The sequence below is a fragment of the Achromobacter sp. RT286_PF genome (genome assembly GCF_059760425.1).
This window is the reverse complement of sequence record NZ_JCBAMR010000016.1, coordinates 1-112,183: the sequence shown is the minus strand read 5'-3', so window position 1 is coordinate 112,183 and position 112,183 is coordinate 1. Positions and strand designations below refer to the sequence as shown.

At 65.5% G+C, this 112,183-nt stretch carries 107 protein-coding genes, 3 tRNA genes and 1 riboswitch (1 of these 111 cut by a window edge); of the genes, 45 read left to right on the top strand and 65 right to left on the bottom strand.

From position 1 onward, the window contains the following. The 3 genes in view from AC6LJY_RS14985 to AC6LJY_RS14975 are tightly spaced (each overlapping or abutting the next) and all read left to right on the top strand, a layout consistent with a single transcriptional unit that may run on beyond the window. Positions 1–1,138, top strand: partial view of a class I adenylate-forming enzyme family protein gene (locus AC6LJY_RS14985; RefSeq protein ID WP_498136270.1) — the 3' portion only. 458 nt of this gene lie to the left of the window's left edge; 1,138 of the gene's 1,596 nt are visible here — the last part of the coding sequence; its start codon lies beyond the left edge, outside the window; its stop codon occupies positions 1,136–1,138. After that, positions 1,135–1,926 (top strand): citryl-CoA lyase, encoded by a 792-nt coding sequence (locus AC6LJY_RS14980; RefSeq protein WP_314355383.1) that lies wholly within the window; start codon positions 1,135–1,137, stop codon positions 1,924–1,926. Before AC6LJY_RS14985 ends, AC6LJY_RS14980 begins: the two co-directional genes overlap by 4 nt. Beyond that, positions 1,923–2,741 (top strand): SDR family NAD(P)-dependent oxidoreductase, encoded by an 819-nt coding sequence (locus AC6LJY_RS14975; RefSeq protein ID WP_498136269.1) that lies wholly within the window; start codon positions 1,923–1,925, stop codon positions 2,739–2,741. Before AC6LJY_RS14980 ends, AC6LJY_RS14975 begins: the two co-directional genes overlap by 4 nt. A 62-nt stretch (positions 2,742–2,803) precedes the next feature. On the opposite strand, the gene AC6LJY_RS14970 is transcribed toward AC6LJY_RS14975, so the two are convergent. After that, complete coding sequence (locus tag AC6LJY_RS14970) at positions 2,804–3,598, bottom strand: MetQ/NlpA family ABC transporter substrate-binding protein (protein ID WP_120157652.1); 795 nt, start codon at positions 3,596–3,598, stop codon at positions 2,804–2,806. Between the two features lie 182 nt (positions 3,599–3,780). Here AC6LJY_RS14970 and AC6LJY_RS14965 point away from each other — a divergent pair, with 182 nt between their 5' ends. Beyond that, positions 3,781–4,854 carry a tetratricopeptide repeat protein gene (locus AC6LJY_RS14965; RefSeq protein ID WP_498136268.1) on the top strand — a complete coding sequence of 358 codons (1,074 nt, stop codon included), beginning with the start codon at positions 3,781–3,783 and terminating at the stop codon, positions 4,852–4,854. 79 nt (positions 4,855–4,933) lie between these two features. On the opposite strand, the gene AC6LJY_RS14960 is transcribed toward AC6LJY_RS14965, so the two are convergent. From AC6LJY_RS14960 to hemA, 5 genes are all read right to left on the bottom strand, one after another. Next, positions 4,934–5,497: a UbiX family flavin prenyltransferase gene (locus tag AC6LJY_RS14960; protein ID WP_046803240.1), complete on the bottom strand. Its 564-nt coding sequence runs from the start codon at positions 5,495–5,497 to the stop codon at positions 4,934–4,936. A 7-nt stretch (positions 5,498–5,504) separates the two neighbouring features. Further along, entirely contained in the window at positions 5,505–5,831 is a 327-nt protein-coding gene (gene grxD, locus AC6LJY_RS14955; protein WP_006227137.1) for a Grx4 family monothiol glutaredoxin, read from the bottom strand. 131 nt (positions 5,832–5,962) lie between these two features. After that, entirely contained in the window at positions 5,963–6,796 is an 834-nt protein-coding gene (gene prmC / locus AC6LJY_RS14950) for a peptide chain release factor N(5)-glutamine methyltransferase (protein ID WP_046803239.1), read from the bottom strand. Between the two features lie 10 nt (positions 6,797–6,806). Next, a complete protein-coding gene (gene prfA, locus AC6LJY_RS14945) occupies positions 6,807–7,889 on the bottom strand; it encodes a peptide chain release factor 1 (RefSeq protein ID WP_046803353.1) in 1,083 nt (360 codons plus the stop codon). Between the two features lie 84 nt (positions 7,890–7,973). Further along, positions 7,974–9,248: a glutamyl-tRNA reductase gene (gene hemA / locus AC6LJY_RS14940; protein WP_046803238.1), complete on the bottom strand. Its 1,275-nt coding sequence runs from the start codon at positions 9,246–9,248 to the stop codon at positions 7,974–7,976. A 215-nt stretch (positions 9,249–9,463) separates the two neighbouring features. On the opposite strand from hemA, the gene AC6LJY_RS14935 reads away from it, so the two are divergent. The 9 genes from AC6LJY_RS14935 (at position 9,464) to AC6LJY_RS14895 (ending at position 18,473) form a co-directional block, all read left to right on the top strand. Continuing rightward, positions 9,464–9,539 (top strand) — tRNA-Phe (locus AC6LJY_RS14935). Positions 9,540–9,625: 86 nt separating this feature from the next. Next, positions 9,626–9,701, top strand: a tRNA-Phe gene (locus tag AC6LJY_RS14930). A gap of 107 nt (positions 9,702–9,808) precedes the next feature. Next, a riboswitch (TPP riboswitch) is annotated at positions 9,809–9,900 on the top strand. 69 nt (positions 9,901–9,969) lie between these two features. Next, a complete protein-coding gene (locus AC6LJY_RS14925; RefSeq protein ID WP_498136267.1) occupies positions 9,970–11,052 on the top strand; it encodes a LuxE/PaaK family acyltransferase in 1,083 nt (360 codons plus the stop codon). Beyond that, complete coding sequence (locus tag AC6LJY_RS14920; protein WP_314355379.1) at positions 11,049–12,509, top strand: acyl-CoA reductase; 1,461 nt, start codon at positions 11,049–11,051, stop codon at positions 12,507–12,509. The genes AC6LJY_RS14925 and AC6LJY_RS14920 overlap by 4 nt, the downstream gene beginning before the upstream one ends. Further along, positions 12,506–13,270, top strand: coding sequence for an ABC transporter ATP-binding protein (locus AC6LJY_RS14915; RefSeq protein ID WP_498136266.1), 765 nt, complete (start codon positions 12,506–12,508; stop codon positions 13,268–13,270). Before AC6LJY_RS14920 ends, AC6LJY_RS14915 begins: the two co-directional genes overlap by 4 nt. Beyond that, positions 13,267–14,031, top strand: a complete 765-nt coding sequence (locus AC6LJY_RS14910) for an ABC transporter permease (protein WP_314355377.1) — start codon at positions 13,267–13,269, stop codon at positions 14,029–14,031. The genes AC6LJY_RS14915 and AC6LJY_RS14910 overlap by 4 nt, the downstream gene beginning before the upstream one ends. 20 nt (positions 14,032–14,051) lie before the next feature. Further along, positions 14,052–15,065: an ABC transporter substrate-binding protein gene (locus tag AC6LJY_RS14905; RefSeq protein ID WP_314355376.1), complete on the top strand. Its 1,014-nt coding sequence runs from the start codon at positions 14,052–14,054 to the stop codon at positions 15,063–15,065. A 1-nt stretch (position 15,066) separates the two neighbouring features. Beyond that, positions 15,067–15,846: a 3-oxoacyl-ACP reductase gene (locus AC6LJY_RS14900; RefSeq protein WP_314355375.1), complete on the top strand. Its 780-nt coding sequence runs from the start codon at positions 15,067–15,069 to the stop codon at positions 15,844–15,846. A gap of 44 nt (positions 15,847–15,890) precedes the next feature. Then, positions 15,891–18,473 (top strand): mechanosensitive ion channel family protein, encoded by a 2,583-nt coding sequence (locus AC6LJY_RS14895; RefSeq protein ID WP_498136265.1) that lies wholly within the window; start codon positions 15,891–15,893, stop codon positions 18,471–18,473. Here AC6LJY_RS14895 and AC6LJY_RS14890 read toward each other — a convergent pair. Beyond that, complete coding sequence (locus tag AC6LJY_RS14890) at positions 18,470–19,642, bottom strand: M20 aminoacylase family protein (protein WP_498136264.1); 1,173 nt, start codon at positions 19,640–19,642, stop codon at positions 18,470–18,472. The genes AC6LJY_RS14895 and AC6LJY_RS14890 overlap by 4 nt on opposite strands. Before the next feature lie 174 nt (positions 19,643–19,816). Between AC6LJY_RS14890 and AC6LJY_RS14885 the strand changes: the two genes are divergently transcribed. Together AC6LJY_RS14885 and AC6LJY_RS14880 are read left to right on the top strand one after the other, a co-directional pair. Continuing rightward, complete coding sequence (locus AC6LJY_RS14885) at positions 19,817–20,740, top strand: LysR family transcriptional regulator (protein ID WP_046803229.1); 924 nt, start codon at positions 19,817–19,819, stop codon at positions 20,738–20,740. 173 nt (positions 20,741–20,913) lie between these two features. Next, entirely contained in the window at positions 20,914–21,900 is a 987-nt protein-coding gene (locus tag AC6LJY_RS14880; RefSeq protein WP_498136263.1) for a Bug family tripartite tricarboxylate transporter substrate binding protein, read from the top strand. On the opposite strand, the gene AC6LJY_RS14875 is transcribed toward AC6LJY_RS14880, so the two are convergent. Then, the gene (locus AC6LJY_RS14875) at positions 21,887–22,357 is read right to left on the bottom strand and encodes an Lrp/AsnC family transcriptional regulator (RefSeq protein ID WP_046803228.1); all 471 of its coding nucleotides are present in this window, start codon (positions 22,355–22,357) and stop codon (positions 21,887–21,889) included. The two genes, AC6LJY_RS14880 and AC6LJY_RS14875, sit on opposite strands and share 14 nt — an antisense overlap. Positions 22,358–22,648: 291 nt before the next feature. On the opposite strand from AC6LJY_RS14875, the gene AC6LJY_RS14870 reads away from it, so the two are divergent. Both AC6LJY_RS14870 and AC6LJY_RS14865 read left to right on the top strand, forming a co-directional pair. Continuing rightward, positions 22,649–23,293 (top strand): LysE family translocator, encoded by a 645-nt coding sequence (locus AC6LJY_RS14870; protein WP_498136262.1) that lies wholly within the window; start codon positions 22,649–22,651, stop codon positions 23,291–23,293. A gap of 56 nt (positions 23,294–23,349) precedes the next feature. Then, entirely contained in the window at positions 23,350–24,255 is a 906-nt protein-coding gene (locus AC6LJY_RS14865; protein WP_498136261.1) for an EamA family transporter, read from the top strand. Between the two features lie 26 nt (positions 24,256–24,281). Here the strand turns inward: AC6LJY_RS14865 and AC6LJY_RS14860 are convergent, their stop codons facing one another. The 5 genes from AC6LJY_RS14860 to relB form a co-directional block, all read right to left on the bottom strand. Continuing rightward, on the bottom strand, positions 24,282–25,274 hold the full coding sequence (locus AC6LJY_RS14860; RefSeq protein ID WP_314355371.1) for a tripartite tricarboxylate transporter substrate-binding protein: 993 nt from the start codon (positions 25,272–25,274) through the stop codon (positions 24,282–24,284). A gap of 179 nt (positions 25,275–25,453) precedes the next feature. Next, the gene (gene otnI, locus AC6LJY_RS14855; RefSeq protein WP_120157150.1) at positions 25,454–26,239 is read right to left on the bottom strand and encodes a 2-oxo-tetronate isomerase; all 786 of its coding nucleotides are present in this window, start codon (positions 26,237–26,239) and stop codon (positions 25,454–25,456) included. A 157-nt stretch (positions 26,240–26,396) separates the two neighbouring features. After that, on the bottom strand, positions 26,397–28,412 hold the full coding sequence (locus AC6LJY_RS14850) for a TonB-dependent receptor domain-containing protein (protein ID WP_498136276.1): 2,016 nt from the start codon (positions 28,410–28,412) through the stop codon (positions 26,397–26,399). 160 nt (positions 28,413–28,572) lie between these two features. Further along, the gene (locus AC6LJY_RS14845) at positions 28,573–28,788 is read right to left on the bottom strand and encodes a type II toxin-antitoxin system RelE/ParE family toxin (protein ID WP_219991309.1); all 216 of its coding nucleotides are present in this window, start codon (positions 28,786–28,788) and stop codon (positions 28,573–28,575) included. After that, complete coding sequence (gene relB, locus AC6LJY_RS14840; RefSeq protein WP_498136260.1) at positions 28,775–29,074, bottom strand: type II toxin-antitoxin system RelB family antitoxin; 300 nt, start codon at positions 29,072–29,074, stop codon at positions 28,775–28,777. Before relB ends, AC6LJY_RS14845 begins: the two co-directional genes overlap by 14 nt. A 222-nt stretch (positions 29,075–29,296) precedes the next feature. On the opposite strand from relB, the gene AC6LJY_RS14835 reads away from it, so the two are divergent. After that, positions 29,297–29,776 carry a VOC family protein gene (locus AC6LJY_RS14835; RefSeq protein WP_046803222.1) on the top strand — a complete coding sequence of 160 codons (480 nt, stop codon included), beginning with the start codon at positions 29,297–29,299 and terminating at the stop codon, positions 29,774–29,776. 63 nt (positions 29,777–29,839) lie between these two features. Here AC6LJY_RS14835 and AC6LJY_RS14830 read toward each other — a convergent pair whose 3' ends face one another. The 9 genes from AC6LJY_RS14830 to AC6LJY_RS14790 all read right to left on the bottom strand — a co-directional run bounded on the left by AC6LJY_RS14830 (position 29,840) and on the right by AC6LJY_RS14790 (position 40,590). Beyond that, the gene (locus AC6LJY_RS14830) at positions 29,840–30,889 is read right to left on the bottom strand and encodes an ABC transporter substrate-binding protein (RefSeq protein ID WP_046803221.1); all 1,050 of its coding nucleotides are present in this window, start codon (positions 30,887–30,889) and stop codon (positions 29,840–29,842) included. A gap of 90 nt (positions 30,890–30,979) precedes the next feature. Next, on the bottom strand, positions 30,980–31,963 hold the full coding sequence (locus tag AC6LJY_RS14825; protein ID WP_498136259.1) for a CobW family GTP-binding protein: 984 nt from the start codon (positions 31,961–31,963) through the stop codon (positions 30,980–30,982). A 1-nt stretch (position 31,964) separates the two neighbouring features. Beyond that, positions 31,965–33,623: an amidohydrolase family protein gene (locus AC6LJY_RS14820; protein WP_498136258.1), complete on the bottom strand. Its 1,659-nt coding sequence runs from the start codon at positions 33,621–33,623 to the stop codon at positions 31,965–31,967. A 5-nt stretch (positions 33,624–33,628) separates the two neighbouring features. After that, a complete protein-coding gene (locus AC6LJY_RS14815) occupies positions 33,629–34,876 on the bottom strand; it encodes a metal-dependent hydrolase family protein (RefSeq protein ID WP_046803218.1) in 1,248 nt (415 codons plus the stop codon). Between the two features lie 25 nt (positions 34,877–34,901). After that, complete coding sequence (locus tag AC6LJY_RS14810; RefSeq protein ID WP_104142744.1) at positions 34,902–35,783, bottom strand: ABC transporter permease; 882 nt, start codon at positions 35,781–35,783, stop codon at positions 34,902–34,904. An 8-nt stretch (positions 35,784–35,791) separates the two neighbouring features. After that, positions 35,792–36,838: an ABC transporter ATP-binding protein gene (locus tag AC6LJY_RS14805; protein WP_046803216.1), complete on the bottom strand. Its 1,047-nt coding sequence runs from the start codon at positions 36,836–36,838 to the stop codon at positions 35,792–35,794. 3 nt (positions 36,839–36,841) lie between these two features. Continuing rightward, a complete protein-coding gene (locus tag AC6LJY_RS14800) occupies positions 36,842–37,705 on the bottom strand; it encodes an ABC transporter permease (RefSeq protein ID WP_046803215.1) in 864 nt (287 codons plus the stop codon). A gap of 351 nt (positions 37,706–38,056) precedes the next feature. Beyond that, on the bottom strand, positions 38,057–39,154 hold the full coding sequence (locus tag AC6LJY_RS14795; protein WP_498136257.1) for a M14 family metallopeptidase: 1,098 nt from the start codon (positions 39,152–39,154) through the stop codon (positions 38,057–38,059). Further along, entirely contained in the window at positions 39,151–40,590 is a 1,440-nt protein-coding gene (locus AC6LJY_RS14790; protein ID WP_498136256.1) for an MFS transporter, read from the bottom strand. Before AC6LJY_RS14790 ends, AC6LJY_RS14795 begins: the two co-directional genes overlap by 4 nt. Before the next feature lie 253 nt (positions 40,591–40,843). Here AC6LJY_RS14790 and AC6LJY_RS14785 point away from each other — a divergent pair, with 253 nt between their 5' ends. Together AC6LJY_RS14785 and AC6LJY_RS14780 are read left to right on the top strand one after the other, a co-directional pair. Then, on the top strand, positions 40,844–41,749 hold the full coding sequence (locus tag AC6LJY_RS14785; RefSeq protein WP_120157156.1) for a LysR substrate-binding domain-containing protein: 906 nt from the start codon (positions 40,844–40,846) through the stop codon (positions 41,747–41,749). A 171-nt stretch (positions 41,750–41,920) separates the two neighbouring features. Beyond that, a complete protein-coding gene (locus tag AC6LJY_RS14780) occupies positions 41,921–42,628 on the top strand; it encodes a FadR/GntR family transcriptional regulator (RefSeq protein ID WP_046803211.1) in 708 nt (235 codons plus the stop codon). On the opposite strand, the gene AC6LJY_RS14775 is transcribed toward AC6LJY_RS14780, so the two are convergent. The 14 genes from AC6LJY_RS14775 to AC6LJY_RS14710 all read right to left on the bottom strand — a co-directional run bounded on the left by AC6LJY_RS14775 (position 42,609) and on the right by AC6LJY_RS14710 (position 57,125). Continuing rightward, positions 42,609–43,958: an amino acid permease gene (locus AC6LJY_RS14775; RefSeq protein ID WP_498136275.1), complete on the bottom strand. Its 1,350-nt coding sequence runs from the start codon at positions 43,956–43,958 to the stop codon at positions 42,609–42,611. The two genes, AC6LJY_RS14780 and AC6LJY_RS14775, sit on opposite strands and share 20 nt — an antisense overlap. Positions 43,959–44,053: 95 nt before the next feature. Continuing rightward, the gene (gene otnK / locus AC6LJY_RS14770; RefSeq protein ID WP_314355362.1) at positions 44,054–45,313 is read right to left on the bottom strand and encodes a 3-oxo-tetronate kinase; all 1,260 of its coding nucleotides are present in this window, start codon (positions 45,311–45,313) and stop codon (positions 44,054–44,056) included. Continuing rightward, a complete protein-coding gene (gene ltnD / locus AC6LJY_RS14765) occupies positions 45,310–46,236 on the bottom strand; it encodes an L-threonate dehydrogenase (protein ID WP_498136274.1) in 927 nt (308 codons plus the stop codon). Before ltnD ends, otnK begins: the two co-directional genes overlap by 4 nt. 22 nt (positions 46,237–46,258) lie before the next feature. Then, a complete protein-coding gene (denD, locus tag AC6LJY_RS14760; protein ID WP_498136255.1) occupies positions 46,259–47,233 on the bottom strand; it encodes a D-erythronate dehydrogenase in 975 nt (324 codons plus the stop codon). A gap of 84 nt (positions 47,234–47,317) precedes the next feature. Then, positions 47,318–48,103 (bottom strand): 2-oxo-tetronate isomerase, encoded by a 786-nt coding sequence (gene otnI / locus AC6LJY_RS14755; RefSeq protein WP_314355360.1) that lies wholly within the window; start codon positions 48,101–48,103, stop codon positions 47,318–47,320. Positions 48,104–48,149: 46 nt separating this feature from the next. Further along, positions 48,150–49,487 (bottom strand): MFS transporter, encoded by a 1,338-nt coding sequence (locus tag AC6LJY_RS14750; RefSeq protein WP_498136254.1) that lies wholly within the window; start codon positions 49,485–49,487, stop codon positions 48,150–48,152. A 75-nt stretch (positions 49,488–49,562) separates the two neighbouring features. Next, a complete protein-coding gene (gene otnC / locus AC6LJY_RS14745; RefSeq protein WP_498136253.1) occupies positions 49,563–50,201 on the bottom strand; it encodes a 3-oxo-tetronate 4-phosphate decarboxylase in 639 nt (212 codons plus the stop codon). A gap of 214 nt (positions 50,202–50,415) precedes the next feature. Then, positions 50,416–51,645, bottom strand: a complete 1,230-nt coding sequence (locus tag AC6LJY_RS14740) for an MFS transporter (protein WP_498136252.1) — start codon at positions 51,643–51,645, stop codon at positions 50,416–50,418. A 37-nt stretch (positions 51,646–51,682) separates the two neighbouring features. Continuing rightward, positions 51,683–52,579 carry an amidohydrolase family protein gene (locus AC6LJY_RS14735; protein ID WP_370512723.1) on the bottom strand — a complete coding sequence of 299 codons (897 nt, stop codon included), beginning with the start codon at positions 52,577–52,579 and terminating at the stop codon, positions 51,683–51,685. Positions 52,580–52,642: 63 nt separating this feature from the next. Then, positions 52,643–53,095: a hypothetical protein gene (locus AC6LJY_RS14730; protein WP_046803202.1), complete on the bottom strand. Its 453-nt coding sequence runs from the start codon at positions 53,093–53,095 to the stop codon at positions 52,643–52,645. Between the two features lie 65 nt (positions 53,096–53,160). Next, complete coding sequence (locus AC6LJY_RS14725) at positions 53,161–54,057, bottom strand: glycerophosphodiester phosphodiesterase family protein (RefSeq protein ID WP_314355358.1); 897 nt, start codon at positions 54,055–54,057, stop codon at positions 53,161–53,163. Then, a complete protein-coding gene (locus AC6LJY_RS14720; RefSeq protein ID WP_498136251.1) occupies positions 54,047–55,651 on the bottom strand; it encodes a hypothetical protein in 1,605 nt (534 codons plus the stop codon). Before AC6LJY_RS14720 ends, AC6LJY_RS14725 begins: the two co-directional genes overlap by 11 nt. Position 55,652: 1 nt before the next feature. Further along, the gene (locus tag AC6LJY_RS14715) at positions 55,653–56,558 is read right to left on the bottom strand and encodes a hypothetical protein (protein WP_498136250.1); all 906 of its coding nucleotides are present in this window, start codon (positions 56,556–56,558) and stop codon (positions 55,653–55,655) included. Between the two features lie 105 nt (positions 56,559–56,663). Beyond that, positions 56,664–57,125 (bottom strand): hypothetical protein, encoded by a 462-nt coding sequence (locus tag AC6LJY_RS14710; RefSeq protein ID WP_046803199.1) that lies wholly within the window; start codon positions 57,123–57,125, stop codon positions 56,664–56,666. A gap of 224 nt (positions 57,126–57,349) precedes the next feature. Between AC6LJY_RS14710 and AC6LJY_RS14705 the strand changes: the two genes are divergently transcribed. The 5 genes from AC6LJY_RS14705 (at position 57,350) to AC6LJY_RS14685 (ending at position 61,292) form a co-directional block, all read left to right on the top strand. Beyond that, entirely contained in the window at positions 57,350–57,937 is a 588-nt protein-coding gene (locus AC6LJY_RS14705; RefSeq protein ID WP_046803198.1) for a hypothetical protein, read from the top strand. 113 nt (positions 57,938–58,050) lie between these two features. Continuing rightward, positions 58,051–58,716, top strand: coding sequence for an RNA polymerase sigma factor (locus AC6LJY_RS14700; RefSeq protein WP_046803197.1), 666 nt, complete (start codon positions 58,051–58,053; stop codon positions 58,714–58,716). Positions 58,717–58,718: 2 nt separating this feature from the next. Then, positions 58,719–59,345, top strand: a complete 627-nt coding sequence (locus tag AC6LJY_RS14695; RefSeq protein WP_498136249.1) for a hypothetical protein — start codon at positions 58,719–58,721, stop codon at positions 59,343–59,345. Positions 59,346–59,362: 17 nt separating this feature from the next. Beyond that, positions 59,363–60,841 carry a caspase family protein gene (locus AC6LJY_RS14690; RefSeq protein ID WP_498136248.1) on the top strand — a complete coding sequence of 493 codons (1,479 nt, stop codon included), beginning with the start codon at positions 59,363–59,365 and terminating at the stop codon, positions 60,839–60,841. A 61-nt stretch (positions 60,842–60,902) separates the two neighbouring features. Continuing rightward, the gene (locus AC6LJY_RS14685; RefSeq protein ID WP_046803195.1) at positions 60,903–61,292 is read left to right on the top strand and encodes a SecDF P1 head subdomain-containing protein; all 390 of its coding nucleotides are present in this window, start codon (positions 60,903–60,905) and stop codon (positions 61,290–61,292) included. Between the two features lie 14 nt (positions 61,293–61,306). Here AC6LJY_RS14685 and AC6LJY_RS14680 read toward each other — a convergent pair whose 3' ends face one another. The 5 genes from AC6LJY_RS14680 to AC6LJY_RS14660 form a co-directional block, all read right to left on the bottom strand. Further along, positions 61,307–62,512, bottom strand: a complete 1,206-nt coding sequence (locus AC6LJY_RS14680; protein ID WP_498136247.1) for an acetyl-CoA C-acyltransferase — start codon at positions 62,510–62,512, stop codon at positions 61,307–61,309. A gap of 97 nt (positions 62,513–62,609) precedes the next feature. Further along, positions 62,610–64,187: an aldehyde dehydrogenase family protein gene (locus AC6LJY_RS14675; protein WP_498136246.1), complete on the bottom strand. Its 1,578-nt coding sequence runs from the start codon at positions 64,185–64,187 to the stop codon at positions 62,610–62,612. A 51-nt stretch (positions 64,188–64,238) separates the two neighbouring features. Beyond that, on the bottom strand, positions 64,239–64,637 hold the full coding sequence (locus AC6LJY_RS14670; RefSeq protein ID WP_120157657.1) for an acyl-CoA thioesterase: 399 nt from the start codon (positions 64,635–64,637) through the stop codon (positions 64,239–64,241). Positions 64,638–64,756: 119 nt separating this feature from the next. Next, complete coding sequence (locus AC6LJY_RS14665) at positions 64,757–65,707, bottom strand: SDR family NAD(P)-dependent oxidoreductase (RefSeq protein WP_498136245.1); 951 nt, start codon at positions 65,705–65,707, stop codon at positions 64,757–64,759. A 5-nt stretch (positions 65,708–65,712) separates the two neighbouring features. Further along, positions 65,713–66,195 (bottom strand): MaoC family dehydratase, encoded by a 483-nt coding sequence (locus tag AC6LJY_RS14660; protein ID WP_104142712.1) that lies wholly within the window; start codon positions 66,193–66,195, stop codon positions 65,713–65,715. A 232-nt stretch (positions 66,196–66,427) separates the two neighbouring features. Here AC6LJY_RS14660 and AC6LJY_RS14655 point away from each other — a divergent pair, with 232 nt between their 5' ends. Further along, positions 66,428–67,069 carry a TetR/AcrR family transcriptional regulator gene (locus tag AC6LJY_RS14655; protein ID WP_046803192.1) on the top strand — a complete coding sequence of 214 codons (642 nt, stop codon included), beginning with the start codon at positions 66,428–66,430 and terminating at the stop codon, positions 67,067–67,069. 101 nt (positions 67,070–67,170) lie between these two features. On the opposite strand, the gene AC6LJY_RS14650 is transcribed toward AC6LJY_RS14655, so the two are convergent. After that, positions 67,171–68,799, bottom strand: coding sequence for an AMP-binding protein (locus AC6LJY_RS14650; protein WP_498136244.1), 1,629 nt, complete (start codon positions 68,797–68,799; stop codon positions 67,171–67,173). Positions 68,800–68,976: 177 nt separating this feature from the next. Here AC6LJY_RS14650 and AC6LJY_RS14645 point away from each other — a divergent pair, with 177 nt between their 5' ends. From AC6LJY_RS14645 to AC6LJY_RS14635, 3 genes are all read left to right on the top strand, one after another. Further along, positions 68,977–69,732 (top strand): enoyl-CoA hydratase/isomerase family protein, encoded by a 756-nt coding sequence (locus AC6LJY_RS14645; protein ID WP_104142709.1) that lies wholly within the window; start codon positions 68,977–68,979, stop codon positions 69,730–69,732. A 29-nt stretch (positions 69,733–69,761) separates the two neighbouring features. Beyond that, on the top strand, positions 69,762–70,985 hold the full coding sequence (locus AC6LJY_RS14640) for an ABC transporter substrate-binding protein (RefSeq protein ID WP_314355346.1): 1,224 nt from the start codon (positions 69,762–69,764) through the stop codon (positions 70,983–70,985). A gap of 164 nt (positions 70,986–71,149) precedes the next feature. Next, positions 71,150–73,252 (top strand): PhoX family protein, encoded by a 2,103-nt coding sequence (locus AC6LJY_RS14635; protein WP_498136243.1) that lies wholly within the window; start codon positions 71,150–71,152, stop codon positions 73,250–73,252. Positions 73,253–73,267: 15 nt separating this feature from the next. Here AC6LJY_RS14635 and AC6LJY_RS14630 read toward each other — a convergent pair whose 3' ends face one another. Beyond that, positions 73,268–74,239, bottom strand: a complete 972-nt coding sequence (locus AC6LJY_RS14630) for a MerR family transcriptional regulator (protein ID WP_498136242.1) — start codon at positions 74,237–74,239, stop codon at positions 73,268–73,270. 172 nt (positions 74,240–74,411) lie between these two features. Here AC6LJY_RS14630 and AC6LJY_RS14625 point away from each other — a divergent pair, with 172 nt between their 5' ends. Both AC6LJY_RS14625 and AC6LJY_RS14620 read left to right on the top strand, forming a co-directional pair. Then, positions 74,412–74,867, top strand: a complete 456-nt coding sequence (locus tag AC6LJY_RS14625; RefSeq protein ID WP_104142703.1) for a fasciclin domain-containing protein — start codon at positions 74,412–74,414, stop codon at positions 74,865–74,867. A gap of 132 nt (positions 74,868–74,999) precedes the next feature. Further along, entirely contained in the window at positions 75,000–75,251 is a 252-nt protein-coding gene (locus tag AC6LJY_RS14620; RefSeq protein ID WP_120157173.1) for a DNA-3-methyladenine glycosylase, read from the top strand. Here the strand turns inward: AC6LJY_RS14620 and AC6LJY_RS14615 are convergent, their stop codons facing one another. From AC6LJY_RS14615 to AC6LJY_RS14600, 4 genes are all read right to left on the bottom strand, one after another. Beyond that, the gene (locus AC6LJY_RS14615; RefSeq protein ID WP_219992793.1) at positions 75,252–76,028 is read right to left on the bottom strand and encodes an EAL domain-containing protein; all 777 of its coding nucleotides are present in this window, start codon (positions 76,026–76,028) and stop codon (positions 75,252–75,254) included. 306 nt (positions 76,029–76,334) lie between these two features. After that, positions 76,335–76,411 (bottom strand) — tRNA-Pro (locus tag AC6LJY_RS14610). 357 nt (positions 76,412–76,768) lie between these two features. Beyond that, positions 76,769–77,734: an octaprenyl diphosphate synthase gene (gene ispB, locus AC6LJY_RS14605; protein ID WP_046803176.1), complete on the bottom strand. Its 966-nt coding sequence runs from the start codon at positions 77,732–77,734 to the stop codon at positions 76,769–76,771. Positions 77,735–77,888: 154 nt separating this feature from the next. Next, positions 77,889–79,049: a fumarylacetoacetate hydrolase family protein gene (locus AC6LJY_RS14600; protein ID WP_104142698.1), complete on the bottom strand. Its 1,161-nt coding sequence runs from the start codon at positions 79,047–79,049 to the stop codon at positions 77,889–77,891. Between the two features lie 119 nt (positions 79,050–79,168). On the opposite strand from AC6LJY_RS14600, the gene AC6LJY_RS14595 reads away from it, so the two are divergent. The 5 genes from AC6LJY_RS14595 (at position 79,169) to proB (ending at position 83,355) form a co-directional block, all read left to right on the top strand. Beyond that, entirely contained in the window at positions 79,169–79,927 is a 759-nt protein-coding gene (locus AC6LJY_RS14595; protein ID WP_498136241.1) for an IclR family transcriptional regulator, read from the top strand. 302 nt (positions 79,928–80,229) lie between these two features. Beyond that, positions 80,230–80,541 (top strand): 50S ribosomal protein L21, encoded by a 312-nt coding sequence (gene rplU, locus AC6LJY_RS14590; protein WP_006216228.1) that lies wholly within the window; start codon positions 80,230–80,232, stop codon positions 80,539–80,541. 34 nt (positions 80,542–80,575) lie between these two features. Then, positions 80,576–80,836 (top strand): 50S ribosomal protein L27, encoded by a 261-nt coding sequence (gene rpmA / locus AC6LJY_RS14585; protein WP_046803173.1) that lies wholly within the window; start codon positions 80,576–80,578, stop codon positions 80,834–80,836. Between the two features lie 190 nt (positions 80,837–81,026). After that, positions 81,027–82,163 (top strand): GTPase ObgE, encoded by a 1,137-nt coding sequence (gene obgE / locus AC6LJY_RS14580; RefSeq protein WP_046803172.1) that lies wholly within the window; start codon positions 81,027–81,029, stop codon positions 82,161–82,163. 55 nt (positions 82,164–82,218) lie between these two features. After that, positions 82,219–83,355, top strand: a complete 1,137-nt coding sequence (gene proB / locus AC6LJY_RS14575) for a glutamate 5-kinase (RefSeq protein WP_046803171.1) — start codon at positions 82,219–82,221, stop codon at positions 83,353–83,355. Here proB and AC6LJY_RS14570 read toward each other — a convergent pair. Next, positions 83,352–84,029: a transcriptional regulator gene (locus tag AC6LJY_RS14570; protein WP_046803170.1), complete on the bottom strand. Its 678-nt coding sequence runs from the start codon at positions 84,027–84,029 to the stop codon at positions 83,352–83,354. The genes proB and AC6LJY_RS14570 overlap by 4 nt on opposite strands. A 79-nt stretch (positions 84,030–84,108) precedes the next feature. Here AC6LJY_RS14570 and AC6LJY_RS14565 point away from each other — a divergent pair, with 79 nt between their 5' ends. Next, on the top strand, positions 84,109–84,558 hold the full coding sequence (locus AC6LJY_RS14565) for a helix-turn-helix domain-containing protein (protein WP_162941286.1): 450 nt from the start codon (positions 84,109–84,111) through the stop codon (positions 84,556–84,558). Between the two features lie 165 nt (positions 84,559–84,723). Here the strand turns inward: AC6LJY_RS14565 and AC6LJY_RS14560 are convergent, their stop codons facing one another. Continuing rightward, entirely contained in the window at positions 84,724–85,287 is a 564-nt protein-coding gene (locus tag AC6LJY_RS14560) for a SecDF P1 head subdomain-containing protein (RefSeq protein WP_314355340.1), read from the bottom strand. 391 nt (positions 85,288–85,678) lie between these two features. Here AC6LJY_RS14560 and thiC point away from each other — a divergent pair, with 391 nt between their 5' ends. Beyond that, complete coding sequence (gene thiC, locus AC6LJY_RS14555) at positions 85,679–87,592, top strand: phosphomethylpyrimidine synthase ThiC (protein WP_104142696.1); 1,914 nt, start codon at positions 85,679–85,681, stop codon at positions 87,590–87,592. 99 nt (positions 87,593–87,691) lie between these two features. Here thiC and AC6LJY_RS14550 read toward each other — a convergent pair whose 3' ends face one another. From AC6LJY_RS14550 to gpmA, 7 genes are all read right to left on the bottom strand, one after another. After that, positions 87,692–89,104, bottom strand: a complete 1,413-nt coding sequence (locus tag AC6LJY_RS14550; protein WP_498136240.1) for an FAD-binding oxidoreductase — start codon at positions 89,102–89,104, stop codon at positions 87,692–87,694. Beyond that, a complete protein-coding gene (locus tag AC6LJY_RS14545; protein WP_120157178.1) occupies positions 89,101–89,820 on the bottom strand; it encodes a FadR/GntR family transcriptional regulator in 720 nt (239 codons plus the stop codon). The genes AC6LJY_RS14550 and AC6LJY_RS14545 overlap by 4 nt, the downstream gene beginning before the upstream one ends. Before the next feature lie 117 nt (positions 89,821–89,937). Further along, positions 89,938–91,137 carry a GGDEF domain-containing protein gene (locus AC6LJY_RS14540; protein WP_104142691.1) on the bottom strand — a complete coding sequence of 400 codons (1,200 nt, stop codon included), beginning with the start codon at positions 91,135–91,137 and terminating at the stop codon, positions 89,938–89,940. 138 nt (positions 91,138–91,275) lie between these two features. Continuing rightward, positions 91,276–92,031 carry a HesA/MoeB/ThiF family protein gene (locus tag AC6LJY_RS14535; protein ID WP_046803163.1) on the bottom strand — a complete coding sequence of 252 codons (756 nt, stop codon included), beginning with the start codon at positions 92,029–92,031 and terminating at the stop codon, positions 91,276–91,278. Then, positions 92,028–93,473 (bottom strand): S41 family peptidase, encoded by a 1,446-nt coding sequence (locus AC6LJY_RS14530; protein ID WP_104142688.1) that lies wholly within the window; start codon positions 93,471–93,473, stop codon positions 92,028–92,030. Before AC6LJY_RS14530 ends, AC6LJY_RS14535 begins: the two co-directional genes overlap by 4 nt. A 69-nt stretch (positions 93,474–93,542) precedes the next feature. Next, positions 93,543–95,153, bottom strand: a complete 1,611-nt coding sequence (locus tag AC6LJY_RS14525) for a murein hydrolase activator EnvC family protein (RefSeq protein WP_314355337.1) — start codon at positions 95,151–95,153, stop codon at positions 93,543–93,545. 7 nt (positions 95,154–95,160) lie between these two features. Then, complete coding sequence (gene gpmA / locus AC6LJY_RS14520) at positions 95,161–95,913, bottom strand: 2,3-diphosphoglycerate-dependent phosphoglycerate mutase (protein ID WP_046803160.1); 753 nt, start codon at positions 95,911–95,913, stop codon at positions 95,161–95,163. A 184-nt stretch (positions 95,914–96,097) separates the two neighbouring features. Between gpmA and AC6LJY_RS14515 the strand changes: the two genes are divergently transcribed. Genes AC6LJY_RS14515 through AC6LJY_RS14495 form a run of 5 tightly spaced genes read left to right on the top strand, consistent with a single transcriptional unit; the run spans position 96,098 to position 99,568 of the window. Further along, complete coding sequence (locus tag AC6LJY_RS14515) at positions 96,098–96,520, top strand: rhodanese-like domain-containing protein (protein WP_046803159.1); 423 nt, start codon at positions 96,098–96,100, stop codon at positions 96,518–96,520. 46 nt (positions 96,521–96,566) lie between these two features. Next, complete coding sequence (gene grxC / locus AC6LJY_RS14510; RefSeq protein ID WP_006216244.1) at positions 96,567–96,824, top strand: glutaredoxin 3; 258 nt, start codon at positions 96,567–96,569, stop codon at positions 96,822–96,824. Positions 96,825–96,863: 39 nt separating this feature from the next. Beyond that, positions 96,864–97,406 carry a protein-export chaperone SecB gene (gene secB / locus AC6LJY_RS14505; protein WP_006216245.1) on the top strand — a complete coding sequence of 181 codons (543 nt, stop codon included), beginning with the start codon at positions 96,864–96,866 and terminating at the stop codon, positions 97,404–97,406. Positions 97,407–97,420: 14 nt separating this feature from the next. Then, positions 97,421–98,527, top strand: coding sequence for an NAD(P)H-dependent glycerol-3-phosphate dehydrogenase (locus AC6LJY_RS14500; RefSeq protein ID WP_498136239.1), 1,107 nt, complete (start codon positions 97,421–97,423; stop codon positions 98,525–98,527). A 48-nt stretch (positions 98,528–98,575) separates the two neighbouring features. Beyond that, positions 98,576–99,568: a Bug family tripartite tricarboxylate transporter substrate binding protein gene (locus AC6LJY_RS14495; protein ID WP_046803157.1), complete on the top strand. Its 993-nt coding sequence runs from the start codon at positions 98,576–98,578 to the stop codon at positions 99,566–99,568. Between the two features lie 52 nt (positions 99,569–99,620). Here the strand turns inward: AC6LJY_RS14495 and AC6LJY_RS14490 are convergent, their stop codons facing one another. Then, positions 99,621–100,091, bottom strand: a complete 471-nt coding sequence (locus AC6LJY_RS14490) for a tRNA (cytidine(34)-2'-O)-methyltransferase (RefSeq protein ID WP_120157182.1) — start codon at positions 100,089–100,091, stop codon at positions 99,621–99,623. Between the two features lie 96 nt (positions 100,092–100,187). After that, positions 100,188–100,739, bottom strand: a complete 552-nt coding sequence (locus AC6LJY_RS14485; RefSeq protein WP_498136238.1) for a ComF family protein — start codon at positions 100,737–100,739, stop codon at positions 100,188–100,190. 249 nt (positions 100,740–100,988) lie between these two features. Between AC6LJY_RS14485 and AC6LJY_RS14480 the strand changes: the two genes are divergently transcribed. After that, complete coding sequence (locus AC6LJY_RS14480; RefSeq protein ID WP_314355335.1) at positions 100,989–101,924, top strand: methyltransferase domain-containing protein; 936 nt, start codon at positions 100,989–100,991, stop codon at positions 101,922–101,924. 61 nt (positions 101,925–101,985) lie between these two features. Here the strand turns inward: AC6LJY_RS14480 and AC6LJY_RS14475 are convergent, their stop codons facing one another. The 7 genes from AC6LJY_RS14475 to rsmB all read right to left on the bottom strand — a co-directional run bounded on the left by AC6LJY_RS14475 (position 101,986) and on the right by rsmB (position 111,447). Beyond that, the gene (locus AC6LJY_RS14475; RefSeq protein ID WP_046803154.1) at positions 101,986–103,227 is read right to left on the bottom strand and encodes a YbdK family carboxylate-amine ligase; all 1,242 of its coding nucleotides are present in this window, start codon (positions 103,225–103,227) and stop codon (positions 101,986–101,988) included. Between the two features lie 330 nt (positions 103,228–103,557). Next, a complete protein-coding gene (locus AC6LJY_RS14470; RefSeq protein ID WP_046803153.1) occupies positions 103,558–105,027 on the bottom strand; it encodes a TrkH family potassium uptake protein in 1,470 nt (489 codons plus the stop codon). A 53-nt stretch (positions 105,028–105,080) separates the two neighbouring features. Then, the gene (gene trkA / locus AC6LJY_RS14465) at positions 105,081–106,460 is read right to left on the bottom strand and encodes a Trk system potassium transporter TrkA (RefSeq protein ID WP_046803152.1); all 1,380 of its coding nucleotides are present in this window, start codon (positions 106,458–106,460) and stop codon (positions 105,081–105,083) included. After that, positions 106,457–107,149, bottom strand: coding sequence for a response regulator (locus AC6LJY_RS14460; RefSeq protein WP_498136237.1), 693 nt, complete (start codon positions 107,147–107,149; stop codon positions 106,457–106,459). The genes trkA and AC6LJY_RS14460 overlap by 4 nt, the downstream gene beginning before the upstream one ends. Before the next feature lie 12 nt (positions 107,150–107,161). Continuing rightward, positions 107,162–109,483 carry a sensor histidine kinase gene (locus tag AC6LJY_RS14455; RefSeq protein WP_046803150.1) on the bottom strand — a complete coding sequence of 774 codons (2,322 nt, stop codon included), beginning with the start codon at positions 109,481–109,483 and terminating at the stop codon, positions 107,162–107,164. After that, positions 109,480–110,091 carry a DUF4390 domain-containing protein gene (locus AC6LJY_RS14450; protein ID WP_046803149.1) on the bottom strand — a complete coding sequence of 204 codons (612 nt, stop codon included), beginning with the start codon at positions 110,089–110,091 and terminating at the stop codon, positions 109,480–109,482. Before AC6LJY_RS14450 ends, AC6LJY_RS14455 begins: the two co-directional genes overlap by 4 nt. A gap of 18 nt (positions 110,092–110,109) precedes the next feature. Continuing rightward, positions 110,110–111,447, bottom strand: coding sequence for a 16S rRNA (cytosine(967)-C(5))-methyltransferase RsmB (rsmB, locus tag AC6LJY_RS14445; RefSeq protein ID WP_219991344.1), 1,338 nt, complete (start codon positions 111,445–111,447; stop codon positions 110,110–110,112). Between the two features lie 94 nt (positions 111,448–111,541). On the opposite strand from rsmB, the gene AC6LJY_RS14440 reads away from it, so the two are divergent. After that, positions 111,542–112,174: a LysE family translocator gene (locus tag AC6LJY_RS14440; protein WP_498136236.1), complete on the top strand. Its 633-nt coding sequence runs from the start codon at positions 111,542–111,544 to the stop codon at positions 112,172–112,174. Positions 112,175–112,183: the final 9 nt, after the last annotated feature.

Sequence of the window (112,183 nt, the reverse complement as noted above, 5' to 3'; positions counted from 1 at the left end):
CCGCACCGGTGCAAACCTGCGCCTGAACGCGCTGCTGCGTCAGTACGCCGGACACGAGCCCACGCGCCACGCGCTGTCCCGTGACGCCACGCAGGCCATCAAGTTCACGGGTGGCACCACCGGGCTGCCCAAGGGCGTCATGCAACCGTACCGCGCGTGGAACGCCGGCATCATCAACCAGATCGCCAGCTGGCAGCTGACGTGCGAGGACCGCTACGTGGTGTCCGCGCCCATCACCCACGGCACCGGCACCTACATGCTGCCCATACTGGCCTGCGGCGGCGCGCACCTGCTGCTGGACAGCGTGACCCCGGCCACCATCACCGCCGCCTTTCGCGAGCGCGGCGGCACGCTCAGCTTCATGCCGCCCACGCTGATCTACATGATCATGGCGCAGGACGGCGTGTCGCGCGCCGACTTTCCCAAGCTGCGCAACCTGATCTACGGCGGCGCGCCGATGCCGCCGGAAAAAATAGACCGCGCGCGCGACTTCTTTGGCCCCGTGCTGGGCACCACCTATGGCCAGACTGAAGCGCCGCAAATCGCCACCGTGCTGCGCCCGTCGGACTTGAACGATCCGCGCAACCGCGCTTCGGTCGGGCGGGCGACGTGGCTGTCCGACGTGGCCATCATGGCGCCCGACGGCACGCTGTTGCCGCGCGGTGAAATCGGCGAAGTCGTGGTGCAGGGCGACCTGACGATGACAGGCTACTGGCGCCTGCCCGAGAAAACCGCCGAAACGCTGGTGGACGGCTGGCTGCACACCGGCGACACGGGCCTGATCGACGCACGCGGCTATCTGTTCCTGAAAGACCGGCTGCGCGACGTCATCATCACCGGCGGCTTCAACGTGTACCCGGTCGATGTCGAGAACGCGCTGTCGTCACACCCGGCCGTGTACGAATGCTCGGTGTTCGGCCTGCCCGACGACAAATGGGGCGAAGCCGTGCACGCCGCCGTGCAGTTCCACCCTGGCGCGCAGGCAAATGCCGACGCGCTGAAGGCGCATGTGCGCGCACTGTTGGGGCCGGTCGCCACGCCCAAGCAGTTCCATATCCACGACAGCCTGCCGCGCTCCAGCGTGGGCAAGGTCCTGAAGAATGCCGTGCGCGACGCCGCACAAAAGGAGACGCCATGAACCAACCCGAAACCCGCCTTTGCGCCCATCATCTGACCGGCATGTCGTACCGCGACGTCGATCTGGTTGACGGCCTGATCGGCAAGAAGACCTTTACCGAAGTCATGATCATGCAGATCCTGGGCCGCGACGCGCGCCCGGTGGACATGCGCATCGTGGACGCGGTGCTGGTCACGTTGATGGAACACGGCATGACGCCCAGCGCCATCGCCACGCGCCTGATCTACATGAGCGCCCCCGAAAACCTGCAAGGCGCCGTCGCGTCCGGCTTGATGGCGGTGGGCAGCCAATTCGTGGGCACCATGGAAAATTGCTCGCGCCTGCTGGACCGTATCAAGCAGGCGGCGGACGGCCGTGCCGAAGCGCTGGCCATCGCGCGCGAATTCCGCGAACAGCGCCAGGCGCTGCCCGGCTTTGGCCACCATCTGCACAAGCCCGACGACCCGCGTTCCATCAAGCTGCTGGCGCTGGCCGAGGCCGAGCCGGACCTGGAGGGCGCGTCGCTGAACGCGTTGCGCCTGCTGGCCGCCGCCGTGGACGAGACCTATGGCAAGCACATCACCATCAACGCCACCGGCGCGGTGGCCGCGTTGCTTAGCGAAATCGGCGTACCCACGAACCTGATGCGCGGCTTTGCCGTGATCTCGCGCGCGGCCGGCCTGGTGTCGCACGTGGCCGAAGAACAGCAAAGCCCATCGGGCCGCTACATCTGGGAAACCATCGACCACGCCATTCCTTACGTCGGCAAGGGCAAGACGCATCAGCAAGAGGACGGAGGACCGGCATGACGGCGGCGCAGGGCACCGATACCCGGCTGGCGGGCAAGGTCGCGCTGGTAGCCGGCGCCGGCGCGTCCGCCAGCGGCTGGAGCATCGGCCGCGCCAGCTGCGTGACGATGGCGCGGCAAGGCGCCGCCATCGTGGCGCTGGACGTGGACCTGGCGGCCGCGCAAGACGCCGCCCATGAAGTCGAAAAAATTGGCGGCAGCGCCTTGGCGGTGCAGGCCGACGTGGCAGACCCCGACGCCATGCAAGCGGCGGTGGACGCCGCGCTGCGCCGCTACGGCCGCATCGATATCCTGCAAGCCAACGCGGGCATCGGCAAGGTGGGCGGGCCGGAAGATATTTCGCTGCAAGACTGGGACCGCATCCAGCAGGTAAACGTGACCAGCCTGCTGATCGCCACGCGCCTGCTGGCGCCCGTGATGCGGCAACAGGGCGGCGGCGCCATCGTCACGGTGTCGTCCATTGCTGGCATCCGGTACACGGGTTACCCACACCTGGCCTACAGCGTCAGCAAGGCTGCCGTCATCCACTTTGCGCGCATGGCGGCGCAGCAATATGCCGCTGACGGCATCCGCGTGAATACCGTGATCCCCGGGCTGATCGATACCCCGCGCGTGGCGCAGAACGTGGCGCGCATGTTCGACCCCGACAACCTGCAAGCCGCGCTGGCCGCGCGCGACAAGCAGGTGCCCATGGGCCGCATGGGCACGCCCTGGGAGGTGGCGAAAGCGGTGGCGTTCCTGGCGTCGGACGATGCGTCGTACATCACCGGCACCGAGCTGGTCGTGGACGGCGGGCTGACGGGCAAGTACGCCTGATCGTCAGGCGCCAGACTCAGGCGCTACGCCTGATCGTCAGGCGCCAGACGCGGGCGCGACGCTTACCAGGACGTGGAGTACGCCCCCGGGAACTGCTTGGCCACAAACGCCTTCACCTCGTCCGACTGGTACGCCTTGATGAAGCGGGCAATGCGCGGGTCGTTCTTGTTGTCTTCACGCGCGGCGATCACCACGGCGGCAAAGGGCGCGTCCTTGCTTTCCAGCGCCAGCGCATCCTTGGCGGGCGACAGGCCCGCCGGGATGGCGTAGGCCGAGTTGACCGCCGCCGCGTCCACGTCCGACAGCGAATGCGGCAACTGCGCCGCTTCGATCTCTATGAACTTCAGCTGCTTGGGGTTTTCAACGATGTCGAACAACGACGCCGTCACCGTCACGCCGTCCTTGAGCTTGATGAGCTTGGCCGCCTGCAACACCAGCAGCGCGCGGGCGCCGTTGGTGGGGTCATTGGGTATCGCCACCTTGCCGCCTTGCGGCAGGTCGTCCAGCGACTTCAGGCGCTTGGAGTAGATGCCCATCTGCTGCACCACGGCAGTGGCCACCGGCACCAGCTTGTAGCCACGCGCCTTGTTCTGCGAGTCCAGAAAAGGCTTGTGCTGATAGATGTTCAGGTCCAGTTCCCGGGCGTCCAGCGCGGCGTTGGGCTGGATGAAATCGCTGAATTCGATCAGCTTCACTTTCAGGCCCTGCTTGGCCGCCACCTGCTGCACCACTTCGCCGATCTGCGCGTGCGGACCCACGGTGACGCCGACCTTCAGTTCGGCGTCCTGCGCCATGGCTTGGGTGCCGGCAAATCCGAGCACAACGGCGAATACGGCGAGGGAATGGCGAAGGCGCATAGGGCGCATAGGGATCTCTGAAAGTAGAAAGAATGAGCCGCGATTCTATGCAGCGTCCTACAAAACCGGAAGCGATGAATATTCATATTGATATGCGCGAAATCGTATAAAGCGCCGCGCCATGACAAGCCCGCGTCATGCGGACACAATAGCGGCTGCCATCAATCATCCGCATTCACGCCATGCCCACATCCGCCGAACTACACCCGCACGCGCGCTCCTTGCTTGCCGACCACTACCAAGCCATCGATGCGGACCTGCCCGCGTTGCTGGACCTGCTGTTCGCCCGCAGCGCCGGTGAAGACTGGCACAAGGCCGGCACCTTCAAGCACCATCTGCTGGGCGTGTACCGCACGCTGGCGCTGTGGAACCAGCCGCGCGAAGTGCGCATGCTGGGCTTGTTCCACAGCGTGTACGGCAACGAATACGTGGACCTGACCTTGTTCGACCGCGAGCGCGAACGCGAGACGTTGCGCAACGTGCTGGGCGACGAAGCCGAGGAATGGGTCAGCCTGTTCTGCGCCATGCCTCGCACGAAGTTCGTGCAGGCCGTGCTGGCGGGCCAAGGCACGGGCAGTGCGGGCATGACGCTTGAAGGCACCGATGGCCAGGTGTTTACGTTGACGCCGCGCCAGGTCGCCGCGTTCATCGTCGTGTCCGCCGCCGACATCGGCGAACAATGGCACAGCTGGCAAGACGAAATCTTCGCCGGGTATCCGCAGCAGCAGCGGCGTGATCTGAAAACCAACTGGGCATCGTCGTTGTGGCCCGGCCCACTGAAGCCGCCGTCAAATATCCTGTCGATGCTGTCGCACTTGCTGGCGCCCTTGTCCGGCATGCCGGCCGATACCGGCATCCCCGTCCCGCCGGCGTTCGACGCGTGCCGCGCCACGCTCAGCCCGCGCGACGAAGCCGCCGCCAGCGCGCTGTATTGGCAGGTCATCACGCGCATGCACCCGCTGACGGAAATGGATAGCGCGCGCCATCTTCTGGAAGCCGCCGTGGCGCATAACCCGTGGGTGGGCGAACCGCGTTTGCTGCTGGCGCAACTGGCGCTGACCTCGGGCGATTTCGACGCGGCCAAAACGCATGCGGCAGCTGGCTTGGCGGCTTTGCAGGCCTGGGGCACGGCGTGGGACAAGCGCATTGAATGGGCGGGCTGGATGGCCTGGGCGCGCATCGAATTGCAAAACGCCCGCGCGCGTCAATGGCCGGAAAATCTGGCAGCGCTTAATGGCTTGGGGCTGGTGGAGTAAGCCCGGGCCGCCGCCAGCATGCAAACAGCCCCGCAGGCGGGGCTGTTTCATTTCACGCGGCACACCGGCAGCGGCCTGGCTACTTCATGCCTTCCCAATGCGGGCCGGGCACGATGATGTCGAACAATTCCAGCACGCGCGCTACGGTGTGATCCACCATTTCTTCAATGGACGACGGGCGGTGATAGAAGGCCGGCAGCGGCGGAAACACGATGCCGCCCATTTCGGTTACGGCGGTCATATTGCGCAGGTGCGCCAGGTTGAACGGCGTTTCGCGCACCAGCATCACCAGGCGCCGGCGTTCCTTCAAGGTGACGTCGGCCGCGCGTGTGATGAGGTTGTCGGACAGGCCATGGGCCACCGCCGCCAACGTGCGCATCGAACACGGCACGATCACCATGCCGGCGGTCTGGAATGCGCCGCTGGCAAGCGTGGCGCCCACATCGCGCACCGAATGCACGTGGTCGGCCAGCGCGTAGACGTCGTGGCGGCTGACATCAAGCTCGTGCTTGATGTTCAGCACACCCGAGGCGGACACCACCAGATGCGTCTCGACATCATCCACGCCGCGCAAGGCTTGCAGCATGCGCACCGCGTACAACGCGCCCGTGGCGCCGGTGATGCCGATAACAAGCCGCCGCATCGCGGCGTTAAGCCGTGGCGCCGGATTGCTCCAGCAGCGTCTTCAGTTCGCCGGATTCATTCATCTCGTTCATGATGTCCGAGCCGCCGATGAATTCGCCGGCCACGTACAGCTGGGGAATGGTGGGCCAGCTGGAGAATTCCTTGATGCCCTGGCGGACTTCGTCGTCTTCCAGCACGTTGACGGTGACCAGCTTCTTCACGCCACAGCCCTTCAGGATTTGAATGGCCTTGCCGGAAAAGCCGCACTGCGGGAATTGGGCGGTGCCCTTCATGAACAGCACAACGGGGTGCTGGGTCACGGTTTCGCGGATGAATTCTTGAACGTCGCTCATGGTGGTCTCTTGGACAGGCATAACGGAATACGCCAATTATAGGTACAGCGGAAAAATCCGCCCGAAATCCCCGGAAGCGGGTCAGGCCAAACGCGTTTTCCGCGCCAAACTCTTGTAACAGACGGCCCGGGTCAACCGCGCGCGGCAGGCCGGCGTCCGCCGGAAATTCGTTCGATGCCGGCCAGGTCGTGGCGGCTGTGCACATTCTCGAACCCGGCATCGGCCAGCAAGCCGCGTACCGCCTGCGCCTGGTCCCAGCCGTGTTCCAGCCACAGCGCGCCCCCCGGCCTCAGGTGCTGGGCGGCGCCCGTCACGATGCGGCTCAAGTCTTGCAGCCCGCTCGCGCCGTCGGTCAGCGCACCGCGAGGTTCAAAGCGCAGATCGCCCTGGTCCAGATGCGGGTCGTTGCTGGCCACATAGGGCGGGTTGGACACGATCAGATCGAAACCCTCGCCGGCCGGCACCGCATCGAACCAGCTGCCTTCCACGAAACGCACCGATGCGGTCAGATCCCACGCGTTGGCCGCCGCCACCTTCAGCGCGGCGGCGCTGACGTCGGACGCCATCACGCGCGCATCGCGTCGGGCCAGGGCGATGGAGATCGCAATGGCGCCGCTGCCCGTGCCCAGGTCCAGCACGGCAGGCCCGGCGATACCCGCCACGCACTCCAGCGCGGTTTCCACCAGCACTTCGGTGTCGGGACGGGGAATCAGCACGTCGGGCGTCACGGTGAATCGGTGACCCATGAATTCGCGGTGGCCCAGCAGGTACGCCATCGGCTCGCCCGCCAACCGGCGCGCCAGCAGCGCGTTGAAGGCGGCGGCAACGTCGGGGTCCAGCGGGTCGGTGTCGTGCGCCAGCAGCCATGCGCGCGGCTTTTGCAGCACGTGCTCAAGCAGCATCCGCACTTCCAGGCGCGGCAGGCGGGTGTCGAGCAGCAGGCTTTTGAGCTGGGGCGTCGTCATCGCGCGCGCGTCAGAGGTCGTCGCCCAGCGCCGCCAACTGCTCGGCCTGATGCTCGGCGATCAGCGCGCCGGTCAGTTCTTCCAGGTCGCCTTCCATGATCTGCTGCAACTTGTACAGCGTCAGGTTGATGCGGTGGTCCGTCACGCGGCCCTGCGGAAAGTTATAGGTGCGGATGCGCTCGGAGCGGTCGCCCGTGCCGATCAGGCTCTTGCGCTCGGCGGCTTCCTTGCTTTGGCGCTCGCGCGTTTCCTTGTCTTTCAGGCGCGCGGCCAGCACCTGCATGGCCTTGTCCTTGTTGCGGTGCTGCGAGCGGTCATCCTGGCATTCCACCACCAGGCCGGTCGGCAAGTGGGTGATGCGCACCGCTGAATCGGTCTTGTTGATGTGCTGGCCGCCCGCGCCGCTGGCGCGGAACGTGTCGATGCGCAGGTCGTTGGCGTTGATGACGATTTCCGACATCTCGTCGGCTTCCGCCATCACGGCCACGGTGCAGGCCGACGTGTGGATGCGGCCTTGCGCTTCGGTGGCCGGCACGCGCTGCACGCGGTGTGCGCCGGATTCGAACTTCAGGCGGCCGTAGGCGCCGTCGCCATCAATGCGCGCGATCACTTCCTTGTAGCCGCCCAGCTCCGAGGCGCTTTCCGACATCAGCTCGACGCGCCAGCCGCGCGCTTCCGCATAGCGGGTGTACATGCGCAGCAGGTCGCCCGAGAACAACGCGCTTTCGTCGCCGCCCGTGCCGGCGCGGATTTCCAGGAACACGCTGCGCCCGTCGTTGGGGTCGCGCGGCAGCAGCAAGAGCTGCAATGCGCTTTCCAGGCTTTCCAGCTTGCCTCGGCCCGACTTGATCTCGTCTTCGGCCATGGCCTTCATGTCGGGGTCGGACAGCATTTCCTGCGCCGTCGCCAGGTCTTCTTCAGTGCGGGCAAATGCGGTGAACGCGTCGACCACGGGTTCCAGCTCGGCGCGTTCGCGCGAGAGCTTGCGAAAACGGTCCATATCGGACGCGGTTTCCGGTTGGGCCAGCAACGCGTCCACCTCGGTCAGGCGGTTACACAGATGCTCCAGCCGGCTGCGCATGGAAGATTTCATGGGGGAATGACCAAAGAAAAAACGGGAATAGCGGGCGCCCACAAGACGAACGCCCGCCAGGAGGCGGGGCGTGGGGCAGATTCGCTAACGGCGGGAATCGCGGCCGGGAAACAGGCGCGGCATCCAGGCAAGCAGTTGCTTGCGGTCGTCGCCTTCACTGCGGTTCAAGGCCGCCAGCGGGCCGTGCAGGTATTTTTGCGTCAGCCCGTGCGCCAGCTGTTCCAGCACGGCTTCGGGCGATTCGCCACGCGCCAGGAGGCGGCGCGCGCGTTCCAGTTCAGCGGCGCGGACGTCTTCGGCGGCCTGGTGCAGGTCGCGGATAACGGGCACCACTTCACGGGACTGCATCCAGTGCATGAAGCCCTGGACGCGGGTTTCGATAATGGCTTCGGCCTGCACCACGGCAGCGCGGCGCGCGTCGGTGCCGGTCTGCACCAGCCGGCCCAGGTCGTCCACCGAATACAGATAGACGTCGTCCAGGCGGCCGACTTCGGGCTCGATGTCGCGCGGCACGGCCAGGTCGATCATGACCATGGGGCGGTGGCGGCGCAGGCGCGTAGCCCGTTCCACCATCCCCAGGCCGAGGATGGGCAGGGAGCTTGCCGTACAGGAAACGATGACGTCGAACTCGGACAGGCGATCCGTCAGGTCGGACAGCTTCATGGTGCTGGCCGAAAAACGGTTGGCCAGGATTTCGGCGCGCTCGGCCGTGCGGTTGGCCACCACCATGCTGCGCGGGCGTTGCGCGGCGAAGTGGGTGGCACACAGTTCAATCATTTCGCCCGCGCCGATGAACAGCGTGCGGGCCTGGTCCAGGTTGCCGAACACGCGCTCGGCCAGGCGGACGGCGGCGGCGGCCATGGACACCGACTGTGCGCCAATGGCGGTCTGCGACCGCACTTCCTTGGCCACCGAGAACGTACGCTGGAACATCTGGTGCAGCAAGGTGCCCAGCGACCCGGCTTCGCCGGCGGCGCGCACGGCGTCTTTCATCTGCCCCACGATCTGGGTTTCACCCAGCACCATGGAGTCCAGCCCGCTGGCCACGCGGAAAGCGTGACGGACGGCGTCGTCTTGATGATGGCGGTACAGGTGCGGGCGCAGCGTGCCGGCGTCCAGGCGGTTATGTTCAGCCAGCCAGGCGGGCAATTGATCAGCGACGTGACCGTCGGCCGCGCAATAGATTTCGGTGCGATTACAGGTGGACAGGATGGCGGCTTCACGGACGGAACCGCCGAATGCCGAACGCAGACCTTCCAGTGCAGGCTTGACCAGATCGACGGGCATGGACACGCGTTCGCGAACCGAAACCGGCGCGGACGTGTGGTTCAGACCGAAGGCAAGGACAGCGACCGACATGTGGATGCGTAAAGAACTGCCACGAAAATGACTGAAAGATTATACCCCTGCGGGTTATCCCCAGGCCATTTGCGCCCACTTCCGCGACCCTGCGTCGCACCTTCCGTTCCATTCACCCAACAGTCGGCAGGCGCGACGGGGCGAAAAATAGTTGGCGGATCCGCCCCTACGGCTGGCGTGGGCAAAAAAAATTGTGTATAGTTGCGGACTTCGTTGGCCTGGTAGCTCAGTCGGTAGAGCAGAGGATTGAAAATCCTTGTGTCGGTGGTTCGATTCCGCCCCAGGCCACCAAAAGAATTATTGGGATTGCGATAGCAATATCAAGTCCCAAAAAAAGCCCAGCCGCCGCGCTGGGCTTTTTGCACCGTGTACGTGTTGGCCTGGTAGCTCAGTCGGTAGAGCAGAGGATTGAAAATCCTTGTGTCGGTGGTTCGATTCCGCCCCAGGCCACCAAAGATTCAAGCTTTGAGCCCCGCCGGTATTCACTACTGCGGGGCTTTTTGCTTTGATTTGTCAATTGGATTCGACCTAAGCGGCGAACCCTAGAGCGGGTTAACATTGCCTTCGCTCCGGGGTGCACGCCAGTGCTGAGATTCAGACCCGCGAACTTGACCCGGTTCATGCCGGCGTAAGAAGAGCAATCGTCCGACCCTGCCGCGCCCTTGCGCCGCTTGCGCGGGCGGGCTTCGGAGCTTCCTTGTACCGGAATCGACGAACGCCCATGAACAACGCTGCCCCGCCCGTCGCGGAACTTCTTGAATTCATTGCCCAGGACGGCTGCACCGATGCGCAGTTCGACCGGATGGCGCTACGGCTTTTTGCGTATCAATATGGCGCCAACGGGCCGTATCGCGCGTTTTGCCAGCGGCGCGGCGCGACCGTGCGCAATGTGAAGACCTGGAGCGACATTCCCGCCGTGCCCATCGACGCCTTCAAGGCGATGGAGCTGCGCTGCGAGGCGCCTCGGGCCGACGAGCGTGTCTTCATGACCAGCGGCACTACGCGCGCCGACATGCGCGGGCGGCACTTTCACCCGCATCTTGAGGTTTACGACCTGTCCATGACGCGCAATTTCGCCGCGCGCGTCATGCGGGGCACGCCGCGCCTGCCGATGGGCATTCTGTTTCCGGACGAAGCCGCCATGCCCAATTCGTCGCTGGCCCACTATCTGGCCCTGGCCAAGACCGCGTTCGGCACCGAAGACAGCCGCTATTTCATGTCGCCGCAGGGCATCGACCTGGATGGGTTGTGGCGTCGCCTTGAAGAGGCTGAACGCGACGGCCAGCCCTATGCGCTGCTGGGCGCCAGTTTCAGCTTCGTGCATGTGATCGATGCGCTGCGCACCGCGGGCCGCACGTTCCGTTTGCCGCCGGGCAGCCGCATCCTGGACACCGGCGGCTACAAGGGCCAGTCGCGCGAGCTGCCGCTGGACACCTTTTATTCCGAGCTGTCCGAGCTGCTGGGCGTGCCGCGATCGCTGTGCATCAACATGTATGGCATGACCGAACTCAGCACCCAGTTTTATGACGACGGCAATGCCACCGTCCCTTCCGTGAAATCGGGGCCGCACTGGATTCGCTCGCGCCTGGTCGACCCCGCCAGCGGCCGCACCGTGCCCGCGGGCGAACGCGGCATCCTGGCGCACTGCGACCTGGGCAACTTCAACTCGGTCAGCACCATCCTCACTGAAGACGTCGGGCAACCCGCCGATGGCGGCTTTTTGCTGCTGGGCCGTGCTGAAGGCGCGCAGGCCAAGGGCTGCTCGCTGGCCGTCGAAGAATTCATTCAGTCGGCGCGGCCATGAGCGTGCAACGCGTCCAAGCGGGCTATCTGCCGGGGCTGACCTCGGCCGATGTCCAATGGCAGACCCTGCCCTTCGAGCAGGACGGCCGGCGCGTGGATGTGGCCGTGCCGGTGCTGACCGCCGCACAGATGCAAGCGCTGGCCGAACGCGTCAAGCAGGCCAGCGCGCGGCATCTGAAGACGATGACGGTGTCGGAGATCATCAACGTCATCGACCGCGCCATCGCCCGGTTGCTGGATGCCAACGACCCGGTTCGGCAACAAGCCGATGCGCTGTTGCCGATCGTCAGCGGCTATGACGGGCAGATGGTGCGGCTGGGCCTGACCGGCTTTTTCAAGACCTTCCGCGCGCCGCAGCTGCATCGCTTTGTGGCCGAAGACTTCGCCAACCCCAAGGTGCTGGACGGCTTTCAGCCCGCGGCCAAGGGCGGCGCGGTGCGCGCGCATGGCCCGCAATTGCTGGTGCACAGCTGGGCCGGCAACGTGCCCGCGCTGGCATTGTGGAGCCTGATCTGCGGCCTGCTGGTCAAGGCCGGCAATATTGGCAAGCTGCCCAGCGCCGAGCCGCTGTTTGCCGGCTGGTTCGCGCACCTGTTGGCCGAGGTGCACCCACCGCTGGCCGACTGCCTGGCCGTGGTCTGGTGGCGTGGCGCGGGCGAGGACGACGCCGCCGCGTTGTACGCGCAGGCCGATACCGTCGTGGCGTACGGCGGTAACGATGCCCTGCATGCCATCCAGCGCCGCCTGCCCGTCACGACGCGCTTTCTGCCGCATGGCCACAAGCTGGGCTTTGGCGTGGTCAGCGCGGCCGCGCTGGACGCACAAAAGGCGCCCGCCCTGGCGCGCCGTGCGGCATGGGACGTGATGCGCTACGACCAGCAGGGCTGTTATTCGCCGCAGATTTTTTACGTGCAGCGTGGCGGCCTGGTATCGCCGCGCGACTTTGCGGCTTACCTGGCGGGCGAGCTGGCCAATCTGCATCGCCGCTTTCCGCGCCGCGCGTTGGATCTGGCCGAATCGGCGGCGCTGGCCAAATGGCGGCAGTCCATCGAATGGCAGTTGCCGTCCAACGCCGCCGACGTGCTGATCGGCGACCCCGATGCCGCGTGGACGGTCTCTTATGTGGACACCGCGCCTTCCCTGTCGCCCACGGCCCTGCAACGCAGCATCGTGGTGGCCGGTATCGACACGCTGGATGAGGTGGCGGCGCGCGTGGCGCCCCACCACCACTACCTGCAAACAGCGGGCGTGGCCGCCACGCCCGAAGAGCTGTATCGCCTGGCCGATCAGCTGGGCGCGGCAGGCGTTACCCGCGTCAGCGCGATTGGCGCGATGAGCATGCCCGAAGCGGGCTGGCATCACGACGGCCGTTTCAACCTGCTGGACCTGGTGCGCATGACGGAAATCGAACAGTCCGCCGAAACCGCCGCCGACCCCTACGCGCCGTACGAACCATGATTGCGGACCCGTCCCGCCCCTTCCTGCACATCGACGGGGCGGTCTACACCTACCCCGGCCGCGCGCCCATCGTGAACGGCATCGACTGGCGCCTGCAAGCCGGCGGCTTTCATTGCCTGGTGGGTCGCAGCGGCTGCGGCAAGACCACGCTGCTGAAACTCGCCGCCGGGCTATTGACGCCGCAGTCCGGCCGCGTGGTGCTGCAAGACGGCACGCCCGCCGCGCCCGGCCCGCAGCTGGGCTATGTATTTCAAGCGCCGACGCTGCTGGACTGGCAACACGTGATCGACAACGTGCTGCTGCCCGTGTCGTTGCAACGCCGACCGCTGCCGGAAGACGCACGGCGCGCGCACGATCTGCTGTCCATGCTGGGCCTGTCCGACCACGCACAACACTACCCACGCCAACTGTCCGGCGGCCAGCAAAGCCGCGTGGCGCTGGCCCGCGCGCTGATTCTTGAACCCGCCTTGCTATTGCTGGACGAACCCTTCGCGGCGCTGGACGCCATCACACGCGGCGAGCTGCAAGACGACCTGCTGCGCATGTGCCGCCTGCGCAATACCACCGTGCTGTTCGTCACGCACGACATCAGCGAAGCCGTCTACCTGGGCGACCGCGTGGCCGTCATGCACCAGGGCCGCATGCTGGCCGACCTGCCGGTGGACCTGCCCGCGCCCCGCACGCAAGCCATGCGGCACGGCGCCGCGTTCAACGCCACCTGCGCGCAGGTGTATGAATTCATGACCGGGGCGCGCCCATGACGCCCGCCATTCGATTCCGCGTGCTGGCGCTGGCGCTGCTTATCGCGCTGCTTGGCGCCTGGGAAATCACCGTGCGCCAAGCCGGTATCTCGGCATTGGTGCTGCCCGCACCGTCCGCCGTCGCGCAAACCTTGTGGACCAGCCTGGCCACCGGCTACCTGTGGCCACACATCGGCGCAACGCTTGCCGAGATGCTGCTGGGCCTGGCGATCGGCGGCGCGGCGGGCCTGGGCATCGGCATTGCGTTGGCCGAATCGGCCTTGCTGGACCGCGTGCTCAAACCCTACGTGATTGTCAGCCAGGTTGTCCCTAAGCTGGCGCTGGCGCCGCTGTTCGTGGTGTGGTTCGGCTTCGGCATGGCGCCCACGGTGGTCATGACCGCGCTGATCTGTTTTTTCCCCTTGATGGAAAACACGCTGACCGGGCTGCGCCAGGTCGACCCGAACCGGCTGCAACTGTTTCGCATGCTGGGCGCCACGCGCGCGCAAACCTTGCTGCGGCTGAAGCTGCCTGCCGGCCTGCCGGGCATCCTGGCGGGGCTGCGCGTGGCGCTGGTGCTGGCACTGGTGGGCGCCGTAGTGGGCGAATTCATCGGCGCCAGCCGAGGCTTGGGCGCCGTCATCATCGCCGCGCAAGGCATGATGGACACGCCCCTGATGTTCGCCGCGCTGACCGCCATTGCCGCCATCGGGTTGCTGGGCTATCAGGCCACGCTGATGCTGGAACGACGCCTGCTGCGTCCCTACGCCGATCAATCATGACTTTCATCCGGACCGCATCCATGCATTTTTCCCCCACCCGCCGCGCCTTGCTGACGGCCGCCGCAGGCCTTGCCGCCACGTCCGTGGCGCCGCTGGCGGCACGCGCCCAGGGCGCCTCGGCCACAGCCGTTAGCGGCACCGTCACGCTGGCGGGCTGGAGCAAGCCCATCAGCGAAATCACCAACCTGCTGGCCGAGCCCGACAAGGGCTTCTTCAAGGCGCAGGGCGTCAACCTTGTCTACCTGCCCGGCGCGGGCGGTGGCGACGCCATCCGCAACCTGCTCAGCGGCCAGGCCGACGTGGCATTCACCGACCCCGGCTCGTTTTTCATGGCGTTGGACAAGGGCGAAAAGCTGCGCGCCATCTACGACATCTATCCGCAAAACGTCTTCAACGTGGTGTCGTTGAAGTCGGCCAACATCACGCGGCCGGCCGACTTGAAGGGCAAGCGCATCGGCGTCTACAGCCTGTCCAGCGGCACGCGCCAGAACCTGCTGGTGATGCTGCATCAGGCCGGGCTTACCGAAGCCGATGTTGAAATCGTCGTCACCGGCGTGCTGAACTTTGCGCCGCTGCTGCAAGGGCAAGTGGACGCCACCGCCGCCACCGACACCGGCTTGCTGGTGGGGCGCAAGCGCGGCCTGCGCGAGGTCAACGTGATGCAGGTCAGCGACACCCTGAACGTATCCAGCGACCTGTTCGTCGTGCGCGAGTCGGCACTGCCGCAAAAGCAGGCCCTGCTGCGTGCCTTCCTGAAGGCTTATCGCGACAGCGCCGCGTGGATGATCGCGCATCCCGAAGAAGCGGCCCAACTGGCCGGCAAGCGCGCCCTTGACGGCACCGATCTGGCCGTCAACCTGGAAGTGATCCGGCTGCGCAACGCCGCATCCATCGCATCCGGCGGCAGGCCCTTGGGCTCCATCGATATCGGCTTGCTGCAACAGGCGGCGGACGCTTACCACGCGTTGGGCCTCATCAAACAACCCATCGACATCGCCGCCGTTGTCGACACCCACTTGTTGCCGGAGGCATGACATGAATGCGGCGTTGAAATTCGCAGGCAAGGTGGTGCTGGTGACGGGCGCCAGCCGAGGCATCGGCGCCGAAATCGCGCGCAGCTTCGCGCGTGAAGGCGCCACCGTGGTGGTCAACTATTTACGCAACACGGCCGCGGCCGACAGCGTGGTCGCGCAATGCCAGGCCGCCGGCGGCGATGCCTGGGCCGTGCAGGCGGACGTCGGCGTGCCCGACGCCGTGCGCGCCATGGTCGACGGCATCGTGCAAGACGCCGGCCGCCTGGACATCGTCGTCAACAATGCCTTGCGGCCCTACGCGTTCGACCCCCGCCAGCGCACCGCTTTCGATGCGCTGCAATGGCAGGACTATCAATCGCAGTTCGATGGCGCGGTCGGCGCCGCATTCAACGTGTGCCGCGCCGCCCTGCCGCATTTCAAGCAGCGCGCGCAAGGCTGCATCGTCAACATCGCCAGCAACCTGGTCGAACATCCGGTGGTGCCGTACCACGACTACACCACTGCCAAGGCCGCGCTGGTGGCATTCAGCCGCAATCTGGCGGTTGAGCTGGGGCCGTATGGCGTGCGCGTCAATTGCGTGGCCCCCGGCCTGGTCTACCCGACCGACGCCAGCGGCGCCACGCAGGAATCATTTCGCGAGCAGCTGATTGCGGCCACGCCGCTGCGGCGCATCGCCCGCCCCGAGGACGTCGCCGGGCCGGTGCTGTTCCTGGCGTCTGACTGGAGCGGTTTCATGACGGGGCAAGTGCTGTTCGTGGACGGCGGACTGGTGATGCGCTAGAGTGGATTGCCCCCCGCCTCGCAGCATCCCCACGGAGTCGCGACATGCGCGTCCGAGCCAGAGTCCTCAAGTACCTGTTCGGATGTTCCCTAGGCTTGCTGGCCTTGGCCGCCGCCCGCGTGGCCATCGCCGACCCACCTTCGGCATCGCCGCCTGCCCCGCCCGCCGCCATCCAGATGGCGGACATTCCATTGCGAGCGGACAGCGACACCCGCTACGCAGAGGGCGTGTTGCAGCGCGTGGCCGTGACCGACCCCGACGCTACCCTGGGCCCGGCGCTTGAGGCCATCGGCAAATCCGCCGACGAAAAACTCTACGAATTCCAGCCTGCCCAACTGCGCACGTTGCCCATCATGCGCGTGGAAAGCCTGGAGCGGCACTGGGTCTTTGACGCCAACCGGCTGGCGCGCTGGCAGGCGGACCTGCGCCAGGCGACCGCCTGGTACGCCAGCGACGCCGCCGAACTGCTGCGCCGCCGCGCCGCATGGCAGGCCATCAAGGATTCTTCCTCCGCCGCCGGCCTGCCGCCCGCGCTGGCCGACCGCGTGGATGCCGTCCAGGCGCAGTTGACGGCGGCGGCGCAGGCCCTGTCCATTCCGCTCTCGCGCCAGGCCGCGCTTGAACAGCGCGCCAACGCCGTCGAAGAACGCATCAAGGCGGGTCACCGCGCGGTCAGTGATGCCATCAACGATATCGACGCGCGGCTGATGCGCATCGATTCGCCACCGCTCTGGGATGCAGGCAAATCGCAGGACACGGGCGAAGACACCCTGGCCCTGCTGCGCACCGGCCTGGACATCGAAGTGCGCTTCGCGCGCGACTACGGCGCGGCGGGCAGTGGCAATCAGCGCGCGCTGCATGTACTGCAACTGTTGCTGCTGCCGCTGCTGCTGTGGCTGGCAAGAAAAAGTCGCGACGCGATTCGCGCGGGCGTCATGAGCGAAACCGCCGCCGGTGTGCTGGGCCGGCCCTTGTCCACCTGGTTGCTGCTATCGATGCTGGGCGTGCTGGCCCTGGAGCCCGACGCACCGTTGATGGTGCAGCAGGTAGCGCTGGTGCTGGCCGCCGTGCCGGTGCTGCGCCTGTTGCCGCCGTCCGCACGACGCCAGCTGGACCAATGGCCGCACGTAATCACCGCACTGTTCCTGGCCGAGCGCCTGGGCTTTCTGTTCCTGGCCAACACGCTGTTCTACCGCCTGTCCACCGTGGCGCTGACCGCGCTGGCGCTGGCCGCCATCCTGTGGCTGCTGCACCGCACCCGCCGTCAGGTCCACCCTGCCGCCTCGGCACGGCTGGCGTCCATCTTGCGCGCCATCGCCTGGGGCGCCGCCGCCTTGCTGGGCGTGTCGCTGGTCGCAAACCTGTTCGGCAATGTGTCGCTGGCCGAAATGCTGACCAGCGCAGTGATCGGCTGCGGCTACTTCGGGCTGGTGCTTTATGCCGGCGTGACGGTCATCACCACCCTGCTGCAATTGCTGCTGACCCGGCAAGGCATCTCGCGCTTCCGGCTGGCGCGCGAACACGCGCCGCCGCTGGTGCAGTTGCTGATCCGCCTCTTGACCGCAACGGCCGCGGTGGGTTGGGCCGTCTACGCCATGGACCGCTTTCGCATCCTGCGCGCCACCTATGCATTCGTTACCGAAGTGCTGTCCTACACGCTGACCATCGGCGAAGTTTCCATCAGCCTGGGCAACGTGCTGCTGTTTTTTATTTCGGTGATCATCGCCTTCTGGGCGGCGCGCACCATCCGCCTGGTCCTGCGCGACGAAGTGCTGACCCGCATGGCCTTGCCGCGTGGCGTGGGCAACAGCGTTGCGTCGCTGTCGTACTACCTGGTGCTGCTGCTGGGCCTGGGCATTGCGCTGTCGGCGGCGGGCTTCCAGACCAGCCAGCTGACCATCGTCTTCGGCGCGCTGGGCGTGGGCATCGGCTTTGGCTTGCAAGGCGTGGTGAACAACTTCGTATCGGGCCTGATTCTGATGTTCGAGCGGCCGATACAACCGGGCGATGTGGTGGAGATCAGCGGCACGTCCGGCCAGGTGCGCGACATTGGCATGCGCGCCACGCGCATCAAGACATTCGAAGGCGCCGACGTGATCGTGCCCAACGGCACGCTGCTGTCGGACAAGCTGACCAACTGGACCATGCTGGACCGCAGCCGCCGCATTGAAGCCAGCATCGGCCTGGCCTACGGCACCGACCCTCGCCAGGCGATCGCGCTGCTTGATGCCGTCGCCCGCGACACGCCAGGCATCGTTGCCGACCCCGCGCCCACGGTACTGTTCATGGGCATCGGCGCCAGCACGCTGGACTTCAGTGTGCGCGCGTGGACGTACGATTTCGACCGCTGGATCGACATCCGCAGCGACCTGTTGACGCGCCTGTACGACGCGCTGCGCCAGGCCGGCATCGAAATCGCCTTCCCGCAGCGCGATCTGCATCTGCGCACGGTGTCGGAGGAAGCGGGCGCGGCGTTGGCGCGTGCAGGCGCACCCGTCGCATCGGCGGCAGCCGAATCGGCGTCCGCTGCCTCTACTGCCTCTACTGCCACTACTCGCACTACTCGCGTCCCTTCCGCCCCTTCCGCCACCCACGAGCCGTCAGAAACCCGCCCCCCGCCGCGCTAAATCGGCATCGCCGTCTTCACCAGTTCCACCCAGTAATGCGCGCCCAGCGGCAGAATGTCGTCGTTGAAATCGTAGTACGGGTTATGCACAGGCGGGTTTTCAACGCCTGGCCGCCCGGCGCCGACAAACACGTATGCGCCCGGGCGCTGTTGCAGCATATAGGCGAAATCTTCCGAGCCCATGCGCGGCGTGCAAGCCGCATCAACCTTGTCCGCGCCCACCACGCGCGCCGCCGCACGGACCGCCAGCTGCACCTCGGCTTCCGTGTTCACGCACGCCGGATAGCCGCGAAACACCTGCACTTCGATACGGGCGCCGGAACTCACCGCTACGCCCGCGCACACTTCACGCAGGCGCCGTTCGGCCAAGTCGCGCGTGGCGGCGGTCAACGTGCGGCAACTGCCGCGCAACATGACGCTGTTGGGCACCACGTTCCAGGTATCGCCGGCATGAATCTGCGTGATGCTTAGCGCCAACGCGTCGGTGGGCTTCACATTGCGGCTGACGATGGCCTGCATGGCGGTAACCAGCTGCGCGGCCGCCACGATGGGATCGATGCCATGCTCGGGTTGCGCCGCATGGCAGCCCTTGCCGGTGACGTTGATTTCATACGTGTCGCAATTCGCCATCACCGTGCCCACCCGCGTGGACACGGTGCCGAACGGCAGATTGGGCGAGTTGTGCAGCGCGTACACCGCGTCGCAGGGAAAAAGGTCGAACAAGCCGTCCTGCACCATGGCCAGCCCGCCACCCGCGTGTTCCTCGGCCGGCTGGAAGATCAGGTGCAGCGTGCCACGCCATTCCGGGTCCACGGCCAGGTGATGCGCTGCCCCAAGCAGCATGGCCGTATGCCCGTCGTGGCCGCAGCCGTGCATCTTGCCGGCAATGGTCGACCGGTGCGACGCGTCGCCCAGTTCCTGCATGTCCAGCGCGTCCATGTCGGCGCGCAGCCCGATCACCGCCCCCGCGCCCCGCGCCAGCGTACCGACCACGCCGGTCTTGCCCAAGCCCCTATGCACCACGGCACCCGCGCGCTCCAATTCGCGCGCCACCACGTCGGCCGTGCGGAATTCACAGAAGGCGGTTTCGGGATGGGCGTGCAGGTCGCGACGCCATTCGCGCATGTTGCGCAGCAGTTCCGGGCTGATGGGCGATGGGACGTTAGCCATGTTGCGGTCTCTCCGTAGGCAGGCTTGGGGGAAATACGGCTATCGACTATAGACAGGCGCGGGTACAAAGCCGATAGCAATGATTGCGTCTTATCGATGCGGTTTTTGCAACGATGCAACCCGGCCGAATACGCGGGGTGCGTCTTTCTTGGAAGCCCGTCATGGAAACCAATCATGGATGATGTCCTGGAGTTCAAACGGACGCTCTGCTTGCTGCAAGTGATAGAAACCGGCACGTTGCGCGCCGCCGCCGATCAGCTCAATACCGATCCGTCCGCCATCAGTCGCGCCATCGCCCGGTTGGAGGCAGACACCGGGCTGACGCTGCTGGAGCGCCGTGGGCGCGGCGTGGTGCCTACTGACGCCGGCCGCCTGGTGGCGCTGTTCGCCCGCCGTCAGCAGGACCTGAACGAATCCTTCCAGGCCGAAGTCAACAACCTGAAAAGCGCAACGCGTGGCCATGTGGAACTGGCGCTGGGCGAGGGCTTTGTCGACATGGTGCTGGAGCCCGTGCTGCTGTCCTTCGTGCGCAAGCACCCCGACATCACCTACAGCATCCACGTGGCCGGCACTAACGAGACCGTGCGTTGCCTGGTGCAAGAGCGCGTACAGATTGCGTTGGCCTTTCAGCCGCCCAACGACGTGCGCTTGCGATCGCACTATTCGCGCGCCGCGCCGATGCGCGTGCACGTGCACAAAGACCACCCGCTGGCGCGGTCGCGCCGTGCGTTGCGCTTGGCCGACCTGGCGCCCTACGGGTGGGCCGCCATGGACGAATCGTTTGGCGTGCGCCAGCACATCCAGGCGGCCGAGCTGGACGAAAACGTCAAGCTCAAGCCCGCGCTGCTGACCAACTCTTTCAAGATCCTGTGGGAATTCGCCAGCCAGGGGTTGGGCTATGTGGTGAACCCGCTGTCCGTGCCGCTCAAGGGCGCGCAGTTTCGCCAGATGGTGTCGCTGCCGCTGGCCAACCCCATCCTGAACAACAGCCGCACGCACGTCATCAGCCTGGCCGGCCGGCATCTGCCGCCCGCCACGGCCAGCATGCTGCGCCACATCCTGAAGACCTTTCCCGCCCTGGAGTCCCGCCGCGCCTAGGCCGGCCGCGCCTGAGCTGGCCGCGCCTCAGCCGGCCGCTTCCATCGATGCAAAAATCACAATGATCGGACCTCCCGCCAGTCATTGATGCGAACAATCGCCGCTGCCTAGACTGCATACGGCAGACCGGAAAACCGGCTGCGCGCCAACAGAAATGACAAGGGAGAAGCAGCATGCGTTGGAATCTACCGGCCCGGATGGCCGCCGTTTGCCTTGCCGCTTGTGCCATGACGCCGCTGGCCCATGCGGACTATCCGGCCAAGAAGCCCCTGAGCCTGGTGGTGCCGTATCCGGCGGGCGGCGCCAGCGATGCGTCCGCGCGCCAGTTTGGCGTGCACATCGCGCACGCGCTCGGGCAACAGGTGGTGGTGGAAAACGTGGGCGGCGGTGCGGGCATGCTGGGCGCGCGCCGCGTGTTGACCAGCGCGCCGGACGGCTACACGTTCTTGCACGGGTCGCCCAACGAGGTCATCCTCAGCCCGTTCCTGAACGCCGCCGCGCACTACAAGCCCGAAGACTTCCGGCTGACGCAGCCCATCAGCGAAGCCACCATCGTGTTGCTCGCGCGCGCGGACCTGCCGGTCAATACCGTGGACGAATTCATTGCCTACGCCAAGCGGTCCGGCGCCAGCCCCCTGACCTTCGGCAGTGTGGGCGTCGGTTCGCTGTATCACATCATGACGGAATACCTGGGCCGGCGCGTGGGCGCGGAGTTCCTGCACGTGCCCTATCGCGGCGCGGCGCCCGCGCTGCAAGACCTGATCGGACGCCAGGTTGATTTTGCGGTACTGCCCTACCAGCAAGCGATGGAGGGCATGGCCGCGCAACAGCAGTTGAAGATCCTGACCAGCTTTTCTGACACGCTGCCCGCTGCGCTGGCCAAGCTGCCGCTGATATCGCAAAGCAAGACCATCCCCGATTTCGTCTACACGATCGCGGGCGGTTACTACGTGCGCCAGGACACGCCCGCCGCCGAAGTGGACACCTTGCGTCGTGCCGTGGGCTATGCGCTGGAACAGCCCGACCTGCGCGCCCGCATGGAAGCCGAGGGGCGCCGCTTATTGGCGCCGATGAGCCAGCCCGACGCAGACGCCTACGCCACCGCTCAGGTCGCCAAGTACCGCCAGATGATCCAGACGCTGGGCCTCAAGCCGATGTAGCCACCGGCACCGTCAACGTGTTCTTCACCTGGCTCATCACCACCAGCGTCGAGAAGCGCTTGACGTTCGGGTTGCCCCAGAAGTGGCGCTGGGCGAAGTCGTCGTATTCGGCCATGTCGGCCATGGTCAGCGTCAGCACGAAGTCGACTTCGCCCGTTACCGCCAGGCACTGCATGACCTCGGGCGCGCCGTGCATGGCGCGCTTGAAGAGGTCGAGCTTGTCGGCGCGTTCGCTCTCCAGCGACACCAGCACCACCATCATGATGGCGCGCCCCACGGCGGCCGGGTCCACCACGGACACATCGGCCGTCACTACCTTGGATTCGCGCAGCCGCTTCATGCGGCGCAGGCAGGATACCGGCGACAGGTTCACGCGTTCGGCGACGTCCTGGCTGGTGCGCTGGTTGTCTTCCTGCAAGCTTTGCAGGATTTGAAGATCAAAATCGTCTAGTTCCATTGGGGTCTCGGAACGGGGGGAGGTCGGAAACGCGGTGGCGGCTTCGGCTGGCGGGCCGGACTACAGGCCGGATAACGGCCCGGGCTGTGGGCGGGCTGCGGGCCAAGGTCGGGGTTGATTCCGGGCTTGCGCAGATTCTAATCCTGGGCGCGAACAGGTCCGGCCCCAATTCGACGGGAAACTTCATTCGGCCGCCGCCGGACGCAGGAAAAAATCAGCGGGCGTGCGTACACTGAGAGCCCTCCGTCCCCGGTGCCCTGCCGTGGGGCACGCCAATCAGCCGCCGTTGCAATGCCGTCGCTCCAGCTTTTTCTGCTTTTTCTTGCCGCCGACGCGGCGCTTAAACTCACGCCCGGCCCGGACATGGCGTTGACGCTGTCGCGCGGCATGACGCAAGGCTTTCGCCCGGCCTTGCACAGCGTGCTGGGCAACGTGGCGGCCGGTTTCATCCAGGTGCCCGCCGTGGTGCTGGGCCTGGCGTCGGTGCTGCAATCCTTTCCGACGCTGTTCGTGGCGATCAAGGCAGCGGGCGGTTTGTATCTGGGTTACTTGGGTATCAAGGCGATGATCCGCTGCGCGCAGGCGGCCGACGTGTCCTTGTCGGCGCGGCCGGGCGATGCGCGCGATGCGTTCTGGCAGGGCTTCATGACGAACCTGCTGAACCCGAAGGTGCTGCTGTTCATGATCGCCTTCCTGCCGCAGTTCACCTCGCCGGAAAACGGCCCCGTGTGGGTGCAGATGATGGTGCTGGGCATCACCATGAAAGTACTCAGCCTGCCTTACGGCAGCTGCTTTGCCTACGGCGCGTCGCGCATTCGTGGTTGGGTCGGGCGTAACCCCTGGTTCTTGCGCATGCAGCAAGGCTTGCTGGGCGCCGTGATGCTGGGCCTGGCGCTGTACGTGCTTTACTCCACGGCCGCCACGCTGGCGCCTTGAACCTCGTTTTTTGTTGCGCGTCCGCGCGTTCCTGCATTGAGCGTTACCTAGCACCCATGACCGCCGCCACCTTGAACACCGGGCACAACGCCACGGGCTCGACCCTGCTTCCCACCCTGTCGCTGATCGGCGCGATGGCGTCGCTGTGCATCGGCACGTCGTTCGCCAAGTCCTTGTTTCCCCAGGTGGGCGCGCAGGGCACGACCGCCTATCGCATCGTTATCGGCGCCATCATCCTGATTGCGTTCTGGCGACCGTGGCGCTTCGCGTTGACGCGGCAAAACGCAGCGAAGATCGCGCTGTACGGCGTGACGCTGGCCTGCATGAACCTGCTGTTCTACATGGCGCTGCGCACGTTGCCGCTGGGCATCGCCATCGCCATTGAATTCACCGGCCCGCTGACATTGGCCGTGCTGACGTCGCGGCGGGCGATTGATTTTGTGTGGATCGGCTGCGCGCTGGCAGGGCTGGTGCTGTTGATTCCCACCGGCCAGTCGCTGCACGACCTGGACCCGACCGGCATTGCCTACGCGCTGGCCGCCGCCGTGTGCTGGGCGCTATACATCGTCTTCGGAAAAATGGCCGGCAACGTGCATGGCGGCCAGGCGACGTCACTGGGTTTGCTGGCGGCCACGATGGTGGCCTTGCCGGTGGGCGTCGCGCATGCGGGCATGGCCTTGCTGGACCCCAAGCTGATTCTGGCGGGCATCGGCGTGGGCATTTTGTCCAGCGCGCTGCCCTACTCGCTGGAAATGATCGCGCTGCGGCGCCTGCCGCAAAAGACGTTTGGCGTGCTGCTCAGCATGGAGCCGGCCATGGGCGCGCTGGCCGGCGTGATCGTGCTGAACGAACACTTGTCGCAAACCCAATGGCTGGCAATTGCCGGCATCGTCATCGCGTCGGCGGGTTGCGCGGCCACGGCGCAGCGCGGCAAGAAGCGCCGCGCCAGGGTGCGCGACTAAGCGCCCCAGGCGCGACTGATCCCGCGCTATTCCGCCGAAATGCCCTTGTGCCGGATCACCGCGCCCCAGCGTTCGTTTTCCGCGCGCGCATAGTCGGCAAAGGCTTGCGGTGTGCTGCCCGTGGGTTCCATGCCCTGCAAGGTCAGTTGCTTGACCACGTCGGGCGACTTCAACGCGGCCACGATGGCCTGGCTGAGCTTATCGACGATGGGTGCGGGCGTGCCGGCCGGCGCCACCACGCCTTGCCAGGCCGCCGCCTCGAACGTGTGCCCGCCCACTTCCGCAAAAGTCGGCACATCGGGTAACTGGGCTGAGCGCTGCGCGGCCGGCACCGCGATGGCGCGCAGCTTGCCGGCCTGGATCAACGGCCGCGCGGCGGCCAAGTCGGCCATCATCATCGGCACCACGCCCGACGCCACGTCCTGCAAGGCGGGCGGCGTGCCCTTGTACGGAATTGCCGTGGCGCGTCCGCCGATGGATTCCAGGAACAGCTCCATGGCCAGGTGATGCGGGCTGCCCACGCCCAGCGAGGCATAGCTGCCCGGCTTGTCGGTGCGCAGGTAGCGCATGACGGCGGGCATGTCTGACAGGTCGGAAGTGGGCGAGGTCACCAGCACGATCGGCAGGGACACCAGCGTGGACACCGGGGTCAGGTTGCGGGCGGGGTCATAGGGCAGGTTCTTGTATAGCCAGGGGTTCAAGGCCAGCGTGCTCATGCCTGCGGTCATCAAGGTGTAGCCGTCGGGCGCGGCGCGCGCGGTCTCTTGCGCGGCGACGATGGTCGCGGCACCCGGCCGGTTCTCGACCACGACCGTCTGTCCCAGCGATTCGCCCACGTGCCTGGCGACGATACGCGTGGCGATATCGCTGCCGCCGCCCGCGCTGAACGGCACCAGCCAGCGGATGGGATGGTCGGGGAATTCACCCGCCGAAGCGACGCTGCATGCAAGGCTGAACCATGCAGCGGCGCTGGTCAGCGCCACGGCCCGCCACGTGCGCGGCAAGATGCTTGTCATCATGTCCCGGCCTCCTCGACCTTGGTTTGCATTTATTTTGATTAACATATTAACTATTTTCGGCACGACCGCAAGCCCGGCGTTTCGGGCGGCAATGCAGGGGGAAATGAGGGCAGAAGAAGGCGACAGGGGGACAGGGACAGCGCGGCGTTCAGCCGCGCCGCGATAGCCGCGCGCCGCGATTAGCCGCGCGCCGCGTTCAGCCAGCGCAAGCCGGCCGACGTGTGGCCCGCCGGGCGGTACTCGCAGCCGATCCAGCCGCTGTAGTCCAGTTCGCGCAGCACGTTGAATACCCAGCCGTAATCGAGCTCGCCGCGATCCGGTTCGTGGCGGTGCGGCACACCCGCGATCTGCACGTGGCCCACGCGGCCCGTGGGCAGGTACTCATGCAGTTTGGTGGTGACGTCGCCTTCGACGATCTGGCAGTGGTACAGGTCCATCTGCACTTTCAGGTTCGACGCGTTCACGGCCTGCACGATGGCGTGGGCCTCGCTCTGGCGGTTCAGGATGTAGCCCGGGATGTCGCGCGTGTTGATGGGTTCGATCAGCAACGTGACACCCGCCGATCGCGCCTGGCGCGCCGCCCAATCCAGATTTTCGCGGTAGCAATCCAGCAGCGATTCGCGCGGCACGCCGTCGGGCGCCAACCCCGCCATGACGTGCACATTGGAGCAAGACAGCGTCGTCGCATACGACAAGGCATGTTCAATCCCTGCCTGGAATTCCGCCTGCCGGCCGGGCAATGCCGCCAGCCCGCGTTCACCGCGCGCCGTCACGCCCGGCGGTGCATTGAACAGCACTTGCGACACGCCCACCGCGTCCATCCTTTCCCGCACGAAGGCGGCGGGTTCGGCGTACGGAAACATGCATTCGACCCCCGTGAAGCCATCCGACGCGGCGGCGGCATAACGGTCCAGGAACGGATATTCCTGATACATCATGGATAGGTTGGCGGCGAATTTCAGCATGGCGGTGGCTTGGGGTTCCAGCGGGGATTCCGGACGAGAATTCCGGACGGGAATTCCGGCAACTTAGCACACCGCCGGCCGGTTTCGTGCAATCGATTGGCACGCGGGAACCACGCGAACTGATGCGCGCGATTCCCGCTTGGTGTGCCGCACTGCATCAATACGTCATGCGCACGCCCAGCATCACACTGCGACCCGGCAGCGGCGCCACCGAGGAAATGAACGACGCGTGGTTGTAGGCCAGCTTGTTCAAGAGGTTGGTGCCGCGCACATAGACTTCGTAGCCCGTGTCGCCATAGCGGCCGCGATAGGCCACTACGGCGTTGACCATGTTGTAGCCCGGCGTGCTGTCTTCGTACGACGCGATGTCCTTCTGCGAGAACACGCGCGCGTATTCCACGCCGCCCGACCACTGTTGCCACTTCACATTCCCGCGCACGCCGGCGCGTGCCGCCGGAATGCGCGGCAGGTTGCCGTCGCCGCCCGTCAGCTTGCCGCGCACGTAGTCGCCGAACACGGCGGCCGAGAACACAGGCGTGAACTGGTGCCGCAGCTCGCCTTCCACGCCGGTGAATTCCGCGTCGCGTTGCGTGTACTCGATCAAGCGAAAGTCTTCGTAGCGGTCCAGCGTGTTGGCATAGATATAGTTCTTCACGCGGTTGTGGAACACGCTGGCGGAAAACGTGGTGTCGCCGGCATGCTTGCGCAACGTCAGGTCGATGTTGTGCGACGTTTCGCGCCCCAGGTCCGCGTTGCCCAGCTCATACGTATTAGTGGCAAGGTGCACGCCATCGGCGTACAGCTCTTGCGCGTTGGGCAAGCGTTGCGAACGGGACAACGACAGCGCGACGGAATACTGCGGCGCAAAGTCCCAGATGGCCGCTGCCGACAGGGACGTGCCGGACAGGCTGCTGCGCGGCGCGCCGCCTTCGGGCGAAATGCGTTGCCAGTCCTGCCGCGCGCCCACTTCGAAGCGCCAGTCGTTCAGCTGGTATTCCTCAAGCACGAACAAACCGTTTGATCGCGTGCGGCTGCGCGGCAGGAAGGCTTCTTCGCCCTCTGCGCTGAAGTCGCTATACGCGTTCTGCATGCCGATCACGCCACGCCAGCCGGCGATGGGCTTGTGCTGCAATTCCACGCGCAGGTCATAGCCCTTGTTCTTGAAACGCGTGCCGACTTCGCCGCCTTCGATCTCGTCGTGCTGATAGTCCGTCAAGCCACCGCGCACACGGATTTTCTCGAAGCCGGCGAAGGGGTCCTGGTATTCGGCGCGCAGGTCCAGGCGGTTGCTGCGCAGCTTCACGTACGGCACGCCGCCATGTTCGTGATCATGATCGTGGTCGTGGCCTTCTTCTTCGTGGTCGTGATCGTCGTGGCCGCCACAATGCAAATGCGTGCCGTGGGGGTGGCAGCCTTCGTATTCATGGTTGTGGCCGGGCAAGCCGTACTTGCTTTCCAGATGCGTGAACGCCAGGCCGACGTAGCCGTGCGGCGTAATCCACGACATGCCGACGGAGCCTTGCGCGGATTCGCTGTACGAGCCTTCAAGCTTGCCGCCCGGCCAGTCGGGCACGTCGTAGTCGCTGGTGCGGCGCTTCATCCCTTCGACGCGCACGGCAAACTGGCCCTCGCCCGCGGTGATGCCGACGGCGCCCGCACGTTCCTTCGTGCCGGTTGCGCCGCGCAGTTCCGCTTCGGCCTCGACGCCCTTTTCCGGCACGGCGGTCGGCACTTTTTTGTCCACCACGTTGACCACGCCGCCAATCGCACCACCGCCGTACAGCAAGGTGGCCGGCCCGCGCAGCACTTCAATGCGCTCGGCCAGCAGCGGTTCCACGGTAACGGCGTGATCCGGCGAGATGCTGGACGCGTCCATCACTTCTGACCCATCGGACAGCACCTTCACGCGCGGCGCGGTCTGGCCGCGAATCACCGGGCGGCTGGCGCCGCCGCCAAATGTGTCGCTGTTCACGCCGGGCAGGTTCTTCAGCGTTTCGCCCAGCGTACCGGTGCGCTGCTCAATCAACGCGTCGCCTTCCAGCACGGACGCCGGCAGCGTGGTGCTGTTCAGGTCCAGACCCAGTGGATTGGCCGACACGGTAATGGGCGCCAACGTCTTGGCGCGGTTGACGTCCGCATCGCTCTCGGCCTGCGCCACCGGCGCGATCAGCATCAACGAACACACCAACGGTTTCAGGCTTCCCCGACGCGGCCCGCGCGCCTTTGCTGCCACCCGGCCTGCCTTCTTGAACCCCAGCTTCTTGCCTTTCATCTACGTTCTCTCGGATGTTATATCATTACAAACAGCGGACGAATGATATAACATTTCAGAATCAATGCGATGAAGTTTTGGGGGGCTTGACCACCATCTCCCTGGTTCCCGCGACCCGCCCCACGCGATAAAGCCGTGGACGCCGGCGCAACTTGGCCACCTTCTGCTCAATCTCATCAAGCAAGCGAAGCGCAGCCGCCGGGCTGTCGTCCGATAGGTATTCAACAATCGCCAGCAGGTCTTCGCGAGCCGTCTGGCGCCATTCAAGAACCGGCACGATGCTTCTTTTTGCTGAGCAAGGCACGCGCCTCGGCCATCACCTCCTGGTGGGAAACCGCTGGACGCGTATCGACGAGCGCCTCCTGGACCTTTGCGCGAAACCACGCATCGTAGCTCTTGGCATCAACCGCCAGCCCGGCAGGCAAACCGCCCTCTTTTGCCACCCTGGTCAGCAGGATGCGCACCGCATCCGAGATCGTCAACCCGACATTGGCGAGTTTTTTCGCCGCATCGGCCTTGAGCTCTTCGTCTACACGAACATGCAACATGGACGTCGGTGCCATGGGAGTCTACGGTAATGAAGCGGCCGTTATGTATCTCAATTGAGATACGCACAAATCCGGTCTGAATCGCCCCGTGAATCTGACAGTTGAAACGGGATTTAGCGACCGCCAATCCTGCCCTGCGACCGAGTATTCTCGACATCACGAGACCCTGCACGCGATGCGCGCCGGTTGTTCGGACGCCAGGCGTCAACGGGTTCTCATCCCACCAGGAGACTCCCGATGATTCCCAAGAACACCATTTGCCTTTGGTTCGACGGCACCGCGCTGGAGGCGGCGCGGTTCTATGCGCAGACGTTTCCCGATAGTTCGGTGGACGCGGTGCATCATGCGCCGTCCGACTACCCGTCAGGCAAGGAAGGCGAAGTGCTGACCGTGCAGTTCACCGTGATGGGCATCCCGTGCCTGGGCCTGAATGGCGGGCCGGCGTTTCAGCACAACGAGTCGTTTTCGTTTCAGGTGGCGACCGACGACCAGGAAGAAACCGACCGCTATTGGAATGCCATCGTCGGCAACGGCGGGCGGGAAAGCGAGTGCGGCTGGTGCAAGGACAAGTGGGGCTTGTCCTGGCAGATCACGCCGCGTGTGTTGACCGAGGCCTACACGGGCGCGGACCGCGCCGCCGCCAAGCGCGTGTTCGAAGCGATGATGACGATGGGCAAGATCGACGTCGCCCGGATCGAGGCGGCGCGGCGGGGATGATTGCGGCAAGCGCGGCGACGGGCGGGCCGGGCGCCCGGCCCCGCCGTCAGATCATCCGCCCCATCAACCCGCCTTGAATTCCTTGTTCCAGAATTCCAGGATGTCGGCCTTGCGTTCGGTCAGGCCCTTCAAATCGTACGCGTGCAGCAGCTTGACTTCGGCATCGGTGAAGCCGACGCGCTTCAGGTTCTCGGGCAGTGTCGCGTTGGTCACCGTGGGCGCGTAGCCCATTTTTTCGGCGAAACCGATCTGGCCTTGCGGGTCCAGCATGGCGTTCAGGTATTCCCACGCCGCGTCCTTGTTGCGGCTGTTCTTGGCCACGCCCGCTTCGAACGACACCGGCACCGAGCCTTCCTTCGGGATCACGAAACCCAGCGGCAGGCCGCTGTCCTTCCACTGCAATGCGCGCGCCTTCCACATGCAGGCGATGGCGATTTCGCCGGACTTGAATGCGGACGCCACCGCCTCGTTGGACGGATAGATGCGCGGCGCATTGGGCTTGAGCTTGGCCAGGAAGCGCTTGCCGCCATCAAACGTCTTGGTGTCCCCGCCCGCGCCCAGGCCGACGAAGACCGAGTTGTACAGGTACAGAATGTCCGAGAAACCCACCTGCCCTTTCCACTTCGGGTCCAGCAGCACTTGCAGCGAGTCCGGCGGCGTCGGGAATTTCTCGGTGTTGTACACCAGCGTCATCGCGCTGAAGATGTGCGGAATCGAATACGGCGTTTTCAGCGCGGCAATCGCGTGCGCCAGGTTTGGCAGCTTCTTGACGTCGATGGGCTCCAGCGTGCCGGAACGTTCGGCGTCATACATATCGACTTCGCCCAGCAGGGCCACGTCCATGCTGCCGCGCCGCGAATTCTTTTCCGCGCGCAACTTGGTCACGCGGCCCACGGCGTTGCCCGTGTCGTACACCACCTTCACGCCTTGCTTGTCGACGATGGGGTTGATGATCTGCTGAAGCAGGTTTTGGTAGTCGCCGCCCCACGTGCCTACGACCAGGTCTTTTTCGGCGGCGTGCGCCATGCCGGGCACCCAGCCCAACGCGGGGGCCAGGGCCAGGCCCGAGGCGGTCTTGATGAAGCCACGGCGAGTCAGGTTTTTCTCTTGCATAACAACCTCGTATCGAAGGGGAACTGACGACTTGCTACGGTGGCGCGCAAGCGGCTGTGCCCGCCCGCGCGCCTTGGGTTTTCAAACCGGTCAAACCAGCATCTGGACCGGCGCATCGGGTGCCAGCGCCTGGATTTCGGCCGCGTCGATGTCGCGCGCGATGACGATGATGGCATCGCGTGCATCGGGCTGACGCGTCAGCCGTTGCGGCGCACTGAAGGTCGTGCCTACCGACTGGATCAGGATGGGCTCGGCGCATTCCGTCACGCGCACTACGGCCTTGAGCCGCAAGAGCCGTTCGCCGCACAAGCCGGCCAGGTTATCCAGCCATTCGGAAAAATCGGTCCAGCTCATGCCGTCCCGCGCACGCGCTGCCATCACGCGGATGCGCGGGTGCGCGGCATTGGCGCCGGCGCCGCCCGCGATCAGCATGCGCGCGGCCAGCCCGGCCAAGTCGGCGACGCCTTGCGACAGCGCAAAGGCGGCTTGCACGGCGCTCCGGCGGTCGGGGTCGGCAATGATATCGGCCAGCGGGTTCAGCGCGGCGGCGCGCGCGGCGCGGCCGGCAAGCTCGGATGCCGGCAGCAGATCGGTCTTGGTCAGCACGATGCGGTGCGCAGCGCCAAACTGCGCCATGGCCTCATCCATCTCGGCCAACGCATCAGGGTCGCGCGCGCAATCGTCGGTGCACACCACCGTCAGCCGCAAACCCCGGCTGGCCAGTTCCGGGTCAGCCAGCGACGCGATGATCGGGCCGGGCCGCGACAGCCCGCTGCATTCCAGGATCACGCGTTGCAACGGGCCTTCGCCCTCGGGGCGCGGCGCGTCCAGCAACGCCGACAAGGTATAGACCAGGTCGCTGCGCAACGAGCAACACACGCAGCCATTGGCCATCAGCGTCATCGGCACGTTGTCGCTGTCGTTTGCAACGATGGCGCCGTCCACGCCGATTTCACCTGCCTCGTTGACGATGACGCCGGTGTCGCGGGACGCCGGATCGCGCAGGTAATCCACCAGCAGCGTGGTCTTGCCGCTGCCCAGGAAACCGCACGACAGGAACAGGTCCACGGCCATGTCAGCCTGCCTCGTCCGCGCTTTCGCAAGGCGAACCCGACGGCGCGCCGCCAAACGGCGGGCGTTCGCCATCCACGTCTTCCGCCCAGCTGTCCTTGACCATCTTGCGCACGTCGGCCAGCAGTTCGGCGGTGTCGTACACCACGCCGGATTTGATGGTGGTGCGCAGGCAGCGCTGCCATTCGACCTTGGCCGTGTCGTCGTTCAGGCGCATGGCGCCGGTGCCGAACAGCAGCTTGAAATCGGTCAGCGGATTTTGATCATGGATCAGCAGGTCGGCGCGCTTTTGCACATCGATCGACCCGGTGTCGTCGTCGATGCCCAGCAACGCGGCGCTTTGCGAGGTGGCGGCGCGCAGCACTTCAATGGGATGAAAGCCGGCTTCCTGAAGCAGTTCCAGTTCGCGCACGAAGCCAAAGCCGTAGATCTGGAAGATGAAGCCGGAATCGCTGCCCGCGCACACCCGACCGCCCAGGTTCTTGTATTCGTTGATGAACTGCATCCACAGCCGGTAGTTCTGTTTCCACTCGATTTCGTTGGTGGTGCTCCAGCGATACCAGTAGGCGCCATGCCCGCCGCGCTGCGGCTGGAAGTACTTCCACACTGCCTTCCAGGTGTAGTCGTCGTGCCAGTCCGCGCGGCGCGCGCGCATCAGGTCGCGGTTGGCGTCGTAGATATTGAAGGTCGGCACGAAGGTGTGGCCAAGCTCCAGGAACTGGTCCATCACCTGGCGCCATTTGGCCGAGCCCGGCTGCGCGGCCTGCATGAAGGTCTGGCCGGCGACGGCAAAGCGGTAGTACTCGTCGCTGTAGTTGTAGTCCGTGGGAAACGACTGCACGACGCGGTCTTCGAACAGCGCTTCGGGCAGGCCGTAATAGTGTTCGGAGCTGGTCAGTCCCCAGCGCGCGGACTTCAATGCGTTCACACGGGTCACGGCCATCTGCGCGTGGTGGCAGCCCGAGCGCAGGCCTAGTTGCGCGGCTTCGTCCAGCGCGGCTTCCATGATGGCGGGCGGCGCGCCAAAGAACTTGATGCCGTCCGCACCGCGCGCGGCCAGCTTGCGCACCCATTCGCGGCCCTGCTCGGGCGTGTGGATGGTTTTGACGCGGTCGTTCACGGCGGGAAACACGCTGTGCACCACCATGCGCGGCGCGGCGATCTTGTTGGCGGCGGACAGTTCGCGCTGCTCCATCGTCCAGCCCAGCCCGCCCATCGCGCCCATTTCGCGCACCGTGGTCACGCCATGCGCCAGCCACAGCTTGTAGATGTAGTCGGCGGGCGGAACGATGCCGCTCATGGCGTGATACGGCGTGCCGATGTGCGCGTGCGCGTCCACAAAGCCAGGCGTGACGAACTTGCCGTGGCAGTCGATTTCGTGGTCGCCCGGCCCCGGGCGGCGCTTGGGGTCGATGGCCTTGTGCGGCGTGCCCACGTTGACCAGCGCAGTGATGCGGTCGTTTTCGATCACGATGTCGACCGGCCCCCAGGGCGGCGCGCCGGTGCCGTCGATGATGGTTGCGCCGCGCAGGATCAGCCGGGGAAACGGCCCCAGGCCACGGTCGCGCGACACCGGCGCGGAAGGCGGATGCCAGCCCTTGGCCGCATTGACGTCGCGGGATTCTTCGCCGACTTCCGATTGCGAAAACGTGGGATCGCTCATGGCGCTTACACCCCCAGTCCGTTATGTTCGATTTCGCCGCCCTTCATGATGAGCGCGATGTGCTCGCCCTGCCCCAACAGGCAGGACAAGTCCCGATACGGGTTGCCGTCCACCAGCAGCACATCGGCCAGCGCGCCCGGCTGGATGCGGCCAAGCTGGCCCACCTGGTTCAACACTTCGGCTGCCGTGGTGGTGGCGCACTGAATCACTTCCTGGGTGGAAAGCACTTCGTTGCGGATACGGAATTCGTCGCTTTGCAGGCGTTGCGAGGGGCCCAGCAGATCCGAGCCATAGCCGATTTTCACGCCCGCCTTCTTGTAGATTTCCAGCGAGTGCAGGCCGGCGGTGCGCACGGTGGCAATCTTGGCAACCGAGTCCGCCGGCAGGCCATAGTCGGCGCCTTCGTTGGCCAGCGCTTCGTAGGTCACCAGCGTGGGCACCACGAAGGCGCCCTTCTCGGCCATGAAGCGCGCCACGCGCTCATCCACCAGGTTGCCGTGCTCGATGGTGCGCACGCCGTTGCGTACGGCGCGTTCGATCGCGTCGGCGGTGTAGGAATGCGCCATCACATACGTCTGGCGGCTGGCGGCTTCGTCGACGATGACGCGGATTTCTTCTTCCGAATAACCGAAGGACGCAATGGGATCGGTGGGCGATGCGACGCCGCCCGAGGCCATCATCTTGATCTGGTCCGCGCCCATCTGAAGTTCCTGGCGCACGGCCTTGCGCACGTCGTCGATGCCGTCGGCCACACGGCCGATGTCGCCCGCGCGAAAGCAGCAGCCGCAAAAGCTCATGGGGCGCAGGTGGTCGGAACGCGGACGCGGGTCGCCGTGGCCGCCCGTCTGGCTGATGGCGCGGCCCGAGATGAACAGGCGCGGCCCCTTGACCGTGCCTTCGTTGACGGCGCACTTCAGGCCCCAGCCCGCGCCGCCCGCATCGCGCACCGTGGTGAAGCCGCGGCGCAGCATCGCCGCCATGATGGGCACCGCGCGCATCATCACCAGCGCATCGGGCAGCACGCCCTGCGTGCTCAGGTTCAACTGCGTGGCCAGCACGTGCACGTGCAGGTCGATCAGGCCGGGCATCAGCGTGCGGCCAGCCGCGTCGATCACCTGCGCCGAGGCGCTGGTGATGGGCTTGTCCGACACTTCCTTGATGACGCCGTCCTCGACCAGCACATGGTGGCCTTCCAGCAATTCGGCCTGCAAGGGATCAAGCAGGTTCGCGTTCTTGAACAATACGGATGCCATGAAATTTCCTTGTTGTGATTCGGGCTCAAGACGCCATGGTCTTGATGTAGCGCCGATGGATCAGCCAGTTCGATATCAGTGCGATGACCAGCGTGCCGCAGACCAGGATGACGGCCAGCGCGGCGCCAAACGGCCAGTTCGATGCGCGGGTGATCTGGTCGTACAGCGCGGGCGCCATCATCGTCAGGCCCGAGCCGCCCAGCAGCACCGGCGTGGCGTAGGCGTTCATGCAAAGAATAAAGACCAGCATCGTGCCCGCCGCCACGCCCGGCGCGGCAATCGGCAACACGATGCGGCGAAACGTCGTGAAGAAGTTGGCGCCGACATTGCGCGCCGCCTCTTCCACGGACAGGTCCATGCCTTCAAGCACACTTTGCAATGTCAGGATCAGGTACGGCATGACCACGGCCGTGGTGCCGATGACCACCGCCGTGGGCGTGTACATCAGCGTGATGGGCTTGTCGATCACGCCCAGGCCCTGCAACACCGCATTGACCACGCCGGCGTTGCCCAGCGCCACCATCCAGCCGGCCGCGCGCACCACGTTGCCCACCATCAGCGGGAACACCAGCAGAATCACAAACAGGCTTTTGTACCGGCTTTGCGTGCGCGCCAGAAAATACGCCACGGGAAAGCCCAGCACCAGGGCCAGCACCGTGCACAGCGCCGCCACCCACAAGGTGGTGAAGAAGATGTCGCGGTAGTAAGGGTCGCCAAAGAACTTGGCGTAGTTTTCGAAGGTGAAGGCGGTTTGCATCAGCTCCGCCGGATCGAAATGGTTGAAGCTGTAGCGGGCCAGTTGCAGGATGGGCACCAGGATGATCACCAGCACCACCAGCGATGCGGGAAAGGCCAGCCCGGGCCCCAGCCAGCGGCTGGGCCGGCCGTCTACGGTTGCGGTCGTCATGGCGGCTCCTATTGCGTGAAGGCCACGCAGTCTTCCGGCTCGAAGCACGCGTACACGCGCGAGCCGGTTGCCGGTTGCGCGCGGCCCGCGCCGCCATTGACGATCTGGCTGATCATGCGGTTGCCGCCTTCCAGCTGCACGCGCACTTCCAGCACCGACCCCAGGTACAGCGAAGATTCCACCACGCCCGCCAGCGCGTTGCCGCCCAGGGGCTGCTCGGCCAGGCGCACCCGCTCGGGCCGCACGCCCACATGCGTGGCGCCCGCGCCATCCGGCGTGGCGATGCGCTGGCCCGCATCGGTATGGAACTGGTTGTCGGCCTGGCCGCGCCCCGTGAACACGTTCATCTTGCCCAGGAAGTCGGCCACGAATAGATTCGCCGGACGCTCGTACAGCGTGGCGGGCGCGCCCACCTGCTGCACGATGCCGTCATGCATGATGGCCATGCGGTCGGCAATGGCCAGCGCCTCTTCCTGGTCGTGCGTGACGAATACCGTGGTCAGGCCCAAGCGCTGCTGCAACGATCGGATTTCCTCGCGCACTTCCAGCCGCAGCTTGGCATCCAGGTTGGACAGCGGCTCGTCCAGCAGAAACACCTTGGGTTCGATAGCCAGCGCGCGGGCAATCGCCACGCGCTGCTGCTGTCCGCCCGACAATTGACGCGGATAGCGGTCGCGCAATTCCGTCATGCGCACCATGTCCAGCACGCGGCGGATCTTGGCGTCGCGGTCGGCCTTGGGCACCTTGTGCATCTCCAGCCCGAAGGCCACATTTTCGGCCACCGTCATGTGGGGAAACAGCGCGTAGCGCTGGAACACCATGCCGGTATCGCGCTTGTGCACAGGCAAACGGGTGACGTCGGTATCGCCGATGCGGATGCGTCCGGCCGTCGGCGTAATGAAGCCGGCAATCATGCGCAGCGTGGTGGTCTTGCCGCAGCCACTGGGCCCCAGGAACGTGACGAGTTCGCCTTCGGCGATCTCCAGGGAAAAGTCGGACACCGCCACCGCCGCGCCGAACTGCTTGCGGATATTCTCGATTGAGACCTTCGCCATTTCTTACACCACCTGACTGAGTTTCACATAGCGGTCGGTCACAAGCATGATGATGCCCAACAGCAGGATTTGCACCGAAGCCACCGAAGCGATGGTCGGGTCCAGATTGAATTCCAGGTACTGCATGATGGCGATCGGCAACGTGGTGCGCCCCGGGCCCACCAGCGATAGCGACAGCTCCAGGTTTTCAAACGACACCACGAAGCTGAACAGCGCCGCCGCCACGATGGACGGGCGCAGCATGGGCAGGGTCACGCGCATGAAGGCCTTGGGCGCGCTGGCGCCCAGGTTGCGCGCCGCTTCCTCGATGGAGCCATCCAGCCCCGCCATGCCGGCCGTGACCAGGCGCACCGTCCACGGAATCGTCAGGCAGACGTGCGCGATGACCAGGCCGCCGAAGGTGCCGATGATGTCCTGGTCCAGCATTTCCTCGGCGCGCAGATAGAACAGGTAGATGCCCACGCCCGCCACGATGCCGGGGATCAGCAGCGGCGACAGCAGCAAGGTGTTGATGCCCTTGCTGCCCTGGAAGCGGTAGCGCGCAATGCCGACCGCGGCCAGCACGCCCATCACCACGCCGATGGCGGCGGCCACCAGCGACACTTGCAGGCTGAACAGGAAGCCGTTGGCGAACGCGGGATTTTCCCAGGCCTTGACGTACCAGGACAGCGTGTAGCCGGACGGGGGGAAGTAGAGAATGGCGTCCTTGAAAAAGCTCAGCCAGACCACCAGCACGATGGGGCAGAGCATGAACGCATACATCAGTACGACGAAAACTCGGTGCAGCCACGTTGCCCAGGGGATCACGCGTATGGGCTTGACCCGGGCGGCCGTGACGGCCGAGTTCAAAGGAGGCGCGCTATGCAAATCCTGTTTCCTTGTCAGCGAGGTGCCGGCTCGGTTTAAAACTCCTCCGCATGGAACTCTTCGGTTCTCTCGGTTAACCGAAGCATATCGATGGGTTGCTGCGCCGTTCAACTAGGGATTACCCAACATTGCGCGCCCGACGCCGCATCGACGCGGGTAATTCCCGACGCGCGCGGCGTAAGCAGGTGCAACCCGTCTCGGTATGAAAACAGGGGCAGGTGCAACCCGGGGTTTCAATTGGAATGACGGCGCGGAGGCCTCGGCACCGTCCGTCATGCGCCGGTGCATCGGCGCACCGGCGCACCGGCGCATCGGCGCACCGGCGCATCGGCGCACCGGCGTGTCAGCGCGTCAGCGCGCCGCCTCCAGCCCGCACAGCGCTTGCAGCACCGCCACGCGGCTTTGCCCCAGCACCATGCCGTGCCAGTCATAGGCGTGGCAATAGAACGCGTCCTGCGTGGCTTGCAGGATGTCGCGGCGCAGCGCGGCCGGGGCATCCGGGTTGGCGCGCAGCCAGTTGCGGCCGCGCAGCGCCAGCACGATGTCGTCAAAGGGCACCGTCCCGTATTCCAGCGCCATGAGCGTGGGCGATGACTGCGGGCAGGCCTGATAGATCAAGCTGGCCAGATGACCCGTGATGTCCACGGAAGCCGATGTCCCCTGAAACGGCACGGCAATGTCCAGGCCCCACCACTGCCGCGCCCGCGCCACTTCGGCGTCATCGCGGCGGCCGGCGTAGATTTTTTCGCCATGGCCGCGCGGCCCCAGGCCGGTATGCACATCGATCCAACCAATATGTGCATAGGGGCTGGCATGCGTTTGCAGGATGCGGCGCAGGTTGGATAGCGAGGCCGCGGGCGCAGCGCCACCGTAGAACAAGCCGTCCGCGTGCGTGTACTGACCACGCGACACGGCTTGCGCAAAGGCGGCCTGCCCATGTTCGGCGACGTAACGCGCCAGGTCGCGCTGGTTGTCGTCGGACGGCGGCCATTGCGTGGGCAGCAGCAGCGGATGCAGCGCGCCGTAGCCGGCGTTGACCGGCAGCGGCGTGCCGTCAAAGGGTTGCGCATTGCGATTCAAGTCGACGTTGCCTTCGTCGGTACGCGCCATCCACGAATACCCGTACGGGTTTACCGCGTGCACCAGCAGCAAGGCTACGTCCGCTTGGCGCGCGCGCTTGAGCATCGGCGCGTCGTCCATCAGCGAGAACTGGCAGCCCGCCCCGCAAAAGCCTTCGACGCCATGCGTGGCGGACGTCATGATCAACAGGCGCTTGGCGTCGGGCGCGCCGATCAGCGCAACGTCGGTGGCCAAGGCTTCGCCCTCGCTTCCCACCGCCTCGATCGGGTAGGACGCGACGGACGCGCCCAGGCGCTCGGCATCCGCCACAAAGCGCTCGCGCGATTCGGCGTAGCTGCGGGGAAAGTAGCTTGTACTGCTGGGCATCATGCCTCCTGAGTGTCGATTGCATGGCCGGTGCGGTCCTGAATCCAGAACAGCACCACGGTGGAAAGCGTGACGGTCACCATCAAATACCAGGCGGGCGCCATGGGGTTGCCGGTGACATGCAGCAGCCAGGTCACGAAGAACTGCGCAAAGCCGCCAAATACCGAGATGCCCAGACCATACACGACGGACATGCCGGTGGTGCGCACGGCCTTGGGAAACAGCTCGGGCAGCATCGTGATGACGGGCGCGGTCTGCAAGGCCAGCAACACGGCCAGCAGCGCAATCACCGTCATCAGCCGCGCCGTGCTGGGCGCGGACACCAGCCATTCAAAGCACGGCAGCAAGGCGCACACCGTGGCGGCGCGCGACCAGAAGATGACCTTCTTGCGCCCCACGCGATCCGCCAGCATGCCGACAAACGGCGCGATCAAAAAGCCGATGGCGCCCAGCACCACGCTGGCAAACAGCGTGGACGTGGCGGGCAGGCCCAGCTGCTTGTTGGCGTAGGCGGGCATGTAAAAGCCGATGATCTGCGCGCACACCATGCCGCCGATGACAAGCAGGATGCCCTTGACGACCTGCGCCTTGTGCTCGGTGAACACGCGGCGCAGCGGTTGGTGGGACGGCGCGGTGGAGGCCGCCGGGGTGAGGTGCGAGGCGGCCGCCCTGGCCGGGGAATGCGCGGCGGCGGTGGTGTGCGTGGCGGCGGTGGTATGCCCCGCCTGCACTGCCTGGCGGGCGTGATTCCCCTTAGACGATTCCGGCGCCTCCAGCGTTTCTTCCAGGTTGCGGCGGATGTAGGCGCCCACCGGTACGGTCAGGATGCCGATGACGAACGGCACGCGCCAGCCCCACGTCTGCATCTGTTCGGGGCTAAGCGTGGCGGTCAAGAGCGCCACCGTCAGCGCGCCCAGCATCACGCCCAGCGACTGGCTGCCGAACTGCCAGCTGGAATAAAAGCCGCGCTGGTTGGCCGGCGCGTGTTCCACCAGCAAGGTGGTGGACGCGCCCACCTCGCCACCGGCGGCAAAACCCTGGATCAGCCGCGCCAGCACCATCAGCACCGGCCCGGCCACGCCCATCTGCGCATAGGTGGGCGCGGCGGCGATCAGCGCGCAACCCAGCCCCATCAGCCACAGCGTCAGCGTCATGGCGGCGCGGCGGCCGTGGCGGTCGGCGTACGACCCGATCAGCATGCCGCCCACGGGTCGCATCAGGAAGCCCACGCCGAAGGTGGCGGTGGTCAACAGCAACTGGCCGTAGCCAGACGCAGCCGGAAAGAACAGCGGCCCGATGACCAGCATCAGAAATGTAAAAACGGTGAAGTCGAAGAACTCCAGCGCGTTGCCGATGGTGGTGCCGGCAATGACGCGCCGACGCATCGTCGATGAATGCAGATGCTGCCGGCCGGAATCGGCGGCGATGGCGATAGACATGATTTCCCCTTGATGTCCGTTGCCGGGGCGATGGTCCCGCTTCACGCGGCGCGCGTCACGCATTGACCGCGCCGTGTTGGCCTGATGGCCGCCGGGCTTCATGTCCCGGTCGCTTTGCCTGCCCCGTCCGCGTGAATATACGGATGGCGGACGATAAGGAAAAGACAGTATTTTTGTTCCAGTGAGAGCTTTTTGTTATAGCCGCGCCCATCCCGGCCCCGTCATCACTCCTTGCCCCCTCCATCCCCACGCCATGAATCTTCGCCAATTGCGCGCCTTTGTCCTGATCGCCGAGCACGGCAGCATCCGCGCGGCGGCGCGCGCCCTGTTCGTGACGCAGCCCGCCGCCACCCGCAGCCTGCGCGAGCTTGAACAAAGCGTGGGCGCCGAACTGGTGCGCCGCAGCGCGCGCGGCGTTGAACTGACCCCGTACGGCGACGCGCTGTACAAGCGCGCCGTGGTGATCCTGCAAGAAGCGCGGCGCGCCCAGGAAGAGATCGGGCAGATGCGCGACGGCGAAGGCGGCAGCCTGAACCTGGCCATCAGTTCGGCCGCGCTGACGGTGCTGCCCGCCGCGCTGGCCGCCTTCCGGGCGCGCATGCCACGCGTATCGGTGGCGTTCAATGAAGTGGCGCCGCCCTTCAGCCACGAACAACTGGAATCGGGCCGCTACGACTTTCTGGTGCAAACGGAATACGACGGCGACATCGACGACGGCTTTGCCCGCACGACACTGTTCACGCTGCCGCTGGCGGTGGGCGCGCGAGCCGGGCATCCGCTGCGCCACGCCCGCACCTTGGCCGATCTGCACGAGGCCCTGTGGCTGCTGCCCGGCAACATCCAGGCGCCGGCCAACCTGCTGCGGCTGGCTTTCGCAACGCAACAACTGCCTGCGCCGCGCGATGTGATTCCGTGCCAGTCCATCGCGGTGGCCCTGGCCATCATCGCGGACAGCGACGCGCTGGGCATCTTCGTGCGCAATCTGTTCGACCACCGGCTGCTGCCGCGCGACGTGCGCATGGTGCCGCTGTTGCACGAACTGCCAGCCGCGCGGGTGTCGATCCTGACGCGCGCCGACTCGCCGCCCACGCCCGCCGCGCGCTGCTTCATCGACTGCCTGCACGAGGCCCACGCCCAGCACCGCCCACCCCGCCGATAGCGTCGGTAGCGCCGGTCTACCGGTTATGATTGCCGCCGGGCCTCGCCACGCGCTGCTGTCAACGTCAACATCAACGTCAGCGTCAGCGTCAACACGCGACAGACGTCCAGCATCGCCATCCGCGACCGGCGTCGTTGCCCCGCACCCGCCTTACTCCTGCCCTTGATACCCATGGTGTTCCCCCGCCTTCCTTCCCAGCCCACGCTGACCGACACGGTCACCAAGCGCCTGCTCGCCGAAATCGACGAAGGCCGCGTGCCGCCGGGCGAAAAACTGCCTACCGAAGCGGCGCTGGCCGAGCAGTTCGGCGTCAGTCGCACCGTCATCCGCGAAGCGGTGTCGCGCCTGCGGCAGGACGGTATTGTTGAAGCGCGGCAAGGCAGCGGCGTCTTCGTTACCGGCCTGACGGGTAATCGGGCGCTGCGGATCGATGCGACGGAACTCACCTCACTGGACGCGGTGCTGCACATCGTGGACCTGCGGCGCGCGCTGGAAACCGAAATCGCGGCGCAGGCCGCAGCCATGCGCAAGAAGCGCGACATGGCGGATATCGACAACGCGCTGGCCGCCATTTCGCAGGCGGTGGCGGACGGCGGCGACGGCGTCAAGGAAGACGTGGCTTTTCATCGCAGCATCGCGCGCGCCACGGGCAACCCGTATTTTCTGACCACGCTGGCCTTTGTCAGCCAGTTTCTGGAAGCCGCCACGCGCGTCACGCGCGGCAACGAAGCACGCCACGCCGACCTGATGCGCGACGTGCTGCAAGAGCACGTCGCCATCGTCGAGGCCATCCGCCGGCAAGACGTGGAAGGCGCGCGCGAAGCCGCGCGCATCCACATGGTCAACGCGGCCAAGCGCCTTAGCCGGGCGCACCGCTGACCTGCAAGCGGCGCCCGCCGGTGCCGATGCCAAAGCGCTGCGCCACCAGCCCCATCGCAACAATCACGCCCGCCAGCAACGACGTATAGGCCACTTCGTTGCGGTATGTGCCTTCGACCACCATGGTGATCAGTGCGGCGATGATGCACACGATGACGGCATAGGTCAGCCACGGAAACAGCCACATCTTGAACGTCAGTTCCACGCCTTGCGCCTGCAAGCGATAGCGCATGCGCAGCTGCGACAGCGCAATCGCCAGGTACACGAACAGCGCGATGGTGCCGGTGGCCTGCATCAGCACGTCGTACAGATCCATCTTGGACGTCGCCATCATCCAGATCGCCAAGAAGGCGAACACGCTGGACACCAGTACGCCGACATAAGGCGTGCCGGTGCGCCGGCCAGTCACCTGCATGATGCGGTGCGCATCACCGCGACGCGACAGCGAATACAGCATGCGAGACGCGGTATACAAGGCCGAATTAAAGCAGCTGCACACCGAGGTCAACACGATGAAATTGACGATGGCCTGCGCATGCGGCACGCCCAGCCGGCTCAGCGCCACGTTGTAGCTGCCGTGCGTGGGCTGCGACAGCAGCGGGTCGTTGTACGGCACCAGGCACACGATGATGAAGATGGAGCCGACATAGAACAGGCTGATCCGCCACACCACCGAGCGCGTGGTCTTGATGATCTCGCGCGCGGGGTCGGCGGATTCGGCGGCGGCCACCGTCACGATTTCCGCGCCGATAAACGCGAACATCACGCCCAGCATGGCCACCACCACCGACTTGATGCCATTGGGCATGAAGCCCTGCGCCGTCAGTTGCGACACGCCGCGCGCCTCGCCCCAGGGCCACAGGTGCACCACCGCCAGGCTGCCGATCACCAGGAACGCCACGATGGCAATCACCTTGATCAGCGCAAACCAGAACTCGAATTCACCGTAGTTCCGCACGTTCATGAAGTTGACGATGATGAGCGACACCGTGATGAAAAGCGCGTAGCCCCAATCCGGCACCTGCGGAAACCAGCCGTGCAGGATCTGCCCGGCGACATAGGCCTCCCAGCCCATCAGGAACGCCCAGAAATACCAATACAACCAGCCGATGGTGAACCCCGCCCAGCGCCCGATGGCGCGGTCGGCGTAGGTCGAAAACGAACCCGTGTCCGGCTGCGCCACGGCCATTTCCCCCAGCATGCGCATCGCCAGGATGACCAGGATGCCGCCGCCCAGGTACGCCAGGATCACGGCGGGGCCGGCCAGCGCGATCTGCTTGCCCGAGCCGACGAACAGCGCCGCCCCGATGACCCCGGCGATGGACATCATCGTCAGGTGCCGTGATTTCAAGCCGCCTTTCAGCGCGTTGTTCTGTTTGCTGGCCACTGCCTGCCCTCCTGCTTGTGTGTATGGCTGAATCGGCGTCAGCGAAACGCCTTGATGAAGAAGTCGCGCGATCCGAAGTTGCCTGACTTCAGCGCGATGCTGACGTCTTCATTCGCCACGGGCGAATGACCGGCGCACCACGGCACGCCCGGGTCGATCTGCGCGCCGATGGTGATCTGCGCAAGCCCCAGCGCCTGGACCACGGCGCCCGAGGTTTCACCGCCCGCGACGATCAGTTGGCGCACGCCGCGCTCCACCAGGCCAACCGCGATGCGCGCAATGGCCGCCTCGATCATCTCGCCCGCGCGCGCCACGCCCAGCGCGCCTTGCGCGGCTTTCACCGCATCCGGTTGCGCGGTGGAATACACAAGCACCGGGCCGTCCTGCATGCGCGGCGCGGCCCATGCCAGCACCTGCTCCACCACGTCTTCGCCCGATGCCAGCTTCATTGGGTCCAACGCCATCGCGGGCCGCCCGCTTTCAATGAACGCGGCTACCTGCGCATTGGTGGCGGTAGAGCAGCTGCCCGCCACCACGGCTTGCAAGCCGGGCGCGCGCACGTCAACGGCCACGGTGCTGGGCGCCAGGCCCCAGTTGCCGGGCAGGCCGATGGCCACGCCAGAGCCCGCCGTCACCAGCGGCATGTCGCGCAGCGCGGGCCCCAGGGTCAGCAGGTCGTCGTTGGACACGGCATCCACGATGGCGATCTCAACGCCCTCTTGCTGCAAGGCCTGGATGCGCGCGCGGATGGCATCCGCGCCCGCCGCCACCACGCTGTAATCGATCAGCCCGACCTTGCGCGAGGTTTGCGCCTGCAACACGCGCGCGAGGTTGGGGTCGGTCATCGGCGTCAGCGGATGATGCTGCATGCCCGATTCGTTCAGCAGCACGTCGCCCGCGAACAGATAGCCCTTGAAGACGGTGCGCTTGTTGTCGGGAAAGGCGGGCGTGGCGATGGTGAACGGCGTGCCCAGCTGCGTCATCAGCGCGTCCGTGACGGGACCGATGTTGCCCTGCGGCGTGCTGTCGAACGTAGAGCAGTACTTGAAATAGATCTGCTGGGCGCCCTGCTGCTGCAACCAGTGCAGCGCGGCCAGCGATTGCGCCACGGCCTCATCGGCCGGCAGCGTGCGGGTTTTCAACGCCACGACCACGGCATCCGCGTCCGCGCGTAAAGGCTCACCCGGCACGCCGATGGTCTGCACGGTGCGCATGCCGGCGCGCACCAGGTTGTTGGCCAGGTCGGTGGCGCCCGTGAAGTCGTCGGCGATGCAGCCAAGCTTGATGTTGATACTCATGTTGCCTCCGGCAAGGTGATGCCCGGAAAAATCTTGATGACGGCGCTGTCGTCCTCGCGGCCATGCCCGGCGGTGGACGCCTGCATGAACATCTGATGCGCGGTGGAAGCCAGCGGCAGCGGAAACTTGCTGTGCCGCGCGGTGTCCAGCACCAGGCCCAGGTCCTTCACGAAGATGTCCACGGCCGACAAAGGCGTGTAGTCGCCGGCCAGTACATGCGGCATGCGGTTCTCGAACATCCAGCTGTTGCCCGCGCTATGCGTGATGACCTCGTACAGCGCATCGGCGTCCACGCCTTCGCGCAGACCCAGCGCCATCGCTTCGGCCGCCGCCGCGATGTGCACGCCGGCCAGCAACTGGTTGATGATCTTGACCTTGCTGCCCGCGCCCGCGCGGTCGCCCAGCCGATAGACTTTGCCGGCCATGGATTCCAGCACCGCGCCGCAGGCGTCGTAGGCGGCGTTGGCGCCTGCCGTCATCATCGTCATCTGGCCGGCGGCGGCCTTGGCGGCGCCACCGGAAATCGGCGCGTCCAGGTACAGGACGCCCTGCTCGGCCAGGCGTGCTTCCAGCGCGATGGACCAGTTGGGGTCCACGGTGGAACACATCACGAACACGGCGCCGGGCCGCAAGGCGGTGGCGATGCCGACATCGCCATACAGCACCGATTCGGTTTGCGCGGCGTTGACCACCACGCTGATGATGATGTCGCAGGCGGCTGCCATGTCGGCCAACGTGGCGCAGGCCACGCCGCCATCAGCGGCAAAGGCTGCGGCCGCTTCGGAACGGATGTCGTACACGTGCACGTCGTGGCCGGCGCGGCGCAGGCTTTGGGCGATGCCCGCGCCCATGGCGCCCAGGCCGATGACGCCGACGCGGCGGGGAGTGGATTGCGGAAGGCTCATGGCGGGTTCGTCCGGAATGTCGTAAGAATGGCGCCGCGTATCAACGCGGCAAGTCGTCGGCCACGTAGGCGCGGACGATGTCGGCAAAGCTGTTGTCGCCCTTCAAGCCCAGGCGGCTGGCGCGTGTAATGTCCCAGCGGCCGGGCCAGCTGCCCACGATGCGTTCAACGCGTTCGTCCGGCCGCCACGTGATGCGGTCGGCGACGTCATCGCCCGCGACCTCGCGCAGCGCTTGTTCCATGTCGGCCACCGTGACGGACACGCCCGGCAGGTTGATGGGCGCGCGGTCGGCCACGGCGTCCGCCGAAAGCTCGCACCCGGCGATCAGGGCCTGGATGGCGGCACGCGGCGACAACAGCCACAGACGTGTGTCGGCGCCCACGGGGCAGACGGCGGTTTCGCCGTTAAGTGGTTCGCGGATGATGCCGCTGGCAAAGGACGATGCCGCGGCGTTGGGGCGGCCCGGGCGCACGCTGATGGTGGGCAGGCGCAGCACGCGCCCGTCAACAAAACCGCGCCGCGTGTAGTCGGCCAGCAGCAGTTCGGCAATGGCCTTTTGCGTGCCGTAGGACGACTGCGGGTTCAACGCGGTGTCGTCGCGCACGGTGTCGGGCAAGTCGCCGCCGTACACGGCTACCGAGCTGGTGAAGATGACGCGCGGCTGGTGACCCAGCGCGCGGCACACTTCCAGCAAGGCGCGCGAGGCGTCCAGGTTGATGCGCATTCCCAAGTCGAAATCGGCCTCGGCCTGCCCGCTGACGATGGCCGCCAGATGGAAGACGGCGCGCGTGTCGGTGTCGATGGCCTGGCGCAGCACGGCCGGGTCGGCAATGTCGCCCACTTGCGAGTGCACGCGCGGGTCAGTGAACGCATCGGTCTTGACGACGTCCAGCAGGTCGATGCGGGTAATGGCTTGCGGGCCGTTGGCGTCCAGCGTCAGCGTGCCCTGCTCCAGCAATTTGCGAGCCAGCCGCTGGCCCAGGAATCCGGCGCCGCCGGTGATCAGGATTTTCATGATGCGATCTCGGTGGTTTGCAATTCGGTGATGTGCAATTCGGTGCTAAGCAACGTGATGTTGATCAACGCAGCCTTGTACGCCTCAGCGCCGGGCAAGATAGGGTTGCGCCCAGCCCAGGCCCGCGCGCGTGCCCGCTTTGGGCCGGTATTCGCAGCCGATCCAGCCCGTATAGCCCAGCGCGTCGATGCGGTCGAACAGGTAGGGATAGTTCAGTTCGCCCACGTCGGGCTCGTGGCGGTCAGGCACGCCGGCAATCTGGATGTGGCCGATGCCGGCCATGTCGCGCTCCAGCTTCTTGGCGATGTCGCCTTCGACGATCTGGCAGTGATAGCAATCGAATTGCACTTTCAGGTTGTCGGCGCCGACTTCCTTGCAGATGGCTTGGGCGTCGTCTTGCCGGTTCAGGAAGAAGCCAGGGATGTCGCGCGTGTTGATGGGTTCGATCACGACCGTGATGCCGGCCGTTGCCGCAATGCGCGCGGCGTGGGCCAGGTTCTTCACGTACACCTCGCGATGCGCCGCGCGGTCCTGCTCCGGCCGAATCAGCCCGGCCATGACGTGCAGGCTGCGGTTGCCCAGTTGCGCCGCATATTCCAGCGCCTGGTCCAGACCGCGCAGGAATTCATCTTCGCGCCCCGGCAAGGACGCAATGCCGCGCTCGCCCGCTGCCCAGTCGCCCGGCGGCGCGTTGAACAGGGCCTGCGTCAAGCCGTTATCGCGCAACCGCGCCTGGATATCGGCGGCGGCGTAGTCGTAGGGAAACAGAAACTCCACCCCTTGAAAACCATCGCTTGCGGCGGCCGCAAAGCGATCCAGGAACGGATGCTCGGTGTACATCATGGTCAGGTTGGCGGCCAGGCGCGGCATGGCGAGTCCTTTGTTCAATAACGTTTATCTACGCGGCAATAACGCCTTAGCGATTGACCAGCTTGGCGGGCGTGAACCACACCGCGATGGCCCCGATGACCAGCACGGCGGCCAGCACGTACATGCCGGACGCCGTGGAGTTCGTCAGGTCTTTCAGGTAGCCGATCATGTAGGGGCTGGCGAATCCGGCCAGGTTGCCCACGGAGTTGACGATGGCAATGCCCGCCGCCGCCGCGGTACCCGACAGGAAGGCAGTGGGCAACGACCAGAACAACGGCGCGCAGGTCAGCACGCCCGCGGCGGCCAGCGACAGGCAGATCAGCGACACCACGGTGTTGTCGGCAAAGGATGCGGCGGCGGTAAAGCCGATGGCGCCCGCCAGCGCCGGCACGATCAAGTGCCAGCGGCGTTCGCGACGCTTGTCCGCCGAATGGCCCAGCAGGTTCATCACGATGATGGCGCAGATAAACGGAATGGCCGACAGCAGGCCGATGTTCAGTGCTCCGGTCACGCCGGTGGACTTGATCAGCGTGGGCATCCAGAACGTCAGGCCGTATTGCCCCGCGACGAAGGCGAAATAGATCAGGCACATCCACCACACGCGCTTGTCGCCGAACACCGCGCGCAACGAGTGCTTTTGCGTGCCGGTCTGCTTCTGGTCCTGTTCGATCTCGCGCGTCAGCAGCTGCTTTTCGTCGGACGTCAGCCACTTGGCGCTGGCGATGCCGTTGTCCAGGTACATGATGGTGACCACGCCGATCAGCAGCGCGGGAATGGCTTCAATCAGGAACATCCACTGCCAGCCCTGCAAGCCGTGCGTGCCGTGAAAGGCTTCCATGATCCAGCCCGACAGCGGGTTGCCGAAGATGCCGGCCACGGGGATGGCGGACATGAACAGCGCGATGATCTTGGCGCGGCGATGCGCCGGGTACCAGTAGGTCAGGTACAGGATCACGCCGGGGTAGAAGCCCGCTTCGGCCAGGCCCAGCAGGAAGCGCAGGATGTAGAAGCCCGTGGGCGTTTCCACAAACATGAACATGCCGGACAGGATGCCCCACGTGATCATGATGCGCGCGATCCAGATGCGCGCGCCCAGGCGATGCATCAGCAGGTTGCTGGGCACTTCAAACAGGAAGTAGCCAATGAAGAACACGCCCGCGCCCAGCCCGAACACGGTTTCGCTAAAGCCCAGGTCTTGCGACATCTGCAACTTTGCAAAGCCGACGTTGACGCGGTCCAGGTAGGCAATGACATAGCACAGCATCAGGAACGGCACGAGCCGCCAGAACACCTTGGCGTAGGCGCGCGCGGTTTCGCGGGATTCAGGTTGGGATGCCGAAGCGGCAGCGGGGTTGGCGCCGGACGCCAGTTCCATCGGGGGCATGAAAAGTCTCCAGGAGAATGCGCCGCACCGGTCCGCGCCAAGGCGGCCAGGCGACTTTATTTGCGGTTGATGGGCTTAGATGCGCGCGCCGAACGCTGTGCGCAATTCTTCGATGGCGTCGGCAGACAAGGGCGTGGGACGCGGCTGGCTCATCAGCCACAGGCGCGCGGTTTCTTCCAGCTCTTCCAGCGCATACGAGGCATGCGCCACCGAGCGTTCCCACACCACCGGCCCCAGCCGTTCGAACAGCGCGCCGCGCACCTGGCCGGCCACGGCTTCGACCTCGGCCGCGGCTTGCGGGTCGCCGGGGCGGCGATACGCGATCAGCGGAACGCGGCCCACCTTCATCACTTGATAGGGCGTGATGGGCGGCAGCACTTCGTCGGTTTTCCAGACCCCGGCCAGCGTCAGCGCGACCAGGTGCGTGGAATGCGTATGGATGATGCCGCGCGATTCGGGGCTGGCGCGATAGATGCCCTGGTGCAGCACCAGCGTCTTGGACGGCTTGGCGCCCGACACCCAGTTGCCGTCCAGGTCGACCTTGGCCAGTTCGGCCGGGTCAAGCCGGCCCAGGCAGGCGTCGGTGGGCGTGATCAGCCAGCCGTCGTCCAGCCGCGCGCTGATGTTGCCGGCGGCGCCGACCGTGTAGCCGCGCTGGTAAAGGCTGGCCCCGACGACGCAGATTTCTTCGCGGATGCGGGCTTCGTCAGTCATGAAAAACCCCTGGAAAGCAGGGGCTGACAGGCGCTGGAACGCAATGGGAAGGTGATGGCCAGGACGGCATGATGACTTGTCTCATGAATATAAGTTATCGGGTCATCATACAAATTTAGGATCGTAAACCCTACCGGGTAAACCCTAGGCGAAAGAAAAAAGGCCCGGACGATGCCCGGGCCTTGTCGGCGTTTTGAGTGTTGCCGGGTAGCGCTTATTCCAGCACGCGCCCCTTGGTTTCCGGCAGCAGCAGCGCCGTCATGATCACCACCGCATAAGCGCCGGTGGCGAAGGCGCCAATGGCCCAACCCAGCCCGTGCGTCTGGCTGAGAAAACCAACCAGGCTGGGAAACAAAGCGCCGATGCCGCGCCCGAAGTTGTACGCAAACCCCTGTCCCGATGCGCGCACGCCGGACGGGAACAGTTCGGTCAGGTAGGCGCCGATACCGCTGAAAATGCCTGATGCGGCAAAGCCCAGCGGAAAGCCCAGGAACAGCATCTGGTGATCAGTCAACGGCAACTGCGTGTAGGCGTAGACGCTGATGGTGGACAGCACCGAGAAGATCAGCAGATTGGCGCGTCGGCCCAGCCGGTCGGCCAGATAGGCGCCCGCGATGTAACCGCAGAACGACCCCAGGATGATGACCATGAGGTAGCCGCCGGTATTCAGCACCGACAATTGCCGCTCGACTTTCAGGTAGGTGGGCAACCACGTCGTAATGGCGTAATAGCCGCCCTGCACGCCCGTGCACAGGATGGCGGTGATGACGGTGGTCTTGATCAGCGCCGGCGAAAAGATCGTCCAGAACGAGGCGCGCTCCTGGCCGGCTTGCACCTTGGCCTGCGCGCGCTGGAACACCTCGGGTTCCGGCACGTTCTTGCGGATGTACAGCACCAGCAGCGCAGGCAGGACGCCGATCCAGAACAGGCTGCGCCACGCCCATTCCGAGGGCAGCACCGAGAACGCAAGCGTGTACAGGATTGCTGCCGCGCCCCAGCCCACCGCCCAGCCGCTTTGCACGGTGCCCACCGCCTTGCCGCGATGTTCGGCGCGCACGATTTCGCCCATCAGCACCGAGCCCACGGCCCATTCACCGCCAAAGCCCAGACCCTGCAACGCGCGCAGCACGAACAACTGCTCGAAGTTTTGCGCAAAACCGATGGCCACCGTGCAGGCCGAGAACCACAGGATCGTGTATTGCAGCACGCGCACGCGGCCGTAGCGGTCGGCCAGGATGCCGGCCAGCCAGCCGCCGATGGCGGAGAACAGCAGCGTCACGGTGCCCAACATGCCCGCCTGGCCCTTGTCGATGCCCCACAGGGTCATCAAGGTGGCAATCACAAACGTGAACACCATGAAGTCCAGCGCGTCGATGGCCCACCCGCCGAACGCGGCGATGAAGGTGCGGCGTTCGGTCTTGTTCAGCTCTCTATACCATTGCATGGCTTGTCTCTTGTGTTGTTGTTCTGGCGATGCGCGGCTATCGCGTCGGGGCGAACCCGTACAGGCGTTCGGGGTTGCTGACCAGGATGCGATGGCGCACGTCGGGGTCCGGCGCCCACAGCGCCAGCTGGTTGCGCAGGCGTCCCGTATTGACCATGCGGGTCTGGTGCACGTGCGGCCAGTCGCTGCCCCACAGCATGCGGTCGGGCGCGGCCTGGATCAGCGCCTGCGCCCACGGCGTCACGTCGCTGAAATCGTCAAAGCGTTCGCTGATGCGATACGCGCCCGACAGCTTCACCCACCAGCCGTGGTCCCGCACCAGGTGATCCAGCGCCTGGAAGCCGGGGCTGCCCAGGCCATCAGCCACCGGCATGTGCCCCATGTGGTCCACCACGCCGGGCACCGGCAGCTTGCGCATGCGGGGCAGCAGCTCGGGCAATTGCCGCGCGTCCATCAGGAACTGCATGTGCCAGCCCAGATCGGCAATGCGATGCGCCAGCGTTTCCATGGCGTCAAAGCCGATGCCGCCGCCAAACAGCACATTGATGCGCAGGCCGCGCACGCCGGCCGCGTGCATGGCTTCCAGTTCGTGGTCGGTGACATCGGGCGACACGACGCCAATGCCGCGCAACGTGTCGGGGTGGCGGGACAGCACCTCAAGCATGTAGCGGTTGTCGGTGCCGTAGACGCTGATCTGCACCAGCACGCCGCGCGACATGCCGGTTTTTTGCAGCATGGCCAGGTAGGCCGATTCCGGCGCGGGCGGCGGCGTGTAGGTGCGCTCGGGCACCAAGGGGTAGGCCGCGGTGTCCGGGGCGACGACGTGCGCGTGCGTGTCGCAGGCGCCGGGCGGGATATCGAAGGTGGCGGCGTCCATGTCGGGCAGCGGGGCCAGGCACAACGGCGGTTCGCCCGCGATCGGGGTGGTGTTCAAAGTTGTCTCCTCAAATGGCCTGTGGCCTGTTGAACGGACCATTCGAAGGCCCATCCTGTGGCCTTACAGCGAATACCGATATTCGCAGTTCAGCGTCGCCGTCAGTGCCGCCGGGGTCTGCGCCCCCGTGGCCGAGCGCGGCCGGGGCGCCTTCAACTTCGCCTGGAACTTGCCCGCCATGTCACCGCTGTCGCTGGTCTTTTCCACCGCCATGGTGGACGGCAGCGCGTAAAGCGTCAGCGCCGTGCCTGGCGAAGGCACCAGCAACAGGAACACGGACTGCGGAAAGTCCGACACCACATAGCTGCCCTGGGTCGTCGTGTCGTTAAGGGCGAGGGTGGCGTCGAAGTAGCTCAGCGTGATGTCCAGGTCCTCGGAGGACGGCGACGGAATCGTGCCCTTTATCGCGACCTTGCCGCTATCGGATACGCAAGACAGTTCGGCCGGCGCCGAGCCGGCGTGGGCGGCGCCGGCCAGCAGCAGGCAGGACAAGAACGAAATCGCGCGGGCGTGCATGGGGTTTCCTTGCGGACGGTGAACGGAAAAATTTGCCGTTCAGTGTATGCCCAATCCCCGGCGTTTCAACCCCCGACGGCGCGGCAGAACGCCTGCGCGTCGCCGTCGATGATCACGCCCGACGGCAGGTAGCCTTCGCGCTGCCGCGTCGCGCGCAGTTGCTGCGCCAAGGCCGCATCGCCGCCCACCGCGTAGACAAAGACGCGCACCGATTGCGCCGCCGCGTCACGCAGCAATTGCGGGTTGGCGGCCAGCGTCATCGCGTCCACATGCACACCGACAGGCGCGCCCACCGTTTTGGCAAGATTGGCCAGCCACTGGCGGTTAAGCGAGGGCGCGGTGGCGCGTTGCGATACGTACTTGCCCAGCGGGTTCGCGCTGACGGCGTCCGCGTGGCGCGGGTCGAACACGATCAGGCCCAGATAGCCATCGGGGTCCGTGCCGCGCACGCAGCGCAGTGCCTCGGGAAACGCCGACGTGATCATCCAGTTGCCGTGCGGCAGCGCGGTCTTCATGCCGGCGACCAGCTTGCCCACCGGCGCGCAATCGCGGTAGACAACCTTGAGTTCGGCGTTGAAGGTCTTGGCCGGCTGCGTGGCGGCCACTTGCAGCGCGTCGTCCAGGAACGGCGGCGGCTGCCCGCCGCCCTGCCCGGCCAGCTTGGCGCCTCGCCAATCCGCGCTGCTCAGTTGCAGCACGGCGCGGCGTCCGACGCCAGTGACCGACCTGCCGGTCAGCACATCGTGGTGCAACACCCAGCGGCCATCCTTCAGGCGCTGCATGTCGATTTCCACGCCGTCCCACTGGCCCGCATACGCCGCGCGAATGGACGCCAGCGAATTCTCCGGCAACGTCGGCGCGCCGCGATGCGCGTGCACCTGCATGCCCAGGCACGCGGCGCCGGCGCCCGACCAGGGTATGGCGGCGGCAAGCAGCGCCGCCATCCAGCGTTTAGCCTGCATCGCCGTGATATCCATACTTGATGCCGCCCAGCAAGCCGGTGCGCACCGCTTCGTTGAAGGGATAGGTATACGCCTGACCCACCACCACCACGTGCGCCACGTTGGCCAGCACGCGGCGGCGCAGCGCCTGCCCAAGCGATTCATCATCGCGGCCGACCTCGGCGCGCGACATCTGCTGGAACAGTTCGCTTTGGGTCACGCTGTTCTGCATGAACGAAAACGCCGTCCATACACACACCAGCGTCAGCACCAAGGCCAGGCCGGCGGCACGCGTCGCCGTGCGCCCGGGCTGCTGGCCGGCGGGTGTGCGCAGCCACACAACCAGCTTGGCGATCAGATAAAGCAGCTTGGCAAAGTGGCCCACCGCGCCCAGCAGCGAACACAGCAACGCGACCGGCGGCACGATCGCCGCGCGCGCGGCGTCCTCGCCCAGCTTTTGATGCTGGCCGCCGCGCTGGAAATCGGACGCGCTGGCGGAAAAGCGTGGCATCGCCTCGTCGACGGCGCGGTCCAGCATGCCGTCGTACAAGCGTTTGAAGCTGGCGGGATCGGTGTAGTTGGCGGCCACGTTCATGCTGGCCGGCACCATCAGCGTCTGGCGCAGCAACTTTTGCACGCCGGGTCGCACCACGAAATCCTCGTAGGACAGGCCGGGCGGAATGGCGTCGCCTTCCACATGCACGGTGCGGCTGCGCATGGTCTTCCAATACTGCTGGGCCACGGCCTCGTTGAACGTGGCGCGGTCGTGCGGCTGCCAATCGGCAGGCACCGGGATGCGCTTGCGCACATCTTGCGTGACGCGGCCCTGGTAGCGGGCGGGCACGCGTTCCGGCGTCCAGCCCCGCCGCGACAGGCTATTGCGGTAATCGGACCACGCGCGGTCCTGCTCGCGCGCCAGCCCGATGTCGGACGCGACCGGCACGCCGGCATATTTCTTCCAGCGGTCCGCCACCGACTGCATCACGCTGGTGTAGACCTGGTGATAGCCGCGGATGCCCGGCGCCGTCATGCGCACGTCGCGGCCGTCAAACGAAAACGTCTTCATCTGGCGTTGCAGGTCGCTGCGGATGACCTGGCGTTTCTTGGGCTCGACCTTTTCGTCCAGGTTGTCGATGTTGGACAGCAGCACCTGGAACACGGCCAGGAACGCCTTGCCCTCGGGCCGCGCATAGACGCCATCGTCCACCAGGCCATCCAGGTGCAGGTCGCCCTGCACCAACGACCGCTGGAGCAGACCGGCGTTGGTGGCGACGCGGCGAAAGTCGGCATCGCGCGTGTCCACCAGCACGTTCACCAGCATCTTGATGGCGCCGAACACCACCAGCGCGGTCACCGCGCAGGCCACGACGATCTTCAGGAACGACGGCTGGCCACCCGTTCGCAGGCGGCGCGTCCACAGCAGTTGCAGCACCACCAGCGCGGCGGCGATGCCCGACAGCGTGCGGCCGAAGAACTCCAGCTCTTCGATGTCGTGGGGCGTGGCGCGGCTGCCCACCACGTCCAGCAGGCGGGCGTTGAAACCCAGTTCAAAGCTCAGGTAGACAACGGTCAGGGCGATCAGGATAAGGATTTGGCGAATCTGGGCTTGCCGCACGTCAATCTCTCAGGTCGATTCGGGTCGAGGTGATTTCCTCGTCGGGCAGGTCCAGCTTGGCGGGCACGCGCGACGCCCCGCCACGCGGCGGTGCGCTAACGGCGGCGGGCGTGTCGCTGCCGGGCATCCGCTGCACGGGCGGCGGCACCATGCGGCCATTGCCGGGTGCGGCAACGGCCGTGGCCGGGGCCGAATCAGGCGGGGCGGCTGGCGCGGACTTGCCCGGCCTGGGCGCCTTGGGTGCCCTGCCAGGCTTGGGCTTGGCGGGCGCGGCGGGCGGCGGATAGACGCCGTACTGGCGCAGCGATTCCTGGTAGCCCGCCGGGTACAGCGATTCGTCGGCAAAGGGTTTGGCGCGCGGATTCATGCCGGCAACAGACTTCACGTCGCCACGGCGCATGCGGCCGTCCTGCGTATAAACGAAGCGTTCGATGCCGGACCCCTTCGGGAAGTCCAGCGTCAGGGCGGCGCGGTCGTCTTGCACCAGCACGGCGGGCCGGTCGCGGCAGTTGCCCAGGTCCCAGGACAGCACGTCCGATCCCTGGATGGCCAGCACGGTATAGCGGTAGTCGCAGTTGCGCCGTTGGGTCTCGATGACCACGATGGTGCGCGGGCCGACGTTCTCGGTGCGCGCGATGCGAGCCGAGTCCACGTTTTTCAGGGGCACCACGCGCTGGTTGCCGGACAGCTTGACCGAGAAGTTCTTGCCTTCGCGCCGCAGCGTGCCCTCGCCGCCGTCCTGCAATGGGAACTGGCCGATCTCGGTGCCGAACAACGCCGCCGTGTCCACACCGTAGACCAGCTTGCCGCGCGAGTTGGTCTGGACCGCGCACGCGCTCAACCCTCCCAGCAACAACAGCATGGTTATCAGGCGCAGGGGCAACGAACGGAATAAGAACGGGTGCATCGAAATCATCAAGGTGTCGGGAAACCGGCCCCGCAATGTATCTCAAAGTTACAAGGCAGGGCCAGGCTTGTTTCAATTCCGGCGGGTAGTCAGGCTCAGCGCGGCTTAGCTGGCGGCGCTTTGCTTCTGTTCCAGCGCGTCCTTGACCAGTTCGCCGGCCGCATGACGGATGACGCTGACGCAGCGCGCCACGATGCCGCGCAGCAGCGCTTCGGCCGGCAGCGAGTCCGGCCCCGCCACAAAGCCTTCCACCGAGGCAGAGATGCGCCCGGCCTTGTCGGCGCGGTCCTGCCCCAGGCTGAGCTTGACCGCCTTGCAGCGATGCGTGACCGCGTTCATGACTTCCAGCAATTGCTCGCGGGTCAGGCCCAGTTCATTGGCGTCGACAAAGCTGGGATACACCAGGCGCAGGAATTCCGGATCGGCGTCGCTCACGCTGAAGAACATAGTGCCCAGGTCGGGATAGCGGAACATCACGTCGCCGTCTTCATCGATGCGGGCGACCAGGCCCAGTTCATCTTGGACCACGGTTTGATACAGGGTGGCCAGGGCGGTGGGGTTGGACATGATGGGGGTTCTCCGTGTGGAAGGTTGGCAGCGGGAAAATCCGTGCCCTTGCCTCTTGCTACGCACGGCATCGAAAAAGGTTCGAAAAAAGATCGAAAAAAGATCGAAGAAAGATCGAAGAAAGATCGAAAAAAAATTCCATCAAAAATAAATCGAACCTTTTTGCCCCCCGCGCATAGCCATTGGTACAGGCATCCATTTGCCGCAACCGAAAAGGAATGACCATGCAAGGTAAAGAGCTGCGCGACGTATTGACCCAGGCCAAGACCCACGGCGGGCGCTGGGCCGCCACCGCCGCCGCCCGAGTCAACCGTGGCGATGCCGTGGGCGCGCTGCTGTTCCTGTTGGCCACCACCGTGTTCTCGGTGCTGACCGTGCGCATGATGGGATCGAACGCCAGCCTCAGCTTCTATGACCTGCTGCGCTTGCAGAATGGCGGCGGCATGCAAGGGTCGATGGGCGGCCAGGCACCCGGCGCGGGCATCTATGCGCTGTTGTGGCTGTTGGCCGTGGTGGGCCCCCTGCTGCCGTCGCTGATGCCGCAACGCGCGGCGCGCCTGGGGTATTTCATGCCGCTGGCGTTGTGGCTGATCGCGCTGATGGGCGTGGTGTCGCAGGTGCGTGAATTGATGGCGGCCACGCGCCAGTTCGCCGGGTTCATGGGCGGCTCGCGCGCCAGCCGCGGCATGGCGGGCGATATGGCGTCCGGCCTGTGGAACAACATGAGCTTTGGATTTGGCTTCTACCTGTCGCTGGCCATCGTGATCGGCTTCACCCTCCGTGGCGTTGCCATCCTGCGCCGCCGCGCTTGATTTTCCGCCCTTGCACGGCTAAGGTGCCGCTGCCCTCGGTTTGCAGGGCGGCGGCGTTCCCTGCCGATGGGCTGACGTTTACTGCGTCCAGTTCGACAACAAGAAACTGAACCATGAACACGCTCGACCCCAAGCGCTACGTCATCAACAACGTCGACGCGCTGCTGCGCATCATGCATGCCGACCCGCGCTACGCGCTGGATTTCCGCAACAAGGCCGAGCAGCACATCACGCTGAAGCTGCGCAAGAAATTCTTCAACGCGTCGCCGGAGGGCGTGGTCGACGCCTTCAACAACGCGCTGATGAAATTCCTGCAAACGCGCACGTTCAAGGATGAAGGCTTTCTGCATGGCCAGCCGGCCGGCGGCTGGGCGGCGCACGAGCTGGCTGTCAGCAAGCTGGGCGGCTACCTGTACCGGGGGTCCTTGCACGAGCTGATCCAGATGCATCGGCGCACGCGACATGAAGTGCCATGGACCGGGCCGGACGCCGATGCCCAGCACGAGGACAACGTGTTTGACGACGCCGAAGACGTGGGCGACCCATCGCCCTTCTCGGACCCCGCCAAAGCGTACGAGCACCTGTCCGTCGTGCAGCGCATGCGCGACTGCCTGAACCAACTGAGCGACACCTTGCGCGCCACGATGTTCCTGTATCTGGACGAAGTGCCGATGGAACAGATCGCCAAGCAGCAAGACCTGCACGTGCCCACCGTCAAGAGCCGGCTGCATGCCGCGCGCAAGCTGGTGACCGACTGCACGCGCAAAGGAATGGACTGATCATGTCTGAAGACCGCGTACTGTCCTACCTGTCCGGGGAACTGGACGCCGACGAGCGCCGCGCGTTTGAAGCCGAGCTGGCGCGCAACCCCGAATTGCAGGCCGAGGTAGACGAATGGCGCCTGCTGGCGCAAGCACGCCAGATCGCGCATAACGAAATCGGCCAGGCCGAGCGCGACACGCAATTTCTGCACGCGCTGGCCGAACACGTTCGCCCCGCGCCCGCACCGCTTTCGCCACGCACGCGCCTGTGGCAATGGCTGTGGCCCACGCCCGCCAGCCCCTTGATGCCGCTGGGCTGGGCATTGGCCATCGCCTTGTCGGTGGTCGTGCTGCTGCAAGCCCCGCGCGAGGGTTTCCAGTCCGACGGCGTGCCGGTGCAGGACGGCACACTGACGCGCGGCGGCGGCGCTTGCCCGCGCTTGGTGGTGGACCTGCCCGACGCCGTCAGCGCCAAACAGTTGCGCAACACCCTGGCGCAGTACGCGGTGTCCATCGTGGCCGGACCGGACGAGGACGGCCGCTTTGTGTTGAGCGCCGCGCGCGAATCCTCGCTGCACGATGCCGCCACGGCGCTGGGCGCGGCAGGCGTTGCGGCGGCACTGCCTGGAGCCTGCCCCACGCCATGAAGCCATGCCGATCCGCCATGTCCGCCACGTCCGCCATGCCCATCACGTCCGCCCCCAGCCTTAGCCGGGCCCGCCGCCGCCTGGTCACCGCCCTGCTAGGCGCCGGCCTGCTGGGCGCCGCCCCGCTAAGCCTGTCCGCGCCGGGCGCCGCCACCGCCGCGCCCACGCCCACGCCCGTTTTGGCCACCCGCCGCTATGCGCTGGTCATCGGCAACGCCCGCTACGCCGTGCCCACCAATGCACTGGCGAACCCGGTCAATGACGCGCGTCTGGTTGCCGACACGCTGCGCCGCCGCAACGTCGACGTCACCTTGCTGACCGACCTGACCACCGCACAGATGGAAGCGGCCGTCGACGAATTCGCCACGCGAGCAAACGGCGCCGACCTGGCGCTGGTGTACTTCGCCGGCCACGCGGTGGCGGTGGATGACGTGAACTACCTGTTCGGCGTAGAGCTGCCCGTGGCCTTGGCCGACGTGCGCATCCGCACGGCGCAGCAGGGCTCGTTAAGCCTGAAGCGCGTGTCGCAAGCGCTGCGCCGCGCGCAGGTGCGTGCGCGTCTGCTGGTGCTGGACGCCTGCCGTACCAATCTGACGCGTGGCGCACCGTCGGTGGGCCTGGTTCGCGCTGTGCCGGCGGGCGGCGAGCTGATCGCGTTTTCGACGCAGCCCGGCGCCACGGCCGAAGACGGCTTTGGCAATGATGGCCCGCGCCACAGCCCCTATGCGTTTTATTTCGCGCAAGGGTTGGCCGAGCTGCCCGCGTCCGCGCCGGTGGAAACCTTCTTCAAGCAATTGACGGGCGATGTGCAGGTGGCCACCGCTTACCGCCAGGTTCCGCACTACGCCAGCAGTCTGGTCGGCACGGTGACCTTCACCAGTCTGGCCGACGGCCAGACGCCCGCCACGCCCCCGACCCAAGCCGGCCAGCCCGGCCAGGCGGGGCGCGGCCCGTCGCCCACGCTGGGCCGCGACTTGATCAAGGCGCGCATCAGCGCGTGGGAATACGAAGTCGAACGTGGCGCGCAGTACCTGGACGAACCCCGCCTGGCCTCGCTGCAAGCGCGGGCGCAAGCGGGCGACGTGGTGGCCATGACGACCTTGGGCCTGATCCTGGAGAACGGCGAACACGTGCAGCAAGACTACAAGGCTGCCGCCCGCTGGTATCAGCGCGCCGCCGACCAGGGCTTTGCGCCCGCGCAAACCTATCTGGGCGAACTGGCCGGGATGGGGCGCGGCGTACCCAAGAACTACAACGTGGCCGAACGGCTGTTTCGCGACGCCGCCGAAGCCGGCCATCGCCGCGCCGCGCTGGATCTGCTGGACCTGCGCGTACGCATGGGCGAACCGCTGGACCCGCGCGAGTGGGCCGCCGTGCTGCAAGACGTGACGCGCAATCCCATGGGGATGGCGTTGCCCGGCATGCCGCCCATCCAGGGGCTGCCGGACACGCCCTGGATGCGCGCGCTGGGCGTGCGCCCGGCCGGCCAGCCCTGACGTTAACGGGGCGCGCGACTTCGGCTAGGATATTGGCGTTGTCCAACAGAAGGAGTCCGCGATGCCCCTAATGAGACACCTGGTCCTGGCGGTGGCCGCCGCCGTGGCGATGCCGCTGGCCGCGCACGCCGAAAGCGTCACCTTGCAAGCCCAGCGCGCCACCGCGTCATCCGACCCGCACACCGGCGCACGCGTGGTGGATATTGAACTCAAACCCGACAGCCGCAAGGCCCTGGCCGACTTCACCCGTGACCGCGTCGGCAAGCGCATCCAGATCCGGTCAAACGGCATCCTGCTGTCGTCGGCCACGCTGATGAGCCCGCTGGAAGGCGACAGCTTTCGCATCACCGCGGGCGAACATGGCTTTGGCGGCAAGTCGGCCGAGGACATCGCGCAGGGCATCATGAAAGACGGCGGCTTGTCGGTGGACGACGAGAACGTCGCCAAGTAGCCGCCGACGCGCGCTCATCCCGCGATTTCAAACAGGCCGGCCGCGCCCATGCCACCGCCCACGCACATCGTGACGACGGCATAACGCACCCCGCGCCGCCGGCCTTCAATCAACGCGTGCCCGGCCATGCGCGCCCCCGACATGCCATAGGGATGCCCGATGGCGATGGCGCCGCCGTTGACGTTCAGGCGGTCATCGGGGATGCCCAGCTGGTCGCGGCAGTACAGCACCTGACACGCGAACGCTTCGTTCAGCTCCCACAAACCGATGTCATCAACGGTCAGCCCATGCCGCGCCAGCAGGCGGGGCACGGCATGCACCGGCCCGACGCCCATTTCCTCGGGGCCACAACCGGCCACCGCCATGCCGCGATAAATGCCCAGCGGCGTCAGCCCGCGCCGTTGCGCCACGCCCGCTTCCATCATCACGCAGGCCGACGCGCCATCCGACAATTGCGATGAATTGCCCGCGGTGATGTGCAGGCCCGTATCCAGCCGCTGACCGTTTTTGAACACCGGCTGCAAGGCCGCAAGGCTTGCCAGCGTGGTGTCGGGCCGGTTGCCCTCGTCGCGCGCAAGCGTGACCGGCTGCGCGGTGGTCTGGCCCGTGGCCCGGTCGGTGACCTGCATGACGGCGGAAAGCGGCACGATCTCGTCATCGAAGCGCCCGGCCGCCTGCGCGGCGGCGGTGCGCTGTTGCGAACGCAACGCGTACGCGTCCTGCGCGGCGCGGGGGATGCCGTAGCGGCTGGCTACGATTTCAGCGGTTTCCAGCATGCTCATGAATATTTCCGGCTGCTCGCGCATCAGCGCGTCGTCCAGCCAGCGGTTGCGATTCATGCTGGCGTTCTGCACCAACGAGATCGACTCCAGCCCGCCCGCCACCACGATGTCCATGCCTTCCTGCGTGACCTGTCGCGCGGCCGTCGCAATGGCCATCAGCCCGGACGCGCACTGGCGGTCCAGCGTCATCGCGGCCACATGTACCGGCAAACCGGCGCGCAATGCCGCCTGCCGCGCCACGTTCATGTGCGTGGTGCCCTGCTGCAACGCCGCGCCCAGGATCACGTCTTCGACCTCGCCAGGCGCCACGCCCGCGCGCGCCACGGCGTGCGATATCGCATGGCCGCCCAGGGTCGGGGCGGTGGTGTCGTTGAATGCCCCGCGATACGCCCGTCCGATGGGCGTGCGGGCGGTGGAGACGATGACGGCTTCTCTCATGATGGGTTCCTGATGTGGCGTAGGCGGGTGACGGCGCGGTGTTGCGGACCGGGGGTGTTGCGGACCGGGGGTGCTGCGGACTGTGGCTACTGCGGGATCAGGCGCGCCAGACGGTGTGGCTTTGTTCTCGTGCGAACTGGGCAACGTAGTACGGACCCAGCCCGCCCTTGCCCGTCATGCCCGAGCCCTTCCAGCCGCAAAACGTCTGGATGCCCGGCCACGCGCCCGTCGTCGCGCCGCTGGCGCGGTTGACGTACAGCGCGCCGGCCTGGGCGCGGCTCAGGAACGTGTCGATCTCAGCTTGCTCGCGTGCATAGCAGCCGGCGGCCAGCCCGTAGTCCACCGCGTTGCCGTCGTCGATGGCGGCGTGCAAATCGTCGAACGGCAATACCGACACCAAGGGCAGGAATAATTCCTGGCGGTTCAAGCGGTGATCGGCCGGCAAGCCAGCGACGACGGTAGGCCGCACATAGTGCCCGTACGCCAATTCGCCTGCGTTCAGGCGGCGGCCGCCGGCCAGGACTCGACCGCAGGCGTCGGCGTCTTCGCACGCGGTGCGGTAGCGCCGCCACGCAGCTTCGTCGATCAGCGGCCCCATGAAGACGGCGCGGTCGCGGGGGTCGCCCACCACGATGTCGTCGGCCGCCGCGCACAGGCGTTCCAGGAATCGGTCGTACACGGCCGAATGCGCGTAGACCTTGGACCCGGCCGAACACTTCTGCCCTTGCAGGCCGAACGCGGATCGCAGCACGCCTTGCACCGCCACATCGATATCGGCGCTGGCGGTAACGTAGGTGGGATTCTTGCCGCCCATCTCGGCAATGACGGGCCGCGCGTAGGGCCCGGCGGCCACGGTTTGCAGCAGGTCCATGCCGACATCGAGGCTGCCGGTGAATGCGTAGCCATCGATGGCAGTGTGCTGCGCCAGCAACGCGCCCGTCTTCGCGCCGCCATGCACGCCGTTGACGCAGCCGGGCGGCAGGCCCGCGGCATCGCAGGCGCCGAGCAGCAATGCCCCGGTCAGCGCGGCGCGTGGCGACGGCTTGTAGACCACGGCGTTGCCGGCCAGCAGCGCGGCGCACACCATGTTGACCGACAGGGCCAGCGGAAAATTGAACGGCGCGATGACCGCGAACACGCCATACGGGCGCAACACGTCCTGCGTGCTTTCGTTGTCGAACGCGCGCGCCAGGGGTTGCCGGTAGCCGTCGCTGCGTTCAGCCTGATCGCAGTAGTAGCGGATCAGGTCCACCGCTTCCTCGGCTTCGCCCAACGCTTCCAGGCGCGACTTGCCGATTTCAATCATCGTGGCCATGGCGAAGTCGAGCTTGCGCTCGGACAGCACCATTGCCAGCCGCCGCAACACCGCGATGCGGGCAGTCCAACCTTGCGCTTCCCAGGCCGGCTGCGCGCGCTTGGCGCACGCGATGGCGCGGTCAACCGTGTCGGCATCGGCGCACGGAAAGCGGCCGACCATCAACCAATGATCGATCGGCGAATACGCCTCCTGCAACGCCTCGCCCGCCACGAATTCGCCGTTCAGACGGTGACGATGGTCGCGGCCCAGCATGCGCGTTTCAAAGTCAGGAAGGCGCTGGTCCAGCAGGTCGTGTACCGAAGAAAAATCCGCGTGGATATTCGAGTACGTGACGCGAGGCAGGGTGTGGGCGTTCACAGAGGCTCCCGGGGCGGCGTTCTGGTCAGCGTGGCCACGCAAGGCAGCGCATCACGCAGACTTGAGAAGCAAGGGCTCCAGCGCGCGGCGCAACGCCGATGGCAACGGAACCGGTTGGCTGGTGGCGCGGTCGACATAGGCGTGGGTGTAGCTGCCCTGCGCGGCGGCGGTCTCGTCGTCGCCACGGAACAGCGCGAATTCATAGGTGACGCTGCTGCGGCCCAGGCGGCCCACGCGCAGACCCAGCACGACGGAATCCGGAAACGACACCGGGCGAAAATAGGACGTCTGGCTATGCACCACCAACCCGATCACAGCGCTCTGGCGCAGGTCCAGCACGCCAAGTTCGATCAACGTCTGGTTGACGGCGGTGTCGAAATATTCGTTGTAGACCACGTTATTCATGTGGCCGTAGACATCGGTGTCGCGCAGCCGTGTAGTCATCGGCATCAAGCGCGGGTAGTCGCCGCGCGCGTGGGGCGTGGCGCGTTGCGGGGCGGGGCCGGAGGCACCGTCGGACGCGGCGGCGGTGGGGGCAGTCGCGTTACCCCGGCCGTTCGCGTCCGCGCTCATGCCGCCTCCTGCGCACGCTTCAGGATGCGGGCAACGTGCGCCAGGCCTTCGGGCGGTTCGATCAGCGTGTCCAGGCTGGCGATTTCGTCAAAGTGCGCGGCGATGCTTTCCGGCGTGCGTTCGTTTTCGGGAAAATACATGCCCGCGCTTTCCACAATGGCCAGACGCGCGTAGGTGCCGGCGCCCGCCAGCAATGCCGTGCGGCTGGGCGCCGCCTGCGCCACCAGGAACAGCGCCGCCGGGGTGACGAACGCGGGGTCCAGCGCGCGCAGCGTGTCGGCATCGAACATCTCGGCCGTCATGCGGGTGGCGGCGGTGGGCACCAGCGCATTCACATGGATACCGTGCTTCTGACCTTCCAGGTGCAGCACGTTCATCAGACCCACCACACCCGCCTTCGCCGCGCCGTAGTTGGATTGGCCGAAATTTCCGTACATCCCCGACGTGGACGTCGTCATCAGGATGCGGCCATAGCGCTGTTCGCGCATGATTGGCCAGACGGCGCGCGCGCAGTTGGCCGAGCCCAGCAAGTGCACGTCGATAACGGCGTTGAAATCGTCGGCGCTCATCTTGGAGAAGGTCTTGTCGCGCAAGATGCCGGCGTTGTTGATCAGGATGTCCACGCGACCCCACGCCTGCATGGCGCGCGCCACCATGGCGTCGACGGCGGCGCTGTCGCACACGTTGCCGCCGTCGGCAATCGCCTGGCCGCCGGCGCCGATGATCTCGTCGACAACGGCTTGCGCGGCGCTGGTTGGCGCCGCGCCGGTCTGCACCGCGCTGGTTTGCACCACGCCGGCCTGCACCGCGCTGGTTTGCACCACGCCACCATAGTCGTTGACCACTACTCGGCAGCCGCGTGCGGCCAGTTGCAGCGCGTGGCTGCGGCCCAGCCCCTGGCCGGCGCCCGTCACGATGGCAACGCGATCATCAAAGCGTATGGTCATGGCATTCATCCTTCAAGCACGGTCATGGTGATCCAGTCCGCCACCAGCGCGGGCCGCGCGGCGCCCTCGATCTCCACGGTGACGGCATAGCGGGTGGTGAATTCACGGTCGTTACGCGGCGTGAATTCGCTGAGTACGAAGCGGCCGCGTACCCGCGCGCCGACGCGCACGGGGGTCAGAAAGCGGACTTTGTCGAAGCCGTAGTTGATGCCGACGGCGCCTTCGAATACCGGCAGTACCTGCAAGCTGAATGCGGTCAGCATGGACAAGGACAGGAAGCCATGCGCGATAGGCCCGCCAAACGGGCCTTCGCGCGCGGCGCGTTCCGGGTCTACGTGGATGAACTGGTGGTCGCCGGTGGCATCGGCAAACAGATCGACGCGTTCTTGCGTGACGGTCAACCAGTCCGACACCCCGATTTCCTGCGACACCCGCGCCGCCAGGGCCTGCGGGTCGATAAGGGATTCTTGAACAAGGTCTTGGGTCATGGACGGCCGTTGGTGAAAGGGGAAGACGATGACGGGGGCAAACCAGAGCGGGGCAAAACCACATTACCCGGGCCTAAAACATACCGAGTAGTATAAACTTCGGTTTTTGGATTTGTATAGACCGTGCGAACGAGGCGGCGCCCCTGCACCCAGCGCTGCGGCACCCCGCCCCGGCCCCGGGCGATTGGCTAAACTGGGCGCTTTGCCGCGACGCATGGATGGAGAAACGCGCATGAATGGGGAACCTACGGTGACGGCTGCACGCGATGACGGCATGGGCAACATTGAACTGCTGACCGCGGCGGCCGAGTGCTTCATGGAGCAAGGGTTCCACGCGTCCAGCATTGACGATGTTGCGCGCCGGCTGGGCGCCACCAAGGGCCGCGTCTACCACTACTACCGCTCCAAGACGGACCTGTTCTTTGACGTGCACCGCGAAGGCATGCGGCGTAATTTCGAGGCGGTGCGCCCGGTCATGAAAGAACCCGGCACGGCGGCCCACCGGCTGGCGCTGATGCTCAAGCATCACGCGCTGTCGATGATGGAGAACCTGGCGTTCGAGACCGTTGTGGTGCAGGGCGTGCACATGCACCGGCTGGGCGCGACCACACCCGCGCAGCGGCAGACGCTGGCCGAGCTGATGACCATCCGCGACGATTTCGAGGCCTTGTTCAAGCGCGTAGCCTACGAGGGCGTGGAGGATGGATCACTGGCCATCGACGACGTATCGGTGGCCATCAAGGCGGCGCTGGGCGCCATCAACTGGCTGGCCGTCTGGTATCGCCCACGCCTGGGCGAAACGCGCGACGACCGCGAGATCCTGGCCAACAAAGTCGTGCACACCATCATCGCGGGCCTGGGCACGCGCGCCTGAGCGCAGGGCGGCACGGGATGGCGTGCGGGGTATCGCGCGCCATGTATCGCGCGCCACGCGTCGCGCCATTCATGCCGCCCCGCCTAGCCCGGGTGGCCCAATCAAGCCAGCCGTTCGCGGCGCAGCTTGATGCCCGCCGCTTCCCGGTCCCACGTGCCGTCGGCCAGGCCTTCGCTGCGCAGCACATGCTTTTGCAGCTTGCCGCTGGCGGTCTTGGGCAGGTCGTCCACCACGCGCACATAGCGCGGCACCATGTAGTGCGGCACGCGTTCGGCCAGCCATGCGATCAGCGCCGCCTCGTCCACCCTCGCCCCGTCCACGGCGGTGACCACCGCCAGCACCTCGTCTTCGCTGTGTACGCTGGGCACGGCCACGGCCACCGCTTCGCGCACATCCGGGTGGGCGCAGATTTCCCCTTCCAGTTCGAACGACGAGATGTTTTCCCCGCGCCGACGAATCACGTCCTTCAAGCGGTCGACAAAGAAAAACGTGCCGTCGGCGTCGCGGCGGAACGCGTCGCCCGTGTGGAACCAGCCGTTGCGCATGGACGCGGCGGTGGCCTCGGGGTTGCGGTAATAGCCCGAGAACAATGCCCAGGGCCGATGCGAACGAATCAGCAGTTCGCCCACCGTGCCGTCCGGCACCGCGCGGTCTTGCGCATCGCCCACGCGTAGTTCGAACCAGGGCCGGGGCTTGCCGCAGCGCCCGGCCTCGGTCAACCCCGGACCGGCGCTCAAGGGGCTGGCGATTTCGGTCATGTTGTACACGGTGTAAAGGTCCACCCCGAAACGCGCCTGAAACGCGGGCGCGTCCTCGCCGAATGGCACGATGAAGACGCCGCGCAGGCGGTGTTCGCGGTCACGCGGAGACGGCGCCTGCTTGAGCAGGAAGTTCGCCATGACGCCCAGCAGTAGCACCACGGTGCTTTCGGTGTCGCGGACGGCGTCCCAGAGTTGGTCGGTACGAAATTCCGGCACCATCGCAATCGACCCGCCGTAGGCGAGCATGGCGTACACGTACAGCGTGCTGCCGCAGTGAAAGATCGGGCCGGCGATCATGCAGCGGTCGTCCGGCGTGATCCAGTCGAATGCGTCCGGCCCCATGGTGTAGATCTGCACGTAGGACGTGACCACGCCCTTGGACAAGCCGGTGGTGCCGGACGTGTACATGATGGACTGCATATCCCAGGGTTCGATTGGCGCGTCCAGCGCCAGCAGCGCCGGCGGGGGTGCGTCGGCCGCGTCCGACAAGGGCGCAAAGGACACCCCGGCGGGAGGCTGCAACGGGGCGTCGCGCGGGTCTTCTCCGGTCAGCAGCACACGCGTCAGCGCCCCCGGCGCCACCTCATGCAAGCGGCCCGCCAACGCGCGATGCGCCACCATCAACGACGCCTGCGCGTTGTCCAACACGTGCGCCAGCGGCCGCCCCCGCAAGCCCGTGTTCAGCGGCACATACACCGCACCCAGGTAATTGATGGCGAACCAGCTGGTCAACAGTTCAGGCCCATTGCCCATCCAGCACAGCACGCGGTCGCCCTGCTTGACGCCTTCCCGACGCAAGGTGGCCGCCCGTTGCTGAACCCGCGCCAGCGTCTGGGCGTACGTCCATGTGGGGCCGCCGTGGAACCGGACGAAGATTCTGTCCGGTATCTTTTCCGCTTGCGCCTCTAGCAAATAGCGCAGCACGCAAGCCTGGCGGTCAGGAATCGCCGCCCGAACGTCGTCGTTCATCAATGTCTCCTTCCTTGTTATTTGCCTTATTTTTCATGACTTTCTTCTGGCCATCCAGCACCGCCGGATACGGACTTACCCGCAGGTGGCCCCCGAGGCGTTCCCGAAGCCTTGCGGGTTTCAACATACTTGGTAGTATATCGAGCAGATTTTCCCAAACAAGCGCGGAAGAACCCCATGAGCATGGTTTCAATCGAGCGGGATGGCGGCGTGGCGATCGTGCGCTATGACCGAGGCGGCAAGGCCAATGCCCTGAACCTGGCCGCCATGGACGCGCTGATCGAGGCGGCGACCGAGTTGGCCCGCGACGACCACATCCGCGCCGTGGTGCTGACGGGCACATCGGCCCTCTTTAGCGCCGGCATTGATTTGAAAGACCCCGCGCTATGGGGCCATGACGACCCGCTGATCACACAACGCGCCCTGGCGCGTGGCGAAATGCTGTGCCGCGCCTGGACCGAACTGCCGCAAGTTACCGTCGCCGCGATCGAAGGCGCGGCGGTGGGCGGCGGCGCCGTGCTGGCGCTGGCCTGCGATTGGCGCGTGCTGGCGGACAACGCGTTGCTGCGCTTTCCCGAAGTGCGATTGGGCCTGCCGCTAGCCTGGGGCGGCCTGCCCCGCCTGGCCGCGCTGGTCGGGCCCGCACGCGCCAAGCGGGCGCTGTTTACCGACCTGACCTTGCACGCCGACACCGCGCAAGCCTGGGGTTTGGCGGACGCCCTGGCCCCGCAGGGCGATGCACTGGCCGCCGCACTGAGCTTGGCGCGCGAGGCCGCCGCCTGCCCGCCCCTGGCGCTGCGCCTGTCCAAGCGCGCCATCGACGCGCAGTTCGACGCCAGCCACCTGGCGCATGCGCAAACCGATCAATTCCTGTTGTGCCATCTGCTGTCCCCCGCCACCGCCGTATCGACCCCGCCGCAAAGATCCGCCTGAAAGAGCGGACGCCCACCTGGAGGAAAGACATGAACCCATTACTTGGCGCCTTGCTTGTTGCCGGCGCATTCGCCTTGCCCAGCGCGCACGCGCAGTCCGACAAGCCCATCCGCATCGGCGTCCTGACCGATCTATCCGGCATGAACGCCGACCTGTCCGGGCAAGGCTCGGTCGAGGCGGCGCGCATGGCGGTGGAAGACTTCGGGCCGACCGTGCTGGGTCGCAAGATCGAAGTCATTGCCGGAGACCATCAGAACAAGGCGGACATCGGGTCCGCCACCGCGCGCCGCTGGATCGATCAGGAAAACGTGAAAGCCATTGTCGATGTGCCGACGTCGTCCGTAGCGCTGGCGGTGCAGGAAATCACGCGCACCGCCAACATCGCCTTCCTGGCATCCACCGCCGGCACGTCGGACTTGACCGGCAAGGCGTGCTCGGCCTCCACCGCGCAATGGACCTACGACACCTATGCGCTGGCCAACGGCACCGGCCGCGCGCTGACCGAATCCGGCATGAAGAAGTGGTATTTCCTGACGGCGGACTACGCGTTTGGCCATGCCTTGCAGGCGGATACCGAGAACGCCGTCAAGCAGGCCGGCGGCCAGACGCTGGGCTCGGTCAAGCACCCGCGCGCTTCCAACGACTTCTCTTCATTCCTGTTGCAGGCGCAGGCCTCGAAAGCCGAGATCGTGGCGTTGGCGAATTCATCCGGCGACACCACCATGGCGATCAAGCAGGCCAACGAATTCGGCCTGATCAAGGGCGGCCAAAAGTTGGCCGGCCTGCTGATGTTCATTACGGATGTGGACGGCGTGGGCCTGGAACAGGCGCAGGGCCTGGTGTTGACCAGCGGCTTTTACTGGGACATGGATGATCGGACGCGCGCCTGGTCCAAACGCTACGCCGAGCGCACGAAAGGCCGCGTCCCGACCATGGCGCAAGCCGGCGTCTATTCCGCCGTGCTGACGTTCTTGAAAGGCGTGAAGGAAAGCGGCAAGCTCGAAGGCGATGCGGTGATGACGCAGATTCGCGGCATGAAGATCGACGACATGTTCGCCCGCAACGCGTATTTGCGTGAAGATGGCCGGCTGGTGCACGACATGTACCTGGTGGAAGTGAAGAAACCGTCGGAGTCCAAGGCGCGTTGGGACTACTTCAAGATCCTGCGCACGATTCCGGGTGACAACGCCTTCCGCCCGCTGGACCAGGGCGGCTGCCCCCTGGTCAAGTCCAAGGCGGTCGCCACCAAATAAGCGTGTCGGTGCCCATCCGGCCGGCCCCGTGCAAACGGGGCCGGCCTTTTCGTTTGCGCGCCGTATGCCCGATATCGCATTCAGCCATCTGTCATTAACCTTTCATTTGCGACTTCTAGTATTGCTCGTCCCATTCAGGCACAGCCCCCAAGCCAGGAATCCACATGAGCAAATCCATCTCCGACAAAATCGTCCGCAACCCCAGCCAGAGCAGCCCTTTCAGCGAAATTCTGGAAAAGAACCTGTCGCGCCGCATGGTGATGCGCGGCGGTCTGGCCGCTGCCTTCGCCACGATGACCAGCCTTGGGCTGGCCGGCTGTAACAGCAGCGATGACGATGACGAACCCGTCGGCGGCGGTGACCCCAACCCCACGCCCGAAGTGCCCGGCGGCGGCACCGAGACCCCCGCCCCGACCCCGCTGAAACTGGGCTTTGACTCGCTGCCCACGTCCATGACGGACGCTTGCGTCGTGCCGCAAGGCTACGTGGCCCACGTGTTTGCGCCGTGGGGCACGCCGTTGAACGACAACGCGCAGCCCTGGGACCAGAACGGCAACAACACGTCCAACGACCTGCTCAACTCCACCGGCATGCATCACGACGGCATGCATTTCTTCCCCATCGAAGGCAGCTCTACGGAAGGCCTGCTAGCCGTTAACCACGAGTACATCGACCAGGCCGCGCTGCACCCGAACGGCCCGACGCTGGTGGCGGGCAAGCGCCCGGCCGAGGAAGTGCGCAAGGAAATCAACGCGCATGGCGTGGCGATCCTGCACGTGCGCCGCGAAAACGGCCGCTGGAACATCGTCAACAACTCGCGCTACAACCGCCGCTTCACGTCGGCCACCGCCATGAAGCTGGCCGGCCCGGTGGGCGGCACGGACTGGGTCAAGACGCCCTTCTCGCCCAACGGCACGCAAGTGCGCGGCACCAACAACAACTGCGGCAACGGCTACACGCCGTGGGGCACGTACATCACCGCCGAAGAAAACTGGGCGGCCTGCTTTGTGAACACCGGCACCCGCCCCGCGCACCAGCTGCGCGTTGGCGTGTCGGGCGGCCCGGCCGGCCGTTACCAGTGGGAGACCGCTGCGGGCGACGCCTCGGAAGTGCTGGGCGAATTCGCGCGCTTCAACGTCACGCAAACCGGCATCGACGCCACGCAAGACTGGCGCAACGAAGTGAACGGCTTCGGCTACCTGGTGGAGATCGACCCGTACGACCCGTCCAGCATCGCCACCAAGCGCACGGCGCTGGGCCGTTTCGCCCACGAAGGCTGCGCCTACAGCAAGCCCGAAGCCGGCAAGCCCCTGGCGTTCTACAGCGGCGACGACTCGCGCTTTGAGTACATCTACCGCTTCGTGTCCGAGGCCGTGTGGGACCCGAAGGACGCCGAGCGCAGCGACCGCCTGGCCGTGGGCGCCAAGTACCTGGACAAGGGCACGCTGTACGTAGCGCGCTTCAACGCGGACGGCACGGGCGAATGGCTGCCCCTGATCGGCACCACGCCGGGCGTGGGCGGCCGCACGCTGGCCGACGAGTTCGGCAGCCTGGACGCCATCCTCATCAACACGCGCGGCGCGGCCGACTTCGTGGGCGCCACCCCGATGGACCGCCCGGAGTGGACCGCCACCCACCCGACCAACGGCGACATCTACCTGACGCTGACCAACAACAGCAGCCGCAACGCCGGCACCGGCACCAACCCGCCCAACCCGCGTCTGAACAACGTCAACGGCCACATCATCCGCTGGCACGACGAAGCGGGTTCGACCAAGTTCGAGTGGGATATCTTTGTGTTCGGTTCCGACGCAGGCGCCGACGCCGACACCAACCGTTCGGGCCTGACCGCGCTGAACCAGCTGGCCAGCCCCGACGGCATCGGCTTCGACACGCGCGGCATCCTGTGGATTCAAACGGACAACGGCATCGACGGCGGCCGCAACAACAACGTGGCCCGCGCCACCAACGACCAGATGCTGGCCGTGATCCCGGGCGCGCTGGCCGACAGCAACGGCACGGGTCCCGCCATCAACCCGTCCAACCAGGCTGACCTGCGCCGCTTCTTCGTTGGCCCGAACGAAGCCGAAGTAACCGGCTTTGCGTTCACGCCCGACTACACCAGCATCTTCCTGAACATCCAGCACCCTGCAAACTGGCCGGCGTATGGGACGGATGATGCAACGGTCGCGACCACGGGCACGGTGCGCCCGCGCTCATCGACGGTGGTGATCCAGCGCGCCGACGGCGGCCCGATCGGGGTGTGATGAGCTGGCCGGCGCCTAGCCGGCCAGCGGCCACATGCCTTCCGTGTGCAGCAGGCGGGCCATGGCGTTTTCCAGGATGCCGCGGGCTTGGCCCGCGGCCTGCTGCAACGCCAGGTGCAATTGCGCGTCGGCTTCGTCACGCGATGCGCATTGCGAGCTGAAACGTTCGAAGCTGCCCACCATCATCAGCAATTCGGCAAGATGTCTGGGGCATTCGCATGTGATCGGGTTGCGCATCGCCATGATCTTGGCCAGGGCTTCTTCATCGAACTCAATGGCCGACGCCGGAGCCAGCGCGCCAAGGTTCGAACCGACGACCGCCGATCGGCACAACGGCGCCAGCTCGTTCAACTGCGCCGGAATGCGGGCAACCAGGCACCCCTGCGCACGCAGGGTCCGAATGGTGGTGCTCGCACAAAAGCGGTAGAGCACCACCACGGCGCCCGTCTCGGTCGCATCGCGCGCGCGCTGGATAGGCGCCAGCGCGTCCACGTCCAGCTCTGAAATTTCAACAATCAGCACGTCGGCATGGCGCGGCAGCGAGCCTGCGTCTTCCAGGCGCGCGCAGGCGCCAACCACGTGAACGTCCGGCCCGGCCATGAAGCCCGTCGAGCCATCTTGGGCGACCCCGCCGGCCAAGAGGCGCGGGGCCAGCGTGGCGCCAACCGCCACGGCGCGCAGCGGCGGGCCGGCCCGGCTGGGCTGCGCGCCCAGCATTGCTTGCAACTGCTCCAGCGGTAGCGACGCAAGCGTGCCAATGGCGTGACCCTGATCCGCCAGCTGCTTCAAGAGGCTTAGCCGGTGCACTTGCTCGGCCGAGTACAGCCGCTGGCCGCGTGCCGAGCGCGCGGGGGAAGACAGCTGATAGCGCCGTTCCCAGACCCGCAGGGTTTCGACGGGCAGGCCGGCCAACTTGGCGGCGACTCCCGTGCGGTAAGCGGCCGTTGAACCGGCCTCGTCTAGGTCAGTGCTGGAGGTGTTTGGCATTTTTGACCCGCCTTTGAACCGTTAAATACCCGCATTTATAGGTTCAAAATATGGACGAAGTGAAAGATGCCGCCTACTCTACCCTCACGCATCGCGTTTTCCAAGTTGCGACGCGCTCTTGAGCGCCCGCCTTGATGCGGGCGCCGATAACCCTGACATTCTGGAGCACACCATGAAGCGATTTCTGATTGGAACGACGATTGCCCTGGCCTGCGGCTGGGCCAATGCCGCCGACATCGTGGATACGGCCAAATCGGCGGGCGACTTCAAAACGTTGACGACCGCCGTGCAGGCCGCCGGCCTGACCGAAACGCTGAAGGGCCCGGGTCCCTACACCGTTTTCGCCCCCACCGACGCGGCGTTCGCCAAGGTGCCCAAGGACAAGCTGGACGCGCTGCTGAAAGACAAGGCCGCGCTGACCAAGGTGCTGACGTATCACGTGGTGCCGGGCAAGGTCATGGCCAAGGACGTCAAGGCGGGCCAGGTCAAGACGGTTGAGGGCAGCACCATCGCCGTCACCGTCGCCGACGGCAAGGTCAAGGTGAACGATGCCAATGTGGTCAAGACGGACATTGCCGCCGACAACGGCGTCATCCACGTCATCGACACGGTGCTGATGCCCAAGTAATCCGGGACATTCACGGGTCACGCCCCGAGCCTCTGCGCGTAGCAAACGGTACAAGACCGCCATCGGGCGGTCTTGTGCCTGGGTCGACGTGACCGGTGATTGATCAACCGGGCAAGTAGCAGGAGGCTTTTTATGGATACCCAGGAACTGGTAGCGCAGATGATCGTCAGGACATCGCCCATGCGGCGCTTCGAGGACTGGCCAGAAGTTCTGGCCGCCTACGCCGCGTGTCTTGAAACCGTGCAGCACAAGCTGACCACGCAAGAGATGAACGACCTGATCAATTTGGGCGCGGACTTTTACCGCACCTTGGCCCGGGCAGAAGACTACCGGCGCGGCGCCGACCTGGAGGCCCGAAGCCGAGCCACAGGCGGCTTGGGGTAATCAGCCCACATTGGCTATCGGCGGCATCGCCTTGAATGCGGGCTTGGCGAACAGATAGCCCTGCATGAGCGTGATGCCCTGCGCCGCCAGAAAGTCGCGTTCACCCACCGTTTCCACGCCTTCGGCGATGACGCGAATGCCAAGATCGGTACAGATCTTCTGCACGCCTGAAATGATGCGTTGACGCGCGGTATCGACATCGATACCGCGCACAAGCGCCATGTCCAGCTTGATGAGGTCAGGCTGGAAGTCCGCCAGCAGCGTCAAGCCCGAATAGCCCGCGCCAAAGTCGTCGATGGCCGTCTGAAAGCCGTAGGATTTGTAGGCCTGAAAGATCTTCAGCAGATGGGCGCGGTCAGTGATGCTTTCGCCTTCGATGGTTTCGAAGATGATCCGGTTCACCGGAAAGCCGTGCCGCTCCGCGGCCTCGAAGGTGGTGCGAATACATGCGGCGGGTTGATAGACCGCATTCGGCATGAAGTTGATGGACAGGAACCGGTCCATCCCCATCCCGGCCGCGAGTTCGATGGCGGTGGTGCGGCAACGCTGATCGAAATGGTAGCGGTTGGCGTCGTCCACTTGCGACAACACCGAGGCTGCGGGCTGGCCTTCAGGCCCGCGCACCAGCGCCTCGTAGGCATAGGCCTGGCCAGACGCCAGATCGACGATGGGCTGAAATGCAAACGCCATGTCGATGGGCGCGGCCTCGTCAGATTTGCAACCTTGGCACTGGCCGCCTGACGCGGTCGACTCTGCTTGGCCGTGGATAGGAATCATGTTGGCGAGTGGCGGATTTCGGAGGGGCAGACAGACGCGCTGGACCCGTGTGTGTGTCAGGCGGCCGGAAAGCGCAAGGGCGTTGGGATTGGCGTGACCTTGGCTTTGGCTTTGGCCTTGGCCTTGGCTTTGGCTTTGGCTTTGGCTTTGGCTTTGGCTTTGGCTTTGACCTTTAGCTGGCGACTTTAACAGACGCGCGAAGGCATAAAAACGCCTCGCAGACGCAAAAAAGCCGGCGTCGCTGTCGCGATTCCGGCTATTGCTGCTGGTGTCGAGAACACCACCAAAAATTCGACCACAAATGAGTGGTCGGGGCGAGAGGATTCGAACCTCCGACTCCTGCGTCCCGAACGCAGTACTCTACCAGGCTGAGCTACGCCCCGATTCAGTGAATTTGCCACGCTGAAAAACCGCGCTGACAAACTCGTACTACCAACTTAGCGGCGCTCAGTGCTACCAAGTTTTTTCTTTCCGCTGCATGTCTCGCGACTGCTGCGGCGACTATGCTCTGGTGACTTTGCTTTCGCTTCCCACCTTCGCTTTCCATCACCGCCGTTTCAACAGCGACCGCTATTAGAACCTATATTCCGCTTTTTTGAAAATCAGGTTTTGCTTTGGCTGCTTTGGTTGCTTTGGTTGCTTTGGCTTTTGCGTTTAGCTTTTGCTTTTGGCTTCAACAACCCACCCGCTTTCAAACCAGCTAGCTACGCCCAACTTCAGCGCCGCTGTGGATTTCGGCTTCAGCGATCTCTATTCACCGCGAAAGCGCAGAATTCTAGCAGAGAATTCAGAAAAGGCGAAACGGGGTAAATCGACAGCGCTTCGCGAGCCCGATCCGCTTCGGCCACAGCGGCCAAGCGGGCGTGTTCAAGCGCGTCGGTGGCCTGAATGGCTGCGGCCACGGCGGCGAAATCGGCGTCGCCCGTCTTGATGGCGTCGCGAATCAGTTGTTGTTGTTCGGGCGAGCCCACTTCCATCACGCGGATCAGCGGCAGCGTGGGCTTGCCTTCGCGCAGGTCGTCGCCCACGTTCTTGCCCAACGCGGCGGCGTCGCCGCTGTAGTCCAGCACGTCGTCAACCAGCTGGAACGCGGTGCCGACGTGGCGGCCATAGGCGGCGGCAGCGGCTTCCTGCTCGGGCGTGGCGCCTGCCAGCACCGCGCCCACCTGGGCGGCAGCTTCGAACAGCTTGGCGGTCTTGTAGCGCACCACTTGCAGGTAGCGGTCTTGCGAGACGTCGGGGTCGTGCACGTTCAGCAGCTGCAAGACCTCGCCTTCGGCGATCACCGTGGTGGCTTCGGACAGGATGCTCATGATGCGCATCGAGTCGGCTTCGACCATCATTTCAAACGAACGCGAATACAGGTAATCGCCAACGAGCACGCTGGCGGCGTTGCCGAACACGGCGTTGGCCGTTTCGCGGCCGCGGCGCAGGTCGGATTCGTCGACCACGTCGTCATGCAGCAATGTTGCGGTGTGGATGAATTCCACGACGGCGGCCAGCAGTTGGTGATGCGTGCCTTCGTAGCCCAGCGCGCGCGCCACCATCAAGACCATGGCCGGGCGCATGCGCTTGCCGCCCGCGCCAATGATGTAGTCGCCGATTGTGCGGATCAGGACCACGTCCGAATTCAGCCGCTCGCGGATGACCGCGTCGACAGCCTTCATATCGTCAGCAATGGGGGCAATAAGCGCGGGGAGATTCAAGACGTATCCGACAAGTGAAACGAGCCGCGAGGGGGCTCTTACCGCTGGGCCGCCAGGAATGGCGGGGGATTCGACCAGCGATTATACGGGGTGCGGCGGGTGCGGGGCGGCCCGCTGCCGCCCCCCAGTCAGCGCAAGCGCGCCGGTCGCCGCCCTATCGAACCAGGCCGCGCTTGGCCAGGTTGGCGTACAGGGCCCGCACGCCGAACGTCCACGGCGTGATCTCGGTGGCCAACTGCACATCGTTGACCAGCGCGCCGATACGCTCGGACGCGATCTGGACGCGATCGCCCAGCTTGTGCGTGAAGCCGGTGCCGGGACCCTTGCGGTCCTGGCTGGGCGAGAACATCGTGCCCAGGAACAGCATGAAGCCGTCGGGGTACTGGTGGTGCGCGCCAAAAGCCTGGCGTACCAGGTCCTGGGGGTCGCGGCTGATTTCGCGCATGTGGCTGACGCCGTCCAGCGCGAAGCCGTCCGCGCCGTCGATGCGCAGCGACACATCGGCGTGGCGCACGCTGTCCAGGTCGAAATCCCCATCGAACAAGCGGATGAAGGGGCCGATGGCGCATGACCCGTTGTTGTCCTTGGCCTTGGTCAGCAGCAAGGCGCTGCGGCCTTCGATGTCACGCAGGTTGACGTCGTTGCCTAACGTGGCGCCCACGATCTCGCCACGGCTGTCCACGGCCAGCACGATCTCGGGCTCGGGGTTGTTCCACTGCGACTCGGGCAGCACGCCGATCTGCGCGCCGTATCCCACCGATGCCATCGCGGGCGTCTTCGAGAAAATCTCGGCGTCGGGGCCGATGCCCACTTCCAGGTATTGCGACCACTGCCCGCGTTCCACCAATTCGGCTTTCAGCTTGATGGCTTCGGCGGACCCGGGGCGCAAGCGAGACAGATCCGAGCCGATCAAGGCCTGCATCCGCACACGGATTTCATCGGCGCGGCTGGCGTCGCCGCCCGCTTCTTCCTCGATCATCCGCTCCAGCAGGCTGATGGCGAACGTGACGCCGGCGGCCTTGATGGGTTGCAGATCGCACGGCGCCAACAGGCGCGGTCCGTCTTGCCCTTGCAAGGTGGCGGCCATCAGCGCGCGCACGTCGCCCAGCGATTCGCCTGCCGCGCCTTTGGCCAGCGTGACGCGATCAGGGCGATCCAGCAGATCGGACACGGTGGGGGCCACGGCGGTGATGTCAAACACCTCGCCGTTGCGCACCACCACGACGCTGGGCCCGTCCACCGGGGCCGGCCGCCAAACACGGCCCACCAGCAAGGCGCCCGCCAGGTCGACGGGCAATGCGTTGTCTATGTTCATGAGTCTCCACGCTTTATGCCGACTGGGCGGCATTTCAATAAAGGTGCAACGAGTCTAGAAGAAGGCCGTTATCATGTCCAACATTCTGAATCGCAGTCCAATAGGTTGGACAAACAGACATGACCGCCGACTACGATGTGCCCGCCATCCGCCGCACCCACGACATCCTGCGAGTGCTTGCCAGCCGCCGCACCCCCGTCAAGGCCGCCGAACTGGCGCAGGCCTGCAAGCTGCCCAAAAGCACGCTGTACCTGTTGCTGGACTGCCTGGAACAGCGCCGCTGGATCGAACGCAAGGACGGCGGCTACCTGATCGGCATCGAGCTGATGTCGCTGGGCTTCGCCTACCTGCGCCACGACGGCCTGCAAGCCGCGTTCCACGAGGCGGCCGGCGAGTTCGTGACCCGCTGCAATGAAGTCGTGCAACTGGCGGCGCTGGATGGCTTTGACGTGGTCTACATCGCCCGCGAGGACGCCCGCCGCCCGGTGCGGCTGGTCTCCGACTTGGGCATGCGCCTGCCCGCCCATGCTTGCGCGCTGGGCAAAGTGCTGCTGGCCAGCCTGGATCCCGAGGACCTGGCCGCCAGCGTGCCCGACCCGCTGCCCCGCGTGACGGACCGCACGCTGGCCACGCGCGACGCGCTGTATCAGGAATTGGACAAGGTGCGCCAGACAGGGCTGGGCCACGATCAGGAAGAACTGGCCACCGGCCTGGTCTGCTACGCCGCGTATGTGGGCGTCACGCCCACGGGCAAGCGCGTGGCGGTCAGTACATCGATACCCACCGACCGGCTGGACGACGCCCACCGGCGCGACATCATGGAGGGCATCCGCCGGGTGGCGCGCCACGTCTCCCAGCGCGTGGTGGCGCCCGCCTGAAGCCCCCGCGCCACACCTAAGCCCTTAGCCCACAACAGGTTTTTGACTTTTGAAAAGTCACGCGCTAATATTGCGGATTCGGTCAGCAATGCCCGAATTACGTCGGTTGTTCGCGTAAACCCTTTGGGTGCCTTGTTCGGGATATTTCCACCCGGTACCTGGCAGTCAGGCCCCTTTCCTTCTGGCCCGCCGCATGTCAAATGCCGGCACACGGACAGGAAAGCGAACCTTCCAAAGTGGCAATCCCACCCAGCAGGGCGGGCCGCGCGAATGAACCCATTTACCTATTTAAGGAACACCCCATGTACGCGGTCGTAAAAACCGGTGGCAAGCAGTATCGCGTTGCCGCTGGCGAAAAACTCAAGATAGAACAGATACCGGCAGACATTGGGCAAGAAATCACCCTGGACCAAGTGCTGTCCGTGGGCGAAGGCGACCAACTGAAAGTTGGCACGCCCCTCGTCTCCGGCGCTGTGGTCAAGGCAACGGTTCTTGCGCAAGGCCGCCACGACAAGGTCAAGATCTTCAAGATGCGCCGTCGCAAGCACTATCAGAAGCGTCAGGGCCACCGTCAGAACTACACCGAAATCCGCATCGAAGCCATCACGGCTTAAGTAGCGACTCGGTACCACTTAGCAGGAGCTAAACATGGCACAGAAAAAGGGCGGCGGCTCTACGCGAAACGGACGCGACTCAGAATCAAAGCGTCTGGGCGTCAAGACTTTCGGCGGTGAACTGATTCCCGCTGGTTCGATCATCGTGCGTCAGCGCGGTACTCGTTTCCACGCTGGCGTGAACGTCGGCATGGGCAAGGACCACACCCTGTACGCGCTGATCGACGGCAAGGTTCAATTCGGCTTCAAGGGCGCGTTGAACAAGCAAACCGTTTCGATCATCGCTGCCGAGTAATCGGACTAGCCACGGTCAGCGCAACGCGGTTTGCCGCGTTGCCGAACGGCAAAAGCCCTGTCGCATGCGGCAGGGCTTTTTTGTTTTAAGCTTTTTTGTTTATGGCAATTGGCGAGTAAAGTTTCCAATGCCACCTGGCAGCGCCCCATGGCGGGCAACTGTCCTATTACCCACTACACGCGCAGACACCATGAAATTCGTAGACGAAGCCACCATTGAAGTGGTCGCCGGCAAAGGCGGCAATGGCGTGGCGAGCTTTCGCCGCGAAAAGTTCATCCCCAAAGGGGGCCCGGACGGCGGCGACGGCGGCCGCGGCGGCACCATCTATGCCGTTGCAGACCGCAATATCAACACGCTGATCGATTTCCGCTACGCACGCCTGCATCGCGCCAAGGGCGGCGAAAACGGCCGCGGCTCGGACCAGTACGGCGCAGCGGCTCCGGACATCACCCTGCGCGTGCCCGTGGGCACCGTTATCCATGACGCCGAAACCGGCGAAGTCCTGTTCGACATGGACACCCATGACCAAAAAGTCGTGCTGGCTGCCGGTGGCCAGGGCGGCATGGGCAACATCCACTTCAAGTCCAGCTTGAACCGCGCCCCGCGCCAGTGGACGCCCGGCAAGGAAGGCGAACATCGCTACCTGCGCATGGAACTGAAGGTGCTGGCGGACGTGGGCCTGCTGGGCATGCCCAACGCCGGCAAGTCGACGCTGATCACGCGCATCTCGAACGCAAAGCCGAAGATCGCCGACTACCCGTTCACCACGCTGCACCCCAACCTGGGCGTCGTGCGTACGTCGCCGTCGCGCAGCTTCGTCGTGGCCGACATTCCCGGCCTGATCGAAGGCGCGTCCGAAGGCGCCGGCCTGGGCCACCTGTTTCTGCGCCACCTGGCGCGCACCCGCGTGCTGCTGCACCTGGTTGACGTGTCCACCCCTGACCCCGATGCGGATCCGGTCGAGCAAGCCGTGGTCGATGCGCGCGCCATCGTCGAAGAGCTGCGCCGCTACGACCCCGAACTGGCCGCCAAGCCGCGCTGGTTGGTGCTGAACAAGCTGGACATGGTGCCGGACCCCGAAGACACCAAGCGCCGCTTCCTGGAACTGTACGACTGGAAGGGCCCCGTGTTCGCCATTTCCGGCCTGACGGGCGAAGGCACGCAAGACCTGCTGTACGCGCTGCAAGACTACCTGGACGCCGAGCGCGAAAAGGAACACCTGTCGAGCGACCAGGCGGACGGCACCTATGTGGCGCCGGACCCCCGCTTTGACGACACGCGGTCCGACGCCGACAAGCCGGCCGCGCCGCGCGGCGGTGACGAATAAGCCATAATCGCAGTCCTTTCGATTACGTCTTTTTTCGCCGCAGCCGGCGCCTACCATGTCTGCTGAAACACCTGCCGTTTCCGTCGTCACCCACGCCCAGCGCCTGGTCGCCAAAGTTGGCTCGTCGCTGGTCACCAACGAAGGCCGCGGCCTGGACCGCGCCGCCGTCGCGCACTGGGCCTCGCAGATCGCTGCCTTGCACAAGCAGGGCAAGCAGATCGTGCTGGTCTCCAGTGGCGCCATCGCCGAAGGCATGGCGCGGCTGGGCTGGCGCAAGCGCCCTTCCGTCATGCACGAATTGCAAGCCGCCGCCGCCGTCGGCCAGATGGGCCTGTGCCAGGCCTACGAAGCGGCGTTCGCCGAGTACGGCCTGCGCACCGCGCAGATTTTGCTGACGCACGAAGACCTGGCCGATCGCCACCGCTACCTGAACGCCCGCAGCACGCTGTTCGCGCTGCTGCGCCTGGGCGTGGTGCCGATCGTGAACGAAAACGACACGGTCGTCACCGACGAAATCCGCCTGGGCGATAACGACACGCTGGGCGCGCTGGTCACCAATCTGATCGAAGCCGACACGCTGATCATCCTGACGGATCAGCGCGGTTTGTACGATTCCGATCCTCGCAAGAATCCCGACGCTACATTCATGTCGCACGCGCAAGCGGGCGACCCGGCGCTGGAAGCGATGGCCGGCGGCGCAGGCAGCGGCATCGGCACGGGCGGCATGCTGACCAAGGTGCTGGCCGCCAAGCGCGCGGCGCACAGCGGCGCGCACACCATTATTGCCTCAGGCCGCGAGCGCAACGTGCTGACGCGATTGGCACAGGGCGAATGCATCGGCAGCGAACTGCGCGCCGTGCTGCCTGTGTGGTCCGCCCGCAAGCAGTGGCTGGCCGACCACCTGCGCCTGCGTGGCCGCGTGGTGCTGGACGACGGCGCCGTGCAGGCCCTGATGCGCGAAGGCAAGAGCCTCTTGCCCATCGGCGTGACCGACGTGCAAGGCGAGTTCGGCCGTGGCGACGTGGTGGCCTGCGTGGACAGCCAGGGCATCGAATGCGCGCGCGGTCTGATCAACTATTCGTCTGTCGATACGCGACGCATCCTGCGCCAGCCTTCGTCGCAGATCGCTCGCATCCTGGGCAGCATGACCGAACCCGAGCTCATGCATCGGGATAACCTGGTCGTTCTCTAATCCTGCGGTTCTTGCGGCGGGCTGTGCTGCAGCAGGATATAGCCCCATCCGCGCACGGCCAACACCGGCAGTTCAATATCGAAGCGGCGCGCCTTGGTGCGCAGCCGCGACACCAGCACGTCAACGCTGCGTGCGCCCTCGCGAGGATTGCACGGAAAGAAGCGATCACGCCGCAGGCACTGGCCGGGCGCCCTTAGCAAGCGGACAAAAAAGTCGCGTTCGGTCAGCGTCAATGGCAAGCGTTCGCCGGCCGGGCCTGACAGCACGCGTTGGTCCAAGCGCCATGCAGGGCCGTCGGTGGAAGGCGGCAAGAGCCGGCGCCGCACATTGCGCAGCAACGCGTCCCATTCCTCGGGCTCCATACGGGCCGAACTATAAAAGTCCACGCCCGCCTCCAGCGCCTCCACCCGTTCGCGCGCCGAGGCCACCGGCGACTGCCACACCACCGCCGCGTCCGGCGCCGCGCGGCGCAAGGCCGCGATCAGCTTGGGGACCTCGGCGCCCTGCCCACGCAACACCATCGCGTCGACATCGTCCGTGCGCAGCCGTTCGAAAAGTTCGTCCGGTGACGCGCACGCGCTGACCTGCCATTGAAAATCACGCAAAGCAGCGACAAAATGATTGCTCGTCATTTCATCAAGTTGCACGACGAACACGTTGCCCCGTTCATGCATGTGTCCTCGCCTCCAAAACTATCACCCAGGTAATGCTTATAACCACCAAAGTAAATCATGAGCAAGCTTCAATCGACTCGTGAAGACATTTTCAGACCGATTGAAGCAAGCCCGTCTTCTGCGTGGTCACACGCAGAAGACGCTCGCTCGTCTTGCGCGAATCTCGCAAAGTGCAATCGCCAGTTACGAAAACGGGCTCCGGCATTCCAGCCGGTCCGTCCGTAAGCTTGCGCAGATTCTGAAGATTGAGCCTGAGTGGTTGGAGACCGGTAAGGGTCCCATGGAACTGCCCATGGAAGGCTATGACCTGTCAGATACGCTGCCCGCAGCGGGCGTCGCCGAGACCATGCCACGCATGGCCCGACGGCCCCGTCCGCAAGCGCCCTGGCCGTTTCCCAACATTGCGCCGTCGCAATTCGACGGCCTGACACCCGATGATCGCGCCATGCTTGAAGCACTGACGCAAACCTTCATCGAGACCGCGCAAGCGCGTCGCACGGTCAAGCCGCGCGGCCGCAAAATCGGCTGATTCATCCCGCCCATCCGATGCGCGCAATAGCCGCGCCGTCGTTTGCGGGCAAAAAAAATATCCGCACCTTTCGGTGCGGATATTTTGATTCAAGCGCCTGCAAATAACCAACTTCTGCCGCTTTTGCGACCTCGGCTTATCCGCAGGAAGATCGGTGATCAGTGATCAGGGCTTTGGCGCAGGTGCGGGCGCGGCGCCGCCGGCAGCCGGAGCGGGCGGTGCATCACCACGGATCTTGGCGGCGATTTCGGACGCGGCTTGCGCCGACGCAACACCAAAGGCCAACACGCCACGGTTCAGGGGTTCGGCGATGCTTGGGGCGGCGACCAGTTCCTGATCGATCACCAGCGCCAGGCGGTTGCCGACGTTCTTGGTGCTGACATCGGTCAGCTTGCGCGCGCCGGCTTCAGAGAAGCGCAGGCCCACGAAGTTCTGGCCTTGACGGTCGACCAGCGCGGCGGCGTCGGTGAGATCCGCGCGCGTCAACACGGGCACTTCCTGCATGTAGAGCTTGCCGTCGGGCAGCGCGATTTCGCGCAGGCCGGGGCCGGGCTGTTGTTGCGCCAGGTAGAAGTCCACCGAGGATGCGGTAGCCGGCACGCTCGACTGCTGGCCGGCTTCGGGCGTGGCCGCGGCGCCGGACGGTTTCGTCGGGGCGGTCTTGCAACCCGCCAGCGCCAACGTCACGACAACCAGGGCGGGCGCCAATTTGCGTAGGGTCAGTTGCATGCTCGATTCCTTCTTTTAAGTTAGCTATGCCCGGCGAGTCGATGGCAGGCCGGGCGTTGGTTGGAAAAAAGTGTACCGAACCTAAATGACGGTGTCGCCCCAGACTGAATCCAAATGTAAAGCAGTAATACCAGCTCTCGGAAGCAAGCGTTCTTTGAATGATTTCATGCGCACAAATCATCATATGCGCCGGGCCGCGTTGGCGCGATCTATACTTCGCTTTCGCGCAGGGGTACTCGTCCCGCCTTTTCAGGCGGCGCCGGGTTGAGAGAGTCCCTTCGTACCAGTACGGATAATGCCGATGCTGGGAGCCGTATTTCCGCCAGGCGTCGCTGCACGCCTGGCGGAAGTCCATTCCCGATCGGCTCCAACCACTTGCTTGGAGCTTTCCATGAACGCCAATCCCAAATTCCTGGCCGCTACCGCCGAAGTCGACGCGGCGGCCGTCGCACCGCTGCCCAGATCGCGCCGTGTGTATGAGACGGGCTCGCGCCCCGACATCCGCGTGCCGTTTCGCGAGATCGAGCAGGACGACACGCCGACCATGTTCGGCGGGGAAAAAAATCCGCCGCTGACCGTCTACGATTGCAGCGGCCCCTACACCGACCCCGATGCCAAGATCGATATCCGCCGCGGCCTGCCCGAGCTGCGCCGCGCCTGGATCGAAGAGCGCGCCGACACCGACGTGCTGTCCGGCCCGACCAGCGACTACGGTAAGGCGCGCCTGACCGACCCGAAGCTGACGGCGATGCGGTTCGACCTGCAACGCCCGCCGCGACGCGCCAAGGCGGGCGCCAACGTATCGCAGATGCACTATGCGCGGCGCGGCATCATCACGCCGGAAATGGAATTCGTGGCGATCCGCGAAAGCCTGCGCCGCGAGCACTACCTGCAAACGTTGCGCGACAGCGGTCCCGATGGCGAAAAGATGGTCAAGCGCCTGCTGCGCCAGCACCCCGGCCAATCGTTCGGCGCCGCCATCCCCGCCGCCATCACGCCGGAATTCGTGCGTGACGAAATCGCGCGCGGGCGCGCCATCATCCCGGCCAACATCAACCACCCCGAAGTCGAGCCCATGGCTATCGGCCGCAACTTCCTGGTGAAGATCAACGCCAACATCGGCAATTCGGCCGTCAGCTCGGGCATCGGCGAAGAAGTCGAGAAGATGACGTGGGCGATACGCTGGGGCGGCGACACGGTGATGGATCTGTCCACCGGCAAGCACATTCACGAAACGCGCGAATGGATCATCCGCAATTCGCCGGTGCCCATCGGCACCGTGCCGATCTACCAGGCGCTGGAAAAGGTGGATGGCAAGGCCGAGGACCTGACGTGGGAGATCTTTCGCGACACGCTTATCGAACAGGCCGAGCAAGGCGTGGACTACTTCACCATTCACGCGGGCGTGCGGCTGCCGTTCATTCCGATGACGGCGGATCGCATGACGGGCATCGTGTCGCGCGGTGGCTCGATCATGGCCAAGTGGTGTCTGGCGCATCACAAGGAAAGCTTCCTGTACGAGCGCTTTGAAGACATCTGCGAGATCATGAAGGCGTATGACGTGAGCTTCTCGCTGGGCGACGGGCTGCGTCCGGGCTCGGGCTACGACGCCAATGACGAAGCGCAATTCGCGGAATTGAAGACATTGGGCGAATTGACGCAGGTGGCGTGGAAGCACGACGTGCAGGTGATGATCGAGGGGCCGGGCCACGTGCCGATGCACCTGATCAAGGAAAACATGGACCTGCAACTTGAGCACTGCCATGAAGCCCCCTTCTACACGCTGGGGCCGCTGACCACCGATATTGCGCCGGGCTACGATCACATCACGTCGGGCATCGGGGCCGCGCTGATCGGTTGGTACGGCACGGCGATGCTCTGCTATGTGACGCCGAAAGAGCACTTGGGCCTGCCCAACAAGAAAGACGTGAAGGACGGCATCATCACGTACAAGATCGCGGCGCATGCGGCGGACCTGGCCAAGGGCCACCCGGGCGCGGCGATCCGCGACAACGCGCTGTCAAAGGCGCGCTTTGAATTCCGCTGGGACGATCAGTTCAACCTGGGGCTGGACCCGGACACCGCCAAGGAATTCCACGACGAAACGCTGCCGAAGGACTCCATGAAGGTGGCGCACTTTTGCTCGATGTGCGGCCCGCATTTTTGCAGCATGAAGATCACGCAGGACGTGCGCGACTATGCCGCGGCGCAAGGCGTCAGCGAGAAGGACGCCTTGCAGAAAGGCATGCAGGAAAAGTCGGTGGAGTTCGTGAAGAAGGGTGCCGAGGTCTATCACCGGCAATAAGCGCGGACTGTGGTGCTGACTGCGGCGCGGCCTGCTACCTGATGTGGGAGCAGGCCGCGCGCGCGAAAGCCGCCGGGATCAATGCAATGGCAGTTTGCCTTACAGCAATTTGCCCGGGTTCATGATCCCGGCCGGGTCCATGACTTTTTTGATCTCGCGCATCAGGCGCAGCTCGACCGGGTCTTTGCTGTGCAGGAAGTGGTCGCGCTTGAGTTGGCCGATGCCGTGTTCGGCCGAGATGCTGCCGCCGTAGCGGTTGACCTCGTCCAGCACCGCGTCGGTAATCGCGGCGCCATTCACGGCCACCCAGTCACGCGCCGCGCCGGCGGGGCGGGACAGGTTGTAGTGCAGGTTGCCGTCGCCGAAGTGGCCGAAGATGAACGGGCGAATATCCGGGAACAGCGCGCGCACGCGGGCCTCGGCGGACACCATGAATTCGGGAATGCGTTCGATGGGCAGCGACACGTCGTGCTTCAAGTGTGGGCCATCGGCACGTTGCGCTTCGGAGATTTCTTCGCGCAGCTTCCACAGGGTCTGCAATTGCGCCATTGACGCCGACACGGCGGCATCCAGGCACAAGCCGCGTTCCAACGCCGTACCGATCACGTTTTCCAGCAAGGCCGTCAGCCCGGCTTCGTCGGCGGTGTCGGCAAGCTCGATCAGCACGTAAGCCGGGTAGCGCTGATCAAACGGCTCTTGCACGCCTTCGGCATGCGTCAGCACCAGGTCCAGGCAGTCGCCAGAGAAATATTCGAACGCCTGCAAGCGCGCGCCGCACTGCTCGAACAGAACCTCGAACAGTTGCAGCGCCTGCGCGGGCGACTCGACCGCCGTCAGCACCACGGAACGCACGTCGGTACGCGGGAACAGCCGCAACGCCACCGCCGTGATCACGCCCAGCGTGCCTTCGGACCCGATCAGCAGCTGCTTCAGGTCGTAGCCCGTGTTGTCCTTGCGCAGCGTGCGCAGGCCATTGAAGATTTCGCCGGTGGGCAGCACGGCTTCCAGGCCCAGCACCAGCTCGCGCGCCATGCCGTAGCGCACCACGTTCACGCCACCGGCATTGGTGGCGACGTTGCCGCCGATCTGGCTGGAATCTTCCGCCGCCAGGCTTAGCGGCAACAGGCGGCCGGCGTCTTGCGCGGCGCGGCGCAGGTTGCCCAGGATGGCGCCCGCTTCGGCCACCAGGGTGTTTGCGACGGTGTCGATGGAACGCACGGCGTTCATGCGGTCCAGGCTTAACACGACGTTCCTGGCGCTGCCGTCAGGCGTGGCGCCCCCGCACAGGCCGGTATTGCCGCCACGCGGCACAACCGGCACGCCTTCCTGCTGGCACAGGGCCAGGCAGGCGGCCACTTCAGCCGTGTTGCGCGGGCGTACGACGGCTTGGGCGTGGCCGTTGTACAGGCCGCGCCAATCGGACAACCAGGGCGCGATGTCCGCGTCGGCAGTGAACACGGTGTCGGGGCCCAGGGCTTGGACCAGGCGTTGCGGAAAGTCGGATGCGGTCATGATGTCGGCGTGGCTGCGGGGAAAAGTTGATCGAGTTGCAGGCGGGTGGCCGCCTGCTGCAAATGACGGACGGCGGCTTGCCGGGCACGGTCGGGGTTGCGCGCACGGATGGCCTCGAATACGGCGACGTGTTCCTGGTGCACGGCAGCGGTCAAACCGTCGTGCAAGCGGCTGTTGGACCGCGCGGTGCTGACGGCCAGGCGCAGCTGTCGGTTCAGGTACTGCAACAGGTCTTGATAGCTGCGGTTGTGCGTGGCGGCGGCAATGGCAACGTGAAAAGAGATGTCGTGTTCAACGCCTTGTTCGGGGTGCTCAAGATGCGCTTCAAGCGAGGCCAGCGCCTGGGCCATGGCGGTCAGGTCGGCGGCGTTGCGCCGCATGGCGGCCAGCGCTGCCGCGCCCCCTTCCAGTTCCATGCGCAATTCATAGACGTTGGCCAACTGCTCGCGGTTGACCGCGATGCCGCTGGATACCTGAAACCCCTGCCCGCCGGTGCGCGACACCACGGTGCTGCCCGACCCTTGGCGGCTTTGAATCAGGCCCTGAGCGCGCAGCCGTTCGGTGACTTCGCGGATGACGGCGGCACTGACGCCGTATTGGTCCGCCAGCACGCGGCCGGGCGGCAGCTTGGCGCCAACCGGATGCACGCCGTCGGCGATATCCGTGGCGATCTGCTGGGCGACTTGTTCAGTCAGGGTGAGGCTTTTGGTGAGCATCGGCGGATTATAGACAACTTTTCAGGTTATCTGATAACTTTCAGTCCAGGAATGGATAAGGGCGCGCGATGTCGGTAGTGCCGGTACTGGCGGCGCTGCTGAGGCTCTTACCTGCTCTCAGGCCGCCGCCGTCGCGCTGTCGCCGCCGGCCACAGTGGCTTCGTCCACCCGGGCCGCCCCGCCGTCGACTTCGCAGCAGCGGCCACCCCTGGCCTTGGCGCGGTACAGCGCGGCATCGGCGGAATCCAGCGCCGCCTGCGGGTTGCGGTTGCCGGCCGAGATGATCGAGATGCCGATCGACATCCCCACAATCACCCGCGTACCGTCCGCCAACGCGATGGGCTGCAAGGCATCCAGCAGCAGATGCTCGCCCAGCCGCAGCGCCGCCGTGGCGTCGATGCCGGTGACCAGCACGATGAATTCATCCCCGCCGATGCGAGCCGCCACGTCGTCCACCCGCAGCATGGCTCGCATGCGCCGGGCGATCGTGGTCAACACCAGGTCACCCGCCGCATGCCCGTAGGTGTCGTTGATGCGCTTGAAATCATCCATGTCCATATAGAGCAGCGCCGCGTCGCTGTCGTGCCCGCGCGCACTGGCGCAAACGCGCTCCAGGGCCACTTGCAGGCCGGTGCGGTTGGCCAGCCCGGTCAGCGCGTCTTCATTGGCGCGGCGTTCGCTGGCGCGTTCGGCCAGCATGGTAGAGACCAGGATACGGTTGAGCCGATGTGACGCGATGGTCATGCTGACCAGGTAGAACGGAATCTGGATAAAGACGATGGCCGTAACGATTTCGCCCGTAAACAAGGCGCCCAGGCACATGGGGCCCAGGCTCAGGAAGATCATGGCGGCCACCAGCCGAGGCGCGCCATAGTTGCGAAAGCAGATGCCGCCCGCCATCGCGCCGCAGGATATGCCCGCCAGCGTTGCGGCCAGCCAGTCGCCATTGATGAAGGTGATGAAGACGCCGTACCCCACGCTGAACGCCCACAGCAGCGCCAACAGAATGTAGAGGTCGGTATGGGTGTTGCCGCCCTTGGGCGCGGCGCGCAAGGCCGCGCGCAGGATCGTGACGCGCACGATGGCCAGCACCACTTCCAGCAGCAGCCAGGATATGTATAGCGGTTCGGGCCGCCGCCAGGTCACCACGCCCGAAATCATCAAGGTGTTGATGACGCCGCCGGCAAAGATGGGCAGCGTGCCGAACAGGCTGGCGATCAGCGCGGCACGGATGTCCGCGGGCGTATCCGGCCCGGAATGGGTAAGCCAGCGCGTCAGGCGCCACTTGGGCAAGCTGAACTTCAGTCCTGTTTCCACGCCGTCACGTCCACATTGCCGCCTTTGATTTCGGTAGGCTGGCTGGCGTTATAGCAGGTATTTCAGGCCTTTAATATTGTCCGCAAGGGCAATAAGGGCACGCCGGACCCTGCAATTCGCGTTGCGAAAAAGCCCGCTTCAGCGCCCCCGATGGCCGCAAACGGCGCATTCCGGGTCCCGCTGTACGTTGACGCTGCGCCATTGCATGGTGCGCACATCCAGCCAAAGCAGCCGGCCCGACAGGCTTTCGCCTACGCCGGACAGCAGCTTCAGGGCTTCGGCCGCCTGCATGCTGCCGATAATGCCCACCACCGGGGCAAACACGCCCATGGTGGCGCAGTTGGCTTCCTCGACGTCGTCGGCTTCCGGGAACAGGCAGTGGTAGCACGGCGCGTTGTCGTCGCGCAGGTCGTACACGCTGACCTGCCCGTCAAATCGGATGGCGGCGCCCGACACCAGCGGCTTGCGATGCTGCACGCAGGCGCGGTTGATGGCGTGGCGGGTGGTGAAGTTGTCGGTGCAGTCCAGCACCAGGTCCGCCGCGGCAACGGCATCGGACAGCGCATCGCCTTGCAAGCGTTCCACGCGGGCATGGACTCGCGCCTGCGGGTTGAAGGCGGCCAGCATGTCACGCCCCGACTCGGCCTTGTGACGGCCGACGCTGGAGGTGGTGTGGAGAATCTGGCGTTGCAGATTGCTGAGCTCGACAGTGTCGTCGTCAGCAAGGGTGATGTCGCCTACGCCGGCAGTCGCCAGGTAGAGCGCGGCGGGTGAACCGAGTCCACCCGCCCCTACGATGAGCACACGCGCCGCCAGCAGTTTTTCCTGCCCTTCGATACCCAGCTCGTCGAGCAGGATGTGGCGGGCGTAGCGCAGCAGTTGCTCGTCGTTCATTTGTCCTTGTTGGGCTCGACTCCGGTCGGCGTGATCTTCATGCGCGTGGGAGTGCCGCCACCGGCCTTGGCATCAGCCTTGGCCTGGGCGCGCGCCGAACCCTTCTGTACCGGCTTGCCGGCCAGCACATTCAGCGCTTGTTGCAGTTGGAAGTCGTCCTTGCCGCCAAATTCGAACACCTTGGTCGGCACGTCCACGTTGTCTTGCGCCGAGTTGGACTTCACCTCGTTGGCGGTCTCGGGGTTGGACAGGTGGCGTTGCAGGTCGGCTTCGCGCGGCAGGCGGAACAGGTCGCCGTCGGCCGTGTCGGCAACAACGAAGTCCGGTTCGATACCCGTGGCCTGGATCGAACGACCGCTGGGCGTGAAGTAGCGCGAGGTCGTCAACTTGACGGCGGTGGATTCGGACAGCGGCAGGATCACCTGCACCGAGCCCTTGCCGAACGTGCGGTTGCCCAGCACCTTGGCGCGCTTGTGATCTTGCAGCGCACCGGCCACGATTTCGGAAGCCGAAGCCGAACCGACGTTGACCAGCACCACCATCGGAACCGTCTTGGTCCAGGCCGGCAAGCCGGACAGGTAGTTGCTTTCACCGCGAGCGTATTCCGACGGCGTGGCCAGATACTTGTGGCGGGCGTCAGGCGTACGGCCATCGGTGGACACCACCAGGGCATCCGGCGGCAGGAACGCGCCCGACACACCGATGGCGCTGGTCAGCAAGCCGCCCGGATCGTTGCGCAGGTCCAGCACCAGGCCCTTGGGCGCTTCTTTCGCGCCCAGGTCCTTCAGTTGCTTGGCCAGGTCGGAGCCGGTCTTTTCCTGGAATTGGGCAACGCGGACGTAGCCGATGCCGTTATCCAGCATCTTGCTGCGCACGCTGCGAACCTTGATGACGTCGCGAACAATCTTCAGCACGATGGGCTGAGGACGGTCGGCGCGCATGATGGTCAGCGTGATGGGCGACTTGGGCGCGCCACGCATGAGCTTGACCGCATCGTTCAGGGTCATGCCCTTGGTGGGCGTGTCGTCGATCTTGATGATGAGGTCACCGGCCATGACGCCGGCGCGCGCGGCGGGCGTATCTTCGATGGGCGAGATGACCTTGACGAAGCCGTCTTCCGCGCCAACTTCGATACCCAGGCCGCCGAACTCGCCTTGGGTCGCCGTCTGCATTTCACGGAACGCGTCGGCATCCAGATAGGCCGAATGCGGGTCAAGGTTCGAGACCATGCCCGAGATCGCGTTGTCGATCAGGGTCTTGTCGTCGACCGCTTCGACATAGTTGTTCTTGATGGCCGCGAAAACATTGCTCAGTTGCCTGAGCTCGTCCAAGGGCAAAGGGCTGCCGCGCTGGGCGACTGCCGTCACCCCTACGCTAAGCAATACGCCAGCCACCGCACCGATGGCAATCAGACCGAAACCGCGAAACTTGCGAGTGCCCATGCACACTTCCCGAATTTTGTTTTCGCCGATGGGGGTTTGGTAATTTACCAACGACTTGTACCTACCAACCTATTGGGCCAGCCACTGGGCCGGGTCCACAGGAGCGCCACGATGGCGAATTTCAAAGTATAGGCCGGATTCCACTTGGCCGCCGGTTGCCCCTACCGTAGCAATAGTATCGCCACCTGTCACCGAATCCCCCACCCGTTTGAGCAGACTTTGGTTGTAAGCATAGACCGTCAGGTATTGCTGCCCGTGATCCACGATGATGAGGTTGCCAAAACCACGCAGCCATTCGGCGTAGACCACCGTGCCGGGGGCCACGACTTTGACGGGCGTGCCCTCGGGCGCGCGCAGCACCACGCCGCGCCAGACGCCGCCGTCGGGGCGGTCGACCCCGAAGCGGCCCTGCACCTGGCCGCGCACCGGCATGGCCAGGCCATGCTTCAGGCCGTTGCCGCCGCCCACGGGCGGGGCAGCACGGGTCTGCTGCGCCGATGCGCTGCGGGTTGGAGTGGTCTCGGCCTCGGCGGGTTCCGCCTTTTTTGGAGGATCTTCCGATTTGGCGGGCGCCTGGTTCGGCGCTTGGGTCGGCGCCTGGGCCGGATCGGTCAGGCGCGTGTGTTTTTGTTCAGCAGGACGTAATCCGGCGGCATCCGGATCGGCGACGGCGACCGGGCCACGGCTTTGGCGCGACGCCGCTTCGACCTGCTCGCGCGCCTGGGCGGCGTCGCGGGCATCGCGGCTATCGCGATCGCGGCGGGCGGCGATTTCGGCAGCCCGCTTGCTATCGGCCTCGGCTTTCTTGCGGGCCTCGTCGGCGCGGCGCTCGGCTTCGGCGCGTTTGCGGGATTCTTCAGCGGCGCGGCGCGCCTCTTCAATGCGGCGGGCCTCTTCGGCTTTCTTGCGTGCCTCTTCGGCCTTGCGAGCTTCTTCGATCTGCTTGGCAATCGCCGCGTCCAGATCGGTGATCAGGCGCGACAGGCGCTGGTCATCACGCCCCAGCTTGTTGGCTTCGGCGCGCTGGGCGGCGATCTGCCCTTCCAGTTGCGCCAACAGCGTGGCGCGTTCTTTCTGCTGCCCGACCAATGCAGCCTTCTGCTCGGACGTTTCGGCCACGACTTTTTCAATCTCGGCACGGCGGGCGTCGGCGCGCGTTTGCAGCGCGGCCAGACGGTCGATGTCGGCCCGCAGTGCCTTGACGGCATTGGCACGTGCCTGCGACACGTAGTCCAGGTAGCCCAGATTGCGGCCCAGCACCTGGGGATCGTCGCCGGACAGCAGCGCTGTCCAGGGCGATAGCCCGCTGGTGTATTGGGTGCGAAGCTGATCGGCCAGTTCGGTACGACGCTTGGCCAGCACCGTTTCCTGCACGCCGATCTGCTTTTCGAGGCTGGTCAGGTCCGTCTGCGCCTGGCGCCCGGCATCGGCCAGTTCGCGCAGGCGCAGATTGATCTTCGAGATGGCCGATTCCGACTGCTTGAGCGCGTCGGCGGCTTCCTTGCGGGCGGCTTCGCGCCCGTCGATCTCTTTTTGCAGATTCTCGATACGGTCGCGCAGCGCCGCCTGCTGACGCTCGGCGTCAGACTGGCGGCCGGCAAGGTCGTTGGGCGCGGCGCGAGCCGATAGCGCCCCACCGGTCAACATGACCGCCAACAACAACCCTGCCGTGCGACGCATAGAGATATCAGTCCTTCTTAGCCTTGCCTTGAGCGGCAACCGCAGCCATGGCCGCCTCGATCTCGGCGGCATCGCCCAGATAATAGTGGCGGATCGGGCGCAGGTCATCATCCAATTCGTAGACCAGCGGCTGGCCAGTGGGGATGTTCAGGTTGACGATGTCGTCATCGGACACGTTGTCCAGATGCTTGATCAGCGCGCGCAGGCTGTTGCCGTGGGCGGCGATCAGCACGTTGCGACCGGCGCGGATGGCCGGGGCGATGGAATCGTTCCAGAACGGCAGCACCCGGTTCACGGTGTCTTTCAGGCACTCGGTGGCGGGCAGCTGATCGGCCGGGATCTTGGCGTAGCGGCTGTCAAAACGCGGGTGGCGTTCGTCGTCCAGCGACAACGGTTCCGGGGCGATGGCGTACGCGCGGCGCCAGATCAGGACCTGTTCGTCGCCGTACTTGGCGGCGGTTTCAGCCTTGTTCAGGCCTTGCAGCGCGCCGTAGTGGCGTTCGTTCAGGCGCCAGTTCACACCCACCGGGGTGTACATCGCGTCCATGGCGTCCAGCGCGATCCACAAGGTGCGGATGGCGCGCTTGAGCACCGACGAGTACGCCAGGTCGAACGTGTAGCCTTCTTTCTTGAGCAGTTCGCCGGCTCGGCGAGCCTGTTCGCGGCCGGTTTCGGTCAGGTCGACGTCGGTCCAGCCGGTGAAGCGGTTTTCCAGATTCCACTGGCTTTCGCCGTGGCGCATCAGAACAAGTTTATGCATGGTTTGGCACGCTTTCCGCGCGGGTTAAAGTTAAAGGATGGTTAAAGAATGCGCTCATTTTATAATTGAGTGATTTTGCCCTTGATTTTGCCCCGGCGCACTCGTCCAATTCCCTGGCGCGGCGCCCGCGGGTTGGCCGAGGGTTCGCCCATATCCGGCTAGCTGCCGCACTTCAGGATGACCCGTGGATCTTTTGCAATTCTTGCTCGATAAAAACAACGTCTTCATCGTCGGCGTCGCCGTGATCTCCGGCGTGATGCTGGCGATTCCCGCCCTGCGCAAGGGCCGCAGCGGCTCGGCCGTCAGCACTGGCGAGGCCATCCAGATGGTGAACCAGCGCAACGCCGTCTGGGTGGACGTGCGTCCCGTCGAACAATTCCAGGCCGGCCACATCGCCCAGGCACGAAATGTGCCGGCAGCCGACATCGAACAGAAAGCCGCCTCGCTGCCCAAGAACAAGCCGCTGGTTGTGGTTTGTGACAATGGCCGCGATTCGGCCCGCGTGGCCGCCAAGCTGCGCGCGCAAGGCTTTGCCGACGCGGTGCCGCTCGATGGCGGCATGCGCGCCTGGTCGGCCGCCAGCCTGCCGGTCACCCAAAAGGGCTGAACCGGGGCTGTCCCATCATCAATCTTGAATCTATCGAGGAGCGCCTATGAATAAAGTCGTCATGTACAGCAAGGACTACTGTCCCTATTGCTCACGCGCGAAGGCCCTGCTCGAGCAGCGTGGCGTGACCGACCTGGAAATCATCCAGATCGACCGCGATCCGTCACAGCGCGATGTCATGATCGAACGTACCGGCCGACGCACCGTGCCGCAAATCTTCATCGGCGATACTCATGTCGGCGGTTGCGACGACCTGATGGCCCTGGACCGCTCGGGTGGCCTTGCCCCCCTGCTGAACGGCTAATCGCTTCTACTTTTGCCCCCTCCACCAACGGAATCACTCATGGCTGATCAAGACCAAAACACCCAGCAAGAAGGCGGCAACGACGCGCCCTCGTTCAACCTGCAACGCGTCTACCTGAAAGACCTTTCGCTGGAAATGCCGAACGCGCCTCACGTCTTCCTGGAGCAAGAAGCGCCCCAGGTTGAAGTCAGCATCACCGTGGGCGGCCAGCGTCTGGCCGACACCGTGTTCGAAACCACGGTCACCGTCACCGTCACCACCCGCATCAACGACAAGGTCGTGTACCTGGTCGAAGGCACGCAAGCCGGCATCTTCGAAGCGGCCAACATCCCCGAAGAACAGCTGGATCCGCTGCTGGGCATTGTTTGCCCGACGATGCTGTACCCGTACCTGCGCGCCAACATCGCCGACGCGATCACGCGCACCTCGATGCCGCCGCTGCACCTGACCGAAGTGAACTTCCAAGCGCTGTACGAACAGCGCCTGGCCGAGTTGCAACAGCAGCAGCAAGGCGCCGCCAACGGCAACGGCAATGGCAGCGATTCGGGCATCATCCTGCCCGCCAGCGCCACCCGCCAGTAAGCGCGTCCGCCCCGATGAACCATCCCGCTCTGCCGCGCTTGCGCGTTGCCGTCCTGGGTGCGGGAAGTTGGGGCACCGCGCTGGCGGCGGCCGCCAGCCGCCGCCACCCCACCGTCCTTTGGGCGCGCGACGCCGCGCAGGCCGCCGACATGGCCGCCTCGCACGAAAATGCGCGCTACCTGCCGGGCATCACCCTGCCCCCATCCCTGAATTTTTCGTCCGATCTGGACGCCACGCTGCGCAGCCTGCAAGCGGACGACGCGCGTGCGCTGATCGTGCTGGGCGTGCCCGTGGCCGGCCTGGCCGCGACCTGTAGTGAACTGGCCCGCCGCCTGCCGGTGCTGGGCCTGCAAGACACCCCTATCGTCTGGACGTGCAAGGGCTTTGAAGCCGACACGGCCAGGCTGCCCCACGAGATCGTGCGCGAGGCCCTGCCCGGCGCAATCGGCGGCGCCTTGTCCGGCCCGTCGTTTGCGCGCGAAGTGGCCCAGGGCCTGCCCGTGGCGCTGACCGTGGCCAGCACCCATACCGCTTTGCGCGATGCCACCACCGCCGCCTTGCACGGCGCGGCGCTGCGCGTCTACGCCAGCTCGGACCTGGTCGGCGTGGAAGTCGGCGGCGCCCTGAAGAACGTGATCGCGGTGGCCTGCGGCATCGGCGACGGCCTGGCGCTGGGCACCAACGCACGCGCCGCGCTGATCACGCGCGGCCTGGCGGAAATGACGCGCTTTGGCGTCGCGCTGGGTGCGCGCGGCGAAACGTTTGCCGGGCTGACCGGCCTGGGCGACCTGGTCCTGACTGCCACCGGCGAACTATCCCGCAACCGCCGCGTGGGACTGGAAATCGGCGCCGGACGCAAGCTGGTCGATATCCTGGCCAGCGGCATCACGGCCGAAGGCGTGCGTTGCGCCCGCGCCGCGCGTGACCGCGCCCGCGCCATCCATGTCGAACTGCCCATCACCGAAGCCGTCTGCGCCGTGTTGTTTGACGGCGTCGCCCCCATGACCGCCGTGTCGGCCTTGCTGGCGCGCGACCCGCGCGATGAAAGCGCTGACGAAATTGCGAACGTCAGCGCGAACTCCAGCGGCCCGCTGGACGAATCCCTGGGCGGCCATCTTTGATTTCTTCCTGACAACAAAAAACCTGCCCATCCCGAGGAGACATCCTTCATGACGCAAACCCGACAATTCCGGGTCGGCCCGCTTCTGCGCGGCCTGTGCCTCAGCCTGGCCGCCGTGTTGCCGGCCGCCGCCCACGCCGACTGGCCGGATCACCCCATCCACATGGTGGTGCCGTTTCCGCCGGGCTCGTCCCCGGACATCCTGGCGCGGACGATTTCGGAGCCGCTGTCGCAGGCGCTGGGCCAGCCCATCGTGATCGACAACAAGCCGGGCGCCGGCGGCAACATCGGCACGCGCGTGGTTTCGCAGGCCAAGCCTGACGGCTACACGCTGCTCTACACGATCAACGGCCCGCTGGTCACCGCTCCTACGCTGTACAAGAAAACGCTGGGCTACGACCCGGTCAAGGACCTGGCGCCGGTCAGCCTGGTGGGCACCAGCCCCAACGTGCTGGTCGTGCCGGGCAGCCTGAAGGTCGATAACGTCCAGGACTTCGTCAAGCTGGTCAAGGGACGCGGCAATTCGCTGAACTACGGGTCGGTGGGGCCGGGAAGTTCGGCGCATCTGGCCATGGAGATGTTCAAGGAAAGCGCGGGCGTGGACCTGGCGCACATCCCCTATTCCGGGTTCCCGCAGGTTATTACCGCCATCATCGGCGGCGACGTGCAGGCCGGTTTCATGGTGCCCGCCATCGCGGTGCCGCAGGCGCGCGACGGCAAGGTCAAGCTGTTGGCGGTGACCAGCCTGCAACCCAGCGAAGCGCTGCCGGGCGTGCCGACGATGGCCTCGCAAGGCTATCCCGACTTCGAAGCCATTTCGTGGAACGCGGTGCTGGTTCCGGCGGGCACGCCCACGCCCATCATCGAACGGCTGAATAGCGAACTGGCGCGCGTCATCAACAGCGACGCCGTGCGCAAACAGTTGGCGTTGCAGTACTTCACCCCAGCCCCGTCCACGCCCGAGGCGCTGACCCTGCGCATCAAGAACGAAAAAGCGCGTTGGGACCAGGTGATTGAAAAGCTGAAGCTGTCGCTGGATTGAAGCCTGGACCGGCAGGCCCGGCCCCGACCTTACGGGGCCTGCCGCCGCCGGCTTATGAACCGCCTTCGAAGCCCTGCTGACGCCAGGCTTCGAACACCGTCACCGCGACGGCGTTGGACAGATTCAAGCTGCGCTGGCCGGCACGCATGGGCAGCCGCAGGCGCTGCTGCGGCGGGAACATCGCCTGATGTTCGTCCGACAGCCCGGCCGTCTCGCGGCCGAAGACAAACACATCGCCCGGCTTGAACGCCACGTCGGCCACGCTGCGCTGGGCGTGCGTGGTCAGCGCGTAGATGCCAGACGTGTCCGCGCCGGTGTCATCCAGCGCATCCTGCAATGTGTCGTGCACCCGCACGGGCTGCCACTCGTGATAGTCCAGCCCGGCGCGCCGCATGCGGGCGTCATCCAGTTCGAATCCTAGCGGGCGCACCAGGTGCAATTGGGCGCCCGTATTGGCGCACAGCCGGATGGCGTTGCCGGTGTTGGGGGGAATCTCGGGGCAGACGAGGATGACGTGGAACATGGCGGTAGGAAGCTGAGGCTAAGACGGCTGGCGGCGCCAGAGTGGCCGCGTGGCGGAATTGTCGCCGATTTGGGCGGGGCAAGCTGCCGTCGGTGATCAGGGCGTGCGGGCGGCCACCAGCACCGTCACACCGGCCGCGCCCGCCGCGATCAAGGCGGTGGCGGCGGCTTGTACGGTGCTGCCTGTGGTCATCACGTCATCCACCAAGGCCACATGGCGGCCGCGCACCACCGGGGTAGCGCCGAACAGGCCTGCCACCACGCGACGCCTGGCGCGGCGCCCCAAGCCCGTCTGCCGGGGTGTCTCGCGCAGCCGTCGTAGCGCCTGGCGCGCCAGCGGCACATCCAGCTGCGTGGCCAGGCTGCGCGCGATCTCAGCTGCGGGATTCATGCCGCGCAGGCGTAACGATGCGCGGCTGGCCAGCACCGGCGCCAGCAACACGCCTTGCGGCAAACCGCCGTCGCGCCGGATAGCGTCGGCCAGCAAGCACGCAAGCACCGGCGCCATGCTCAGCCGCAGCTGGGTCTTCAGCATGCGGATCAGCGCATCGGCGGGCGGCGTGTAGTCAAAGGCCGCGATGGTCCGCCCGTAGGCGCGCGGCGCGCCCAGGCAAGCCGGACATGCCGACGCCGCAACAGGCAGCCGCAATGCACAGCGCGCACAACGCGGCCGGGCGCCCGGCGGCGGGGCGGTGATATCGGCCGCGCACCCGCTGCACAGGCGCGCGCCCGCCACACGGGTGCCGCACAGCGGGCAGTCGCAGCCCACGCGGGACCAGAGACGCCGCCCCAAGGCCAGTAGGGGCAATCGAAGGCGGCGGCCGGGATGCGCAATAATGGATGCCATCCCTTATGTAATCATGTTCCGCCCCGTGGCCAAGACGCGGGCGCGACCGAAATGTCCCTTCCAGAATCCGCACCGCTACCCTCTCTTCCTATCGTCAGCACCGACGTGCCCAAGCAATTCGCCCGTCGTGGCGACTTGTCCGACGCGCAATTTCTCTACGGTGAAGTCGCGCGCCGCATGTTGGGGCGCTTGCAGTACATCCGGGTACAGCCGCAAGCGATGCTGGATGCAGGCTGCGGCGCGGGCGACAACCTGCCGCTGCTGCGCGAACGCTACCCGGACGCGACTTATACCGGCCTGGACAACTGCGAACCGCTGCTGGAATTGGCCAGAAAGCGCCATGCACCGGCCGGCCTGGGCGCCTGGATCGGCAAGCTGGCGCGGCGCGGGCCGGCCGCCCCCGCGTTCGTCAACGCCGATCTTGCCGAAACGGGCTTGCCTCCGGAATCGCTGGAGCTGGTGTGGTCGAACCTGGCCATGCACTGGCACCGCGCGCCACACGCCGTCCTGGCCGAGTGGCGCCGCATCCTGAAGGTGGGCGGGCTGGCGATGTTTTCCTGTCTGGGGCCGGCCACCTTGCGCGAGTTGCGGCAAGCACTGACCGACGCGGGCTTATCCACCGCCACGCCTTCCTTTGTGGACATGCATGACTTTGGCGACCTGCTGGTGGAAAACGGCTTTGCCGACCCGGTCATGGACCAGGAAATCCTGACGCTGACCTACCGCAGCCCCGAAAAACTCCTGGCCGATGTGCGCGCGCTGGGCGGCAACCCGGCAGAGGGGCGTCGCGGGGGACTGGTGGGCCGCGACTGGCGCGACCGCCTGTGCGCCGCGCTGGAAGGGCAGCGCAACGCGGACGGCTTGATCACGCTGAGTATCGAAGTGGCGTACGGCCACGCCTGGCGCGCCGCCGCGCACCGCACGGTAGCCGGAGAAACCCGGCTCTCGGTCAGCGCCATTGGCGGCCGGCAACGCGGCAACCCATGAAGCGACGGGGCCGGCAGGGGCGGCACGCACCCGCGCGCGTCGCCCTCCCGCCATTGCGCTATCAGTGCAAGCGTTCCGGCAACGGCACGCTGACGCCCGGTTCCGATGCGGACAAGGGCTGCATCGGCTCGGAATTTGCCCGGATGCGACGGCGCAGCACCGCCGTGGGTTCAGCCGGCGCCGCAGCGGGCGCATCACCGCGCCAAGCGTGCGTCATGGCGTCCACCATCAGAGGCAGGTCGCGCAGGCGATGGAACTGGCTACGCAGCCAGCGCGCATCGTTGCCGCTGCGCATGGCATCGTCGCGCAGCGCGGCGATCATGTCGCCCGTGCCCAGCTCTTCCGCCACCGGCATCAGGCGTTGGAACAGCGCACGCAGGTGATCCATCAGGCGCAGACGCTGGCCGTCCGGCGTTACGTAGCTGCCTTGCAGGCCAAAGCGGCAAGCCTGGAAATGGTTGCTGCGGTAGGACAGCCAGGCGTTGTCGCTAGGGTCGTCCTCGCGCATCAGCAGCACGGCCAGGGCCTGCGCGAACGCGGCGATCTGGCAAGCGCGCTCAACGGTCAACGGCGTGTCGCAGACGCGGATTTCAACCGTGCCGAATTCCGGCTTGGGGCGGATGTCCCAATAGAGGTCCTTGATGCTTTCGGCCAGACCATAGGCGCGCAACTGCGCCAGATGGGCCTCGAACTGATACCAGTCCTTGACCTCGGGCGGCATGTGGCCGGCAAGCGGAAAGCTGTTGACGGCATTCAAGCGCGAGCAGGAGAACAGCGTGTCCACCCCCTCGCAGTAAGGCGATGAGGCCGACAATGCGATGAAGTGCGGCACGTAGGGCGACAGGCGACGCAGCAACTTGATGGAGTCGTCGCCGCTTTGAACGCCCAGGTGGATGTGCTGGCCGAACACCGTAAATTGACGCGCCAGGTAACCGTACATTTCGGCCAAATACTGGAAACGCGGGGTGTCGGAAATGGAACGCTCTTGCCAGCGCATGAAGGGGTGGGCGCCGCCGCCGGCGACGGACACACCGACCGCATCGGCCGCCTCGACCAGCGCATCGCGCATTTCGCGCATTTCGGCCAACAGGCCCATGGGGTGCTCGTGCACCGAAGAATTCAGTTCGATCATGGACCGCGTGATCTCGGGTTTGACGCGGTCGGCAATGGGGTGATTGGCCATTTGGGCCAGCAGCTCATCAGAGGCTGCGGTCAGGTCAAAACTGCGGGGGTCGATCAGTTGCAACTCTAGTTCGATGCCCAGGGTGTTGGGGGCCGACGAAATGAACGGGATCGGTTCCATTCCGGACTCCTTTGAATGTTTGTATGAGGGGGTGCGCCGTTCGACCTTGAAGCCCGGAGACGTCCCGGGGGGCACTAGACGGCAGCTTGTGAAATGGATGATAGCCGCAGGTTTGTGGCAAAACGATTGAAAATCGTGACATTTGTGTGCAACATCGCGACGCACCTCGTTTTTCCCTCTGAAGATAAGTGAGCAAGCGCTTACAACTCAGGAACGGCGCGGGTCCCCGGCCGATCGGGCGCGCATCGGCAGGAAATATGCGGTTTTCGAGATGGGGTGGGATAACCCTGAAGCGGGTTATCCCTGATCAAAAACGGGGTCCGGCGACCCTTATTTGCGCCAGAAGATGGGCGTGAACAGCACCAGCACCGTCAGCAATTCCAGGCGCCCGATCAGCATGGCGAAGGTGCATACCCAGATCTGGAAATCAGACAGCACCGCAAAACTGCCCATGGGGCCAACCGGGCCCAGGCCGGGCCCCGTATTGTTGATGCTGGCAAAAATGGCCGAGAACGCGGTGATCGGGTCCAGCCCCGACAGCAACAGCAGGCTGGTGAACACGGCGATGGACAGCCCGTAAAACAGCATGAAAGCCAGCACGGACGACATAGTGCGGGTTTCGACGGCCCGGTCGTTGATGCGCACCGGGCTGACGGCATGCGGGTGCAGCATCGTCACCAGCTCGTTGCGCGCCTGCTTGACCAGCAGGATCGCGCGAATCATCTTGATGCCGCCCCCGGTGGATCCGGCCGACGTGGCAAACCCCGACAGCAGCAACATGGTCAGCGGCGCGAACAGGGGCCACTGGGCAAAATCTGTGTTGGCATAGCCCGTGGTGGTGGCCATGGAAATGGTGTTGAACATGCCGTAGCGCAACGCTTCCAGCGGCTCGGCGTAGACGCCCTTGATGTACAGGAACACCGAAATCACCAGGCCAGCGCCCAGCACGACGGCCAGGTACGGAATGGCTTGCGGGCATTGCAGGTACGCGTTTGCGCTGCGCTGCCGGAAGGCATTGAAGTGCGTGGCGAAGTTGATGCCGGCGATCAACATGAAGACCATGGCCACCATCTCGACCGCCACGGAGTCAAAGTGCGCAAAGCCGTCGTCCCAGGTGGAGAACCCGCCCAGGCCCATCGTAGTGGCCATGTGGCACCAGGCTTCGAACCAGGACAGCCCCACCGCGCGGTACGCCAGGAAACACAGGATCGAAAACACGAAATACACCGCGTACAGCGCCTTGGCGGTGCTGGCGATGCGAGGTGTCAGCCGTTCGTCTTTCATGGGCCCCGGGGTTTCGGCCCGCACGACCTGATGGCCACCCACGCCCAGCAGCGGCAAAATTGCCACCGCCAACACCAGGATGCCCATGCCGCCGATCCAGATCAGCGTGGCCCGCCACAGGTTGATGGATGGCGGCAAGGTGTCCAGGTGGGTCAGCACCGTGGCGCCGGTGGTCGTCAGGCCGGACATGGCCTCGAAATAGGCGCCGGTAAACGACAGCGGCAAGCCGGCCCGGTGAAAGTAGAGCATCAACGGGATCGAGGCCAGTAACGGCAGGCCGGCCCACACGGCCGACACCAGCACGAAGCCGTCGCGGGCGCGCAGTTCGCAGCGGCTGCGCCGGGTCAACGCGGCAAGCGTCCCCCCGATGCCCATCGAAATCAGGAAGCCATGCAGGAACGCATCGCGCGCGGCATCGCCGCCCACATAGGCGATCAGCAATGGAATCAGCATGGTGAGCGCGAACATCACCATGGTCAGACCCAATATGTACAGGGTGCCCAGGACGCGTTTCATGACAGCCTACCCGGCGGCGCCCGGCCCACGGCGGAGCTTGAAAAGTGCGTGCATCAGAAAAAGGACGCCGAAACTTGAAACAGCTTTTCCACGCGCGGCATCTGCCGGCGCGACGGGACGAAGACGATCACGTGGTCGTCCGTTTCAATGACGGTATCGGCGTCGGGCAGGATGATTTCGTCGTCGCGAACCAGCGCGCCGATGCTGGCGCCCTTGGGCAGGCTGATCTGACCCACCGGCCGCCCCACTACCTTGGACGTGGACCGGTCGCCGTGCGCGATGGCCTCAAGGGCTTCGGCCACCCCCTGGCGCAGCCGGTGTACGGCGGCCACGTCTCCGCGCCGCACGTGGCGCAGCAGTTCGCTCATCGTGGCTTGCGACGGGGATACGGCGATGTCGATATGGCTGCCCTGCATCAGTTCGCCATAGGCCTGGCGGTTGATCAGCGCGATCACCTTGCGCGCGCCCAGCCGCTTGGCCAGCAGCGACGACATGATGTTGTCCTCGTCGTCGCTGGTCAGCGCGAGCCAGGTGTCCATGTCTTCGATGTTTTCGCGTTCCAGCAGGGCCTCGTCGGTGCCGCTGCCGTGCAGGACCAGCACACTGTCGGGCAACTGGGTCGCCAGGTATTCGCAACGCTTCAGGTCGCGTTCAATGATGCGAACGCTGTATTTTTCTTCGGCGAGCTGGCGCGCCAGCCGCAAACCGATGTTGCCCCCGCCCGCGATCATGACGCGTCGCACGGCGCGTTCGGCATCACGCAACTGGCGCACGGCGCGGCGCGCATCGCGCGAATCCACCACCAGCACGACCTCGTCGCCCGGGGCGATCACCGTGCCGCTGCCCGCTCGCAGCGGCCGCCCGCCCCGCAGCACGTCAATGACACGCGCTTTCACGTCGGGCCAGACGTCGCGCAACTTGTCGACGGGGGAATGCGCCATCGGGCTGCCATGCCCCACGCGCACGGTCACGACGCTGACCCGCCCTTCGGCAAATTCCACGACCTGTAGGGCTTCGGGGAATTCAATCAGGCTATGCAGGTAGGTGGTGACGCTGCGCTCGGGGCTGATCAGCGCGTCAATGCAAAAGCCCTCTTCGCTCATGAGTTCCGGGTGTTCCGGGAACTCAGCGGAGCGAATACGGGCGATGCGGCGGGGGATATTGAACAACTGGCGGGCGATCTTGCACGCCACCATGTTGGCGGCGTCAGAGGCCGCACACGCGATGAACAGGTCGGTATCGGCCGCGCCGGCGGCTTCCAGCACCGACACCTGCGAGCCGTCGCCATGGACGACGCGCAAGTCGAAATGTTCCTGCAAATACCGAAGCTGCGTGGGATCGGTATCCACCACGGTGATGTCGTTTTGCTCAGACACCAGGTTTTCGGCCACGCTGGTGCCTACGCGACCAGCGCCCATGATCAGGATTTTCATGTGCTGCGCTTGCGCGCCGACTCGATGCCCAATTGCTTGAGCTTGCGATAAAGGTGGGTGCGTTCCAGGCCGGTGCGCTCGGACACACGCGTCATGCTGTGGCTTTCGCGTACCAAGTGATATTCGAAATAGATGCGTTCGAATTCGTCCCGCGCTTCGCGCAGGGGCTGGTCCAGCGAAATGCTGCCCAACTGGCCGTTGGACGTGACCGGCACTTCGTTGGCCGGCGCCGTCGTCAACACAGAGGGGTCAAGCTCGTCTTCCAGCGCCACGGCCGGGCTGACCGCGGCCGGATGCACGGCGACGGGCGCCGGGTGCGGGGCGCGCCCACGAGCCAAACCCGCCGCCACGGTCTTGAGCAGCCGTTGCAGCGTGATGGGCTTTTCCAGGAAATCCATGGCGCCGATGCGCGTCGCTTCCACTGCCGTGTCGATGGTGGCGTGGCCGCTCATCATGATCACCGGCATATCGAGCAGCCCTTGCGAGCCCCACTCTTTCAGCAAACTTACGCCGTCGGTGTCCGGCATCCAGATGTCCAGCAACACCAGATCAGGACGCATGCGAAGGCGAGCGGCGCGCGCTTGCGCTGCGTTTTCGGCCAGTTCGACCGTGTGTCCTTCGTCGTAAAGGATCTCCGACAAAAGCTCGCGTATACCAACTTCGTCGTCAACCACCAGAATTCTGGCCATAAAGCATCCCACCTATTGCGTAGCCGCATTATCCTTTTCTTGCGCGGTCGCGTCCATAGTGTCTGCCCCGGTGGTCACCGCCAACCGGGTCAACAAGATGGAAATCCGCGCCCCCCCTTCCTTGCGGTTAGCAAGGTCGATACGCCCGCCGTGCTCTTCAACGATCTTGCGCACGATTGCCAATCCTAACCCAGTCCCGTGGGACTTTGTGGTTACGTAGGGCTCGAACGCGCGCTGCATCACCTGCGCCGGAAAGCCCGGCCCCGTGTCCGCAACGGTAAATCTCAGGGCCTGTTGGTCGGCCCGATCCGGCTGCTCGCTGCGCATCAACTGCGTCGTCACGCTGACCCGCCCCTGGCCGCCCGACTCGGCGATGGCGTCACGGGCGTTGGACAGCAGGTTGTGAATGACCTGGCGCAGCTGGGTAGGGTCGCCCTCGATCTCGGGCAGGCCCGGTGCCAGCGACACATCCAGATTCAAGGCCTTGCCCGTCGCGCGTGAAACGCCGCCGTCCGGCTCCCAGCCGTATAGCGACAGCACGTCGGCCACCAGCGCATTGAAGTCGATGCGCTGCATGACGGCTGGCGGCGTGCGCGCGTATTCGCGGAAGTCGTCCACCATCTGCTTGAGCGAAGCCACCTGGTTGACGATGGTATTGGTGGACCGCTGCACGATCTGCGCCTCGGCCGGTTGCAGCTTGCCTTCCAGCTTCATGGCCAGCCGTTCGGCGGACAGCTGGATGGGCGTCAGCGGGTTCTTGATTTCGTGGGCGAGGCGACGCGCGACTTCGCCCCAGGCCACGGTACGGTTGGCGGAAATCACTTCGGTAATGTCGTCGAACACCACCAGATAGCCGTTGCCGCGCCCGTCCACGCGCAGATGGGTGCCGCGCGCCAGCAGCGTCAGGGGCTGGGGCGCGGTGGGCGCATCGGCCTGGGCCGGGCCGATCTCGAACTGCTGCTGCCAGTGCTGGCGCTCGGATCCCACCGCCGCGTGCGTCGAGAACGCCTGGCGCACGATGTTCGCAAATTCCAGCATGCCGTCCACGGTTTCCAACGGCCGGCCGATGACCGAACGCAGGTCGACGCCCAAAATCGTCTGCGCGCCCTGGTTGACCGTCGTCACGCGGAACGACTCATCAAACACCAGCACCCCGGACGACAGGTTCGACAGCACGCTTTCCAGATAGACGTTGGACCGTTCCAACTGCTGACGATTGCTTTCCACCATGCGGCGCGCCTCGTCCAGCTGGCGCGTCATGGCATTGAACGACCGCGTCAGCTGGCCGACTTCGTCGCGTTCCGGGGGTTCAGGTAGCGGCCGGTAATCCCCCACGCCCACCGCCTGCGTGCCGCCGGCAAGACTCAGCAGCGGCCGCACCAGGCGCTTGGATAGGGACAGCGCCACCGCAATAGCGCCAAACGCGGCCAGCAGCAGCGCCAGCGTCAGGGTGATGCCATACAGCTTGCGCAACCCCAGCCGCGACAGGGCCAGTTCCTGATAATCCCGAAAGCCCTGCTGCACCAGATTGGCGTTATGCGCGATCTGTTCCGGCACGGGTTGCAAGAGTTGCAGCCAGCGCGGCTCGGACGTGGCACCCAGCAGATTGTCGTAGCGGTCGGGCCCGGTCAGCGGGATCACGACCCGCAAATGCAGCCCGCCCTCGGCGCCCGGGGTGACGGGATCGTCGGCTTCGGCCGCGGAATAGCCGCGCGACAGGCGCAACTGATTCATGACGGTGGACGGCGGCATCGCCGGCAGCAACTGGCCGTACTGGCTGGTGGAAAACGCCACCATGCGGCCACTGCCCGTGAAGACCATGGCCTCTTGCACGCCGTTGGCCTCGCGCAGACGGGTCAACGCCAGCGTCACGCCGCTATCGGTATTGCGATTCAGTTCGACGGCCATGGAGCGCGCGCGCGCGTCCAGGTCGGCCAGCAGCGAGTCCAGGGCGGCGCGGCCCAGGTTCAGGCCGGCTTCCAGGGCGGTATCGACCCGCACGTTGAACCAGGATTCGATCGAGCGGGACATGAACTGCACCGACACGGTGTAGATCAGCGCCCCCGGCACGACGCCAATCAAGGCGAAGGCCAACGAAAAGCGCGCGGTCAACCGCGCGCCAAATTGCCGACGCCGGATCTGACGCGCCAAGCGCACCGTCAGCGCCACCACCCAGATAAACAGCGCCAGCGCGAAAATGCCGTTCAGCACCAGCAACGTATCGTAGTAACGCGCAAAGCGCGACGCATTGCCCGTGGACCACGCCAGCAGGCCCAGCAACGCCAGGCCACTTACGGCCCCCACCATCAGGGCCAGCCGAAGCAATAGCCTCATGAGGGATCTTTCTCCTGGTCGCTCAGCATGAACGAGAACTCCGTCCAGGGCGTGCCTTGCGCCCACGAACTGCTATTTAGTGCATTCACCTGGAACGGCCGGGGCAAGAGCGAGGTGTCCAGGCGCAGCCGCAGCTGCCCGCCGTACAGCACGCCGGCGTCAAAATCGGCGGCATCCGCCACCGACCAGTTGCGGATATGGCGGATGACGCTCATGGCGTCGTCCAGCGAGGCCACCGGAAACGAAAGTTCGCCGACGCCCGCGCGCCACTGCCGCGTCAGCGCGTTATAGACGACCCGCCACGTGCGTGAGGTGTCCACCAGCGACTTGTCGAACCAATACCAGCGCTGTTGCGTCATGGTCAGGTCGGCCGTGAAATACAAGGGGACGCCGCGCTGGGCGGCGTCCCGCAACTGCTGGTTCAATTCGAATTCAATGTCGGCATCGATCTCGAGCTTGCCATTGCGTACCGCGGGCTCTACCCGCGTCACCCGGGGCTCGGCGGCATGAACGTCGCCGCCCGGCACGGAACAAAGCAAGGTAGATACCAGCAACAACCCTAGAAATAAACGCGAAATAGTGGACATACGACACCGCAACACCGTCATGCCCCTATTCTTGGTGATTCAGGACTGCTTGGCAAACAAGGCGTAGAAAAAGCCGTCATGTTGCTCGACCGGTGTTGCATCGAGCGCAACTGGCAGCAACTGGCCGGGCGCATCCAGCCGTTGGGCTTCGGGGTGGCGTTGCAGGAATTCAAGCGCCTGGCGCGCCCCTTCGATCGGGAAAACCGAGCACGTCACATAAAGCAGCCGGCCGCCGGGCGCCACGGTCTTCCACAGGGAATCCAGGATCCTGGCCTGCAAGGTGGCGGTGCGCCGCACGTCGTTTTCGCGACGCAGCCAGCGGATGTCGGGGTGGCGGCGCACGATGCCCGATGCCGTGCAGGGCACGTCGGCCAGCACGGCGTCGAAAGGCTTGCCGTCCCACCAGGCATCCAGGTCGGCCGCATCGGCCGCCTCCAGGCGCACGCGCTTGCTGGCCAGCCCCAGGCGGTCCAGGTTTTGTTCCACGCGTTCCAGCCGTTCGCCGTCGGCGTCCAGCGCGACCAGATCGATATCGGCCAGTTCCAGCAGGTGCGCGGTCTTGCCGCCCGGCGCCGAGCAGGCGTCCAGCACGCGCATGCCGTCAGTGGGCGCCAGCAGTTCGGCCGCCAACTGCGCACCCGCGTCCTGCACCGACCACCACCCTTCGGCAAAGCCGGGCAACTGTGTCACGGGTTTGGGGCTGCCAAGCACCAGGCCGGCCTGACCGACCGGTTGCGCCTCCAGGCCCGCGTCCTGAAACGCCGCCAGGACCTGTTCGCGGCTGGCGCGGCGGCGGTTCACGCGCAGCGTCAGCGGCGCCGGCACATTGGCCGATTCCAGAATCCGCTGCCAATCCTGCGGATACGCGATGCCCAATTGCTTGACCCACCAACCCGGGTGGTTCCACTGCGCCTCGGGGCTGTCGGCCACCGCAGCGTCAAGCGCCACCCGCTCGCGCAGGAAGCGGCGCAGGCAGGCGTTGAGCATGCCCTTGAACGACGCAAGGCTGCGCGTATTGGACGCCGCCGTCACCGCCTGGTCCACGACCGTGTGGGCCGCATAAACCGGCATGCCCGGCAACTGCGCGGCGGCCTCGCCCTCTTCTTTCAGCAGCGTCAGCGACACCAGCAGCAGCGATTCGAACAACACGCTGGGGTAACGCTGAACCAACTCACGGCCCACGGCATCGGCCCAGCCCAGGTATCGCATCGCATGAAAAGATACCGCCTGGGTCGCCGGGCGCAAGGCAACGCTGACATCGGTCAACGCGTCCGTCAGGGAACGGCCGTCCAGCACACTCTCGACCACCCCCGCGCTGGAAAGAAGTACGGAGGAAAGCGGAGGGGCAAGATGGGGGGAGTCGGAACGCGTGGACATGGTGGGAATTCTGAGAATAAGACCGATATGGTAGCCGGACCTGGACGAATGGCGCTGGCCAGATCAAACTGGCCGCTGCCTAGGAGCCCGCTTTATGTCCACCGCCACCTTGCTGTTGTTCATCCTGGCCTCGGCCGTCGCCATCATCACCCCCGGCCCCACCACGCTGCTTGCCATGAGCAACGGCTCGCGCCACGGCGTGCGCGCCGCCAGCTGGGGCATGGCCGGCGCGGTACTTGCCGACTTGATTCTGGTCGGCTCGGTGGCTTCCGGTTTGGGAGTGGTGCTGGCCGCGTCTGAAGTCGCATTCCAGATTATTAAATGGGTGGGCGCGGCGTATTTGGCCTATCTGGGCTGGAAGATGCTGCGGTCGGATGCTGCGTTGGTATTGCCGTCTGCGGCTACGGATATAGAGCGACCGGCCGGCTTGGCGCTGGGGATGCGCAGTTTTCTGGTGGCGCTGACCAATCCCAAGGCGCTGTTGTTCATGTCTGCGTTCTTGCCGCAGTTTATTGATCCCCAGGCACCGCTATTGGTGCAATACGCGATCGTGGCGGGGGTGCTCGCCACGATTAATGTGCTGACGATGCTGGTATATGCGGCGTTGGGTGCGCAGATGGTGCGGGTGTTCAGAGGCTCGGGGTTACGGTGGCTGAACCGCGTTTGTGGCGGCGTGATGATTGGGCTGGCGGGGATGCTGGCGGTTTATCGGCGGGGGGCGGGGTAGGTTTTTGGG

Bases quoted from the DNA above. Each gene is read 5' to 3' on its own strand.
- AC6LJY_RS14690 (WP_498136248.1), top strand. From the start codon at position 59,363: ATGTCCGCCACGTCCGCCATGCCCATCACGTCCGCCCCCAGCCTTAGC.
- AC6LJY_RS14685 (WP_046803195.1), top strand. From the start codon at position 60,903: ATGCCCCTAATGAGACACCTGGTCCTGGCGGTGGCCGCCGCCGTGGCG.
- AC6LJY_RS14550 (WP_498136240.1), bottom strand. From the start codon at position 89,104: ATGACCGCATCCGACTTTCCGCAACGCCTGGTCCAAGCCCTGGGCCCC.
- AC6LJY_RS14475 (WP_046803154.1), bottom strand. From the start codon at position 103,227: ATGGAACCGATCCCGTTCATTTCGTCGGCCCCCAACACCCTGGGCATC.
- AC6LJY_RS14895 (WP_498136265.1), top strand. From the start codon at position 15,891: ATGCGCGTCCGAGCCAGAGTCCTCAAGTACCTGTTCGGATGTTCCCTA.
- AC6LJY_RS14885 (WP_046803229.1), top strand. From the start codon at position 19,817: ATGGATGATGTCCTGGAGTTCAAACGGACGCTCTGCTTGCTGCAAGTG.
- AC6LJY_RS14665 (WP_498136245.1), bottom strand. From the start codon at position 65,707: ATGACCATACGCTTTGATGATCGCGTTGCCATCGTGACGGGCGCCGGC.
- AC6LJY_RS14890 (WP_498136264.1), bottom strand. From the start codon at position 19,642: ATGGCTAACGTCCCATCGCCCATCAGCCCGGAACTGCTGCGCAACATG.
- AC6LJY_RS14455 (WP_046803150.1), bottom strand. From the start codon at position 109,483: ATGAGGCTATTGCTTCGGCTGGCCCTGATGGTGGGGGCCGTAAGTGGC.
- AC6LJY_RS14655 (WP_046803192.1), top strand. From the start codon at position 66,428: ATGAATGGGGAACCTACGGTGACGGCTGCACGCGATGACGGCATGGGC.
- AC6LJY_RS14480 (WP_314355335.1), top strand. From the start codon at position 100,989: ATGTCCCTTCCAGAATCCGCACCGCTACCCTCTCTTCCTATCGTCAGC.
- AC6LJY_RS14875 (WP_046803228.1), bottom strand. From the start codon at position 22,357: ATGGAACTAGACGATTTTGATCTTCAAATCCTGCAAAGCTTGCAGGAA.
- AC6LJY_RS14700 (WP_046803197.1), top strand. From the start codon at position 58,051: ATGAACACGCTCGACCCCAAGCGCTACGTCATCAACAACGTCGACGCG.
- AC6LJY_RS14440 (WP_498136236.1), top strand. From the start codon at position 111,542: ATGTCCACCGCCACCTTGCTGTTGTTCATCCTGGCCTCGGCCGTCGCC.
- AC6LJY_RS14630 (WP_498136242.1), bottom strand. From the start codon at position 74,239: ATGCCAAACACCTCCAGCACTGACCTAGACGAGGCCGGTTCAACGGCC.
- AC6LJY_RS14490 (WP_120157182.1), bottom strand. From the start codon at position 100,091: ATGTTCCACGTCATCCTCGTCTGCCCCGAGATTCCCCCCAACACCGGC.
- AC6LJY_RS14560 (WP_314355340.1), bottom strand. From the start codon at position 85,287: ATGCAACTGACCCTACGCAAATTGGCGCCCGCCCTGGTTGTCGTGACG.
- AC6LJY_RS14820 (WP_498136258.1), bottom strand. From the start codon at position 33,623: ATGAGCGATCCCACGTTTTCGCAATCGGAAGTCGGCGAAGAATCCCGC.
- AC6LJY_RS14775 (WP_498136275.1), bottom strand. From the start codon at position 43,958: ATGATGTCCATCGCCGGGGTCATCGGGGCGGCGCTGTTCGTCGGCTCG.
- AC6LJY_RS14740 (WP_498136252.1), bottom strand. From the start codon at position 51,645: ATGCAATGGTATAGAGAGCTGAACAAGACCGAACGCCGCACCTTCATC.
- AC6LJY_RS14825 (WP_498136259.1), bottom strand. From the start codon at position 31,963: ATGGCCGTGGACCTGTTCCTGTCGTGCGGTTTCCTGGGCAGCGGCAAG.
- AC6LJY_RS14785 (WP_120157156.1), top strand. From the start codon at position 40,844: ATGAATCTTCGCCAATTGCGCGCCTTTGTCCTGATCGCCGAGCACGGC.
- AC6LJY_RS14595 (WP_498136241.1), top strand. From the start codon at position 79,169: ATGACCGCCGACTACGATGTGCCCGCCATCCGCCGCACCCACGACATC.
- AC6LJY_RS14795 (WP_498136257.1), bottom strand. From the start codon at position 39,154: ATGATGCCCAGCAGTACAAGCTACTTTCCCCGCAGCTACGCCGAATCG.
- rsmB (WP_219991344.1), bottom strand. From the start codon at position 111,447: ATGTCCACGCGTTCCGACTCCCCCCATCTTGCCCCTCCGCTTTCCTCC.
- AC6LJY_RS14730 (WP_046803202.1), bottom strand. From the start codon at position 53,095: ATGCACGCCCGCGCGATTTCGTTCTTGTCCTGCCTGCTGCTGGCCGGC.
- AC6LJY_RS14920 (WP_314355379.1), top strand. From the start codon at position 11,049: ATGAGCGTGCAACGCGTCCAAGCGGGCTATCTGCCGGGGCTGACCTCG.
- AC6LJY_RS14870 (WP_498136262.1), top strand. From the start codon at position 22,649: ATGCCGTCGCTCCAGCTTTTTCTGCTTTTTCTTGCCGCCGACGCGGCG.
- AC6LJY_RS14850 (WP_498136276.1), bottom strand. From the start codon at position 28,412: ATGCTGATCGCGCCGGTGGCGCAGGCCGAGAGCGATGCGGACGTCAAC.
- otnI (WP_120157150.1), bottom strand. From the start codon at position 26,239: ATGCTGAAATTCGCCGCCAACCTATCCATGATGTATCAGGAATATCCG.
- AC6LJY_RS14750 (WP_498136254.1), bottom strand. From the start codon at position 49,487: ATGCCCCCGATGGAACTGGCGTCCGGCGCCAACCCCGCTGCCGCTTCG.
- trkA (WP_046803152.1), bottom strand. From the start codon at position 106,460: ATGAAAATCCTGATCATGGGCGCTGGTCGCGTAGGCACCAGCGTGGCC.
- rplU (WP_006216228.1), top strand. From the start codon at position 80,230: ATGTACGCGGTCGTAAAAACCGGTGGCAAGCAGTATCGCGTTGCCGCT.
- AC6LJY_RS14705 (WP_046803198.1), top strand. From the start codon at position 57,350: ATGCAAGGTAAAGAGCTGCGCGACGTATTGACCCAGGCCAAGACCCAC.
- AC6LJY_RS14810 (WP_104142744.1), bottom strand. From the start codon at position 35,783: ATGACGACCGCAACCGTAGACGGCCGGCCCAGCCGCTGGCTGGGGCCC.
- AC6LJY_RS14975 (WP_498136269.1), top strand. From the start codon at position 1,923: ATGACGGCGGCGCAGGGCACCGATACCCGGCTGGCGGGCAAGGTCGCG.
- AC6LJY_RS14495 (WP_046803157.1), top strand. From the start codon at position 98,576: ATGACGCAAACCCGACAATTCCGGGTCGGCCCGCTTCTGCGCGGCCTG.
- AC6LJY_RS14545 (WP_120157178.1), bottom strand. From the start codon at position 89,820: ATGCTCACCAAAAGCCTCACCCTGACTGAACAAGTCGCCCAGCAGATC.
- proB (WP_046803171.1), top strand. From the start codon at position 82,219: ATGTCTGCTGAAACACCTGCCGTTTCCGTCGTCACCCACGCCCAGCGC.
- rpmA (WP_046803173.1), top strand. From the start codon at position 80,576: ATGGCACAGAAAAAGGGCGGCGGCTCTACGCGAAACGGACGCGACTCA.
- AC6LJY_RS14615 (WP_219992793.1), bottom strand. From the start codon at position 76,028: ATGATTCCTATCCACGGCCAAGCAGAGTCGACCGCGTCAGGCGGCCAG.
- grxC (WP_006216244.1), top strand. From the start codon at position 96,567: ATGAATAAAGTCGTCATGTACAGCAAGGACTACTGTCCCTATTGCTCA.
- grxD (WP_006227137.1), bottom strand. From the start codon at position 5,831: ATGAGCGACGTTCAAGAATTCATCCGCGAAACCGTGACCCAGCACCCC.
- prmC (WP_046803239.1), bottom strand. From the start codon at position 6,796: ATGACGACGCCCCAGCTCAAAAGCCTGCTGCTCGACACCCGCCTGCCG.
- AC6LJY_RS14660 (WP_104142712.1), bottom strand. From the start codon at position 66,195: ATGACCCAAGACCTTGTTCAAGAATCCCTTATCGACCCGCAGGCCCTG.
- AC6LJY_RS14925 (WP_498136267.1), top strand. From the start codon at position 9,970: ATGAACAACGCTGCCCCGCCCGTCGCGGAACTTCTTGAATTCATTGCC.
- AC6LJY_RS14460 (WP_498136237.1), bottom strand. From the start codon at position 107,149: ATGGCCAGAATTCTGGTGGTTGACGACGAAGTTGGTATACGCGAGCTT.
- AC6LJY_RS14645 (WP_104142709.1), top strand. From the start codon at position 68,977: ATGAGCATGGTTTCAATCGAGCGGGATGGCGGCGTGGCGATCGTGCGC.
- AC6LJY_RS14790 (WP_498136256.1), bottom strand. From the start codon at position 40,590: ATGTCTATCGCCATCGCCGCCGATTCCGGCCGGCAGCATCTGCATTCA.
- AC6LJY_RS14835 (WP_046803222.1), top strand. From the start codon at position 29,297: ATGATTCCCAAGAACACCATTTGCCTTTGGTTCGACGGCACCGCGCTG.
- AC6LJY_RS14530 (WP_104142688.1), bottom strand. From the start codon at position 93,473: ATGGGCACTCGCAAGTTTCGCGGTTTCGGTCTGATTGCCATCGGTGCG.
- otnI (WP_314355360.1), bottom strand. From the start codon at position 48,103: ATGCCGCGCCTGGCCGCCAACCTGACCATGATGTACACCGAGCATCCG.
- otnC (WP_498136253.1), bottom strand. From the start codon at position 50,201: ATGACTGACGAAGCCCGCATCCGCGAAGAAATCTGCGTCGTCGGGGCC.
- AC6LJY_RS14715 (WP_498136250.1), bottom strand. From the start codon at position 56,558: ATGCACCCGTTCTTATTCCGTTCGTTGCCCCTGCGCCTGATAACCATG.
- prfA (WP_046803353.1), bottom strand. From the start codon at position 7,889: ATGAAATCTTCCATGCGCAGCCGGCTGGAGCATCTGTGTAACCGCCTG.
- secB (WP_006216245.1), top strand. From the start codon at position 96,864: ATGGCTGATCAAGACCAAAACACCCAGCAAGAAGGCGGCAACGACGCG.
- AC6LJY_RS14470 (WP_046803153.1), bottom strand. From the start codon at position 105,027: ATGAAACGCGTCCTGGGCACCCTGTACATATTGGGTCTGACCATGGTG.
- AC6LJY_RS14535 (WP_046803163.1), bottom strand. From the start codon at position 92,031: ATGAACGACGAGCAACTGCTGCGCTACGCCCGCCACATCCTGCTCGAC.
- AC6LJY_RS14965 (WP_498136268.1), top strand. From the start codon at position 3,781: ATGCCCACATCCGCCGAACTACACCCGCACGCGCGCTCCTTGCTTGCC.
- AC6LJY_RS14830 (WP_046803221.1), bottom strand. From the start codon at position 30,889: ATGCAAGAGAAAAACCTGACTCGCCGTGGCTTCATCAAGACCGCCTCG.
- relB (WP_498136260.1), bottom strand. From the start codon at position 29,074: ATGGCACCGACGTCCATGTTGCATGTTCGTGTAGACGAAGAGCTCAAG.
- AC6LJY_RS14910 (WP_314355377.1), top strand. From the start codon at position 13,267: ATGACGCCCGCCATTCGATTCCGCGTGCTGGCGCTGGCGCTGCTTATC.
- AC6LJY_RS14980 (WP_314355383.1), top strand. From the start codon at position 1,135: ATGAACCAACCCGAAACCCGCCTTTGCGCCCATCATCTGACCGGCATG.
- AC6LJY_RS14805 (WP_046803216.1), bottom strand. From the start codon at position 36,838: ATGGCGAAGGTCTCAATCGAGAATATCCGCAAGCAGTTCGGCGCGGCG.
- obgE (WP_046803172.1), top strand. From the start codon at position 81,027: ATGAAATTCGTAGACGAAGCCACCATTGAAGTGGTCGCCGGCAAAGGC.
- denD (WP_498136255.1), bottom strand. From the start codon at position 47,233: ATGAAAATCCTGATCACCGGCGGCGCCGGATTCCTGGGCCAGCGGCTG.
- AC6LJY_RS14725 (WP_314355358.1), bottom strand. From the start codon at position 54,057: ATGCAGGCTAAACGCTGGATGGCGGCGCTGCTTGCCGCCGCCATACCC.
- AC6LJY_RS14670 (WP_120157657.1), bottom strand. From the start codon at position 64,637: ATGCCGATGACTACACGGCTGCGCGACACCGATGTCTACGGCCACATG.
- AC6LJY_RS14695 (WP_498136249.1), top strand. From the start codon at position 58,719: ATGTCTGAAGACCGCGTACTGTCCTACCTGTCCGGGGAACTGGACGCC.
- AC6LJY_RS14620 (WP_120157173.1), top strand. From the start codon at position 75,000: ATGGATACCCAGGAACTGGTAGCGCAGATGATCGTCAGGACATCGCCC.
- AC6LJY_RS14900 (WP_314355375.1), top strand. From the start codon at position 15,067: ATGAATGCGGCGTTGAAATTCGCAGGCAAGGTGGTGCTGGTGACGGGC.
- AC6LJY_RS14500 (WP_498136239.1), top strand. From the start codon at position 97,421: ATGAACCATCCCGCTCTGCCGCGCTTGCGCGTTGCCGTCCTGGGTGCG.
- AC6LJY_RS14680 (WP_498136247.1), bottom strand. From the start codon at position 62,512: ATGAGAGAAGCCGTCATCGTCTCCACCGCCCGCACGCCCATCGGACGG.
- thiC (WP_104142696.1), top strand. From the start codon at position 85,679: ATGAACGCCAATCCCAAATTCCTGGCCGCTACCGCCGAAGTCGACGCG.
- AC6LJY_RS14915 (WP_498136266.1), top strand. From the start codon at position 12,506: ATGATTGCGGACCCGTCCCGCCCCTTCCTGCACATCGACGGGGCGGTC.
- AC6LJY_RS14570 (WP_046803170.1), bottom strand. From the start codon at position 84,029: ATGCATGAACGGGGCAACGTGTTCGTCGTGCAACTTGATGAAATGACG.
- AC6LJY_RS14880 (WP_498136263.1), top strand. From the start codon at position 20,914: ATGCGTTGGAATCTACCGGCCCGGATGGCCGCCGTTTGCCTTGCCGCT.
- AC6LJY_RS14600 (WP_104142698.1), bottom strand. From the start codon at position 79,049: ATGAACATAGACAACGCATTGCCCGTCGACCTGGCGGGCGCCTTGCTG.
- AC6LJY_RS14860 (WP_314355371.1), bottom strand. From the start codon at position 25,274: ATGATGACAAGCATCTTGCCGCGCACGTGGCGGGCCGTGGCGCTGACC.
- AC6LJY_RS14710 (WP_046803199.1), bottom strand. From the start codon at position 57,125: ATGTCCAACCCCACCGCCCTGGCCACCCTGTATCAAACCGTGGTCCAA.
- AC6LJY_RS14650 (WP_498136244.1), bottom strand. From the start codon at position 68,799: ATGAACGACGACGTTCGGGCGGCGATTCCTGACCGCCAGGCTTGCGTG.
- hemA (WP_046803238.1), bottom strand. From the start codon at position 9,248: ATGTCGGTCGCTGTCCTTGCCTTCGGTCTGAACCACACGTCCGCGCCG.
- otnK (WP_314355362.1), bottom strand. From the start codon at position 45,313: ATGAGTATCAACATCAAGCTTGGCTGCATCGCCGACGACTTCACGGGC.
- AC6LJY_RS14640 (WP_314355346.1), top strand. From the start codon at position 69,762: ATGAACCCATTACTTGGCGCCTTGCTTGTTGCCGGCGCATTCGCCTTG.
- AC6LJY_RS14960 (WP_046803240.1), bottom strand. From the start codon at position 5,497: ATGCGGCGGCTTGTTATCGGCATCACCGGCGCCACGGGCGCGTTGTAC.
- AC6LJY_RS14625 (WP_104142703.1), top strand. From the start codon at position 74,412: ATGAAGCGATTTCTGATTGGAACGACGATTGCCCTGGCCTGCGGCTGG.
- AC6LJY_RS14865 (WP_498136261.1), top strand. From the start codon at position 23,350: ATGACCGCCGCCACCTTGAACACCGGGCACAACGCCACGGGCTCGACC.
- AC6LJY_RS14525 (WP_314355337.1), bottom strand. From the start codon at position 95,153: ATGCGTCGCACGGCAGGGTTGTTGTTGGCGGTCATGTTGACCGGTGGG.
- gpmA (WP_046803160.1), bottom strand. From the start codon at position 95,913: ATGCATAAACTTGTTCTGATGCGCCACGGCGAAAGCCAGTGGAATCTG.
- AC6LJY_RS14780 (WP_046803211.1), top strand. From the start codon at position 41,921: ATGGTGTTCCCCCGCCTTCCTTCCCAGCCCACGCTGACCGACACGGTC.
- AC6LJY_RS14635 (WP_498136243.1), top strand. From the start codon at position 71,150: ATGAGCAAATCCATCTCCGACAAAATCGTCCGCAACCCCAGCCAGAGC.
- AC6LJY_RS14815 (WP_046803218.1), bottom strand. From the start codon at position 34,876: ATGGCATCCGTATTGTTCAAGAACGCGAACCTGCTTGATCCCTTGCAG.
- AC6LJY_RS14450 (WP_046803149.1), bottom strand. From the start codon at position 110,091: ATGACGGTGTTGCGGTGTCGTATGTCCACTATTTCGCGTTTATTTCTA.
- AC6LJY_RS14905 (WP_314355376.1), top strand. From the start codon at position 14,052: ATGCATTTTTCCCCCACCCGCCGCGCCTTGCTGACGGCCGCCGCAGGC.
- AC6LJY_RS14970 (WP_120157652.1), bottom strand. From the start codon at position 3,598: ATGCGCCTTCGCCATTCCCTCGCCGTATTCGCCGTTGTGCTCGGATTT.